This window comes from Phaeobacter sp. SYSU ZJ3003 (genome assembly GCF_041300735.1).
Classification (GTDB): Bacteria; Pseudomonadota; Alphaproteobacteria; order Rhodobacterales; family Rhodobacteraceae; genus Phycobacter; species Phycobacter gallaeciensis_A.
The window spans coordinates 1-114,648 of sequence record NZ_PXNU01000004.1 but is presented as its reverse complement, the minus strand read 5'-3'; the positions used below and the strand labels follow the sequence as shown (position 1 = coordinate 114,648).

Here is a 114,648-nt window from a genome sequence, read left to right as displayed (position 1 = left end):
TGTGCATAGCTTAACGCCTGCTGACCTAAGGTCAGAGTTTCCCCATCTCTTTCATATGTTTGCGGTGCGCCATGATCTCGGTTTGCACGAAATCGCGGAAAGCTGACACCCGCTGCGAGTGACGCAATTCTTCCGGATAGGCCAGGTAGACAGGCACACCACTGGTGTCCTCATGCGGCAGAACCTGTACCAGATCGGGGAAATCCTCGGTGACATAGTCAGGCAGGATGCCGATTCCCAGATCGTGAAGCACGCCCTGCAGGACCCCGAAGTAGTTGTTGACCGACAGCATCGAGCCGGGACCGTGGGTGATCAGCTTCTGGACCAGCACAGCGGCAGAACCGACCTGTGCCGAATTCTGGTTCTGGCAGATCAGACGGTGGTTCTTGATATCTTCGGCGGTCTGCGGCGTGCCGTTGCGGTCCAGATATGCGCGAGACGCATAAAGTCGCATCTGAACCGTCATCAGTCGCTTGCGCACCAGGTCCGCCTGGCTCGGCTCTTTCATCCGGATCGCAACGTCGGCTTCGCGCATGGGCAAATCCAGAACCCGCTCTTCCAGCATCAGGTCGATTTTCAGATTGGGATATTGTTCAAAGAGCTTCGTCAGCCTGGGCGCCAGCCACAGTGTGCCAAAGCCGAATGTCGTGGTGACGCGCAATTCGCCGAACACTTCGTCTTCGCTGTCGCGGATCCGGGCCGAAGCCGCTTCGAGCCGTTTGGACATGGATTTGGTCGCGTCAAACAGCAGCTCGCCCTGTTCGGTCAGGATCAGCCCGCGCGCGTGACGGTGAAACAACGTCGCGTTCAGGCTTTCCTCAAGCGCACGAATCTGGCGGCTGACCGCGGATTGCGACAGGTTAAGCTTGTCCCCGGCGTGGGTCAGGCTGCCGACATCTGCCACGGCGTGAAAAATTCTAAGCTTGTCCCAGTCCATATCCGTTACTTTCGTTGTGCCCATATCAGCCTATATGAAACCTGACACTTGGATCAATTTCCGAATGCAGAAGCGCGCTTCCGGAGGGGGATATTGACAACAGTGGGTATACAGGTCAGTATTTGTGACCTAATATCGATGGAAATTATTGCAAGCCAGTTGTGGTTGGGAGGACCGGATGAGCACGCAAAAGATCTCGTTGAATGACAAATATGATCTGAGCAAATCGCCTGTCATGCTGAACGGCACGCAGGCGCTTGTGCGCCTGATGCTGATGCAGAAGGCGCGGGACACGGCTGCCGGTCTCAACACTGCTGGGCTTGTTACCGGCTATCGCGGATCGCCGCTTGGCGCTGTAGACATGCAGATGAGCCGGGCCGAAAAGCAGCTGAAAGAGGCCGATGTCACCTTTCAGTATGGTTTGAACGAGGATCTGGCCGTCACCGCCCTATGGGGTGCGCAACAGGCCGAAATCCGTGGTGAAGGCAAATTCGACGGCGTATTCGGCCTTTGGTATGGCAAGGGGCCGGGCGTTGACCGCGCCGGCGATGCCTTCCGCCACGCCAATATGGCCGGCAGCTCCAAAAATGGCGGCGTGCTGGTGGCGATGGGCGACGACCACACCGGCGAAAGCTCCACCGTGCTGCACCAGTCCGAATGGGCGCTGATGGATGCCTACCTCCCGATCCTCAGCCCCGCTGGTGTGCAAGAAATCCTGGATTTCGGGCTTTATGGCTACGCGCTCAGCCGGTTTTCCGGTCTCTGGGTCGGCCTCAAGACGATGAAGGACACCATCGAGGTAACCTCGGTCGTGGATGCGAGCCCGGATCGGGTGAAACTGGTTACCCCCGATTTTACCATGCCGCAGGATGGGCTGAATATCCGCCTGGTGGATGATCGTTTCCAGCAGGAAGACCGGATCATCGACCAGAAACGCTTTGCTGCCGAGGCATTCAGCCACGCCAACAAGATGGACAAACGCATCTGGGGCAAACCCGGTGCCAAGATCGGTTTCGTGGCCGCGGGCAAGAACTGGCTGGATCTGGTCCACGCCATGTCTCTGTTGAATATCGATGAGGCGATGGCCGAACGTCTGGGCATCACCACATACAAGGTCGGTCAGGTCTGGCCGCTGGACATGAAGGGCTTCCACGATTGGGCCGAAGGTCTGGATCTGATCGTCGTGGTCGAGGAGAAGCGCAAGCTGATCGAGGTGCAGATCAAGGAGGCGATCTTTGACGACCGCCGTGGTCGCCGGGTTTACGGCTGGCACAAGGGCGGCGGAGCGGGCTCCATGCACGGGCCGGAACTCTTCCCGACGCGCTATGCGCTCGACCCCATCATGATCGCCGAGAAGCTGGGCGAGATTCTGATCGAAGAGGGCCGCGACACCGAAGCAATCCGCGCCGGGCTGGCCAGCCTGGACGAGGCGCGCCGCGCCGACAACGCCGAAGAAATCGCCGCGCGCCTGCCTTACTTCTGCTCGGGTTGTCCGCACAATTCTTCGACCAAGATCCCTGAGGGCAGCCGTGCCTATGCCGGGATCGGTTGTCACTTCATGGTGCAGTGGATGGACCGCGAGACCATGGGCTTCACCCATATGGGCGGCGAAGGCGCCAACTGGATCGGCGAGGCGCCGTTTTCCAAGCGCAAGCATGTGTTCCAGAACCTTGGCGATGGCACCTATAACCACTCCGGTGTGCAGGCGATCCGTGCTGCGCTGGCCGAAGGCACCAATATTACCTACAAGATCCTCTATAACGATGCGGTGGCCATGACTGGCGGTCAGGGTAACGAAGGTGGTCTCAGCGCTTATCGCATCGCGCATGAGCTGAAGGCGATGGGGGTGGAGCATCTCGCCATCGTTTATGACGAGAAAGAAGAGATCGATTTCAAGCAGTTCCCAGCCGGGGTTCCCACCCATGAGCGGGCCGAGCTAATGAACGTGCAAAAGCAGATGGAAGAGGTCGAAGGCGTTTCTGCCATCATCTATGTCCAGACCTGCGCCGCCGAGAAACGCCGCCGTCGCAAGCGGGGCCTGTTCCCCGATCCCGATCAGCGCGTGTTCATCAACTCGGACGTCTGCGAAGGATGCGGCGACTGCGGGGTGCAATCCAACTGCGTTTCCATCGTTCCCAAGGAGACCGAACTGGGACGCAAGCGGGCGATTGATCAGTCCTCCTGTAACAAGGATTTCTCCTGTCTCAACGGCTTCTGCCCGTCCTTCCTGACCATCGAAGGCGCCAAGATCCGGAAGGAGGCCACGGCCGAGCTGAAGCTGCCCGATCTGCCGATGCCCGACCTGCCCAAGATCGACGGTACCCATAACGTGGTGATCACCGGCGTCGGCGGCACAGGCGTTGTGACCATCGGCGCGGTGCTGGCGCAGGCAGCACAGATCGACGGCAAAGGTGCCGGCATGATGGAGATGGCAGGCCTCGCACAAAAGGGCGGCGCAGTGCATATCCACTGCCGCATTGCCGAAACGCCTGATGACATCAGCGCCATCCGCGTCGCCACCGGTGAGGCGCACGCGCTGATCGGTGGCGATCTGGTGGTGAGTGCGGGCGCCAAGACCATTGGGTTGATGCGCACAGGTCAGACCGGCGGTGTGGTGAACAGCCACGAGATCATCACCGGGGATTTCACCCGCGACACCAACTTCCAACTGCCCACCGACCGGCTTGAGGTGGCGCTGGAGGCACGCCTGCGCGAGCGGCTCGATATGTTCGACGCATCGCAGCTGGCGCAGGCCACCATGGGAGATTCGATCTTCTCCAACATGATGGTCTTTGGCGGGGCTTTCCAACGCGGTCTGATCCCGGTCAGCCTTGAGGCAATCACCCAGGCGATCGAGCTGAACGGCGCTGCGGTGGAAAAGAACCTGCGTGCCTTTGAAATCGGTCGCTGGGCGGTGCTGCACCCCGAAGAGGTCGCCAAGCTCATCAAACCCGCCAACGTGGTGGAACTGCCCAAGACGCTGGATGAAAAGATCGCCTATCGGCAGGATCATCTGACCGCCTATCAGGGCAAGGGGCTGGCCAAACGCTATATGAAGATGCTGGATGGCATCGACGATGCGCGCCTGAAGGAAGCCGTCGCCAAGGGCTATCACAAGCTGCTGGCCTATAAGGACGAATACGAGGTGGCGCGTCTGTTGTTGAGCAGCCGCGAAAAGGCCGAGGCGCAGTTTGAGGGCGATCTGAAGATCTCTTACAATCTGGCGCCGCCGATCCTGGGCGGGGTTGACGCCAACGGACGCCCGAAAAAGCGCCGTTTCGGCCCAAGCATGGAGCGCGGTCTGAAGCTGCTGGCGAAGTTCAAAGGTCTGCGCGGCACGCCGCTCGATATCTTTGGCTATACCGCCGAGCGCAAGATGGAACGGGCGCTGATCAAGCAATACGAGCGCGACATGAAGGAATGGCTGGCAAAAGCCTCGCCTGAGATCATGGACCCGCTGGTCGCTCTGGCCGAACTGCCGCTGCAGATCCGTGGCTTTGGTCCGGTGAAGATGGAAAGCGAGCAGAAGGCGGCGAAACGACGCGAAGAACTGCTGGCGGTTCTGCGTCAGGGCGGTGCTCCGATGAAGAAAGCGGCCGAATAAGCCGCAGGGGTGTTCTCCCGCCCGGCAGGTGACAGCCGGACGGCTGCCTCTTGCCCGTTGGGCCCGGCGCCGCGCATTTGCGCGGCGCTGCTGCGTTCTGGGTCAGGGCGCGGGATCCTGCCGTAGACCGGTCATGAGTCTGTTACGGGGATCTGAGATGCTGTTATGCCTAACCGGTCACCTTGGTGATTCCGTCCAGAAAGACCCAGCCCATGTCCGAGATGCAGCAACTGTCCGGCAAAACCCAATCAAGAAAATCCCGTCCTGGAAAAATCCGGTCCAGCGCGCGCCAGATCGCGCGGGAGATCTCTTATGCGCATTCGGCGCAGACCCGTTCGGGGCGTCTGGTGATCCGAATGATGGAGAATACCACGGGCCGTCTGAAACTGATCCGGCGCGCACGGGGGTATGAACAGGAGGTCGCGGGTGGCCGCAGTTTCTGGAGCGTCATCGCCGAACGCTATGGTCTGTCGCTGGAGATCATCGGCGGCGCGCTGTTCAATATTCCGCGCGACAAGCCGGTCGTTCTGATCGCCAATCATCCCTATGGGATCCTTGATGGGCTGATGATGGGGCACATCCTTGCCGAAACGCGCGGGGATTTCCGCATTCTGGCGCATCAGGTATTCGGCAAGGCAGAGGACCTGAATCGCGTCATTCTGCCGATTGATTTTGCCGAAACAAAGGAGGCGCTGCGCACCAACCTAGAGACCCGCAAAACGGCGCTCAGCTATCTGGGGCAGGGCGGCGCCATCGGGATCTTTCCTGGCGGGACGGTTTCCACGGCGGCAACGCCTTTTGCCCGGCCGATGGATCCGGGCTGGCGCAGCTTTACCGCGCGGATGATTGCCAAATCCGATGCGGTTGTGGTGCCGGTCTATTTTGACGGCCACACTTCGCGCTTGTTTCAGATCGCCAGCCATCTGCACGCTACGTTGCGCATGGGGCTCTTGATCAAGGAGTTCCACAAGCGGGTCGATACGCCGGTGCGGGTGGTGATCGGCGAGGCGATCGGGCGCGACAAACTTGACCCTTTGACCGGGGATGCCAAAGGAATGATGGATTTCCTGCGCAAAGCGACGTATGAGCTGTCTCCGACTCCTCTCGATGCGGGCTTGCGCGGGTTCGAGTTTGAAGAGAAACATCGCGCCTGAACGTGGCATCCGCGAAAGAAGAACATGGCAGTAGGCATTTTTGATTCTGGTCTGGGCGGTCTGACCGTGCTCGACGCTGTGCAGCGGCGTCTGCCGGAGGTTGACCTTATCTATTACGGCGACAGTGCTCACGCCCCCTATGGCGTACGCGATGCCGAGGATGTCTATCAGCTGACCAAGGCCGCCGTGGAAGATATGTGGGACAAGGGCTGCGATCTGGTGATCCTGGCCTGTAACACCGCTTCGGCGGCGGCGCTGCGGCGCATGCAGGAGGGCGGGCTGCCCAAGGGCAAGCGCGTGCTTGGCGTCTTTGTGCCGCTGATCGAAGCACTGACCGAGCGCCAGTGGGGCGATAATTCGCCGCCGCGCGAGGTTGCGGTGAAGCATGTGGCGCTGTTCGCAACGCCCGCGACCGTATCCAGCCGGGCGTTTCAGCGGGAACTGGCCTTTCGCGCCATTGGTGTCGATGTGGAAGCGCAGGCCTGTGGCGGTGTTGTCGACGCCATCGAGGAAGGCGACATGATCCTGGCTGAGGCGCTGGTGCGCAGCCATGTGGATGCGCTCTTGCGCAAGATGCCGCATCCCGAGGCTGCCATCTTGGGCTGCACCCATTATCCGTTGATGGAAAAGACCTTTCAGGAGGCGCTTGGCCCACAGGTCAAAGTGTTCAGCCAGGGCGATCTGGTCGCCGACAGTCTGGCTGATTACCTTGAGCGGCACCCGGATATGTACGGCACCGGCAAGGCAGGGTTCTACACCACTGGCGATCCGGCGCGGGTCAGCACCCATGCGACCCAGTTCTTGCGACGACAAATCACCTTTGAAGCAGCCTGATCCGGCGCTTCCACGGGGGCGGCTTTCAGTCGTCCTTTTGGGCGGATCGCCTGTCGGCTGCGGCAGTTTTCCCTATTCTCACCGCCTGTTGCTGCGGTACAAATCACCTAAATTCAAAAGACGAGGTCTGACATGACCCACAAAGTGGCTATCCTTGGCGCCAGCGGTTACACCGGCGCGGAACTGGTGCGGCTGATTTCCCAGCACCCGAGCATTGAAATCGCGGCGCTCGCTGCCGAGCGCAAGGCGGGGCTGTCCATGGCCGAGGTGTTCCCGCACCTGCGCCATCTGGATCTGCCGACCCTGTGCAAGATCAGCGAGATCGACTTTTCACAGATCGACCTGTGCTTCTGCGCTCTGCCGCATAAAACCAGCCAGGAAGTGATCGCTGCCCTGCCGAAGGATCTGAAGATCGTCGATCTGTCGGCGGATTTCCGGCTGCGCGATCCGGCGGAGTACGAGAAATGGTACGGCAACCCCCATGCTGCGCTGGAGCAGCAGAAAGAGGCTGTTTACGGCCTTACCGAATTCTACCGGGATGAGATCCGGGGCGCGCGGCTGGTGGCCGGCACTGGCTGTAACGCGGCCACCGGGCAGTTCGCGCTGCGGCCGCTGATCACCTCTGGCCTGATTGATCTGGATGAAATCATCCTCGATCTGAAATGCGCCGTCTCTGGTGCGGGTCGGGCCCTGAAGGAAAACCTGCTGCATGCGGAGCTGAGCGAGGGTTACAATGCGTATGCCATCGGTGGCACGCACCGGCATCTGGGTGAATTCGACCAGGAATTCTCGAAACTGGCCGGGCGTCCGGTCAAGGTGCAGTTCACCCCGCATCTGGTTCCCGCCAACCGGGGTATTCTGGCGACGACCTATGTGAAAGGCGACGCCGAGGCGATCCATGCGGCCTTTGTTTCGGCCTATGCCGATGAACCCTTTGTCGAGGTTCTGCCCTTTGGCGCGGCGCCAAGCACCCACCACGTGCGCGGCTCCAACTTCTGTCATATCGGCGTGACCGCTGACCGGATCGAAGGGCGGGCCATTGTCATTGCGGCGCTGGATAACCTGACAAAAGGTAGCAGCGGACAGGCCTTGCAGAACGCCAATCTGATGTTAGGTGAAGACGAAACTGCGGGTCTGATGATGGCGCCGCTGTTCCCCTAGGGCGCCAGACCCGGACGAGCACAGGACGGTAACGATATGAAAAACCTCAAAAAGCAGCGCCGCATTCAGGTGATCGCATTGGCGACCGTTGCCTTGATCGTGTCGACGGCTTTGATCGGCTATGCGATGCGGGATGGGATCAACTACTTCCGTTCGCCTAGTCAGGTGATGGCCGAGCCGCCGGTGCCGACAGAGGTGTTCCGTATTGGCGGTCTGGTCGAAGATGGTAGTCTGGTGCGCGGTCAGGGCGAAACCGTGCGGTTCTCTGTGACCGATGGCGGCGCAACCGTGCCGGTGACCTACGCGGGTGTGCTGCCGGATCTGTTCGAGGAAAATCAAGGCATGGTCGGCACAGGCCGTTACGTCAACGGTGTGTTCGAAGCCTCTGAAATTCTGGCGAAACATGACGAGACCTACATGCCCAAGGAAGTCGTGGACGCGCTGAAAGAACAGGGTGTCTATCAGGAGCCGGACGCCTGAGGTTCGGAACATTCCCAAACAGCACTAAATGAAAACGGGGGCCATTGGCCCCCGTTTTGTTTCAGCAGATCCTGCGCATGGCGCAGGTCTTATGGGAAGAGTTTCTTCACATAGCCGGGCAGGGCGAAAGCCGCCTTGTGCACCTCGGGCGTGTAGTAATCGGTTTCAATCCCGGCAGCGGCAAAGCGTTTTTCCAGATCGGCCAGCGACACGGTGCGCGCGGATTTGGAGTGGCTGCCCCAGCCAAAGGCCATCGGACCACCCGCATAGGTCGGGATCGTCGCCAGATAGCAGCTGTGATCGGCAAACAGCGTCTTGAAGGCGCGCATGGTGCCGGTCAGCTCGTCCCCTTGCATGAAAGGCACGCCGTTCTGGGTGACGATGATACCGTCATCGGTCAGCGCACGGGCGGCGTGGCCGTAGAAGGTATTGGTGAACAGCACCTCGCCCGGGCCGATCGGATCGGTGGAATCGACCACGATCACGTCGAATTTCTGATCTGTTTCACGCATGAAGGCGGCGCCATCGTTGATCACCAGATTAAGCCGTGGATCGTCAAAGGCGCCCTGGCTCAGCATCGGCAGGTATTCCTTTGAGAAATCCACCACACCGGCGTCGATCTCGACCATGGTGACATGTTCGACCGAGGCGTGGCGCAGTGCTTCGCGCGCCATGCCGCCATCGCCGCCGCCGATGATCAGCACACGTTTTGCGGCCCCATGCGCCAGGATCGGCACATGGGTCAGCATCTCGTGGTAGATGAAATTGTCGCCTTCGGTGGTCTGCACCACGTCATCCAGCGTCAGGATGCGGCCGAACGTACCGTTCTGAAAGACCTTCAGGCGCTGATGCTCGGTCTTGCTGTCATAGAGCATCTCATCCACGCGCAGGCTCTGCGCGTAGTGATCGTGCAGGCGTTCGGTGATCCAGGTCTCGCTCATGCCGCGACCTCCTTGGCGATCAGCTCCTCCCCGCGCAGAAGCTCCCGGACCTCCACGTGATCGGTGGAAAAGGCCTCTTTCAGCACGCCGACAGCGCGCCAGGGTTCGGCATCGCCGCACATGAAGACGTCAAAGGCGCCATAGCCGATTTCCGGCCAGGTGTGCACCGAGATGTGGCTTTCGGCCAGCACGGCCACGCCCGACACGCCTTGCGGCGAGAATTTATGGGTGTGGATGTGCAGCAGCGTGGCGCCGCAAACTTCGACGCATTTGCGGAAGGCGTTCTGAATGCGGGTCTCGCAATCAAGGCCCGTGCCGTTCATGACTTCGATGATCAGATGGGTTCCGGCGAATACTTTTCCATCGCGGCGGATGAAATGGTCTTCGCGGTCGCTGTCCACAACGGTTTCGATGATCGCAGCGGGTACACTGCGGGCGGTATCTTCCTCTTGGGCGCCTGTCTCCAGACCGATCCCCAGTTGGAAGAGGTTGGCGTCTTTCATGACACTCCCCTTCGTTCCAGTAGATGACAATCCAGCCGGCCCTTAGCGCCCCCCCGGATAAGGGTCCGGGGTTGGGATCGGTGCCGAAAGTGAGGCGCATCTAGGCCCCATGGCAGATTCGATCAAGGAAAAATTTACCAGGGGCTTTGAAATGATTGAAAAGAAAAAAGGCCGGGGAACTGGCCCCGGCCGTCAGGTGGTTCCGGTACCCGGGGATCAGGGGCGCCAGAACGGAAGAGTGGCTTCATAATGGGCGTCCTCGCGGGAGAGCCCGATGTCTTGCAATTGTTCCGGGGTCAGGTGGCGGAGCTGTTTACGGCTGCGCTGTCGGACGGACCATTTCGTCATCAGAACCGCGAACGTCACCGCGACCTGAGCCAGCACCGGCAGGGTGGGCTGATTGGTCAGAAAGGTGATGCTGGAATGTGCAGGGGTCGCGTGCTGTGTCATGGTCAAATCCTTTATTGTATTGATACAATCCTGTGTTGTTGGTACGATCATTTGATACAAAGTTCCGACTCAGCTGTCTAAGGAAGCATTGTAATGGGTACAATTTGGGCGCCGAGCCTTGGTGATAAGCCTGGACCGAAGTATCAGCGGGTGGCCGATACAATCCGCGCGGCGGTGGAAAACGATACATTGCGTGTTGGTACAAAGTTGCCGCCGGTGCGCGATCTGGCCTATCAGCTGGGCATTACCCCCGGCACGGTGGCGCGGGCCTATTCCACCCTCACGGACGAAGGACTTCTGCAGGCGGAGGTCGGGCGCGGTACATTTGTCGCTGAGCGGCAGACCAAGGTCATGGATGATGTCTGGTCCCGCGAATTGCACCTTCGGGAGGAAAGCGATCCCAACCATGTCAGCCTGTTCAGCCCGCGTCTTGCCGATGTGGGGCAGGTGGCTGCGATCCGGGAGGCGATGAAGAAGGTCGCCGCCGCCGATCCACTGATGTTCCTGAACTACCCGACCCGAGACGCCTACCGCCCGGTGCGCGAAGCGGTGGTGGACTGGCTGTCAGATCAGCCGCTGGGGCCGCTGGATGAAAACCAGGTGGTCCTGACTCATGGCGGTCAGAACGGCATCCTAACAGTGCTGCAGGCGGTCCTGAAGGACGCGCAGCCCACGCTGTTGGTCGAGGATCTTTCTTATGCCGGCTTTCGTCGTGCGTCTGAACTGCTCCGGGCCAAGGTTGTCGGGGTGGGGATGGACGAACACGGGATTCGTCCGGATTCGCTGGAGCTTGCCATCCGCAAGACGGGCGCGACGGTTCTCTGTACCAGCCCCGAGGTGCACAATCCGACCGGTCTTTTTACGCCGCAAAAACGGCGCGAGGAGATCATCAAGGTCGCGCGGCGGCATGAGCTGCAGATCATCGAAGATGATTGCTATCGCATGGGGGAGGCCGGCGCGCCCAGCTATCGCGCTCTGGCGCCCGATATCACCTGGCACGTCTGTTCGATCTCCAAGGTTTTGACGCCGGCGCTGCGCGTCGGTTTTGCCCTCGCGCCCAAAGGCCACGAACAGGATCTGCGCCGGTCGGCGGAATACAGCTTTTTTGGCCTGTCGCAGCCGCTGGCCGAGCTGATCCGCGTCTTGCTTTCGGACCCGCGCAGCAAGGAGCTGGCCAAAGAGGTGCGCAAGGAAATGGCCAAATATGTGCGTGTGGCGGTGAATGCCCTTGGTGCGTTTGAGTTGACATGGAAAGACGAGGTCCCGTTCCTCTGGCTGAAACTGCCTGCAGGCTGGCGCTCCGCTGCCTTTACTCGCGCGGCAGAAGCTGCAGGTGTGCAGATCAGGTCAGCCGATGAATTCGCCCTGAGGGATGGCCGCGCGCCCAATGCCGTGCGCATCACCATCAATGGGCAGGTTTCTTTGGCTAAGTTCGAAGACGCGATGCTGCGTTTGCGCAGCCTTTTGGACAACCCGCCCGAGCAAATCAGCGTCTAGGGGTGGGGTATTTTGATACCTATTTTTTAACACGCTGATTTTGCGTGATAAATTGTTGTTTTGCTGTGTTGACGCAGTGCGGAGATCCCCGTAAACCCCGTCCATCGAATTCAGGTGAGTTGTATTCCGGCTCATCTTCACGACAAACAGGATAGACCTGCCATGAAAACCTTCTCTGCTACTCCGGCAGATATCGAGAAGAACTGGATCCTGATCGACGCCGAAGGCGTTGTTCTGGGCCGTCTTGCCTCGATCGTTGCCATGCGCCTGCGCGGTAAGCACAAAGCGTCGTTCACGCCGAACATGGACATGGGCGACAACGTCATCATCATCAACGCCGACAAGGTACAGATGACCGGCAAGAAGCGCGACGAGCACTTCTACTGGCACACTGGCCACCCGGGCGGCATCAAGTCCCGCACCAAGCAACAGATCCTGGAAGGCGCGCACCCCGAGCGTGTTGTCTATCAGGCTGTGAAGCGCATGCTGCCGGGCAACCGTCTGGCGCGCCAGCAGATGAGCAACCTGCGTATCTATGCTGGTGCCGCGCACCCGCATGAGGCCCAGGCCCCCGAGGTTCTGGATGTCAAATCCATGAACAAGAAAAACACGCGGAGCTGAGACCGATGGCTGATCAGATCAACACTCTCGAAGAGCTGGGCGCCGTTGCAGGCGTTGAAGCTGTCGCTGAAGAAACCATTTCCCGTGAGCCCGTCCGTGACGAGCTGGGTCGTGCCTATGCAACCGGTAAGCGGAAAGACGCAGTCGCACGCGTCTGGATCAAGCCGGGTTCCGGCAAGGTCGAAGTGAACGGCAAAGAGCTGAACAAATACTTCGCCCGTCCGGTGCTGCAGATGATCCTGCGCCAGCCGTTCACCGTTGCCGGTGTCGAGGACCAGTTCGACGTCTACGCAACCGTCAAAGGCGGTGGTCTTTCCGGTCAGGCCGGTGCGGTCAAGCACGGCATCTCCAAAGCTCTGCAGCTTTATGATCCCGCCCTGCGCGGCGCCCTGAAAGCTGCTGGCTTCCTGACCCGTGACAGCCGTGTTGTTGAACGTAAGAAATTCGGCCGCCGCAAAGCGCGTCGTTCGTTCCAGTTCTCCAAGCGTTAATCGCTGGACAGCAGAACAGAGAAAGGCCGCAGAGAAATCTGCGGCCTTTTTTGTGGTTTGTCTGTGTGGTTGAAACGGGGGATTGGACCGCCCTGGAACCTGCGTACAAAGGCGCAGCCGCGGTGCCTATTTGTCGGGTTCAATCAGGCCCAGACCGCGCAGATAGATCATGATCCCGCTTTCGAGCAGATCCTCGGGCGAGAAGGGCGAGGTGGCACCGGGCGTGTTGCGGGCATAAAGCTCCACAACCCCGTGGCTCAGCGCCATGATATGGGCGGAAAACATCGCTGCGGGCGGGCGTTTTTCGGCCGGGATGTGCTGGCTCAGATCCGCAGCAGCCTTTTCCAGGATGCCCCGTGCGCGGGCAGCGGCATCTGCCAGTTCGGGCGTACGGTTGACGGAAATACCGCTTTCGAACATCGCGATGTAATGGCCGGGATGTTTGCGGGCAAAGGCGAGATAGGCCCGTCCCGTTGCCTCAAATGCCGCTAGGGCCGAGGGCTGATATTTTTCATAGGCGTGCTGCATCAGATCGGCGAACATCGCAAAACCCTGTTTTGCGGCCTCTGCGATCAGATCCTCGCGGCCTTCGAAATGGCGATAGACTGCCGCCGGGGTGACGCCCGCCTGTTTTGCCGCCTCGGACAGGGTAAAGCCGGTCGGGCCTTTTGCCTCGATCAGACCCAGCGCAGATTCCACAAGGGCCTGACGCAGGTTGCCGTGATGATAGCCGCGTTTACGCATTCCAGATGTCCGGTCCGCCACAGATGAGGGGATCTACGTCCCCGAGTGCCTCGGCGTTTTTGTTGTCATAATCCAGTCCATGTAGGACCGAACGGATGGCAGCCAGTCGCGCGCGACGCTTGTCGTCCGAGCGGACGACGGTCCAGGGGGCCACCTTGGTGTGGCTGCGGCGGAAGGTTTCGCCGATGGCATCTGTATAGGCGTCCCAGCGTTCCAGCCCTTTTACGTCGATGGTGCTGAGCTTCCAATGCTTCAGCGGATCAGATTCGCGCGCTAGAAACCGATCGAGCTGCTCGGCCCGGCCAACGTTCAGCCAGATCTTGAACAGGTGAATGCCGTCCTCGACCAGAGCCTCCTCGAACCCTGTAACCTGATGGAAGAAGCGCTCGCGCTGCGTGTCGGTGCAAAAGCCAAAGACCTTTTCGACGACGCCGCGATTGTACCAGCTGCGGTCGAAAAATACGATTTCACCGCCCGAGGGCAGATGGTCGATATAGCGCTGGAAATACCATTGGGTCTGCTCAGCCTCGGTTGGTTTCTGCAGCGCCACAACCCGCGCGCCGCGAGGGTTAAGGTTTTCGCGGAAGCGTTTGATTGTGCCACCTTTTCCTGCGGCATCTCGGCCTTCGAACACCACGGCGACACGGGCGCCAGAGGCTTTGACCCAGGATTGCAGTTTCACCAGCTCGATCTGCAGCGCGTCCATGGATTGCTCATAGGACTTTTTCTTCATCCGCGCGGCATGCGGATAGTCTGAATCCAATATCGCCTTCTTTCCCGCATCGGCGATAGCCTTGCGGATGTCAGAAGGCGCGCCGGTCTCGAAATAGCGGCTGATGGCGCCGTCAAATGGCAATGTCATGGGCAAAACCTTCCTGTCCTCAACTCTTTATAGGGCATTGCGCAGTGCAATGTGACTCCGATTTACCTAAAGCCCGGCGCGGGCGGCGGCGCGGTCCACGGCGTCTGTCACATCCCCGGTGGCCACATGGTGTGGCATGTGGCCAATCCCGTCGAGTAGGGTCAGCCGGGCCTGCGGCACGTCCTTGACCAGTCTTGCGGCGTGCAGATGAACCCCAACGGTGGTGTCGGCGTCGCCATGCACAAGCTCGACCGGTACCTTGATGCGGTCATACTGCGGTGCCTGCGCCTTGATATCGCGCAGAAGGTTGGCCCGGTGCAGGGCATTGGCCCGGAGCGATCCGCGCCTGAGGGTCAGTCCGGGACCAAAATGCTCGGCGTATCCTTCTGGCACTGGTTGGGGGGCAAAGACATCCTCCAGCGCGCGGGTCACGGTGCGTTCCGGCACATAGGAAGTGATCAGCGGCACCACCAGACGGCTACCCAGCGGCGAGGCTGTCACTTTGTAGAATGGATCGAGCGAGCCATCCCAAGGGTGCGACACGCCAGAGACCGAGATCAGCGCCGAGAGATCATCCGGATGGTAGACAGCCCAGGCGAGCGCCACGGCCCCGCCATAGCTTTGCCCCAGCACGATGGGACGTTCGGCGCCAAGGCTGGCCGCGGCCTGTTGCAGCAGGGCCGCCTGATCCCGCAGCGTTGCATTGCCAGCCTTTGGCGCTGCGGTATAGCCGAGACCGGGGCGATCGAACATCAGTACGCGGAAACGGTCGGCCAACGCAGGGGCGAGGCGAAAGCTCATATCGCGGGTGCTGCCGTTGGAGCCGTGGATCAGCACCAGATCTGGCGCCGAGCCCTGCGGCTGGCCCATCTCGACCGCGTGCACGCGGGCATCACCAACCTCAATGAACCGGCCTTCAGGCGGGTGGCTGGCCCTGGCGCGGGCCTCCCGCCGGGATCCTTGCAGGGCGGTGATGCCGACGCCTGCAGCCATGGCAAAGGCAAGCGATAACAATGCGCTATTGACCGATGTTGTTCAGATCGAAGGGCGTGCTTTGGTAGATTTGGTTGATCCAGTTGCCATAAAGCAGATGCGCATGGCTGCGCCAGCGGTTCTGCGGCGTGCGGCTGGGATCATCATCCGGGTAGTAGTTGATCGGCACGTTGATCTCGGTGCCATTGGCAACGTCTCGGTCGTATTCTTGCTTCAGCGTATCACTGTCGTATTCGAAGTGATTGAAGATATAGAGCGCGCGATGGTTCGGATCCTCGACCAGACAGGGGCCAACCTCATCACTTCCCAGAAGGGTGATGAGCTCTGGATGACTGTCGATTTCATCCTGTTTCATCTCGGTCCAGCGCGAGACGGGAATGACGCAATCGTCTGAAAACCCGCGTAGGTAGGGCGAGGCAGGCGCGAGGTTCTTATGTCGGAAGCAGCCGAAGGCCTTGTGATCCAGCATGTGTTTCTTGACGCCGTGGAAATAGTTGATCATCGCCATGCCGCCCCAACAGACGCCAAAGGTGGAGTGCACATTGGTCTGCGTCCACTCAAACACCTCGCGCAGCTCATCCCAATAGGTGACGTTGTCGAAATTCAGATGTTCGATTGGGGCGCCGGTGATGATCAACCCGTCAAAGCGCTCGTCCTTCACCTCCTGAAAGGGGCGATAGAATTCGGCCATATGCTCAGCCGCGGTGTTGCGGGTCTGGTGCTCGGTCATCCGGATCAGAGACAGTTCGATCTGGAGCGGCGTCGCGCCGATCAGCCTGGCGAACTGGTTCTCCGTCTGGATCTTCTTCGGCATCAGATTAAGCAGGCCGATGCGCAGCGGGCGGATATCCTGACGCGCCGCCTGATCCGGCGACATGACCATCACGCCTTCGTTCGTCAGAACGTCATAGGCGGGCAGGTCAGAAGGGATCTTGATAGGCATGTCAGGTCCTTGCGGTTCATGTGTTAGGCTGAGGGCAAGAGATAAGCTGCCTAGGCGGCACTCTCAAGTGCGCTGGCGATCAAGTCCTCGAAACCAGCCTCGTCGCGCACGGCGCTGATCTGGTCAGCGGTGACGGTCACACCCCAGTTCTGCGCCATCGCCTCATAGCGCGGCTGACGGTGCGCCAGCGCCTGCGCGTAGGTCCAGCGAATGAAGGCATCGGGGTCAACATCTGCCTCTGATACATTGTTTTTGCTAAGATAGTCTTCCCAGACCCTGCTCAGGAACTCAGGCTGATAAGACATCGGTTTGGGCGCGCGATCAAAGCGGCGAATCAACTCTTCGGTATGGGCCTCGTCACCTTTGATCCAGACCATCAGCGTGTGTTTGGACAGTTCGGTCAGGACCGGATCGTTCGGATCCTCGGCATCCACCCATTCACAGATCGACCCACCAGTGTCGCAGATGAAATGCGGATAGCCATAAAGCCGCTCGGCCCGGTCGATGAAATATTCGGTATCCAGCAGGGCGTGGATTTCGGCCAGGCGGAACTGTTCCTGACGGCGACGGTATTCGCTCATCGGAAGGCCACCCATGGCCGGGCTGCCCGGTTTGCCGAGGTAGGAGGAGACCGGTGTCAGGTTGTCGAAGGTAATATTCGATCCGATGTAGATCGAATCTGACAGCAGCAGATCACGCAGGAAGGGGACCTTCATCGCCTCGGCCTTGGCGTTGTCGGCGATGTATTCGCCCATGTAGCGGGTGCCGATACGGTAGTCGATCGAGTAGTGGAACCAGCCCCCCGCGCCGCGTAGGATGTTGCTGATGTAGGTCTTGCCGAGTCCCGACATGCCAAAGAACAGCACGCGTTTGCTGGGGGCGTCGCGCCACGCCTGAGCGGAAGAATAAAGCATTGGCATTCCAGATCCTTGATCACTTGGCGCCTTGCTAGCCAGTGTCTGCGGCCGGGTCAATTCCGCCGAAGGCGTCGGGGCAGGGGAATGCGCCCCTGAATGATCAGCAGGCCAAGCGCCAGAAGCGCAAATCCGGGGTAGGCATGGGGCGGAAGGGCCTCGCCCAGCACCACGGCGCCCAGAAGGATGGCAACGGGCGGGATCATCAGCGTCACCAGCATCAGGTTGCTGCTGCCCGCCATCGCCAGCACCCGGTAGTACAGAAGATATGCCCCCGCCGTAGCAAAGACCGCATAGTAGAAAATCGCGAGCCAGGTGACTGGCATCAGATCAAGGCGCGGCACCCCATCCACAACCAGCGTGAGGGGCAGCAGGATCAGGGCGGAGCCTGTCAACATTCCAGCAGCGGCCACTTGCGGCTTCAGGCCAGCGAGGTGCTGTTTTGCCCAGACCGCTGCAGACGCGTAAGAGAGCGTGCCGGTCAAAACTGCCAGCTGCGCCGCGCTGCGCGGATCGAAATCTGCAAAACTGCTGAGGCCAATGGCCGTCGATACACCCAGAAACCCCAAGGCGACTCCGATGGCTCGCCGCGCCGTGATCCTTTCATCGGCAAAGAACAGCGCGGCCACCAGAACTCCGAATATTGCCGTTGTGGCATTCAGGATCGAGGTCAGCCCGGTTTCGATATGGAGCTGTCCCCAGGCCATCAGCACGAAGGGGATCACGTTGTTGAGCAGCCCCATCACCAGAAAACTCCCCCAGACCTGGCGCGCGCGCGGCAGCGGCAGACGCAGGAGGAGTACCGCAACCCAAAGGACCACGGCGCCGCCCGCGCAACGGTAGAATACCGAGGTCAGTACCGGCACTTCGTTGAGTGTGATGCGGATCGACAGAAAGGAGGCGCCCCAGAGGCAGGCCAAGAGGCTCAGCTCGACCCAAGCGCGGGGGGATATGGAATGCTGAGTTGTCATGCCGCTTTTCTGCGCCGAAAGGGATGCTGCCGCGATCCGTTTCCTGCGGCTTCATCTGCCGTTTGGGCAGAAAGCCCTAGCCGATGCGCGCACCGCGCGGGCGCAGCCTGCCGGACGCATCCAGAATGTTGATGTAGTTCGCAGCGAAAATCACCACAGCGCCGAGCAGGGTCCAGATCACCACCTCTTCGCCGTAAAGGATCATCGCCAGAATCGCGATGGCGGGCAGACGGGTGAAATCGATCGGCATCACCACGGTGGCCGGGGCCAGCGACAGGGCGTTGGTCAGGCAGAAATGCGCGGTAAGGCCAGCAAGGCCAATCAGTACCAGCCAGGGCAGGGTGGTAGCATCCGGCACCGCTACATCGCCATCCCAGCCTGCCATGGCAAAGCCGAACACCAGTTGCATGGAGGTGAGCCAGAACAGGATAGAGGCGATGCTTTCGTGGCGGGTCAGGCGCTTGGTGAAAATCGCCGTCAGGGCAAAGAAAATCGCGCAGCCAGCCGCCGCCAGAACACCGGCGTTTATCGTTTCCGGCGAGGGGCGCGCGACGATCAGAATGCCGATGAAGCCCAGCATTGCCGCGCCCGCCCGCACCCGCGTCATGCGCTCGCCTAGCATCAGGGGGGACAGGATGATCACCCAGATGGGGGAGGTGAATTCAAGAGAGAAGACCTGAGCCAGCGGAATGACCGTTACGGCGAAGAACCATAGGTTCTGGCCGGTAAAATGCGCCAGATTGCGCACCAGGTGCAGCCCCATGCGCTCGCGGCTGACCTGATGCCATTTGCCGGTCAATGTCAGGATCGCCACCACCACGATCACGCCCACCACGCTGCGGTAGGCCATGATCTCAAAGGTATCGAGCGTCAGCCCCGCCTCGCGCCCGGCGATGGCCATGGAGGAGAACGAGACGATCGAGCCGGTCATCCACAGTGCCGCCTTGGCGATCTGTATTGGCTGCTCTTGCATTGTGTCGTCCCCCGCATGGCTTGGGCAGCAAGAAGGCCCAATTGCATGGAAGGGTCAAGAGGAGGCAGCGACCTGGGGCTGTTTCTTGTGTGACTGATCCAGGTTAAACCCCGCATCCAGGTACTGGGCCACCAGCGCTTGGGCGTCGAAACCGGTTTTCGACAGAAAAGTGTCGATCTCATCGATCAGCCCAACGTCAGGAGGCGCCACATTCGCATTGGCCTTTGGAGGAAGCGTTGCGGCTTGGTCTCGGCCAAGATCTGCAAGCAGCTTGCGGGCGCCCTCAGGCGTGATGACGTCTTCCAGCTGAGCATGCACAAATCTGACGCGGTCGCCGTAAACTTGTTCATAATAATGCTGACGGCATTCCATTTCGAGCGTGTACCAAAGCGCGGTCCCGACGACGCCCATTTTCAGGAAGGACTCGGGTTTCAGGATGACATTGCGATAATTGGGGGCCAGGTACCATTGCCACAATAGCGTCATGTTCCCGCAATCATTGCGCTGGATGTAGCTGGCGCATTGCTTAGCCAGGTTCCGACGCAGGATGATGACTGTCGTATCGTCGCAGCGCGGATGATCGATCAAAGTTTCGACCAGACCACATTTGCCGAGCGTGTGGTTGGTTTCCGCATAGGGCTTGTCTTTTGGCAGGCTGGCCATCTTTCGGCCCCAGAACCCGCGGACCACGTCATCCATCCCGCGCATATTGAAGGAGCGCATGGTGCGAATATCCGGCATGGTATTGCCAAAATCGTCAATGCCGAACGGTTCGTGCACGGTTGGAAAGCCTAGGTTCGCTTCCAAAAACTTGGCAAGCCAGGCGCTGCCAGACCGGCCTGCTGCGAGGGAGAATATGAGCTCAGACATGGAGTTTGTCCTTTGTTTGTGCTGCTTGGGGGGGCGCATGTGACAATGGATTCTGATAGCCAAAAAAGGCGATTTCTTCCTTGCACTCTTCTGCGATGATCTCTGCCGCGGCAGGGAACATGGAATATGTTTCCGCGACAGATGTGCCCCATTTGGGGCGGATATTGCTCTTGGCGTTCAACGCCTGGAACAGCTCTTTCAGGCCGGGCACCTGAAGCGACTCCATGTCATCCGCAAGGCATTCATACCGCAGATAGCTGTCGAGAGCGGCTTCTCCTGTAAGGGGTGCGATCCGGGCATTGTCGTGCAGGAAGCTCCGGTGACGGTCGATAAACTCGTCAAAATGCATCCCGGTTGCGGTGCCGCCCACCCAGAAATAGCGCGAAATTGCCACATCGAAGGGATTACGCCAGATGGTAATCTTGCGATATCCGTCCCAGACGTCGGGTGGAGTAAGGGCCTTAGCCCTTGGGGCCGGGATGTGGTTGACGAAATCTCCTGAACTTCTCCAGTATTCTTCGCCATCAGCGTTGCGCCAGACCGGAGCGATATAATTCTGCGGGCCGGGAATCCCCAGCCTGCGGCGCAAAGCCTCATCATCCAGAGCAATGGGGGTGATGACGCTGTCGCCATCGCACAGACTCGACAGGGCGATCTCGAACGACGTTCCCCCGACCTTCATCGTCTTGATGAAAATGAGCCTGAGAGGGTGGCAAATGATCACGGGTCAGCCTTTGCGTACTGGAGCAACGCCAAGCAAACTAGGAAGGATGTGTTAAAAATATGTATGCTTAAGTTGAAAAAAAGAGGTTCGGACCCGTTCGGAAATCTTCGCAAGTGTCAGACCCAAATTATCCGGTCGTTAAAATACTAAAGGCGGACGGGATAGCTATCGAAAATCGGCAACACCATATTGCTAGATTGTATTGCCTCAGCGCATCACTGTTGCGTACAGGAGTGAAGTTAAAATGTATTCCGTCGCCGCTTGCTAAATAAATAGTGCGGTGTGGAGCGGATGTTTAAGGAGCCGTTTTGAAGTATTTTCAGAGCATTCATCAACGCTCCGTTTTCAACAATATTTTGATCCAATAAGGTCTCAGGTCGAACAATCCTTTGAGTGCATCAAAGAACCTCGTTCAACCCCGGAAGCGCTGCGTCTTTTTCGCTGATAATAGGGTTTTGTACCAGCCATTGAAATCCGAATGAAACAAAATGAATTCCGGTGTCAGAAGCCGCGTCAAAATGAATTGTCTGATGATAAGCAACTACGGCCTCTTCGCTAAGAACCAGAAAGCCGTGCGCGTATCCAGCCGGAATAAATGGGCTTTTCCGGTTGCTGTCGGATAGGTGAACGGAGAAAACTATGCCTTTGTTTCGTTCGTTTGATGCTCCGCCCACTCCAATAATAACGTCAATAATCTCGCCTTTGACAACGCTTACAATTTTTGCGCAGCCATAAGGGGCAGTCTGGTAATGCATTCCGCATAGATCGTTCTTTTTCGAAATCCGGAATGTATATTCCTGGACTTTAATGGCTTCTCCTAGTTTTAACTTATCGAGTGTCTTGTAGTTATATGTTTTTTCAAATAGCTCGCGTTCTCCTGTGTGTGTAAAACGTTTTAGGGCAAAAACATCATCCAGTGTAGTAGATGTTTTTCGAACTGGTTAGGCATTTTTTGTCTCGTTTCGAATTTTGATGTTGTCATAGGTTTTGCAGTTGGGGGCGTAGTCAAGATTTTGTGCAGTGTTTGCGAGAAACTCTCTTTTCTCCCGCAGTCATAGGGTAATAATCGAGTGCCGGGGTGTGCAGTAAATATACGAGGTTTTGGTCACCGAAACCGGTGACATCATTCCCGTGCAAAAGAGACAGTCCGTACGTGCGCCGCTGGGGAAGGGCCTATTTTTTTCTAAGGGAGAGCGCAGACCACAGCATGGTTTGGCGCGGTCAGGGCTTCGTTGCCGAGGTGATTGGGGGGGCATTGATTGGCCAGTCGTTACGGCAGAGTTGCACGCCATCCGTACCAGCCGAGGCACGTGTTTCAAAAAGACGTCGCAAGAAAATGGCATGCGGGACGTCATCACTCGAAACCCGAGCCGCACTCCCCATTCTTAGAGTTGGAGGTCTGAACCTCGGAAAATCAATGTGTGGTCTGAGCGCCCAAGGAAAATGTGTAAGCCGTCAATCTAAAGTATCAACGACTTACACGCGAGGGATCACTCCCACTCGATGGTGCCCGGAGGCTTGGAGGTGATGTCATAGGTACAGCGGTTGATGCCCTTGACCTCGTTGATGATCCGGGTCGCCGTCTCGCCGAGGAACTCGTGGCTGAAGGGGTAGTAATCCGCAGTCATACCATCGACCGAAGTCACCGCGCGCAGGGCGCAGGCGTAGTCATAGGTACGCCCATCTCCCATTACGCCGACGGTACGCACCGGCAGGATCGCGACAAATGCCTGCCAGATTTCGTCGTAAAGGCCATGCTTGCGGATCTGGTCGATATATACCGCGTCGGCCTCGCGCAGGATGTCCAGCTTTTCACGGGTGATCTCGCCGGGGCAGCGGATGGCAAGACCCGGCCCGGGGAACGGGTGACGCCCAATAAAGCTTTGCGGCAGGCCCAGCTCGCGGCCCAGCGCACGGACCTCGTCCTTGAACAGCTCGCGCAGGGGTTCGACCAGTTTCAGACCCATCTTCTCAGGCAGGCCGCCCACGTTGTGGTGGGATTTGATCGTGACCGAAGGTCCGCCCGAGAAGGACACGGACTCAATTACATCAGGGTAGAGCGTACCCTGAGCGAGGAATTCGGCGCCTTCGATGGTGTCGGCGTGTTTCTGGAACACGTCGATGAACAGCTTGCCGATGATCTTGCGCTTGGTTTCCGGGTCGGACTGGCCTTCCAGTTCCCCCAGAAACAGGTCCTGCTCGTCCGCGTGGATCAGGCGCATGTTGTAATTGTCGCGGAACATGGTGACGACCTCTTCGGCCTCACCTTTGCGCAGCAGACCGTGGTCAACAAAGACGCAGGTCAGCTGATCGCCGATCGCCTCGTGGATCAGCACGGCCGCAACCGAGCTGTCGACGCCGCCGGACAGACCACAGATCACCTGCTTGTCGCCGACCTGATCGCGGATCGCCTGGATTGCCTGTTCGCGGTATGCGCCCATGGTCCAGTCGCCGCTGAACCCGGCCAGTTTCACGAAGTTCTCATAGAGTTTGGCGCCGTTCGGCGTGTGATGCACCTCGGGGTGGAATTGCACCGCGTAGAAATTGCGGCTCACATCTGCGGTGATTGCAAAGGGGGCGTTGGGCGATGTTCCGTAGACCTTGAATCCCGGTGCGATTTCACTGACGTGGTCTCCATGCGACATCCAGACCTGTTCGCGGTCGCTGTCGTCCTGGAACCATCCGTTCAGCAGCGGCAGGGAGTCGACGGTCGGGGTCACATAGGCGCGGCCGAATTCGGCGGTGCCGTGGCCCGACAGCACCTTGCCGCCTAGCTGGTGCATCATCACCTGCTGGCCGTAGCAGATGCCAAGGATCGGCACGCCATAGTCAAAAATCTCTTGCGGCACGCGGGGGGATCCCTCGCGGGTCACACTGTCCGGACCCCCGGAGAAGATCACGGCCTTGGGCGCCATTTCGCGCACAAAGTCCATCGTGACATTCTGATAGGGGTGGATTTCGCAATAGACGTTCAGCTCGCGCAGGCGACGCGCAATAAGCTGCGTGACCTGGCTGCCAAAGTCGATAATCAGGAGGCGGTCATGGGATGTCTGGCTCATGTCTGGCTCATAGGGGCAGACAGGGCGGCTGGCAAGAGGGCAGATGGCCTGAAACCTGTCTCCGCAAGGATTTGCGCCCCTAAGGTGCGGCTTTGATGGCTAATCATAGATTCAAGGCCCAGCTGGACGGCATCGTCATCGCAGACGGAGCAATACTGTACAGATGTGCCCAGAAATTTTGCCGCGAATATGTCGGTTTTCAACCTGATTGGCCGTTATCCTTCGGCGCCGCGCCGGGGCAAGGGCGTAGACACGAGGTCAATGACACGGCTTTGGTGAGGAAAAACAATGACTGAAGCAGCACCGCGCCGGCGCAGCCGGGGGGGCGGAGGCGCCGCCCGTCGCGCCGAACGTTCGAGCATCAAGATCGAAACCGCCAAGTACATTGAGCGGAACATTCCGAACTTTGAAGTTCTGACTGAGGAAGCCATAGAGATTATCGAGACCAACGCCGAGACCATCCTCGAAGAGGTCGGCGTCAACTTCGTCGATAATCCTGCGGCACTGGAGCGCTGGAAGGCCGCTGGTGCGGATGTTCAGGGCGAACGGGTCCGTATTCCCCGTGGTCTGGCCCGCAAACTGTGCGAAACCGCGCCCAGCACCTTCACCCAGCACGCGCGCAACCCGGAAAAAAGCGTCGAAATCGGTGGCAAGAACCTGGTGCTGGCGCCGATCTATGGACCGCCCTTCGTGCGCGATGCCAAAGGTGGCCGTCGTTATGCGACGCTGGAGGATTTCCAGAAGTTCGTGAAACTGGGCTATATGTCCAAATGGCTGCACCATTCGGGTGGTACCGTGTGTGAACCGACCGACGTGCCCGTCAACAAGCGTCACCTCGACATGCTGCTGGCGCATATGACGCTGAGCGACAAGCCCTTCATGGGATCGGTCACCGAACCCAGCCGCGCGCAGGATTCGGTTGATATGTGCGGCGTCTTGTTCGGCAAGGAGTTCGTGCAGGACAACACCGTGATGACCTCGCTTATCAACATCAACTCGCCGATGACATTCGATGATGTGATGATGGGCGCGCTGGAAGTCTATGCCAAGAACAATCAGGCCTGCATCATTTCGCCCTTTATCGTTGGCGGTGCCATGGCGCCGGTGTCGGTGGCGGGCACGCTGACGCAGGTTCTGGCCGAGGTTCTGGCTGGTGTGGCCTATAGCCAGTTGATCCGTCCTGGCGCTCCGGTCATCTTCGGCGCCTTCGTGTCTTCCATCGACATGAACTCCGGCGCACCGACCTTTGGCACGCCCGAAGCCTCGCTGGTGACCTATGGTGCGGGCCAACTGGCGCGCCGTCTGGGGCTGCCGTTCCGTTCGGCCGGGTCGTTCTGCGGCTCGAAACTGCCCGATGCGCAAGCCGCCTATGAAACGGCAAACTCGCTCAACATGGGGCTGATGTCTGGCGTCAACTTCATGCTGCACTCCTGTGGCTGGCTCGAAGGCGGTCTGGTGGCCGATTTCGAAAAATTCGTGATGGATGCAGATCAGCTGGGCGTGCTGCATGGGTTGGCCAAGGGCGTCACCGTCAGCGAAGACGATCAGGCGATGGATGCCATCCGCGAAGTAGGTCCCGGCGGCCATTATCTGGGCTGCGCCCATACGCAGGCGAACTTTAAAACGGCGTTCTGGAAATCTGATCTACTGGATTACAAGCCCTTTGAAACCTGGGAAGAGGAAGGCGCACGCGACACCTATGCGCTTGCCTCTGCGCGGGTTGATCACCTGCTGGCGACCTATCAGCCGCCTGCGCTGGACCCGGCGATCAAGGATGCATTGGAAGCCTACGTGGCCGAGAAAAAGGCATCCATGCCGGATTCCTTCCTGTAAGCCTCGGAAAGCTGTGGGCTGTCCGGCATGGGCGGCCCTGTAAGGCGGTGGCCATGCGGCTGCCGCCTTTTTCTGTTCTGTCGAATGAGTAACGCCCCGAGAGGATTATGTTTCCTTACTGCTCCGCAGGAGATTTGCCTCTCCCATCAGCGCGATCAGCACCTCGATATGGCGGCGCAGGTCATACCCCGTATCGCGCAGCAGGCGGCATGCGTTGAGCTCATACTCCATGTCCAACAGTTTCAGGATCGCTGCCGACGGGCTGGGCCGGGCGCCATATCCCAGCAATCGGTTCAGGCTCTTCTCCCGCAGGTAGCTGCTGGCGCCAATTCTGGCGGTGCGGACAAGAAGGCGGGGTCGGTGCAACGCCGCTAGGCGGCTAAGAGCATCTTGCATCGCGCGGGTCCTTTCTGTGACGACGGGCGGCGATGTCATAACACAACTAGAACGGGTGTTGCGGCGCAGGGCATACTGGCGCGCGCTGTATTGTCGGTTGATTGATATAAATTTGAAATGAATGATGGTCGGACGCGAAGTTTTGTTTAAAAACAGGTGAGTAGGACGCGATCCCCTTGTGGGTAACCATGGGGGTGCCCCGTGGGTTATTCCCTGAACAACAGTCGGGGATCTGATATCATGGTTACACTATCTGTTTCGAAGCTGCCAGACTGGCTTCCCGAGGATGCGCAAAGGTATCTGCAGCATACGGAAACGGGGCAATCGATCCGGCAACTGGCCCGTCAGGCGGGCTGTCACCCGTCTACGGTGCTGCGGCAGGTGCGCCGGATTGAGACCCGGCGCGACGACCCGTTGATCGATAGCATTCTGACTGCGCTGGCGTGTTGGCATTCTGGGGCTGAGGAAAGCGGGGCGCTGCCGCCTTCGCAAACTGCCCTGCTTGAAGCCCGTTCTGTTGAAATCCTCACGCGTCTTGCGCAACCCGGCGCTGTTCTGGCGGTGGCCGAGGGTATGGAAACCGCTGTGGTGGTCCGGCAGGGCGATCCGGTCGAGGCGCAGCTGTCGGTGAGCCGCGGGCCGGCCGGGGCGATGGCGCTTTTGACCTGGATTGATTGCACCCGGTCCGGACGGCTCAGCCGCTTCCAGATCGCCAGTGCCGGGCGTAACCTTCTGACCCGGCTGGTCGCCGAACGCGAGAACAAGGCGCGTAGCCGCGCCGAAAACGGAGGCGCGCCTCTTGCCGGGTGCCCCAGCGGCCACAAAGGACGGTCACCACGCCCCCGGCGCACGCGTTATGGCGGCGGGGAGACACCGATGGATATGTTGGCGCGGCTTATCGACAAGAACGGTGAGCCCTTCCTGCCGCCCGACCTGGTTCAGGTCGGCAAACGTCTGCGCGAGGATTTCGAAGTGGCCCAGATCGGTAATCACCTGATGCAGGAGGCGGCTTATTTCGGCGGTGAGTCCTGTGCCCGACCTGAACCAACCCCGATGCCAAGCGCAACAGCCCGGGCGGCCCGGGACCGGGCGCGGCGGGCACTGGCGGCCCTTGGCGCCGGGCTCAGCGATATCGCCCTGCGCTGTTGTTGCTACCTTGAAGGGCTTGAGGCGGCAGAGCGGCAGCTTGGCTGGTCGGCGCGATCTGGAAAGATCGTGCTGCGCATCGCCCTGCAGCAGCTGCAATCCCACTACGAATCCTGCGGACAGGAGGGAGAGCAGGAAAGACTGATCGGCTGATAACTATGGCTTGTGGTTTTGATTGGTCGGGATAAATAGAGGCTATGAACTTTACACTGCGACAACTGACCTATTTTCAGGCGCTATGCGCCCACAGGAACTTTGGCCGTGCGGCCGAGGCCTGCCATGTCTCCCAACCGGCGCTGTCGGTTCAGATCCGCGCGCTTGAGGACGTGATGGGTGGCCCGCTGGTGGAACGCCGGGCCCGCGATGTGGTGCTAACCCCGCTGGGGCGGCAGGTGCTGGCGCAGGCCGACGCGGTGCTTCAGGCGGCCGAGACCCTGGCCCGCACGGCCCGGGATCAAAGCAGCGGACGACGTAGTCTTGTCCTCGGGGTGATTCCCACCGTTGCGCCCTATCTACTACCCGGAACGCTGGCGCAGCTGCGCGCGGTTGATTTGCAGTTGGCGATTCAAGTGCGCGAGGCCACGACAGAGCGGCTGCTGGCACTGTTACAGGCCGGGGAGCTGGATGCAGCGGTGCTGGCCTTGCCCAGTGGCGGTAATGGTCTGGTCGAGGTTGAATTGTTTCGCGACCGGTTCCTGCTGGCGGGCTCCTGCAACCGTCTGGAGCAGATCAATGCCCATGGTCCCGGCATTCGCCCGCAGGATCTGCGATCAGAGCAGCTGATGCTGCTAGAGGATGGCCATTGCCTGACCGATCAGGCGCTCGATATCTGCGGGATGCAACGTACCGCGCCGGAAATCAATATGGGGGCGGGATCGCTGGCCACCCTGTCACGACTGGTTGCGGCAGGATTCGGCCTGACCCTGATGCCGGAAATTGCCGCGCAGGCAGAATGCGGCGGTGCAGAAGGATTGCGGGTTCAGAGGTTCCCCGAGCCGCAGCCATATAGGCGTATCGGGCTGGTGCGACGCGATTCAACCGACGGCGAAGGCTGGTTCGAACAACTGGCCGAGGTCGTCAGATCGGTGGGGGAAGGGATTGTCAGCCAGTGCAGGCAGGACAGCGGGCACGCGCCGGGCGCGCCCGCTGAAGATCATGAGGCCTGAAGATCAGGCTGCAACTTCCGCCTTGGCGGTTTTCAGGTGGTTCAGCACGGTTTCGGGCGAGGAAACGCCATAGGGATCTTCGGCGTGGTTGTCGGACAGGCCGGGCTCTTCGAACCAGGCTTCGATCACACCGTCGTTGACGATGGCGGCATAACGCCAGCTGCGCGCGCCAAAGCCGAGGTTGTCCTTGGCCACCAGCATGCCCATCTTGCGGGTGAATTCGCCAGAACCGTCCGGGATAACCTGAACGTTTTCAAGGTTCTGCGATTCCGCCCATTTGTTCATCACAAAGCTGTCGTTGACCGACATGCAGTAGATCGCATCGATACCTTCGGCTTTGAAATCGGCAAAGCCGTTTTCGAAACCGGGAAGCTGGTAGGTGGAGCATGTCGGGGTGAAGGCGCCCGGCAGCGAGAACAGCACAACGCGCTTGCCCGCGAAATAGTCGGCGGTGGTTTTGTCTTCCCAGCGGAACGGGTTCGGGCCTTCGATCGCCTCGTCGCGAACGCGGGTGTGGAAGGTTACCTCGGGCAGTTTGACGCCAGCTTTCATGTCGGTCTCCATATGGTGAAAATCGGTTCTGGGCGCTGGCTTAATAAACTTGCGCAAACGCTGCAATGGGGAATGCTGCACAAGCAATGTTCAGCGCCGCATTGCAGAGATGGATGATCACAAGACTGGCACGATGCCGCTGAAGGCGCGGTTCGGCGGCGGTTGCGAAAGGGTGAAACCAGGGTTGCAGAAATGGCCGTGTCATTGCTCTGCGGCTGTGATACATCAGCGGATGAACAGTTGCCGCAAGGGAAAAACCCGTGAGAGACCTGAAAATCCCCGCGCAGCGCCACCCGGAAAAGGCGCACCGCCCCGATAACGAACAGCCGAAGAAACCCAGCTGGATTCGCGTGAAGGCGCCCGGTGGAAAAGGCTATGCCGACACCCACAAGATCATGCGGGAAAACAATCTTGTGACCGTTTGTGAAGAGGCCGGCTGCCCCAATGTGGGCGAATGCTGGAGCCAGGGCCACGCCACGATGATGATCATGGGCGAGGTCTGCACCCGGGCCTGCACCTTCTGCAACATTGCCACCGGCAAGCCGCCCGAGGAACTGGACGCCTTTGAGCCGGGCCGGGTCGCCCATGCGGTGGAAAAACTGGGGCTCAACCACGTTGTGATCACATCCGTTGACCGCGACGATATTGATGACGGCGGCGCCGAGCATTTCGCTCAGACGATCCGGGCCGTCCGCCACCGGAGCCCGAAGACCACGATCGAGATCCTGACCCCGGATTTCATCAAATGTGCGCCGGAAGTGCTGGAAACCGTGGTCGAGGCTCGTCCGGATGTGTTCAACCACAATCTGGAAACGGTGCCGGGTCTGTACCCCGAGGTACGTCCGGGCGCGCGGTATTTCCATTCGCTGCGCCTTTTGCAGCGCGTGAAGGAGCTGGATCCGTCGATGTTCACCAAATCGGGCATCATGGTTGGCCTCGGCGAGGACGCGCAGGCGGTGAAGCAGGTGATGGACGACATGCGCGCTGCGGATATCGATTTCCTGACCATCGGCCAGTATCTGCAGCCGACCCCAAAACACCACGCAGTGGATCGTTTTGTGACGCCCGAGGAATTCGCCTCTTACGAAAAGGCGGCCTACGGCAAGGGCTTCCTGATGGTCTCGGCCACGCCGTTGACCCGGTCGTCCTATCACGCAGGGGATGACTTTGCCCGGCTGCGCGAGGCGCGGAATGCAAGGCTGGGGCGGGCATGACGCCTGAGCGTCTGGCGCAGCTGACCGCGCTGCGCCACAGGCTTCACACAACCCCGGAAGTCTCTGGCAATGAAGAAAAAACCGCCGATGTGGTCGCGGAGTATTTGCGCCAACACGCGCCGGATGAATTGTTGACCGGGCTGGGCGGACACGGCGTTGCGGCCGTCTATCGTGGCGCTGCCGAGGGTCCGACGGTGCTGATCCGTTGTGAGCTGGATGGGTTGCCGATCGAGGAAGTGTCGGGGGCCGACTATCGCTCGACCCATGCGGGGCGCGGGCATCTTTGCGGTCATGACGGTCATATGGTGATGGTTGCCGCCCTAGCGGAGGATCTGTCGCGCACCCGTCCGCAAACGGGCCGGGTGGTGCTGCTGTTCCAACCCGCCGAGGAAACCGGTAAGGGCGCTGCGGCTGTTATTGCAGATCCGCAATTTGAACGCATCCAACCGGACTATGCCTTTGCACTTCACAACTATCCGGGTCTCGCCGCCGGTGCGGTGGCCCTGTGTCAAGGACCCGCAAATTGCGCGTCGCGCGGCATGCGGATCCGGCTCATGGGCAAGACCTCCCATGCAGCGGCGCCGCAGGACGGGGTATCCCCAGCCGGGGCATTGACCAAGTTGATGCCGGGACTGGTGGCACTGGGGCCGGGCGGAGAGATGTCCGCCGATTTCGCCCGCGTAACCCTGACCCACGCCTGGCTGGGGGAGCCGACATTCGGCATCGCGCCGGGAGAGGCGGAAATCTGGGTCACCCTGCGGACCGTGACCGATTCCCGGATGGAGCAGTTGACGGAGGAGGCCAACGCGGTTCTTGCAGAGGTCTGCGCGGCAGAGGGGCTGGAATACACCGTTTCCTATGACGATGTCTTTGATGCGTGCGCCAACCACCCTGAGGCAACCGAGATCTTGTCTTTTGGCGCAGAAACAGCGGGTTACCCAGCGCAGTTGTGGCAGGTGCCACAGCCGTGGTCAGAGGATTTTGGTCAATTCTCCAAGGTAGCCAAATCCGCTATGTTCTGGCTCGGCGCAGGCGAGACCATGCCGCAGCTTCACAACCCGGATTATGATTTCCCGGATGAGCTTATCCCCGTTGGGTCTGCGATCTTTGTCGCTGCAATCGACGCTGTTCTGAACCAGGCGCCAGGTGGCAACCACTGAACGAGGTTGCCGCCGATCCCAGACTATGGCGCGGGATCAGGCGCCGTCGTCAGTGAAGCGGACTTTGCCGATATGGGGTAGGTTACGGTTGCGCTGCGCAAAATCGATGCCGTAGCCGACGACGAATTCATCGGGGATTTCAAAGCCGATCCAGTCGGCGCGGAAATCCACCTCGCGGCGCGAGGGTTTGTCGAGCAGGGCAATGGATTTAAGCCGTGCGGGCTTGCGGCTGTTCAAAAGGCCGATCACGTGGTTCAGCGTGTGACCGGTGTCAACGATATCCTCCACGACCAGCACGTCGCGACCTTCAATGGCGCCGCGCAAGTCCTTGAGAATGCGCACTTCCCGGCTGCTCTCCATACCGTCACCGTAGGAGGACGCCTCAAGGAAATCGACCTCGATAGGCAGGTCCAGCTCTCGGACAAGATCGGCGATAAAGACGAAACTGCCGCGCAACAGGCCGACGACGACCAGCTTGTCGGTGTCCCCGAACTCGGCGTGGATATCGCCGCAAAGCTCTTCGATCCGTGCGGCGATGGCCTTGGCTGAAATCATCACATCGATGACATATGGACGCTGTGACATGGCTGACCCCTTGAAATTCCCGCGCGTTCATAGGACATGACGCGGCACGATCATAGCAGGAAATTCGACGAAACCATGCCCACCCATTCGGAAACCCGCCAGCTGCCTTACTCAGCACAGCAGATGTACGATCTGGTGGCGGATGTGGCGCAATATCCCAAATTCCTGCCGTGGTGCGCCGCAGCCCGGATCCGCAGCGTGACGCCACAGGGCGATTCTGAGGTTATGGAGGCCGATCTGGTGATCTCGTTCAAAGTGTTCCGCGAACGCTTTGGCAGCCGGGTGACCCTGTTTCCTGTGACGCGCAAGATCGATACCGAATACCTCGACGGTCCGTTCCGCTACATGAAATCCAACTGGTCTTTTGAAGATCGTCCCGATGGCGGCTGTAATGTCGATTTCTTTGTCGATTTCGAGTTCAAGAACGCGGTGCTTCAGGGCATCATCGGCGTGGTGTTTAACGAGGCAATGCAGCGCATCGTGCGGGCATTCGAACGGCGGGCGGCGGAACTTTACGGCTAGTCTCCTGCCTTGGTGGCCGGGGCAACCTTGCCACTCGCCGCGCAGTGACACCGGCTGACACAAAACAGGCCCCTTCAAAAAAGGGGCCTGTCTCAGGAATTTCAATTCTCTAAGTTGTTGTCTTAACTTGACAGATCGTAGGCCCGTTCACCATGGGCCGAGATATCCAGACCGTTGGTTTCGGCTTCTGCATCGACGCGCAGGGGGGTGACAGCAGCGACCACTTTGACCAGAACCACAGTGACAACCGTGGTGAAGATGCCCACGACTGCCAGACCGCCCAGTTGCGCAGCCCAGCTGCCTGCGCCAAAGACGGCGATCATGATGGTACCGAAGATGCCGCCAACGCCGTGCACGGCAAAGACATCCAGCGTGTCGTCGATCTTCAGCACATTGCGCACCAGATTGACCGCTTCCTGGCACAGGATACCCGCGATGGCGCCGATGATCAGCGCTTCAACCGGGCCGACAAACCCGCTGGCCGGCGTGATCGAGGCAAGGCCTGCGATGGTGCCGGTGACGATGCCGACAACCGAGGCTTTGCCGTATTTGACCTTTTCCCACAGCGCCCAGGTCAGCGATGCCGTAGCGGCCGAAATATGCGTCACGGTAAGCGCCATGGCTGCGCCGCCGTCTGCTGCCAGTTGCGAGCCGCCGTTGAAGCCGAACCAACCAACCCAGAGCATGGCTGCACCGATGACCACGAAGCCGGGATTGTGCGGCGGCGTCGTGCTGTTTTTGCGCGGCCCAAGGAAGACGGCAATGATGATCGCGGCAAGGCCTGCGGTTTCATGCACCACGATCCCGCCGGCAAAATCACGCACGCCGATGTCGCCAAAGATGCCGCCATCGGACAGCATGCCGCCGCCCCAGATCCAATGCACCACAGGCGCATAGCAGAGGAGCATCCACAGCCCGGAGAAGGTCAGCACAAAGCCAAACCCAACCCGCTCCACGTAGGCGCCGACGATCAGCGCCGGTGTGATGATGGCAAATGTCATCTGGAAGGCAAAGAACAGCACCTCGGGCAGGGTGCCTGCCAGGCTGTCTGCATCAACGCCGCTCAGGAACAGCTTGTCCAGCCCGCCCCAGTAACCGCTGGTGCCGCCGCCGAATGCGATGGAGTAACCGGCGACCAACCACAGAACGCTCATCAAACAGGCAATCGCGTAGCAATGCATGAAGACGCTGAGAACATTTCGGGCACGTACCAGCCCGCCGTAAAACAACGCGAGACCGGGGAGCGTCATAAAGAGCACCAAAGCCGTCGCCACAATGATCCAGGCTGTATCAGCTCCGTTCATTTTGGGTTCCTTCCATCAAGATTGAGTGGTTGGAGGCCGACAAAACGCAAGAGCGATGCTAAAAGAAGCATCATGCGGTGCTTGGGTGCTGTTTTTTGCAGCTTTTAGCGAAGCGATTAATAATTGGGCAAGAAATGCGCTCGTTTGCCCGCTTTATGGACTTAATGTGAAGTGGCCCGTTCCAGCAGGGAAAGGGCATGATCCCGGCTGGCGGCGCGAACCTGCGCGCGGCCTATGGCGCCAAATTCGATGGTCTCCACATGAGTTTCCTTCCCTTCGGCAGAGAGGCCAAAACAGACCCGGCCTTCGGGCTTGAACTCAGAACCGCCCGGTCCGGCAATCCCGGTGATCGACACGGCCAGGGTGGTTCCGGCGCGGGCGCGGGCACCTTCGGCCATTTCCCGCGCGACTTCCTCGCTCACCGCGCCGAACGCGGCCAGCGTTTCTGGGCGGACGCCGATCATCTGGGTCTTGGCATCGTTGGAATAGGTGACATAGCCACGATCCAGCACCGCCGATGAGCCCGGAATATCGGTCAGGGCCGCTGCGACCATGCCGCCGGTGCAGCTTTCGGCGGTGGCGATGGTAACACCTGCCTTGGCGGCGCGGGCGATCAGATCGGCAACATCGACACTCACAGCCCCAGCACCCCGTGCGACAGGCCAGCCAGCAAGGCAACGCCGATGGCGGCAAAGAACCCGGCGATCACATCGTCCATCATGACACCGACCGCGCCTTTCTTGCGGTCGGCCCAGCCGACGGGGCCGGGTTTGAGAATGTCGAACAGGCGGAACAGCACAAAGGCGGTGACCCAGCCCGGCCACAGGGCGGTGATGTCGATGCCGTGCGCCCAGGACGGATAGGAAATCGCCCAGAGCGCCAGGAACTGACCGGCCAGTTCATCCATAACGAATTCGGACGGATCCAGGTCCTCCTTGCCGCGCGTCATCTCGGCTGCAGCCCAGAGACCCGCGGCGGTGCAGATGAGGGTCATCGCAGCAAGCAGGGGAAAGCCGCCGACCAGATGCAAGCCATAGGCCAGCGGTAGCGCCACCAAGGATCCCCAAGTGCCGGGGGCCGGGCGCAGATAACCGACGCCCAGAACGGTTCCGATTGCTGTTGCGATATTCATGATTTCACCAATGCCGCGGTTGCCAGCGCCGCGATCCCTTCGCTGCGCCCGGTAAAGCCGAGCCGTTCGGATGTTGTCGCCTTGACCGAGACCCGATCTGCATCAATGCCAAGGATCGATGCCATTTGCGCCTGCATCTTTGCAGAATGCGGGGTGATCTTGGGGTATTCACAAACCAGCGTGCAGTCGACGTTGGAAATTTGGAAGCCTTTGTTGCGCGCCAGCTCGACGGCGTGACGCAGGAAGATGTCGCTCGCCGCGCCTTTCCACTGTGGATCGGAGGGCGGGAAGTGGCGGCCGATATCGCCTTCGGCCAGCGCGCCATAGATCGCGTCAGTGACCGCATGCATGCCGACGTCGGCATCAGAATGGCCTTGCAACCCCTTGTCATGCGGTATTTTTACGCCGCAGAGCACAACATGGTCGCCCGCACCAAATCTGTGAACGTCGTAGCCATTTCCCAGCCTGATATCCATCCTGTCCTCTTCTGACCTGTCGTTATCTGCTCTATCCAAGATCACCTCGGCCCGGGCAAAATCCGCGGGGCCGGTGATTTTGATATTGTCTGGATTTCCCGGAACGATGGCAACGTCAAGCCCGGCAGCGCGGGCCACGGCGACATCGTCTGCTGCCTCGCCCGGATGGGCGCGATGTGCGGCAAGGATCTCGGCATAGCGAAAGCCCTGCGGTGTCTGCGCCGCAAATAGCCCGTCGCGGTCGCGGGTGCCGGTGACTTTGCCATCGTGCCCGGTCCACAGCGCATCTGTGACCGCCAGAGCCGGGGCCGCTGCTGCCCCTGTGGCAAGCGCGTCCTCTACCGCATGAATCAAATCCGGGGTGATGCAGGGCCGGGCAGCGTCGTGGATCAGCACTCTGGTGATGTCCTGCGTCTCAATAGCCTCCAGCCCGTTCAGAACGGAGTGGGAGCGCGTGTCGCCCCCTGGGGCCAGGACAATCCCCGGCTGTCCCTGAAACTCCTGCCAGGCCGCGCTGTCATCCGGCGAAAGGACCAGAACGATCTTCTTGATCCCCGCCTGCCGAAAGGCGGCAAGGGTCCAGTCGATGACGCGGCGCCCTTTCAGCGGGCGCCATTGCTTGGGCAGGCCGCCGCCAGCGCGGGTTCCGCGCCCGGCAGCAACGATAAGAGCGGCAGTGGTCAAAAGGCAGCCTCCGGCTTTTGCTTGGCTGTTTAGGACCTGCCAGTTACAGAGGCAATCACCCAAGGCGGCGTGCTTAAAAAACAGGCAGGCGATCTGGAATATTGGATCATTCGGGGCCATTTCATTGTCTCTCCCCGGCGCTCCCGGTTAGAAAAGTCTCAGTTGCACAAGGATTAGGCAGTTGCCCTTCAGCCTCGGAACCACCTCTATGACACCGCCTATCGCACTCGCGCCGATGGCCGGAATCACGGACCGCCCGTTTCGGGATCTGGTCCGCTCCTTTGGCGTTGGGCTGACCGTGAGCGAAATGGTGGCCAGTCAGGAAATGGTGCAGGCCAAGCCCGGTGTGCGTGAGCGGGCCGAGCTGAGCGCGGATGTGGAGAATACGGCGGTTCAGCTGGCCGGACGCGAAGCCCATTGGATGGCGGAGGCCGCCCGGCAGGTTGCGGACCGAGGCGCGCGGGTTATCGATATCAACATGGGCTGCCCGGCCAAGAAGGTGACCAATGGCTATTCCGGCTCGGCGCTGTTGAAGACGCCCGATCACGCCCTGTCGCTGATCGAGGCCGTCGTGGCGGCGGTCGATATCCCGGTGACGCTGAAAACGCGCCTTGGTTGGGACGAGGGGAGTCTCAACGCCGCCTCGGTGGCGCGGCGGGCCGAAGATGCGGGCATCAAGATGGTGACCATCCACGGTCGCACTCGCTGCCAGTTCTACAAGGGGTCCGCCGATTGGGCAGCGATCCGAGCCATAAAAGACGCGGTGGATATACCGGTTCTGGCCAATGGCGACATTACTGGCACGGGCGCGGCCCATCAGGCGCTGGACCAATCCGGCGCTGATGGCGTGATGATTGGCCGCGGCGCCCAGGGAAAACCGTGGCTGCTGGCCGAGATCGCGCATGATCTTTGGCAGACGCCCAAGCCGGATGTCCCCGAAGGGAAACAGCTTTTGGACATGGTTTCAGAGCATTATCAGGCAATGCTCTCTTTCTACGGCATCGATCTGGGCACCCGCGTCGCACGCAAACATCTGGGCTGGTACATGGACGCCGCAGGCACTGGCCCCGTTCTGCGCCGTGCGGTTCTGACGGAGCGCGACCCAGATCAGGTTCTGGTTCTTCTTGAGGCAGCTTTGAGTGAGCAAACAGACGAGGTAGCAGCGTGATTGACGATGGTGCGCTATGGGCTTCGCTTCCGGTCCCGGCTTTTCTGATTGATGCGGAAGACTTGATCGCGGATGCAAATTCTGCGGCGGAGGGTTTCCTCAACACCTCGCGCAAGGCGTTGATGGGGAAACCGGTCTGGAGCCAGATCTATATCGATGCGCCGATCACGGATGCCTTTGCGCGCAGCCGCAGTTCGGGCACGCCCCTGTTCGTCAATGACATTGACGTCGGCGCCAGCAGCCGTGCGCCACTGCAATGCGGGGTGCAGATTTCCCCGGTGAGCGGCCACGAGGGGATGATGCTGCTGATGCTGTCCCCGCGTGAACTCGCCGGGCGGATGACGCAGAACCATTCTGCCAAATCGGCGGCGCAATCTGCCATCGGGATGGCGGAAATGCTGGCCCATGAAATCAAGAACCCGCTGGCCGGGATCACCGGCGCGGCGCAACTGCTGAGCATGAACCTGTCGGCCGAAGATCTGGAGCTGACCGATCTGATCGTCAGCGAAAGCCGCCGGATCGTGAAACTGCTGGAGCAGGTGGAGCAATTCGGCAATCTCTCGGAGCCGGATTTCAAACCGGTGAACCTGCACGATGTTCTGGACCGGGCCCGGCGCTCTGCGCTGTTGGGGTTCGGCGCCAATATGACGATCACCGAAGAATATGATCCGTCTTTGCCCTCGGCTTGGGGCGATGCAGATCAGCTGCTCCAGGTGATCCTGAACCTGTTGAAGAACGCCTCCGAAGCCGCTGGAAAAAAAGGCGGAAAAATTCGGATCCGTACCTTTTACGAGCATTCCTTCCGGCTGCGCCGCAGCGATGGAACCGGGAAACTATTACCGCTTCAGATCGAGATCATCGACGATGGACCGGGGCTGCCGGACACCATCCGGGAGGACATTTTTGATCCCTTTGTCTCGGGGCGTGAAAACGGCACCGGGTTGGGGCTCGCATTGGTCAGCAAGATCATTGCCGACCATGACGGCTGGATTTCTGTCAGCTCCGAACCGGGGCACACAGTTTTCAGGCTTTCTTTGTCGCGTGTTCCGCGCGACGTCCAATCGCAGGAGAGTTGATCGATGGATGGCACCGTTCTGGTCGCAGATGACGACCGCACCATTCGCACGGTTCTGACACAGGCGCTGACGCGGGCCGGATGCAAGGTTCATGCGACCTCATCCCTGACCACGCTGATGCGTTGGGTGGCCGAGGGTAAGGGTGATGTGGTGATTTCCGACGTGATGATGCCGGACGGAAACGGGTTGGAAATGCTGCCCAAGATTGCCGAGGACCGTCCCGGACTGCCGGTGATCGTCATTTCGGCCCAAAACACCATCATGACCGCGATCAAGGCGGCCGAGGCGGATGCCTATGACTACCTGCCGAAACCCTTTGACCTGCCGGAGCTGATGAAGCGCACGGCCAAGGCGTTGTCGGAGAAACGGACCACCGCGACCACGGCCCGTTCGGAAGAAGAAGGCGACCGCCCCGAGGAACTGCCTCTCGTTGGTCGTACCGAGGTGATGCAGGGCCTGTACCGCCTGATCGCGCGGGTGATGAACACCGATATGCCGCTTTTGGTTACGGGTGAAAGTGGTACGGGCAAGTCATTGATTGCGCGTGCTATTCACGATTTCTCCGACCGGCGTACCTTGCCCTATGTGACCGCCACCGCCGCCGAGCTGATCGAGCTCGAAGGTCCTGCACGGCTTTTGTCGCAGGTCAAGGGCGGCACGCTGCTGATTGATGAGTTACTGGATCTGCCGGATGAGGCGCAGGCCCGGCTGGTGCGCATGATGGATGCGACCAGTGATCATTCTCCGCGTTTCATGGCGACGAGCCAGAAAGACCTGGCTCCGGCGATGGAGGCCGGGGAGCTGCGCGCCGATCTGTATTACCGGCTCTGCGGGACGGAACTGCACGTGCCCGCGCTACGCGAACGGGTCGAGGATATAGCGCTCTTGGCGGAGCACTTCCTGATCCGGGCGGAGAACGAAGGCGCGCCGCACCGCACGCTGAGCGAGGAAGGACGCGAGCTTTTGCGCCATTTCGCCTGGCCTGGGAACGTGCGCCAGCTGGAAAATGTGGTTCGCCGACTGGCGCTGACGGCGCGGAGCGAGGAAATCGGTAAATCCGATGTTGCGGCGGCGCTGGGACCGCAGACCGGGGCCGAACCCATGGTCAGTGGCGCAGTCAACGAAAAGCTATCCGAATCCGTGGCGCGCCACCTGCAACGCTATTTTGATCTGCATGGCGACATGTTGCCGCCGCCGGGGCTTTACGGACGGCTGCTGCGCGAAGTAGAGACGCCTCTGATCGAGATTGCGCTGGCTGCAACCGGCGGAAATCAGGCGAAATGCGCCGAATTGCTGGGCATCAACCGCAATACCCTGAGAAAGAAAATTACGGACCTTGATATTGAGGTGACACGGCGGCGCAAACTGATGTAATATCGCCACAGAAACGTGGCCGACCGGCACAGCCGTCGGTGAGGTCGCGATATGTGGCGGTTGGCCTAGAAGGCCATACATCAGAATGAGGGCAGCCAGTGGCGCAGAAGTCACATCTTCGCGGGGGATTCAGAACGCTCGCGGCGTTTGACCGGTGGCGGAAAACCCGGAAGGCGCGCAATATCGGCACCCTTGGCCTTGTCCTGCTGGGGCCGATTCTGGCTCTGGTGACGTTTCTGATCTTTGGTCCTTTGGGGCACGGCGCATCCTCTATGTCGTTGCGCCTGATTCTGCTGGCGGACATGGTCTACATCATGGCGATTGCCGCCTTGGTGTTGACCCAGATTGTGCGTCTGTTCGCGGCGCGCCGTTCCAAATCGGCTGGCTCCAGACTGCACCTACGGCTGATCGGAGCCTTTGGGTTTTTGGCGCTGGTGCCCACGGTTATCGTCGCGATCTTTGCAGTATTGACGGTGAATGTTGGGCTTGAGGGCTGGTTTTCCCAGCGTGTTCGGCAGGTCATCGGCTCGTCGCTTGCGGCTGCCGAGGCCTATCAGGTGGAACAACGGCGTGACCTTTCCGAAGATGGCGAGGCGCTTGCGCGTTACCTAGATACCAGCCGCTCGCGTAGTTTTTTCATGAACGATGCAGAGCTGCGGCAGGTTCTGTCGCAGGGGCAGCTGCAGATCCAGCGTGGCCTACGCGAGGCCTATGTCATTGATGGCGTTGGCGATATCCGGGCGCGGGGCGAACGGTCCTACGAATTTGATTTCGAGCATCCCGATCCCGAACAGATCACCGAGGCGGCCGAGCAAGGGATGAGCATCATCCAGGACTGGGACAATAACGAGTTCAGGGCCATTGTGCGCCTGAACGCCTTTGTCGACCGGTTCCTGTACATCAGCCGCGATGTGGATGGTGAATTGCTGAACCTTCTGGATGAAACCCAGCAGACCGCGAACCTCTATCAACAGCTTGAGAAAGAGCGCGGTCGGGTGCTGTTCGAATTCGGCCTTTTGTACATCGGGTTTGCATTGATCCTGATCCTGGCGGCCATGTGGTTGGGCATGTGGTTTGCGGAACGTTTGTCCGGTCCTGTCGGTCGCCTGACCGTGGCCGCGCGCCGGGTCGGTGGCGGTGACCTTGACGTGCAGGTGCCCGAAGAGAACGGCGGTGACGAGATTTCCCAACTTGGCCAGTATTTCAACAGGATGACGCGGGAACTGAAACAACAGCGCAAGACCTTGCTGGAAAACACCGACCAGATTGAGCGCCGTCGCAGGCTGTTCGATTCGGTTCTCTCCTCAGTCACCTCGGGTGTCGTGGGGCTGGATGCCGATGGCCGGGTCGCCTTTGTGAATCGGTCCGGGGAACGTCTGCTGGATTGGCACGGGGACCGGCAATCGCTGGCGCTCGCCGTTGCGGTGCCGGAATTCGGCCCGCTGTTCGAAACCCTGACCAAGGATGGCGCGGAAACCGCGCAGGATGAGATCAAGGTGACGCGGCATGGCCGGTTGGAAAACCTGCTGGTGCGGATGTCGCAGCGCCGGTCCGATGATGGCAACCTCGAAGGCTATGTGGTGGCTTTTGACGACGTTACCGATCTTGTCAGCGCCCAGAGGATGGCCGCCTGGGGCGATGTCGCCCGGCGGATTGCCCATGAGATCAAAAACCCGCTGACCCCGATCCAGCTGAGTGCGGAGCGGATCAAGCGCAAGTTCGCGCCCAAGCTCGGCGAGGAAAACAGCGATCAACTGCAAGCCATGACCGATGTGATCGTGCGCCAGACCAACGATTTGCGCCGGATTGTCGATGAGTTTTCAAAATTCGCGCGCATGCCGGAACCAGAACGCCATGAAGAAGATCTGGTCAAGCTGGTGCAGGATGCGGTGGTGCTGCAGCGCACCGGCCAGCCGGATGTGACGATTACGGCGGATCTGCCCAATACCGTGTGCTGTGCAGATCTGGATGCGACGATGATCGGGCAGGCGCTGACTAACCTGATCAAAAATGCCGGTGAAGCGATTGAAAGCCTGAAGAAAAAAGGTGCGCCCGAGGATCTGGGTCCGCAAATTCGCGTGGCGCTGCGCCGGGCCGATAAAGGGGGATATGAGGTGACGATTGCCGATAATGGCATCGGCTTGCCAGAGGACCGCGCACGGTTGTTTGAACCCTATGTAACCACCCGGAACGAAGGCACCGGGCTGGGATTGCCGATTGTGAAGAAGATTATCGAAGAACACGGCGGCACCCTGACGCTTGAGGATGCGCCGGTGTTCGAAGGACAGAACCATTTTGGAGCCATGGCGGTGATCCGCCTGCCAGACGCCGTACGTACGGCTGAGGCTAACAGAAATACAGTGAAGGTAGGTCTGACATGAGTGACATTCTGATCGTTGACGATGAGCGCGACATTCGCGAATTGATTTCCGATATCCTGGAAGATGAGGGGTTTGCCACGCGCAAGGCGGCGAACTCCGAGGAATGCATGGCCGAGATCGGGCAGGAGCCTCCGGCGTTGCTGATCCTAGATATCTGGCTCAAGGACAGCCAGATGGACGGCATCGACATCCTGAAAACTGTGAAGCGGGACAATCCCGAGGTACCGGTGGTGATCATCTCAGGCCACGGGAATATCGAGATTGCGGTCGCGGCGATCAAACAGGGTGCTTATGACTTCATCGAAAAGCCCTTCAATATCGATCAGCTGATGGTGGTGATCCGGCGGGCGATGGAGACTTCGCGCTTGCGCCGTGAGAACACCGATCTGCGCCGCAAGGAAACCGGAGCTGCCGAGATGATCGGCAATTCCGCAGCCTTCCGGGCGCTGGTGGCGCAGCTCGACAAGGTCACCAAATCCAATGGCCGTGTGATGCTGACGGGACCTGCCGGCGTGGGCAAGGATATCGCCGCGCGCTATATCCATTCCAATTCCGCCCGTGCCTCGGCTCCCTTCGTGACGGTGAACTGCGCCAGCATCGAACCGGAGCGGATGGAAGAGGTGCTGTTTGGCCGTGAAACCACGGACCGCGGGGTTGAGCCGGGATTGCTAGAACAGGCGCATGGCGGCGTGGTGTTCTTTGACGAGGTCGCGGACATGCCGCTCGGCACCCAGTCAAAGATCCTGCGGGTGCTGGTTGATCAGCAGTTCCAGCGGGTTGGTGGATCCGAGAACGTGCGGGTCGATCTGCGGGTGATTTCTTCCACAAACAAGGCCTTGGAGGCAGAAATTGAAGCGGATCGTTTCCGGCAGGAGCTCTATCATCGGCTGAACGTGGTGCCGATTGCGGTGCCGACGCTCGCAGATCGGCGCGAGGATATTCCTGTTCTGGCCGAACACTTCATCCGCAGCTTTAATGAGGCGCAAGGCCTGCCACTGCGTGAACTGACGGATGAGGCGGTTGCACTGATGCAGACCATGATGTGGCCCGGAAACGTACGCCAGCTGAAAAACCTAGTGGAGCGGATCCTGATCCTTGGCGATGGCAATGGCCCGATCGAGGCGCGCGACCTGCCGCGTGAAGAGGAAAAGGTCGAAGACGAGGGCCGCGTCGTCCTATCCGGGGCCTTGGCGACGCTGCCGCTCCGTGAGGCTCGCGAGGCCTTTGAACGCGAATACCTGCTGACCCAGATCAACCGGTTCGGTGGCAATATCAGCCGCACGGCTTCGTTTGTGGGCATGGAACGCTCGGCCTTGCACCGCAAGCTGAAATCGCTTGGCGTTGTCACCTCGAACAAGGCTGGCGCGCGCGTCGCCCATGTGGAGCAGGAAGAAGATATGGTTTGACCGCTGCGGACGGATGACGGGGCGCGTAGGCACGGTCTGCGCGCCTACAGTCATTGTGTTTGGGAGGCCTAGAGAGAACCTGGTGTCCGGGGCGGCAGCGTGGCCGACTACGGCGTCAGGACCTGCAGGGTGTTGTCAGGGCCTTTCCAGACGCAAGCATCGCCAGTCAGCGGCGGCAGGCGGCTCGATTGTCCTGCCAGACGCTGCCCCACTTCGGCGGTGGTGCAACGCCTCAGGGGGACCTCTTGATACCCTTTCTTGGCCATACAGCTTTGCTCTAAACGCCTGCGCAAACCTTGGTTCACATCAACCGTATAGATGCCACCATCAACCCAGTATCCGGGGCGGCTCCAGCAGTTGCCGTCCCTGCAATATTGCCCGCCGGGATAATAGACGGGCGGGCGCTGACGAATTTCATTGGCCACGGGCGCCTTTTCCAGCGCGCTGACCTGACAGGAAAGCGTATCTGCCTGAAGCCTCTGCACATCAGCGCCTTCGCGGTAATAGACCGGCACTGGGCCACATCCGGCAAGGACGGCGCCCAAAACGGGCACGGCGAACAGGGATCGGAAGCGGCGGTGAGCACGGGTCATGCTGCCAGAATGCCCCGCGATGACGGTCAGTACAATTGATTTGACCCCTCTGGCGGCTTCTGTCATTCAAAACTGGCAAGATCGCGCCCAAGGGAAAAGATCATGAAGGTTATCATCTGTGGCGCCGGCCAGGTTGGCTGGCAGATCGCGCGGCACCTGTCCGGCGAGCACAACGATGTGACAGTTGTCGACAACAACCCGGATCTGGTGCGCCGCGCGACAGATACGCTGGATGTTCAGGGGATTGCGGGCTTTGCCTCATACCCGGATGTTCTGGAGCGGGCAGGGGCGCGGGATGCGGATATGATCATCGCCGCAACCCACTCGGATGAGGTCAACATGGTGACCTGTCAGGTTGCCCATTCGGTATTCTCGATCCAGCGCAAGATTGCCCGGCTGCGGGCGCGCAGCTACCTGAATGCGATCTATTCCGACCTGTACCGGCGTGACCATCTGCCCATCGATGTGGTGATCAGCCCCGAACGCGAGGTCGCCGCCGCCGCCATTCAGCGGCTTCTGGCACCGGCCGCGTTTGACACGGAAACCTTCATGGGTGGCAAGGCGCAGCTCCTCGGCATTCAGATCGACGAGGATTGCCCGGTGGTCAACACGCCGCTGCGGCAGCTGACGGATCTGTTTTCCACCCTGCGGGCTATCGTTGTGGGTGTGCGGCGTGATGGCAGCCTGTTTGCACCGGAACCGGGCGATCAGCTGTTCGTCGGCGACAGCGCCTATGTGTTTTGCCACACGGACGACGTGAGCAGAACCATCGAAGTCTTTGGCAAGAAAGAAAAACGCCAGGATCGGGTGGTGATCGTGGGCGGCGGTAATGTGGGCCTTGAAGTGGCAAAGGCGCTTGAGAACCGCACCGGACGGATCCGCGCTAAGATCATTGAGAAAAGCCGCAAATGCGCCGAGCGGGCGGCTGAAACACTCGAGAGGACCATCGTTCTGAACGGTGACGGGCTGGACCGGTCTCTGATGATTGAAGGCGGTATTGATCGCGCCGATGCCATGCTTGCTGTCACCGACGATGACAAGACCAACATGCTCGCGGCTGTGCGCGCCAAATCCGAAGGCTGCCCTTTCGTGGTGGCCCTGATCAATGATCCGACCTTGCTGCCGCTGATGGCGCCTCTCGGGATCGACGCCTTTATCAACCCGCGCTCCACCACGGTGAGTTCGATCCTGCAGCACATCCGCTATGGCCGCGTTCGACAGGTCTATTCCATTGGCGATGCCGAAGCCGAGGTGATCGAGGCTGAGGTTCTGGGAACCTCTCCGATGGCGGGACAAGCGGTTCGCGATATTCCCTTCCCCGAAGGCGTACTGATCGGCGCCGTGCGCAAGGGAGGCGAGGTCCTGCGACCCAGCGGCGAAATGCGCATCGAAGAGGGTGATGTCATTGCGATCTTTGCGATGGCCGCCGATGTTCCAGAGGTCGAGCGCCTGATGCAGGTTTCGATCGACTACTTCTAGCATGGCGGCACGCAATCATACCGCGGGCGGGCTGTTGCGTCTGCCCTTGTTCCTGCTGATCTGGGGTGTGGCTTGCATTGCCATGTGGGTGCCGGCCACCCATGCGGTGATCCTGAACGACCACCCGACGTCGCAAAGTTTCTTTTTCTCCGGCCTCTTGGGGCTTTTTGTGATCGCTGTGATTGCCTTGTCGCTGGGCAATAAGGGGCCCCGCTATGGCATGCCGGGGCAGCTGCTGTCGCTGCTGGCAACCTTTGCAGTATTGCCGCTGTTCCTCGCGCTTCCCGTGCAGGATGCGTTGAAAAACACAAGCTTCCTCAACGCATATTTCGACATGGTCAGCGCCGTCACCACAACGGGCGCCGATATCTTTGCCGATCCGGGGCGGCTGCCGCCCAGCGTACATCTGTGGCGGGCGATTGTTGGCTGGCTTGGCGGCCTTTTGATGTGGATCGCCGCCTCGGCAGTTCTGGCGCCGATGTTCCTGGGCGGCTTCGAAGTCACCGCCAAGGGGGAGCCGGGCGGCGGTGGCGCGACACCTGTTCTGATGCAAAAGGCGGATCCACGGCGCCAATTGATCACAGTCGCACGCACCCTGACGCCGGTCTATTTCGCGCTGACGCTGGTTCTCTGGACGCTTTTGATGATGACCGGCAGCAAATCGCTGGCCGGGCTAACCCATGCGATGTCGGTGATGGCGACCTCGGGGATTTCATCGGTCGGGGGCACCGAGGCGGCAAACAGCGGCATGGCCGGGGAAATGGTCATGTTCCTGTTCATGTTCTTTGCCCTGTCGCGGCTGACATTTTCCTCCGATACGGTCAGCACCGGCGACGGGCGGCTGGATCGTGACCCGGAGTTCCGTTCCGGCCTGCTGATTGTGCTGGGGGTTCCGACGCTTTTGTTCCTGCGCCACTGGCTGGCAACGTTTGAGGTCAACAGCGCCGAGGATGGCATGCAGGCGCTGCGCGCCTTCTGGGGGGCGCTGTTCACGGTGATGTCCTTCCTGTCCACCACCGGATTTGAAAGCGCCGACTGGGAGGCCGCCGGGCAATGGTCGGGGTTGGAAACCCCGGGTATGATTCTTCTGGGCCTGTCGCTGATTGGCGGCGGGGTGGCCACCACAGCGGGCGGCGTCAAATTGCTGCGGGTCTATGCGCTTTATCTCAACGGGCTTGGCGAAATGGAACGGCTGGTGCATCCGTCATCGGTCAGCGGCGAGGGGGCTGGCAACCGGCGGCTGCAAAAGAACGGCGCCTTTGTGGCCTGGATCTTTTTCATGCTCTTTGCCTTGTCTCTGGCGCTGATCAGCACGGTGCTTGCCGCCCTTGGTACGGATTTCGAAACTTCGCTGATCCTGGCGGTATCGGCCCTGTCGACAACTGGCCCGTTGACCGAAGTCGCGGCGAGCGAGCCGATCATGCTGTGGCAGCTTGTGCCCTCGGCCAAACTGGTGCTGTGCTTTGCGATGGTGCTCGGGCGGCTTGAAACACTGGCGATCATTGCGCTTTTGTCGCCTAATCTCTGGCGCAGTTAAGAAAACCTCGTTACGCTGCTCTGGCATTTGATGTTTTTCGGGTGGAAACCCAATCGGTCTCCGTCCATAGTTGGTTGTAACGAGGCGCGTTGGTCCGCAGCGCGTAGCAAGAAAAAAGGCGAGATAATAATAATGGCTTCGGACAGACAGAATCTTCAGGATGCCTTCCTGAATCACGTTCGCAAAACCAAGGTTCCCGTTACAATTTTTCTGATCAACGGGGTCAAATTGCAGGGGGTTATTACCTGGTTTGATAATTTCTGTGTCCTGCTGCGCCGCGACGGACAGTCGCAGCTGGTCTACAAACACGCAATTTCCACGATCATGCCCGCACAGCCGATCAGCCTTTATGAAGGTGAAGACGCCTCTTGATGGAGCATGACCGGAAGCGCACCCGGGCCTGGGTGCTGCATCCCGAGATCAAGTCGGATCAACACCGGCGCGATCCCGAACCCGCCCTTGCAGAGGCTGTGGCGCTGGCTCAGGCGCTGCCTGATCTCGACGTTGTCGGATCGGATGTGGTGCGTTTGCCCAAGGCTCATGCGGGGATGTTGTTCGGCTCGGGTAAGATCGAAGAACTGGCGCAGAAGCTGAAATCCGAAGAGGTGGAACTGGTCCTCATTGACGGACCGGTGTCCCCTGTACAGCAGCGAAATCTGGAAAAGGCCTGGAAGGTCAAGATCCTCGACCGGACCGGGCTGATCCTCGAGATCTTCTCGGATCGGGCGCGCACCCGAGAAGGTGTGCTGCAGGTGGAGATGGCCGCACTCAGCTATCAGCGGACCCGGCTGGTGCGGGCCTGGACCCACCTGGAACGGCAGCGGGGCGGATTGGGTTTCGTTGGCGGTCCCGGTGAAACCCAGATCGAGGCGGACCGTCGTGCAATTGACGATCAGCTGGTGCGCCTACGCCGCCAACTCGACAAGGTGGTGAAAACCCGCACGCTGCATCGCGCCGCGCGGGCCAAGGTACCTTATCCGATTGTCGCGCTTGTCGGCTATACCAACGCCGGTAAATCGACCCTGTTCAATCGCCTGACCGGGGCTGAGGTGATGGCCGAGGATATGCTGTTCGCCACTCTGGATCCGACAATGCGCCGGGTGCTGTTGCCTGATGGTCCGGAGGTGATCCTGTCGGACACGGTGGGCTTTATCTCGGATCTGCCGACCGAGTTGGTCGCGGCCTTCCGCGCGACGCTGGAAGAGGTGCTGGCCGCCGATGTGATCCTGCACGTGCGCGACATCAGCCACGATGAGACCGAGCATCAGGCCCGCGATGTGGCCGCGATCCTGACGTCGCTTGGGGTGGATGAAAACCGCACCCAGATTGAGGTCTGGAACAAGCTCGATAACCTCAGCGAGGAAGAAGCCGAGGCGCGCCGTCAGCGCGCCGCCCGCGAGGAAGGGATCCACGCGATTTCTGCCTTGACGGGCGAAGGCATCGACGGGCTCTTGGCGGATATCGCGGAAAAACTGCAAGGCACAAAGCACCAGGAAGTGCTGAGCCTTGATTTTTCGCAAGGCAAGCAACGTGCCTGGCTGTTCGCGCAGGAAGTTGTTGTCTCCGAAGAGCAAACCGACAGTGGCTTTGAAATCACCGTGCTCTGGACCGCGAAACAACGGGCGCAGTACGACGGGCTTTGATCCGTCGTACCGTGCATCATTGAACCTCCGAAGTCCCCGCTACTGAGAATCCGGCGGCATTGCATCTTTTCGCGGACGTGATTGCAGTGTGAGCGTGGCTGCGGCGAGGATGGGGCCGATCAGCTCAAACCCCACCGTGGTTCCAATTGCCAGCGCCATGATGGATGGCGCAAGTTCGGGAAACCGCTCGGCCGCGACCAGCGCCATGCCGATTGCCACGCCTGCCTGCGGCAGCATCGCGGCGCCGTAATAGGGCCGTTCGGTCGCCGGGGCGTGGGCCAGTATACCGCCGATCCAGCCACCAAAGATGCGCCCCAACACCCGGAGAACCGAGTAGCCAAGGCCCGCCATACCCAGCGTCGCCAGCGCCTCGGGGTCCAGCGTTGCACCGGCGAGTACGAAAAAGATGATCATGAAGGGCCATTCGAAATTGTGGATCTCGTGAAAGGCCCGAGTGTGGTGGCGGGCCAGATTTACGATCACCGCGCCGGCTGTCATGCCTGCAATCAGATAGGACAGCTCCAGCATCAGCGACAGTCCGGCGGTCAGGAAGATCAGGCCAAGCGCCTCGATCCGCAGCGGCTCCCCATCTGACAGCCGTCCGGTCAGCAGCGCACCAGGAATGCCGATGGCGATCCCCAGTCCTATCGATCCGACAACCTCTTGCGTGGCGATGATCAGCGTATCAACACCGTCACCAATACCGCTGATGAGATCAATCAGCAGCAGTGCAAGGCTGAAGGCGAACAGCCCCCAAGCATCATCAATGGCGACCAAGCCTTTGAGAGTTTGGGTAAATCCGGTATCCTGCCCGGATTGATCGATCACGTCATAGGTGGCTGCGGGATCGGTCGCCGTGGCCAGCGCGCCCAGCAGGATGGCCAGCGTCAGCGGCAGGCCCATGGCCCAAAGCCCGGTTGTGACGGCGACCTGACTGACGATAACGATGGACAGTGACACGACGACAACCACGCGGCCATGCTGGCGCAGGTTGGACATGGACAAGGCGCTGCCCAAGAGAACCGCAACCGCGCTGAGCGCCACCACAGCAATCACTGGGTACAGTTCGGTAATGCTGTCCGGCAGCAAACCAAACCCGGAGTGACCGATCAGCAAGCCGCAGCCCAGAAGAAGCGTCACACGGGGTAGGCGCAACCGTCGCCCGATCCGGTCGGCCGCCAACCCGGCAAAGAACAGAAGGCCAAAGATGATCAGAGTGACGGCTTGATCTTCCATCCGGGGGCTCTCTGTCTAGTTCCGGGGCAGGATACGGGTCACCCCGACTGCCGCCGCGCGGGCAAGATCCTCGTCCAGAGACATCGGAATATATTCACCCCGGCGCCACAACTGGGCCATGTCGTCATAGTGGCGCGAGAGGAAGTGTCCTGACTGGCCGGTCGAGGTGATAAAGACCGAACTGTCCGGATCGGCAAAATCATAGACGCCGCGGAACCCAGCGGCATGGACATTCTGAAACGGCATCGGGCCTTCGCCAGAGGTGCGCCCGCGCTGCAGGGTGTTGTCGCCGCCGCTGGTGGACTGGCGGATGTTCACAAAGAACCGCAGCACTGGCACCTCGCCCAGAACCTCGTGGTCGTGGGTGGCTTGGTGGGCATCGCCCCAGCGCAGCGATTCCAGCGCGGTGCCATAGCGTTCCTCGATCCAGATCAGCGCATCGTCCAGCGCCAGCCGTGCCATGTCGGTACAGGTTTCCTGCGGCGCGCTTTGCCGGACATCGCACCAGGCGGCAGCACGATCGATGTCGCGGTAGACCCGTTCGATGAACAGCGGGTCCACGTGTTTGTACTCTTCGGTCAGCGGTCCCAGATCATCGGTGATCAGCCGCGCTTGCAGCGCCCGGAGCCAGGCCGCATAGATCAACGGCTCCGGCAGGTGCTCATTCATTTCGCCGTTCCATTCAGACAGCAGGGTCAGCGCGGTGTGACGCTGGCGTTCGCGGCTGCCTTCGGGGGCGGCCTCGCCGGTGAACCACAGGTCTGCCCCTATCAGCGGCAGCAGGGCCCGGGCAGAGTAGGATACCGTATCAAGCTGCGCCTCAATAAAGCTGTCGCGCGTATGCACTTCGCGGTTCTGCATCAAGCGGCGCCAGCGATTGATCCGCTGGGTGTCGCCCCAGTCGAAGGAGACATGGTTGGGAAAGGGGCGGTCCAGCAGTTTGTTGTTGGTATTGCCCAGGATCCCGCCACGGGGACTGATGAATTCCGGGTTGGCAGCATAGGGCGCGCGGCCTTTCCAAATGTTTTCCCGGCGCCAGCCCTGGCTTGGCAGGCGGCCCTTGCTTTGATGGCGTGCATCGCGCTGGGGAATGGCGCCGATGGTCTTGAGGGCAATCGTTTCCTTATCCGCCAGCGTCAGGTTCTGCGAAGGTGCAATATAATTTTCGGCGACGCGGATCGCTTCCCGGGCCGAGGCGCTGCGCATCAAAGCGATGGCGGCACTGACCGAGGTATCTTCGCCAGACAAAGCCGTCCAGCCAAGGCTGACCACGTGACCCGGCGGGGTGATGGTGGCCAGAGAGAACATGGATCCGGGCAGAACCGGCCCGTTCTCGGTCCAGCGAAGAGTCAGGGTGACTGGCGGCGCGTCCTTGATGTTGATGATGGACCGGCGGGTAACGAAAGGCGTGTAACCCGTTGGACTTAAATATTCTTCGGGATTTTCGGCGTTGATCTTTTCGATGAAGAGATCCTGATCATCCATGTAGGAAGAGGTGATCCCCCAGCCCAAGTCGTTTGAGCGTCCGGTGAGCACGGCAGGCAGCCCTGGGATGGTTCCGCCAATAACGCCGCCGGTCGCCAACTCCATCCGCGCCAGATACCAGATCCCGGGCGCGCTGAGGCCCAGATGTGGATCATTGGCCAGTAGGGTGCCGCCCGTGGCGGATCGACTGGGATCGGCAGCCCAGGCATTGGACGCTCCGCCAAGGCCGCGCGGCGCGAGCGGAAACAGGCGGCTTTCCGGATCGGGCGAAGAGGCGGCGATGCGCGGTGCATCTGGGAACAGGCTCGCATATTCCGGCAGCGCGGCCGTGCCGGATCCCGGCGCATCTGGCAGGATATCAAACAGGCGTTCCGGATCGGCGAGCGCCAGAGAGGTGCGTGCACGCAGGATTTCCTCGCGCATATGGCCTGACAGTTTCAGCGCCATCAGTTTCATGATCGCGATACTGTCGGCAGGCTGCCATGGGGCCAGCGGCATATTAAACAGGAACATCTCCGGCGCGCCGCGCCCTAGCGCCTCTTCGTTGATCTCCTGCAGGCGGGCATTCACACCAGCCGAATAGGCGGTCAACGCGGCCATGGCTTCGGGTGTCTGAACCGCGACCGATTGTTGTGCTAGCCGGTAAAGATCAAGCCGCCGCACGAAAGTATCGACCTCAATGGTGCGGGTACCAAAGATCTCGGACAGACGTCCCTGCGCGGTGCGCCGCATTACAGCCATCTGCCACAAGCGGTCCTGCGCATGGGCATAGCCGAGGCCGAAGAACACGTCCTCGTCACTGGCGCCGATGCTGCTGAAGATATGCGGCACATTGGCGTTGTCGCGGACAATCTCGACCGGGGCCGTGGGGCCGGGCAGGGCAATCGTCTTGTCATAGTCGGGCAGAGACTGGGAGGCGAAATAGTAGGCCAGGACAACCGCAGCGAGCGACAGCAGAATCAAGGTGGCGGTCAGTCGCATCAGCCAGCGGAACAGGAGTGCCATAAAAAGGTTTTTCCCTTTGTTTTCTGTGTTCAGCGGCCTGGCACGATTGCACCCCGCGCCGCCAGTGCTAGGGTAGCGTCAACATATGCCAAGAAAGCACAGGGGAAAAGCACATGGCAAAAGCTGCATTTCTGGGGTTGGGAGTTATGGGCTATCCGATGGCCGGGCACCTGCAATCGGCGGGTCACGAGGTGACGGTCTACAACCGCACAGCCGCCAAGGCCGAGGCCTGGGTCAAGGAGCACGGCGGTGCCAGCGCGCCAACTCCGCGCGAGGCGGCTGCGGGCGCGGAATTCGTGATGTCCTGTGTGGGCAACGATGATGACCTGCGCTCGGTCTGCCTGGGGCCGGATGGCGCCTTTGCCGGGATGGCCAAGGGCGGCGTTTTTGTCGATCACACCACGGTCTCTGCCAGCGTCACGCGGGAGTTGTTCGAGGCGGCTGCCGAGCTGGGCGTTTCCTTCGTCGATGCGCCGATTTCTGGCGGTCAGGCGGGCGCCGAGAATGGGGTTCTGTCGGTGATGTGCGGCGGTGAAGCGGAGGCCTATGCCCGCGCGGAGCCAATCATTGACGCTTATGCCCGCATCTGCCGCCGGATTGGCGACAGCGGCGCCGGCCAGATGACCAAGATGTGCAACCAGATCGCAATCGCCGGGTTGGTGCAGGGCCTGGCGGAATCGCTGCATTTTGCAGAAAAGGCGGGGCTGGATGGCCGCGCCGTGGTCGAGGTGATCAGCCAGGGGGCGGCAGGCAGCTGGCAGATGGCGAACCGCTATGAAACCATGCTGGACGATCATTTCGAACATGGTTTTGCCGTGGATTGGATGCGCAAGGATCTGGGGATTTGTCTGGATGCTGCGGATGAAACCGGCGCCAGCCTGCCGGTGACCGCGCTGGTCGATCAGTTCTATAAGGATGTGCAGAAGATGGGCGGCGGGCGCTGGGATACCTCGTCGCTGTTCAAACGCCTGAAGTCAGCAGGATAAACGGATCCCGCAACCACTTGAAATAAAAGGCGCGCCCGGAATGTGGCGCGCCTTTTTTTCTGCTGCTTCAGCGGTGAATTCTGCTGAGCCGTGTCCGATCAGGGAATGATGCGGGTGTATTTGGTGCCTTCCAGGGTGGCGCCAACACGCAGACCGGCCTGCGCGAAAACGGCCGCCAGGATCGGAGAGGTCAGGGTATTGGTATCGGCCGCGACAGAGTTGCCATCGTCTTTGATCACATATTCAAGATCAGCGCCGGCTGCCCAACCCGAAGAGCGTCGGAACCCGGCCAGGGCATCGTCCGTCATGAAGAACAGCACATGGGCGTATTGCTGGGCGCCGATCTGCAACCCGGCGTTGCCCTTGACCGTGGAATAGTAATCGACCGTTACGCCATTGATGCGCAGCGCGCCGCGCCCATAGGCGCCACCAATCAGGAAACCAGCCTCGGTAACCAGCGGCATCACCAGCATGCCGGTCGATTTCTCGGCCAGCGTGATGGTGTTGGGGTATCGGCTGTACATCTGGTTGAGGGTGGCATCGACTCGGGCGTCGATGGTGGCGGCATTGTTGTTGCCAACGCCATTGCCACAGGCCGCAACCGCTCCGGTCCCGGCAAGAATGCCAAGAGTGAAGCCGCGGCGCGTCAAGCGGGGGGAAATATGTCTGCTCATGTGAAGTGTTGCCTGTCACGTTATGGATAAAGGCCGGTTGTTCGGCTCTGGGCAGGATCATAGGCGGAAAAAAGCCCGCTGTCATCTACGACAACAGCGCCATAGCCCGCCTGAGCGGCTTCCCGCAGGGCGTTGCTGTGGGGCTGGCAGTGTCCGTCGCCGGAAGTGATACCGGACAGGGGCGGATCAGCCGTTCAGGATCCGCGCGGTTTCAGGCGCGAAATAGGTCAAAATACCGTCACAGCCTGCGCGTTTGAACGCAAGAAGGCTTTCCAGCATGACCTGCTCACCATTGATCCAGCCATTCTGGGCGGCGGCCTGGATCATCGCGTATTCGCCAGAAACCTGATAGGCGAAGGTGGGCGTGCCAAAGGTGGTTTTGACCCGGTGGCAGATGTCCAGATAGGCAATGCCGGGTTTGACCATGACCATATCCGCGCCTTCCTGCAGGTCGCGTTCGACCAACCGCAGCGCCTCGTCCGAGTTGCCAGGGTCCATCTGATAGGTCTTCTTATCGCCTTTCAGCGCGCCAGATGCACCGACCGCGTCGCGGAACGGGCCATAATAGCCAGAGGCGTATTTGGCCGAATAGGACAGGATCGATACGTTGCGGTGGCCGCCCTGTTCCAAGCCGCTGCGCATGGCGGCGATCCGACCGTCCATCATGTCCGACGGACCGATGATGTCCGCACCGGCCTCGGCTTGCGCGAGGGTCATCTTCACCAGCGCCTCGACAGTTTCATCGTTGAGGATCTCACCATCGACGACAAAACCATCGTGACCGTTGATGTTATAGGGATCGAGCGCCACATCGGTCATTACCGCGATGTCCGGCGCGACGGCCTTGATCGCGCGGATGGCACGGTTGCACAGGTTATCGGGGTTCCAGGCCTCGGCGCAGTCTTCGGTCTTGAGCGCCGGATCGGTATAGGGAAAGAGGCAGATGGCCGGAATGCCAAGGGCCTGCGCCTCGACCGCCGCCTCGGCGATCTTGTCGACCGATCGGCGCACCACCCCGGGCATGGAGACGACAGGCTCCACGATCCCTTCACCATCGCGCACAAACACCGGCCAGATCAAATCATCCGTGGTCAGCGTGTTCTCGCGGACCAACCCGCGGATCGCGGGACTGACACGGGTACGGCGCAGGCGGGCAGCGGGAAAGGGGGCGACGGTCGGCTTCATCGTGGTCTCTCATCTCTCTGTGGCACGCCTGTGGGTCGCATGGAACCGCGCCGTCATGCAAGTGGCACAATCGCCGCGCTTGTGCGCCCCTTGTCTGCGGGGCTTGTGCCGGGGGCTTTGGCAGTGGATATAAGGCCGCGAATGCGAACAGACGGAAGAGGGCACGGGATTGGATCTGTTTCAGACACTGACCGAAATGATCGACCTGCGGTCCTTTTCCAACCTTTGGTACTGGATTGCCCTGGCGGTGATGTGGTCCACGGCCAGTCACTGGATCCTGGGGGTGCCCTTTGACATGGTGCACCGGGCCCGCAAGAACGGCGGCCAGAGCGCTGAGGATCTGGAGGATCTGGTGCGGATCAACGTGAACCGGATGCTCTATGTGGTTCAGATGGCTGGACTTTGGATCCTGGCGATTGCCTGTTTCGTGCTGTCGTCCCTGGCGACCTTGGGCTTTGGTCTTGACGTGGAATTCGCGCAGGCGGTGTTCCTGCTGCTGTTCCCGATGGCTACGGTGAGTTTGGTCAATCTGGCGACGGCGCGGTCGATCCGGATGAATGAGCCGCAGGGCGATGCTCTCTACCGCAGACTTGCCACCTGCCGCTTTGCGATCCAGATCATCGGCATGATCTCCATTTTCGTCACCGCGATGTGGGGCATGTACCAGAATCTGCGGCTGGGCGTTTTTGGCTGAGCATCACCAGGGACCCAGAGCTGAAGAAACACAATGAAGAGGGAGACGCGCAGCATGGCGCAGCCTGCGATAACCATGGGCGGCGCGCCGGAAGGGTTCGATGCCCGGCTGGTGCTGAAAGAGGTCGAAACGTCCGGCGGTCCGGTTCTTCATGTGGCCCGCGACGACAAGCGGATGGAGGCGATGCGCGCCGCGCTGGCCTTCTTTGCGCCGGACATGCCGGTCTTTGTCTTTCCCGGCTGGGATTGTCTGCCCTATGACCGCGTCTCGCCCAACGCCGATATTTCCGCCGCGCGAATGGCGACGCTGGCGGCGCTGGTCCACCAGATGCCATCGCAGTTCATCCTGCTGACCACGCTCAACGCCGCCAGCCAGCGGGTACCTGCACGTGAGGTTCTGCGAGAGGCAGCCTTCAGCGCCCGTGTCGATCACCGGATCGATGAGACCGCGCTGCGGCAGTTCCTGGTGCGGATGGGGTTCACCCAAAGCCCAACGGTCATGGAGCCGGGCGACTACGCAATCCGGGGCGGGATCATCGATATCTTCCCGCCGGGCGACACCGGGCCGGTGCGGCTCGATCTGTTCGGTGACGTGCTGGATGGCGCACGCCGGTTTGATCCGGTGACCCAGCGGACCACTGAAAAACTGGACCTGATTGAGCTGGCGCCGGTGTCCGAGGTGATCCTGGACGAGGCTGCCGTCACCCGGTTCCGGCAGAACTACCGGATTGAATTCGGCGCGGCGGGCACTGACGATCCGCTGTACGAGGCCGTCAGCGCGGGCCGCAAGCATCAAGGGATTGAACACTGGCTACCGTTCTTTCACGAGAAGCTGGAAACCCTGTTTGACTACCTGCCGCAGGCCTCGGTCACGCTGGACGATCAGGTCACCGCATCCCGGCTGGCGCGCTGGGACAGTATCGTGGACCAGTATGAGACCCGCAAACTGGCGATGGCCCAAAAGGGGCGACTGGACACGGTTTACAAACCAACGCCGCCGGGGCTGCTGTATCTTGACGACAGCGCCTGGGAGGACGCAACAAGTGCACATCGTACCATCCAGCTGCATCCACTGGCGCAGGCCTCTGGCCCCGGTGTGGTGGATGCAGGCGGGCGGATTGGGCGGGATTTCGCGCCCGAGCGTCAGTTGGAAAACGTCAGTCTTTTTGGTGCCTTGGCGGCCCATATTCAGGAGCGGATGCAAAAAGGCCCGGTCGTGGTTGCCTCATACTCCGAAGGTGCGCGGGAACGTCTGACCGGGCTGATCGAAGACGAAGGTCTGGCCGAGGCAATCCCGGTCATGGATGGCACACGGATTGGAAAATCCGGGCTGCATCTCGCGGTCTGGGCGCTGGAACACGGGTTCGAAGCGCCGGACATGACGGTGATCTCGGAGCAGGACGTTCTGGGCGACAGGCTGATCCGCTCGCCCAAGAAACGCCGCAAGGCGGAGAATTTCCTGACCGAGGCGCAATCGCTGTCGCCGGGGGATCTGGTGGTGCATGTGGACCACGGCATTGGCCGCTATCAGGGAATGGAGGTCATTACTGCTGCCGGTGCGGCCCACGAATGCCTGCTGCTGGAATATGCCGAAGAGGCCAAGCTGTACCTGCCGGTCGAGAATATCGAACTGCTGAGCAAATATGGCCATGATGAGGGGCTTCTGGACCGGCTGGGCGGCGGTGCTTGGCAGGCGAAGAAGGCCAAGCTGAAAGAGCGCATTCGGGAGATGGCCGACCGGCTGATCCGGATTGCGGCCGAACGGGCGCTGCGCAAGGCGCCGATCATGGACCCTCCGCCGCACGCCTGGGAGGAATTCTCGGCACGTTTTCCCTATCAGGAAACCGACGATCAGCTGCGCGCCATCGAAGATGTGATGGCGGATATGACCTCGGGCCAGCCGATGGACCGGTTGATTTGCGGCGATGTCGGCTTTGGCAAGACGGAGGTCGCGATGCGCGCGGCCTTTGTCGCGGCGATGTCCGGGGTGCAGGTGGCTGTCATCGCGCCGACAACCCTGCTGGCGCGACAGCACGCGGCCTCGTTTGCAGAACGGTTCCGGGGTTTCCCATTGGAAGTCAGGCAGTTGTCGCGCTTTGTTACGGCAAAGGATGCCGCCAAAACGCGCGAAGGTATGGCCAAGGGAACGGTCGATATCGTGATCGGCACCCATGCGCTGTTGGCCAAGGGGATCAAGTTCCAGAACCTTGGCCTGCTGATCATCGACGAAGAGCAGCATTTCGGCGTCGGCCACAAGGAACGCCTGAAGCAGCTCCGCAGCGACATTCACGTGCTGACCCTGACCGCAACGCCGATCCCGCGGACCCTGCAGCTGAGCCTGACGGGCGTGCGGGATCTGTCGATTATCGGTACCCCGCCGGTGGACCGGCTGGCGATCCGCACCTATGTCAGCGAATTCGACGCTGTCACCATCCGCGAGGGGCTGCTGCGGGAACATTACCGCGGCGGGCAAAGCTTTTACGTGGTGCCGCGGATTTCGGACCTTGCCGAGGTCGAGGAATTCCTGAAGGAACAATTGCCCGAGCTGACCTATGTGGTGGCGCATGGTCAGATGGCGGCCGGGGAACTGGATGACCGGATGAATGCCTTCTACGACGGCAAATTCGACATCCTTCTGGCGACAACCATCGTGGAATCGGGCCTCGACATTCCGACGGCAAACACCATGGTGGTGCACCGGGCCGATATGTTCGGTCTGGCGCAGCTCTACCAGATCCGGGGCCGGGTGGGCCGCTCGAAAACCCGTGCCTATGCTTACCTTACCACCAAGCCGCGCGTGCGCCTGACCGCGACGGCTGAAAAACGGCTCAAGGTGCTCGGTTCGCTCGACACTCTGGGCGCCGGATTTACCCTTGCCAGTCAGGATCTTGATATCCGCGGCGCTGGGAACCTGCTGGGCGAGGAACAATCGGGCCAGATGCGCGATGTGGGCTATGAGCTGTACCAATCCATGCTGGAAGAGGCGATTGCCAAGATCAAGGCCGGGGAGTTGGAGGGCCTTTCCGAGGGCGACGATCAATGGGCGCCGCAGATCAATCTGGGCGTGCCGGTGCTGATCCCCGAGGACTACGTGCCCGACCTCGATGTGCGCCTTGGCCTGTATCGCCGCCTCTCGGGCCTCACGACCAAGGTAGAGCTGGAAGGGTTCGCAGCAGAACTGATCGACCGGTTTGGCAAACTGCCGAAAGAGGTCAATACGCTGATGCTGGTGGTGCGGATCAAGGCGATGTGCAAACGCGCGGGCATCGCTAAGCTGGACGCCGGTCCCAAGGGCGCAACCCTGCAGTTCCACAATGACAAATTCGCCTCCCCGCAGGGGCTGGTCGAATTCATCGAGGATCAGAAGGGCCTGGCCAAGGTCAAGGACAACAAGATCGTCGTGCGCCGCGACTGGAAGAAGGACAGCGACAAGATCAAGGGCGCCTTTGCCATCGCCCGCGACCTGGCCGAAAAGGTGGTCGCGGAGAAGAAAAAAGCCAAGGCAAAGCAGGGCTAGGCCTTTAGCGCGCGGGGATGGTGCGGGTCAGCCGCAACAGTCCTGCGGCGCCATCGCCACCTGCGCGCAGCCGCAGGAGGCCATGATCCCGTCGGACCGCGCCTGCGCCAGATCCAGCTTCTGCCGGATGTGGCGGATCTCCACGGTTTCCCCACGCGCTGCAAGGCAGTCGTGCAACCCTTTGAGGCTCCAGACGTTGTCGGGATGGATCGACGCCCGCGACAGGGTGCCATCCAGCCCCAGATCGGCGCGATAGACGGCCTCGGCCTCGGTCAGATGGCCTTGCTCTAGCAGCAGTGCCCCCAGCGCGTGGCGGGTCGGCTGCATCCAGCCCCAGGGTTCGTCGTAAGGCAGATTATCATCCAGATCGACCGAGCGGCGCAGATGGCCATAGGCGATATCAAAGTTGCCCTTGCGATACTCAATCTCGCCGCGCAGCATTTCTCGCGCGATTTCAAGAAGATCGACAACGCGGTTGTTGTGCATCAGGCGGGTCTCCGGTACCCGGTCCTTGGCCGCAAGGAACAGCGCTTCCTCGGCCTCAGCCTCAGCCACGCGGCCCGTCGCAGCATAGCCGAGGGCGCGGGCATAATGGGTAGTGGCTGTCAGAGTACGGAACAACTCCTGGTCCTCTGGCAGTTCCAGCGCGATCGCCTCGTCCCAACGGCCGAACCGGATCAGGATATGAGGATGCATGGCCATGTAGCTTTCGAAGTAATCCGCCATTGGCGGGCTTTCGATCCGTAGCATTTCAATCGGCGTGGTGTCCCACAGCCCCTGATTTGCACGTAGGGCTGGCTCGATTTGTCCAAGGAAAAGAGCACCATAGATCACGAAGTGATAATCGTGCTGCCGATAGCCGGTGTAGATATTATAGGCGCCTTCGCGTTCGTAGTATTTCAGGTCTGCTTCGATCGCCTTCTGGTTCCAATAGACCACATCCTGATAATTGCCGCAGAGCACGTCGATATGGGTGGGCATATGCACCAGATGCCCGGCATCGGGCACCAGATCTCGCAGCACATCACCCGCCTTCAGCGCCTTTTCCGGGGTCGGCGACATTTCCATCAGGTGCACATAAAGATGCAGCAGGCCGGGATGGATCATGGCTCCGGGGTGGTCGTCAAAGGCGTCTTCCAGGACCTGTTGCGCTTCTGTCGTCGCGGAACCTTCTGCCGGAAGGCCGGTTTTCAGATCCCACATGTTCCAGGGTGTGAGGTTCAATAGGCTTTCGACATAGGCGCAGCGCAGGTCCAGATTGTCGGGCACCTTGGCAAAGGCCGCGCGCATGCTGTCGGCAAAATCATGGTCCCAGGCGTGCATGTCATCGACGGGCGTGCGCTGCGGATAGCGGGCGGTCAGCGCTGCGATCAGGGCGCGCTCGGCCGGGGTGCAGCCCTCTGCATGGGCCAGAGCGGACTGCGTCGCATCATAGGCTGTCGCCAGCGCCTCGGCCCGGGTCGCGGGGTCATGCAATTCCCACGGCATGTTATAGTTGGGGCCGGATGCATAGGCGAGGCCCCAATGTGCCATGGCGCAACCCGGATCCTCGGCCAGCGCGCGGCGAAAACAGGTGGCTGCCTCCTGATGGTTATAGCCATAGGTCCAGATCAGACCGCGATCAAACCACAGCTGCGCCTTGGCGCTGCCGGTGGTCACGGGACAGGAATAGGTCCCGAGATCATAATAGAAATCCATGAAAACACCCCTTCAAGCTTATGAAGAGGTTAGGGTTTTCAGGCTTGCCGGGCAAGCGGCGTATCCCCGGCGCGACGCGGCAGCAGGCAGTTGCGCAATCTGCTGGCAGGCGGCGGTGCGGGGTTAAACCGCAGGCAGGCGTGCTTCTACTCGCGCCATATGCAGCATGACGAGAAACCCGAGGAAAGCCATGATCAGAATGCCTGCGGTCAGCGGCAGCAGCGATCCGTCGAACAACAGCCCGACCGGTGCGGCGATGGCTGCGGCAACTACTGTGGAGATTGCCCCCATGACCGAGGCAGCCATACCCGCGATATGGCCCATCGGCTCCATCCCCATGGCGTTGAGATTACCAAGAGTAACGCCGGCCATGAAGAACACGCTGGTCTGCCAGGTCACAAACAGGCCAAAGGCAACGGAGTTGTCCAGTGGCATGCTTTCCAAGACCAGCATGGCCGATGCCAGACCGATCTGGGAGGCCAGCGCCCAGGTCACCATGCGGCGCATCCCCAGACGCACCACCAGTACGGCATTCAGGAGGCTGCCCGTCCCGGCAACCAGCGCAACGCCGAAGAACCAGTAAGGGAAGCTTTCGGCGCGGTCAAAGACCACATCATAGGCCGGTTGAACCAGGGTGATCATGGTGAACAGCATGCCAAGGCACAGGCATTGGGCGATGATCGACAGGCGGACGGTGGGGTGGGTCACCATCTCCTTCAGTGCTGCAGCCATCAGCGCCGGGCGCACCGGGCGGCGGTCTTGCCGCTCCAGCGTTTCGGGCAGGCGCACGCCCATCCAAAGTGCGATGATGAGAGCAAAGGCCGCAAAGGCAGCAAAGATGCCGCGCCAGCTGGAAAAGGCAATGATGACAGAGCCCAGCATCGGCGCAACCGCAGGAACGAGGGTGAAGATCATCATGGCGATCGAGACAACCCGCGCCATCTCACGGCCCGAATAGAGATCCCGCACCACGGCCATGGCGACAACGCGCGGTCCGGCTGCGCCAAGCCCCATGGTGACCCGCGCCAAAAGCGCCAGTTCCAGGGATTGCGCGGCCCAGGCCGCGGCCGCCGAGATGATGTAGAGAATGACGCCGCCAAAAATGACGGGCTTGCGGCCAAAGGCATCCGAGATCGGGCCGGTAAAAAAGGTGCCGATACCCATGCCCAGAACAAAAGAGGTGATGATCAGCTGTGCCCGATTTATGTTATCGGGGCTGAGCGTTGCGCCAATTTCCGGCAGGGCCGGCAGCATGGCGTCGATGGAAAAGGCGATGGTGGCAAACATCATCGCGATCAAGGCGATAAATTCACCTTTCGACATCGGGTTTGAAACGGATTTTGACATAGATAACCTCATGCGGTGCTTCAGAAGGAACCGGAAATCGGATCCAATCCGGGCGCCGCTGAAAGGCCGCTACCATGATTTTAAAAAAGGCACCAGTAGATCGCCTGCACAGGACTCTGTGCATCAATGCGATGGTCAGAATTGCGGCAGCGTCGTCACTGGCGCGCAGGTGACGTGGGCGGATCGGGACACTCATCCTCGTTGGCCGCAGTGGTCGGATCTTCGCGGTGGTGGCGACCGAAATGGGCGATCAGCCACTCGCTGTGTTCTTCGCGTTTTTGGATCTGGTAGAGCGCGAACTCCCGGATCGCCAGGGCAAAGACCCCAAGGCCGCTGAAGATCAGGATGATCGTGCCAATCTTCCCGGCCGCCGTCACGGGAACAAAGTTCCCGTAACCCACGGTGGAAATGGTCACGACCGTAAAGAACAGGCTGTCCAGCCAGTTCCACCCCTCGGCGTAATGAAAAAAGACTGTACTGAAAACGACGATACCGATGAGGGTGGCAAAGATACTGGACCGCTTAATCTGCATTATTCATCCTTTGGTCCGGCTTCCAACTGGGACATGATGTCGGCGATCACCTGCTTCCACAGTTCGGGCGGCTGGGCACCGGGTACGGCGTGCTGGTTGGCCACCACGAAGGTCGGGACCGAGTTCACGCCCATCTTGCGCGAATGCGCATCGCGGGACTGGATCGCCTCGATGTCGTTCTCGGTCTCCAGCAGTTTCAGCATGACATCGCGTTCCATGCCAATCTCTTGGGCAATGTCAGCCAGGATTTCGGGATCACCAATATCGAGGCCTTTGACGAAATAGGCTTCGAACAGGGCATCCACGGCCGCGGTCTGTTTGCCTTCGGTGCCTGCCCAATGGATCAGCCGATGCGCGTTGAGCGTATTGGGCGTGCGCTTCATGCCTTCGAAATCGATCGACAGTCCGGCCTGTTCAGCATGTTCCACGATGGGGGCATAGGCCCGCACCGCGCCTTCCTTGCCGCCAAACTTCGCCTCAAGATAGGCGCGCCGGTCCATACCTTCGCGGGGCATGTCGGGGTTCAGCTGGAAGGGGTGCCATTCGATCACAAAAGGATGGTCGGGAATCTCGGCCAAGGCTTTGTCCAGATGCGTCTTACCGATATAGCACCAGGGGCAGATCGGGTCCGAAAGAATGTCGAGCTTGACCGAAGGAAGGCTGGTCATGGGTTATCCTTTGAAATAGGCCGGCAGGGCGCGCCTCAGTAGTTTTCCGTTTGCGCCAGTCGGCAGGGCCTCAAGATACACATAGGCGCGCGGTTGTTTGTAACGCGCCAGGCGGTCCGTGGCAAAATCCCGAAGGTCGGCTTCGGGGATCTCTTGCGGGCCGGTGTAGAAGGCCACGATAATATGTGTGTCTTCCTTGACTTCAACCGATGTCACCCCGACTTGCACAATCCCGTGATGAGCGGCAAGCGTGGTCTCGACCTCGATGGGCGAGACGCGGAAACCACCGGCGTTCATCATGTCATCGGCGCGCCCCAGATAGGTGATCTGGCCGTCGGCCGCCATGGCGCCCTGATCGCCGGTCAGGAACCAGTCTCCCTGCATGCGCGCCTCGGTTTCATCGGGGGCGTTCAGATAGCCCAGCATCAGACCGGGGTCCGACCGGTGCACGGCGATGGTACCTTCGGCGCCGCGCGGTACTGGCCCGTCTGGACCAAGGATCGCCACCCGGCGTCCTTCCTGCGGCTGGCCAAGCGCATCGCCGCGCGCCGGGTGTGCCGGGCTGGAAGAAATGAAGGTCGAACATTCGGACATGCCGTAGGCCTCAAAAAGGGCCCGGCCGGTTCGATCCCTCCAAAGCTCGGATAGGTGGCGCGAGAGCTTTTCACCGGCACAAAGGCCATGGCGCAGATCCGGCAGGTCAAGAGTGCAATTAGAGTTGAGGATTTTTCGATAAACGCCCGGCGCAGCAGCGAAAATGCTGGCGTGGTGGTCGCGCAGAAGTGCCGGGATTGCCTCGGGCGGTGTGTCGGGATCAGGGATCAGCGCGGTTGCGCCAATGCTCCACGGATCCATCAATCCGGTGCCTAGGGTGAAGGTCCAGTTGAAGGCGCCGGCGTGCAGCAGGCGGTCGTGTTCTGAAAGGTCGTACCAGTCCCGCACCATCATCTGCCGCGCCCAGATGGCGCGGTGGGCATGGGCGACGGCGCGGGGTGATCCGCTGGTGCCTGAGGTATAGACCACATAGGCCAGACGGTCGGGATCCCCGATGTCATACTCGCAGGGCGGAAGGTCGCGCATCGCGGTCAGTTCTGGCAGGATGATTTCGCGCGGGTGATCGGCGCAGGCGACCGACGGGTCGCGCAGAACTGCGGCCACGTCGAGTTCCGCAATCATCTTGGCGGTTTCCGGTGCGGTCAGCTGCGAGGAGGTCGGGACGGGTACCAGACCAGCCGCAATCGCGCCAAGATAGGCCAGCGGGAAATCGACCGTATTGCCAAGGCGCATCATCACAATGTCGCCAGGGCGCAGACCCGCCGCCAACAGCCCCGTGCCGGTCCCGCGCACCGCGGCCTCCAGCTGGGCGTAGGTCCATTTCTGGCTTTGATCGCCGCCAAGGACCTCCAACGCAGGTTTTTGAGGGTGGTCGGCTGCGAAACGCAGTACATGAGCGGCCATGTTGAACGGCGCCGGGCAGGGGGCAAAGGGCCCATTGTCGAAAACTGATATCATGGATCTTCGCTAGCGTGACACGTGCCGCGTTGCAAGCTGCCGTGCTGCGGCCTATAGAAACAGCATGACTGGCCGCGACCCCAAAACCCTTATCACCATTGCCCGCTCTGGCGGCAAAGACACGCAGGCAGAACCGCTGGACCTTGGCGCCCGCGTGCGGGAATTGCGCAAGGCGCGGGACTGGACGCTGGAACACGCGGCCAATCAAGCGGGGCTGGCCCGTTCGACCCTTTCGAAGATCGAAAACGGCCAGATGTCCCCGACCTATGACGCCCTGAAAAAGCTGGCTGTCGGGCTGGAGATTTCAGTACCGCAGCTGTTCACCCCGCCGCAGCGCGATCAGGTGAACGGGCGGATGACAGTGACAAAATCCGGTGAAGGATCGCATCAGGCGACGGCCACCTATGAGCACGAACTGCTCGCCGATGGTTTGACCCGCAAGCAGATGCTGCCGTACCGGGCCCGGGTCCGGGCGCGCTCGATGGATGAGTTTGACGGCTGGGTGCGGCACGACGGCGAGGAATTCCTCTATGTACTGACCGGGGTGATCATGCTTTATACCGAGTTTTACGAGCCGGTTGAAATGCGCCGGGGCGACAGCGCCTATTACGATGGTGCCATGGGGCACAACGTGATCTCGCTCAGCCCGGATGATGCGACCATTCTGTGGGTCACGTCCTTGGTCTGAAGGCCGCAGTGAAGTACTGCTGGCAACTCCCTGAATTTTTATGATTTTATTTTTTGAGGGATGGCGCCCAGGAATTTTCGCGCATCACCGTATAACCTGCGCTACGGGCATTTCAGCCCACAGCGGTCACAGCGGCTGTAGTCCGCACCCCAACGCGATGACCAAAGGAACACGGCGCTCAGATCGCATCGCGTTCCAGCTCTTCATGCAGCCTTTCCCAAAACAGGAAGTCGTCGGCCTCTTCCTGCGCCTCGGTGAGCGTCAGGTGATGCGACTGGGCCAGGTAAGCAACGAACCCGTCCTTGTCGCCGATCGGACAGGGAGCATACCGGCGTTGAAGATACGGAAACCGCTGTTTGGCGCGGGGAAAGCGGACCGCCCAGCTGGCCGAAGCAGAGAAACATGACATTTCGAGTACCCCGTGAAAACAACAACAATACGGTATTATGGTAGCAAATATGTCAAAAAAGAAAACAATTGGATCATGAAGATCTTCACGATCACGCGAAACCGCTGTGATCAACGCCTAGTGGTTGCGGCGCCGTGCCCAGTTACTCTGGTTGATACCACCAAACGTCGGGGAAGAAGCCCGTGCGATCACCATATATTGGAAGGCTCTCGGGATGGGCCAGTTGCCGCTTATGGGCAATGCGCCCTTTGTCGTATTGCCAGATCGGGATCACATAGCGCCCCGCCGTCAGCACCCGGTCCAGTGCCCGTACCGCAGCGGTGAAGTCATCCGTGCTCTTTGAGGTCAGGAGTTGGTCAATCATCGCTTCGGCGGCGGGGCTGTCGATGCCCATCAGGTTGCGGCTGCCCGGTTGGTTGACCCCGGCGCGCCCCCAATAGAGTTTCTGTTCGTTGCCGGGGCTGAGCGAAAGATCGCGGCGGAACCGGGTCAGGTCGAAATCGAACTCGGACTGGCGCGCCACATATTGCGCATTATCAACAAGCTCTGGCGTGATAGTGATGCCCAGACGATCCAGTGCGCGGGCGTAGATTTCCACGATGGTTTTCATCTCTGCATCGCCCTGGCGCAAGAGGACCGACAGCGTCAGCACCTGTCCGTCAGGATTCTTCAGCACGCCGTCCTGCACGGTCCATCCTGCCTCGGCCAGCAGGGCGACTGCACGGCGCAGATTCCTGCGGTTGCGTTTGGTGCCATCGCTGGTGGGCAGGGCATAGCCTTCCAACGTGCCGGGCAGCAGGCTGTCGGCATAGGGCCGGAGCAGTGCGCGCACCTCATCAGGCGCGGGACCGTCCCGCATGCCAAGGGTGGAGTTGGAGAAATAAGAGGTGATCCGCGGCTGGATACCGCCGGTGACGGTGCCGTTGATATATTCGAAATTGAAGGCAAGGATCAGCGCCTCTCGCACGCGCCAGTCATCCAGCGGTGCGCGGCGTGTGTTCATCGCCAGTCCGGTCATGCCGGATGGGCGCTGATGCGGGATCTCGCTTTTGACCACGTCGCCATTGCTGACGGCGGGAAAGTCATAGGCGCTTTTCCATTTGTCGGCGTTGAATTCGCGATAGGCGCTCAGCTCTCCGGCCTTGAAGGCCTCGAACAGCACCGTCTGATCGCCAAAGAAATCTATGCGGAGCTCGTCAAAGTTATGCATGCCCCGCCGCAGCGGTAGATCCGCGCCCCAGTAGCCGGGATTGCGGGAAAGGGTGACAAACCGGCCCGGCTCGAAATCGGACACCACATAGGCGCCAGTGCCGATGGGCGCCTCGCTCAGGCCGGAGGCCGCGAAATCCTTCCCTTCCCACTGCGCCTTTTTCAGGATCGGACGCATACCGGCGATCAGCGCCAGCTCCCGGTCTTCGGTATTGAAGGTAATCTTCAGGCTGCGTGGACCGGTCTGTTCAATCCCGGCGACCTTGGACCAGAACCCGCGATAGCGCAGGTGACCTTCGGTGCCGAGCGTTTCATAGGACCAAAGCACATCCTCGACCGTGACAGGACTGCCATCGGAAAACCGCGCCTCGGGGCGCAGCGTGAATTCGACCCAGGAGCGGTCCTCGGGCACGTTGATCGATTCGGCCAGCAAGCCATAAAGGGTAAAGGGTTCATCCCAGGAGCGGCCCATCAGGCTTTCGTATCCCCAGAAGCGGAGCTGCCAGGGCGGGGTGCCTTTCTGGGCAAATGGGTTCAGCGTATCAAAGCCGCCGGTGTTGCCGACAACCAGCCTGCCGCCCTTTGGCGCCTCGGGGTTGGCATAGGGAAGCGCGGTGAAGCCAGGGTCCAGCGCCGGTTCGCCATACATTGCAATACCATGGGCTGATTCTGCGGCTGCAAAACTGGCGTTGAGACAAAGCCCGATTCCCATCACAAGCGATCTGGCGGCGGAGAAATATTCTGACCTCACTTTGGCAACAATCCCATTCTGCCCTTATTTACTTGAGCCTTCACGGTAGAGGCGCGTCTTTGTCTTTTCAAACTTTTAGCTTGGATGAAAGCACGAAATTGCGTATAAAGGGGTCACTGCTCGATAGGTTTCTTGCCTGTATGAAACCTGCCTCAATAACTTAACGCCCGCTTCGTGCGGGCGTTTTTTTTGGTGAAATCGTGTGGTTTTCGATGGCAAATTGCTTGGGAGAGTACGGCGGAAGCGCTGTGTATTTCGGCCGTCCTGGATGAACAAGTCAGTAGTCCTACGCGTTTTCTTTGCCCCGGTCACGTGGCAGAATGCCGCGCAACTCAACTCAGCTCAAAGGACACCTGAGATATGACACTGAAGGGCAAAACGGCGGTGATTACCGGATCGAATTCGGGCATCGGCCTTGGCGTTGCGCGCGAGATGGCGCGCGCCGGTGCGGATGTGGTTCTGAACTCGTTCACCGACAGGGACGAAGACCACGCGCTGGCCGAAGAGATCGCCAAGGAGTTCTCGGTCAATGCCCGCTACATTCAGGCGGATATGTCCAAAGGCGAAGACTGCCGCGGCCTGATCGACAAGGCGGGTAACTGCGATATTCTGATCAATAATGCCGGGATCCAGCACGTCGCCCCGATTGATGAGTTCCCGCTGGACAAATGGGATGCGATCATCGCGATCAATCTCAACTCGGCCTTTCACACCACCGCAGCGGCGCTGCCCAAGATGCGCGCAGCAGGCTGGGGCCGGGTGGTCAATATCGCCTCTGCCCATGGCCTGACCGCATCGCCCTATAAATCGGCTTATGTGGCGGCCAAGCACGGCGTGGTCGGTATGACCAAGACCGTGGCGCTGGAAACCGCTGAAGAGCCGATCACCGCCAATGCGATCTGCCCGGGTTACGTGCTGACACCGCTGGTCGAGGCGCAGATCCCGGACACCATGGAGAAATACAACATGGGCCGCGAGGAGGTGATCAAGAAGGTCATGCTGGAGCGTCAGCCCTCGCGCGAATTCGCCACGGTTGAGCAACTTGGCGGTACGGCTGTCTTCCTTTGCTCGGATGCGGCTGCGCAGATCACCGGGACCACGATCAGCGTCGATGGTGGCTGGACCGCTCTGTAAGCGGTATGGGAAAAGGAATGGAGTGGCAGCGAGATAGCTGCCGCTCTTAATGCCGACATTGCAGGCTAAAGCACGAAAAAGCCTAAGTCGTCAGCCTTTGGCCCCGTCGGCGGGCGGCTGCGTCGGGTCCTTGGGGTTCGGGTAGACCAGTCCGGCGGAAATCACCAGTTTCGCGGCATCCTCGACCGACATGTCGAGAACGGTCACATCCTCTTCTGGCACAAACAACAGGAACCCGGAGGTCGGGTTCGGTGTTGTCGGGATGAAGACGCTCATCAAACCGCCGGATGTTTCGGCCCGCTGGGCAATTTCACCCTTTGCCTTGGTCGAGACAAAAGCGATCGCCCAAACGCCCTTGCGCGGATACTGGATCAGGCAGGCGGTATCAAAGCTGCTTTCCGACTGAGCGAATACGGTTTCCGAGATCTGCTTGATTCCGGAATAAACCGAGCGGATCACAGGCATCCGGTCCACTAGGTTCTCTGCGAACCCGATCAGCGAACGGCCGATGATGCCTTTTGCAATCCAGCCGACGATGATGGTGAACAACAGGAAGATGATCAGCCCGACGCCGCGCAGGTTGATGCCGATATATTGCTCGGGCCGCATGGTATGCGGCACCAGGGGCAGAACCACACCGTCAATCCAACCCATCACGGTCCAGAGCAGCCAGAGTGTCAGCCCCACCGGCGCGATCACGACGATCCCGGTCAGAAAGGAAGAGCGCAGTCGCGCGAACAGGCCGGGACGGCGGTGGGGTTCTTGATCAAATGGAGTGGTCATGGGCGCATTCACGATGACAGATGCGGGGAACCTAGGCACTGTTCAGCAGAACGGCAATGGCCGCGCTGCCGAATTACCATATCAGTCCGCGATTGCGTTCAATTCCTGAGCAATAGCCGCGGCAAGACGGGCGTTGTTGCGCACAAGCGCGATATTGGCCACCAGCGAGCGTCCTTCGGTCAGATCAAAGATGCGCTGCAGCAGGAAGGGCGTGACGCCCTTGCCGGAAATACCCTGCGCATCGGCCTCGGATTGGGCCTGTGCGATGATCGGAGCCAGTTCCTCGGCCGGGATCTGTGCCTCGGTCGGGATCGGGTTCGCGACCAACTGCCCGCCGTTGAGCCCCATGGCCTGGCGCATGGCATGGGCGCTGGCGATCTCCTTGGCTGTGTCCATACGGAGCGGGGCATTGAGATCGGATTGCCCCGACCAGAAGGCGGGGAAGCTGTCCTGACCATAAGAAATCACCGGAACCCCTTGGGTCTCCAGAACTTCCAGCGTTTTCGGGATGTCCAGAATCGCCTTGGCGCCAGCCGCAACGACCGTCACCGGGGTTTGCGCCAGCTCCATCAGGTCGGCGGAGATGTCAAAACTGGTTTCGGCGCCCTTGTGCACACCACCGATGCCGCCGGTGGCAAAGACGGAAATCCCCGCCAGCCGGGCAGCGATCATGGTGGCGGCCACGGTGGTCGCGCCGGTGCCGCCACTGGCGATGCAGGCAGCGATATCTGCGCGCGACACCTTGGCGACGTCTTTCGCCTGGCCCAGCGCCTGCAACTCATCCGCTTCTAGGCCTACGTACAGCTTGCCGTTCATCACCGCCATGGTGGCCGGAACCGCGCCCGCATCGCGAATGTCCTGTTCGACCTGTGCGGCGGTTTCCACGTTTTGCGGATAAGGCATGCCGTGGGTGATGATGGTGCTTTCAAGCGCGACAATGGCGCGACCGGCAGCGCGGGCCTCGGCCACTTCTTGGGAATATTTGATGGGGATCACAGCGGAGGCTCTCCTGAAACATATGTGGCTGCGGCGGCCAAGGCCGATGCCAGCGCCTTTGCGGGCGGCTCGCCGCGGGTCTCGGCGGCGATATGCGCCGCCATGAAAGTGTCGCCAGCGCCGGTGACGCGGGCCACGGTGACCTGCGGCGGCTCCAGCGTAAAGGTATTGTGTGCGTCTGCCTTGGTGGCCGTGCGGCTGCCGTCGGTGACAAGAACCCGCGCGGCGCCGCGCTCCAGCAGGGCGGTTGCGGCGGTTTCGCTATCGGCAAAGGTGTCCTGGCAGAGCAAACCGGCCTCTTCGAGGTTGACGTAAAGCGTGCCCCGGCTGCGCATGAGGAAAGGCCGCAACCGTTCTGCCTTGCCCGGAGAGGCAGGCGCCACCCGCAGGTCGGCATTGGCAAAGGCGGGGCTGGCGGCGATGTCGTCCAGCAGGGACAGGGTCAGGTTGCCATCCAGCGCAACCGGCCCGGCATAGGGCGCGGTTTCCGAGCCGAGGGTGCCATCCAGCAACGGGCGCAGAATTTTCGCCCCTGCGGCCTCAAGCGAATGAGCATCGGCAATCGCTGCGATCAGCCCGTTGGCGCCTTCGACCGCCATATACTGGTCGGTCGGTAGATCTTCGGAGCGGTAGACGTGCTGCGTATCAAGCCCGAGGTGACCACAGGCGGCGATCAGCTCATCCCCTTCGGCGTCCTGACCAATCGCGCTCAGCAGCGCGGGTTTCAGGCCAAAGCGAGCCAGTGTCATGGCGATGTTCATGGCAACGCCGCCGGGCAGGCGGGTGATCCGCCCCGGCATGTCAGATCCGCGTTGCATGTCAGAGGAGCAGCGGCCAATCACGTCCCACAGCACCGATCCGATGCAGAGAATCTGGGCGGGAGCAGGTTGGGCCATGGGGGTATCGGAACGGGGCGATGTCATGGCTCTCTCTTGCCGCCTTTCACGCGCCCCCGCAAGCGGCTTTGCAACCTATGGCACCGCAAAGGTCAGCGCAGCCCAAAGCGTTTCCCATACCGCGCCGGTTTCCGGGTCGGACGGGCGCAGCACAACAGCGTCCAGAAGATAGGTATGGCCGGGCTTGACCGGGATCTCGGCGCGCCCCGCTGCATCAGTCTGGGTCAAGGTGATGGTCACGCTGTCATCGGGCGCGCGTTCGAAGATTTCGACCTGTGCGGCTGCGCGCGGTTTTTGCTGATAGAACAGCTGAACCGGTAGTGTGTCACCCTTGAACGTATAGGGGTTTTCCAGTGCAACAAACTCTGTCTCCATGCCGCTTTCCCGGTCCGACCCGGCGCCGCTGCCGACGGCAATCAGGGATTTCGCGTGCCTGCTGTAGCGTTCGGTGAAACCATCCACCGGCAGGCCGCGCCCCTCGTGCCGGGCGCGGATATCGGCAAATCCCTTATGCTCGGCGAAGGCGTCAAATTTTTCCCATGTTTCATAGGTCAACGTTTCCGGCATAGTTTCATGGACCAGAGTCAGCAACCCGTCCCGTTCGGCGGTCACTGTCAGGGCCGGTAGATCGCCCATGCGCCCCTCGTAAGGGGTGGCGGTGTCACCGGTGATTACCTCGGAGCGTTTGGTGCGAGTTTTGAAATAGGGCAGCCGAAAGCCCTTGAACTCTTGCCCGTTCAGCAATTGCGCTGGGAGTTCCTCTCCGGATTCAACTTGATAATTCTGCGGTTCGATCCAAAACTCATGGGACAGGGCCGGGTCCGCCAGCCTGAACGAGAATGCAAAAACGAGTAAACAGGCCAGGTGATTTTTCATGACGAATTCTTTGTTGCTGCGTGGGATGAAGGTGGCATGCCTCTGCCTGCTGTCAAGTCTCGGCTTTTGGGGCGCCGAACGCGCCCTAGCCCATGAGGTGACACCGGCCATTGGTGATTTCACAATTGAGGACAACACGTTACATCTGTCTCTTCGTTTGAATGCAGAGGCATTTGTCGCCGGTATTGATCTGGATACGCACCAAGACACGGAAGCGGCCGATCAGGCGGGCGATTACGATCTGTTGCGCGCCATGTCGCCCGAGGAACTGGCGCCGATGCTGCGCCTGTTTGCCGAGGACTGGCTGAAAACCCTTGATGTCGAGGCAGGTCGCCCGGTGCCGCTGGTGGTGGAAGATGTACGCGTCGCACCGGTTGGTGATGTCGAACTGCCGCGCGAGAGCGTGCTGTCCCTTTCGGGGGAGCTACCGCCGCTTGCCTCGGCGCTGACGATCCGCTGGCCAGAAGGGGCTGGCGCCGTGGTTCTGCGTCAAAACGGGGTGGAAGAACCTTTTACCGGCTATATTCAGGGCGGTGAGAGCACCGGACCCATCGCGATCGGGGGCGGATCGGCCTTGTCCCCGGCAAAGGCTTTTACCAGCTATATCCCGGTCGGCTTTGACCACATCCTTCCAAAAGGTTTGGATCACATCCTGTTTGTCCTGGGGCTTTTCTTCCTCAGCACCCGTCTTAAGCCGCTGCTGTGGCAGGTCAGCGCCTTTACCGTCGCCCACACCATCACGCTGGCTTGCGGTGCGCTGGGGCTGGTGACTGTGAACCCGGCGGTGGTGGAGCCGCTGATTGCGGCCTCGATCGTCTTTGTTGCGGTTGAGAACATCTTTGCCCGGCGGCTGCACAGCTGGCGGACGGTGGTGATCTTTGGTTTTGGCTTGTTGCACGGGCTGGGCTTTGCCAGCGTACTGGGGGAATTTGGCCTGCCGCAGGCGCAGTTCATTCCGGCGCTGATCGGGTTCAATGTCGGGGTTGAACTGGGGCAGCTGACGGTGATCGCGCTTGCCTATCTGCTGGTCGGTTACTGGTTCGGCGGCCATCCGAAGTACCGCGGCCGCGTGGCCATTCCGGCGTCCCTGACGATTGCCTTGATCGGCAGCTACTGGTTCGTGGAACGCGTCTGGCTCTGATCGTGTTCCCATCGCCCCGGTGTTGCGAGTGCGAGGCGATGGAACGCCATCTGGGAGGGCTGAGGCTCAGCCCATCGCCTTGATAAAGGTCTGAAGCGCCGCAACGGGATCTTCGCTGCGCCAGATTTCCTCGCCAATGCCAAAGAAATCCGTGTAGGGAGAAAGGCGTCCGACTAGCTCTTCAGTCAGCCCGCCTTCGGCCACAACCGGCACTTCGACCACTTCGGACCACCACTGGAACAGCTCCTGCTCGGCCACGGCGCCATCACCCAGACCGGAAGTGCCGACGGGGCCAAAGCTGATGTAATCGGCGCCGGCTTCGCCTGCGGTCAGCCCGTCGTGACGCGAGGCGCCGCAAAAGCTTCCGACGATGGCATCGGCGCCAAGCGCCTTGCGGGCGCTGCGCACGGATTTGGAGGCATCCGTCAGGTGCACACCATCAAGGCCCAGCCGCTCGGCCAGGATCTGATGATCGGAAATCACGATGGCCACGTCTCGCGCCAGGCAGACCTCGCGCAGAGCGTCACCGGCGCGGCTCAGCGTGCCTTCATCGCGGCTTGCCAGATCCAGGCGCACGCAGGCAATCTCGGTGCTGTCGAGCACTTTGGCCAGTTGGTCGGGAAACCGGCCCAGTTCGAAACTGGGCGGCGAAATCAGATAGATCTGGGGCTTTTCCACTGTGTCCGCGGCGGTATCCATCAAGGGCGCTCCTGTTGCTTGCTGGCTGGTGTTTAACGCATCTGCCACAGGACGCAAGGATCCTGCGTCGGCCTGCGACGCCGGGAGCGGCAGTGGATGCCCTTGCCGTTCGCAGCCCCTGCGATTACAGCAGGGGAAAATGCCCTTTGGGCGCTATGGAGACTGACATGCCCAGCGATATGCCACAGCCCGCCTTTGTTCTGGTGCGCCCCCAGATGGGCGAAAACATCGGCGCCGCCGCCCGTGCGATGTGGAACTTCGGGCTGGACCGGATGCGTATCGTCGCGCCGCGCGACGGCTGGCCGAACCCAAAATCGGTGGCCATGGCCTCGGGTGCGGGGCGGCTGCTGGACGAGGCATTGCTGGCACCCGATGTGCCCGGCGCGCTGGAGGACTGTTCCTTTGTCTTTGCCACCACGGCGCGCCCGCGGGAGCTGACCAAACCGGTCTACAGCCCCGAAGCGGCGATGAAGCTGGCGATTGAAAAGATCCGCGGCGGTGAGAAGGTCGCGGTGATGTTCGGCCCCGAACGTGCGGGCCTAGAGAATGACGACATCGCCCGTGCCAATGCCATCATCACGGTGCCAGTCAACCCGGAGTTTGCCTCGCTCAACCTTGGGCAATGCGTGCTGCTGGCTGCCTATGAATGGCGCCGTCAGGCGGCGGAGGTCGAGCATGAGGTTTTCGAGATCGGCAAGTCCGACTGGGCAACCGGCGTTGAGGTGGAGGCGCTGGTGACCCATTACGAGGACCGGCTTGAGGAAGCCGGCTATTTCTTCCCGCCGGAAAAGGCGCCGGGGATGAAAGTAGTCTTCCGCAACCTGTTCAGCCGCATGCGCCTGACGCGGGCCGATGTGCAGATGCTGCATGGGGTGATGCGGCAGATGGTCCGCTGGAAGAAAATGTCGGACGATAGCTGAGCGTTAGCACTGGACGATCCGGACCGCCAACCCTAGCTTCACCGCGAAACCGAAGAGGGACGAGCATGAGCAGCAAGCGCAGTATCTTCCAAGAGGTCAGTGAACCCGAGGCCAAGCCGCAGACCGCCGCAACCGGCATGATCGACCGGGGCCGGGGCGGCGCCCGCAAGGCGATCCGGGCCTGGCTCTTTGTGCTGTTTGCGCTGGTGGTGGCGATGATCGTGGTCGGCGGGTTGACCCGTCTGACCGATTCCGGCCTATCGATCACCGAATGGCGCCCCGTCACCGGGGCCATTCCGCCGATGAACGAGGCGGAATGGCAGCAGGAGTTCGACAAATACAAGCAGATCGACCAGTGGCAGATCCATAATCAGTGGATGGAGCTTGCTGACTTCAAATCGATCTACTGGTGGGAATGGGGCCATCGCCAACTGGGCCGTGTCATCGGGCTGGTCTGGGCGGTTGGCTTTTTTGGCTTTCTGCTGGCCCGCAAGATCCCGACCGGCTGGACCGGGCGGCTGATCCTGCCGGGGGCTTTGGGCGGGGCTCAGGGTGCAATCGGCTGGTGGATGGTCTCTTCGGGCGTGACCCATGGCGAGGGCATGACCTCGGTTGCCTCCTATCGGCTGGCGACGCACCTTGGTCTGGCCTTTGTCATCCTCGGGTTGATCGCCTGGTATGGCTTCCTTCTGGGGCGGCAGGAACGGGACCTGATGCAGGCGCGCCGGGCCAAGGAAGCAAAGATCTTCGGCCTCTCGACCGGGCTCTTGCACTTTGCGTTCCTGCAAATCCTGCTGGGCGCGCTGGTGGCAGGCATTGACGCTGGGCGGTCCTACACCGATTGGCCGCTGATGGGCGGGCAGGTAATCCCGCCCAATCCGTTGATGATTGAACCGATGTGGAAGAACTTCTTTGAAAACCCGGGCTTGGTGCAGTTTGTTCACCGGATCTGTGGCTATCTTCTGTTTGCCTTTGGGGTGGTTGTCTGGCTGCGCGGCCGCGCCAGTGCCCATGGCGCGACCCGGTTCGCCTTCAACGCCGTCTTTGCAGGTTTGATCGTACAGATTGCCCTTGGCGTGATCACCGTTCTTTACGCTGCGCCCTGGCAGGCAGCGATCCTGCACCAGCTGATGGCTGTGGTTCTGTGGGTCCTGATCCTGCGCGCCCGCTTCCTGGCAGGCTATCCGATTGCAACTTCCATCAAGGACCATTGAGAATATGACCGCATTTGAACAGCTGATGGCCTATGAGCGTGACACGCAGGCTTTGGGGCAGATCGCTGGCCGTCTGGGCTGGGATCAGGAAACCATGATGCCTCGCGGGGCCACCGGGCAGCGCGGCGCGGAGATGGCCGCGATCGAATCCGTGCTGCACGCCCGCCGCAGCGCGCCGCAGGTGGCGGAATGGCTGGAGCAGGCCGAAGCCCCGGATGAGGTCGGCGCTGCGCATCTGCGCGAAATCCGCCGCAGCTACGACCGTACCATCAAGGTACCCGCTGATCTGGCCAAGAAACTGGCGCAGGTCACCTCTGAAGCGCAGGGAAAATGGGCCGAGGCCCGCGCCAATGAAGACGTGGCCGCTTTCCTGCCGGTGCTGGAGGAAGTGGTGGCGCTGAAGCGTGAGGAAGGTCAGGCGCTGGCAGCAGGCGGCGATCTCTATGATGCGCTGGTGGCGGATTACGAACACGGCACAACGTCTTCAGAAATCGCAAAAATCTTTGATGCGATGCGTCCAGGTCTGGTGGACCTGCGCGCCCGGGTTCTCGACAAGCCAGCACCGCAGGGCTTGTCGGGGCGGTTTGATGAGAAAACCCAGATGCAACTAGCCCGCACGTTGGCGCGCACCTTTGGTTATGACATGGCACATGGGCGGGTCGACAAGGCGGTGCACCCGTTCAGCTCTGGCTCGGGGCTGGATGTGCGGATCACTACGCGGACCAGCGAAACAGATCCGTTCAACTGCTTCTATTCGACCATTCACGAGGTCGGCCACGGTGCCTATGAGCAGAACATCAGCCGCGACTACCTTCTGACGCCGCTGGGGCGCGGTGTGTCGATGGGCGTGCACGAAAGCCAGAGCCGGATTTATGAAAACCAGATCGGCCGCAGCCGTGCCTTTACTGGATGGTTGTTCGAACAGATGCGGGACAGCTTTGGCGACATTGGCGTGTCCGATGCCGATGCCTTCTACGCAGCGGTCAACAAGGTTCATAACGGTTATATCCGGACCGAAGCAGATGAGCTGCAATATAACCTGCACATCATGCTCCGTTTCGATCTGGAACGGGCATTGATGCAAGGCGACCTGGAGGTAGCGGACCTAGAGGCGGCCTGGAATGACCGATTTGAGGCCGATTTCGGCTATGCCGTCGACAAGCCTTCAAACGGCTGTCTGCAGGATGTGCATTGGTCGGTTGGTCTCTTTGGTTATTTCCCGACCTATTCGCTGGGCAATGTCTACGCCGGCTGCCTGCACGAGGCGCTGCGCCGGGATGTGCCGCAGCTGGATGCAGATCTGGCGCAAGGCGATACTTCGGCCGCAACCGGCTGGCTGGGCGAGAAGTTGCAGCAGCATGGTGGGTTGCGCAGCCCGCGGGATACCATCGCCCATGCGGCGGGAATGGAGCCGGACCACGCGCCGCTCATGGACTATCTCGAACAGAAATTCGGCGCGCTCTACGATCTGTAAGCTGCCTGGCGGGAACAACAGAAAAGGCCGGGCGCTACGCCCGGCCTTTTTTTGCATATACTACAGCGGAATCAGACCAGAGCCATGCGCTCCGCCCGTTCCGGATCCGGAAATGGCCGGTAGAGCCCAAAGTCGGAATCTGCGATCAACGCAGAGACATTCGCGTAGAGTTTTTCAATCTCTTCGTCTTTTTCACCCAACACCCGAAAGGCCTGGTCCAGCTGGGTCATGTTCTCGAATTCGATCTCAAGCAGGAAATCACGGCAGGAATCGCTGGCAAGGTTCAGCTTGCGACGCAGCAGGCGCCAGCCGTTGATCACCTTCCGTTCTTGCAGGTAGGACATCCATTGATCGACGGCGCTGGAAAACGCGAGCGCTTTGGCTTCGTGATGAAGGTCGATGTAGCAGTGGTACATGTTCATCGGGTGGCTCCTCCCACGCAAATGTTTCCCGTCAGTATGGCAGAAATTGTTTACCCATCGGTAAAAACGAAACGCCGCCCCGGACCGGGACGGCGTCTGTTGTTGCTTTGGTTTGGGGAGTGGGCGTCAGGCTTCGCCGCCCTCAACCTCAGCCTCATCATCGTCACCGCTGTCGGCAATCCAGGCGACCGAAACCACCTCTTCACCCTTGCCAGTGTTGAAGACACGGACGCCGCCGGCCGAGCGAGACCGGAAGGAAATTCCATCCACCGGCACCCGGATCGATTGACCCTTAGAGGTCGCCAGCATGATCTGGTCTTCAACCTCGACCGGGAAGGACGCCACCAGTTCGCCGCCGCGCATCGCCTTGTCCATGGCGGTGACGCCCATACCGCCACGGCCCCGAACCGGGTAATCGTGGCTGGAGCTCAGCTTACCCTGACCGCCCTTGGTAATGGTGAGGATCAGGTTTTCGGCCGCTGACATTTCTGCATAAAGCTCGGTCGAGAAGTTGGGATCTGCCACGCTATCCTCATCCGAGGGTTCTGCATCGTCTGCGATCCCGGCCATGGCCCGGCGCATCTTAAGATACGCCGTCCGCTGTTCGGGCGTGTATTTCGAATGGCGGATCACCGACATCGATACGACCTCGTCGCCTTCATTCAGCTTGATCCCGCGTACACCGACGGAATTGCGGCTGTTGAACACCCGGACCTCGGTCGAGGGGAAGCGGATCGCGCGGCCGGTGTTGGTGACCAGCATGATGTCGTCATCCTCGGAGCAGATCCGGGCATTGATCAGTTTGGTGTCCGCGTGATCGTCCTCGAACTTCATCGCAATCTTACCGTTGCGCATGACATTTGTGAAGTCTGACAGCCGGTTACGGCGCACAGTTCCAGCAGATGTCGCGAACATGATCTGCAGATCGTCCCATTCGTCCTCGGCCCGGTCGACCGGCATGATGGCCGCGATGGAGACGCCTGTCGGGATCGGGAGGATGTTGACGATCGCCTTGCCTTTCGAGGTGCGTCCGCCCTGCGGCAAGCGCCAAGTCTTCAGCTTGTAGACCATGCCATCCGTGGTGAAGAACAACAGCTGTGTATGGGTATTCGCAACAAAGAGGGTGGTGACAACATCCTCTTCCTTGGTCTGCATCCCCGACAGCCCCTTGCCGCCGCGTTTCTGAGCGCGGAAATCGACCAGCGGGGTGCGTTTGATGTAGCCGCCAGAGGTTACGGTGACCACCATGTCCTCGCGCTCGATCAGGTCCTCATCGTCCATATCACCCGACCAGTCGACGATTTCGGTGCGGCGCGGCACGGCGAAATTCTCGCGAACCTCGCGCAACTCGTCAGCGATGATGCCCATGATCCGGTCACGCGAGCCCAGAATCTCAAGGTATTCCTTGATCTTGGAGGCCAGTTCTTCCAACTCGTCGGTGACTTCCTTGACCCCGATCTGGGTCAGGCGCTGCAGGCGCAGTTCCAAAATGGCGCGGGCCTGAGTTTCTGACAGGTTGTAGGTCCCGTCTTCGTTCGCTGTATGGGTCGGATCATCGATCAGCGCGATATATTCCAGGATCGGCTGCGCTGGCCAGCGGCGGGTCATCAGCTTTTCACGCGCTTCGGCCGCATCCGCGGATTGGCGGATCGTCGTGACGATCTCGTCGATATTGGTAACGGCAACCGCCAGACCACAAAGGATATGGCTGCGTTCCCGCGCCTTGCGCAGCAGATAAGCGGTCCGACGTGCGACCACATCTTCGCGGAAATCGATAAAGGAGGTCAGGAACCGGCGCAGGGTCAGCTGCTCGGGTCTGCCACCGTTAAGCGCCAGCATGTTGCAGCCGAAATGCGTCTGCATCGGCGTGAACCGATAAAGCTGGTTGAGCACCACCTCGGCAGTGGCGTCACGCTTCAGTTCGACCACCACGCGCACACCGTTGCGGTCGGATTCATCCTGAACGTGGGAAACGCCTTCGATCTTCTTGTCGCGCACCTGTTCGGCGATCTTTTCGATCATCGAGGCCTTGTTCACCTGATAGGGAATTTCGTCCACGATGATGGCGTAGCGATCCTTGCGGATCTCCTCGACCCGGGTCTTGGCGCGGATGATGACGCTTCCGCGTCCTTCAAGATAGGCCTTGCGCGCGCCGGAGCGGCCCAGCAACACGCCGCCAGTCGGGAAGTCGGGGCCGGGCACATATTCGATCAGCTGTTCGCTGGTCAGATCCGGTTCGTCGATCAGGGCCAGGGTCGCATCAACAACTTCGCCCAGATTGTGCGGCGGGATATTGGTGGCCATACCAACCGCGATGCCGCCAGCGCCGTTGACCAGCATATTGGGGAAACGCGCGGGCAGAACCGTCGGTTCCTCGTCCTTGCCATCGTAGTTGTCCTGGAAATCGACGGTATCCTTGTCGATATCCGCCAGCATAAAGGCCGAAGGCTTGTCCATCCGCACTTCGGTGTAACGCATCGCGGCGGGGTTATCGCCGTCCATCGAGCCAAAGTTGCCCTGACCATCCAAAAGCGGCAGCGACATCGAGAAGTCCTGCGCCATGCGCACCAAGGCGTCATAGATCGCGCTGTCGCCGTGCGGGTGGTATTTACCCATAACGTCGCCGACCGGACGGGCCGATTTGCGATAGGATTTATCATGGGTATTGCCGGTCTCATGCATCGCATAAAGAATCCGGCGGTGAACGGGTTTCAGCCCGTCGCGCAGGTCGGGAATGGCCCGGCTGACGATGACCGACATGGCATAGTCCAGATAGGACGTGCGCATCTCGGATTCGATTGAGACCGTCGGCCCCTCGTATACCGGCCCTTGGGGCGGTGTTTCGTCCATGTTTTCAGGAGTATCCGGCGTATCGCTCACGTTTGCTGCCCGTTCTGTATTATGGGTCTCTATTGTGTCAGGACACCCTATCAGACACCCCATATGGGGCGCAAGCTGGCTGATGGGCAGACCGGCACGCCGCCCGACCGCGCGCGGAGCAGGCAGCATGGTTTCGAAACTGTTAACCAATCCGCGGCTAGGATTTCACGGGGGGCTTCGTTGCAGGAGACCACATATGGAGATCAGCGAAACGGAACTGATGCTCAAGGGCTATGGGCTGACCACGGCCGAATTCATATATCACATGCCGGACCATCCTCATGTTCTGAATACATTTCTGTGGCAGGAGTACGATCTGGCTCCAGACCATGATCGGATGTTTCAGTTCATCGAATTCTGGCAGCGCGAGATCGAGGGACCGCTGCATTCGGTCCGCTTTACACACCGCAAGATGATTGGCGCCGGGGAATGGCGGCACGTGAAGGGCGAATTCAAGATCCACTAAACAGCAGGTGCCGGGCCATGAATGGAGGTCAGGCCGAACAGCTGGCCCCGCCCAATACGCAGAATTTGGCGCAGTGGGGATGGTTTAGCGCCACGGGCTTCTCTGCCTCGGCCAAGGTGGTGCCGAGCTCGAATTCCGGCGCATAGGGGAGCAGGGTGCAGGCCAGAACCGCCGGTTTTTCGGCACCCTTGCGTTTGACCACCATACGAGAAGAGGCGCACATCACATCCTCTGGCGCCTTGTTCAGGATGCCCCAGCAAGCGGTTGTAATTTCGGGCACTTCCACCGCCTCGTCCATCTCAGGGAACAGCACCGTCTGACCGGGGTTGGCGGAATCGATATCAAACCCCTGCGCGGCAAACAGATCGGCAAAACCTTGGCGCGCTTCCGACTCGCTTTCGGCAAAGGTGATGCGGCCAGCAACCGCCATCTGGAACCCGTTGTCCCGCAGCCAGGCCATACCTTCCAGCGTTTTGGCATAGCTGCCTGCGCCGCGCTCGGTGTCGTGAATATCTGCGGAGTGGTGGTCCAGCGAGATGCGCAGAGTCATCTTGCCCGGGTGTTTTTCATTCAGCGCCAGCAGGTCCTGCCGCACGGTCTTGCGCATCATTGGCCGCATGGCGTTGGTGAGGATCAGCACTTCGTATCCACGGTCCAGCGCGGCGCCTGCCATGGCGCACATCTCGGGATTCATGAAGGGCTCGCCGCCGGTAAAGGCGATTTCACGTACCCGCCAGTTCCGCTCTTCGAGTTGATCCAGATAGTCCTCAACCTCGGCTGCAGTGAGGTAGACAAGGGCATCATTGCGGGGCGAGCTGAGGATATAGCAGTTCGCGCATTCAATATTGCAAAGGGTTCCGGTGTTGAACCACAGGGTTTCCGGGTTCGACAAGGCCACGGACGCCCGGGTGCTGCCGTCGGCTGTCACCAGGCTGTCTTGAAATTTACCTAGGTTTGCGTTGGGGTTAGGCAGATCTTTCACGGGGATGTCCTCATGGGCCGTTCCTTTCCGACAAGGCTACCCTATACTGCCCCCAAAGTGAAAGCCGCCGGAGGCCGCCTGACAGGGATGTGAAGTGATTTCGCCTCTGCCTTGGGCATCCGGTCACAGCGAAATGGAATGAACAATGGCTCCACGCGTGATTCCGGTCGATCCCTTCGATCTGGTGATCTTTGGCGGTACTGGCGATCTGGCGCAGCGCAAAATCCTGCCGGCGCTTTACCGGCGGTTTTGTGGTGGCCATTTCCCCGAGGAAGTCCGCATCATCGGTGCCGCCCGGGCCGATATCAGCACCGAAGACTACCGGCGGCTGGTGGCGGAGGGGATTAAGGCAACGCTGAACGAACACGGGCCGGGTGCTGCGGGAATCCCGGACTTTCTGCGCCGTGTCACTTATGTGTCGCTGGACGCCCGCGAGGATCGCGGTTGGGAGCCGCTGGCCGCGCAACTGGCCGAAGTTGAGCCCCGGCCGATCCGAGTCTTCTACTTCTCGGTGGGGCCGGGCCTGTTCGGACCGCTGGCCGAACGTCTGCACCGGCACGGATTGTCGGATGAAGACAGCCGGATCGTGGTGGAAAAACCCTTTGGTCACGATCTGCAGTCTGCCAAGGCGCTGAACGCGACACTGGCCGCGCATTTCACCGAGAACCAGATTTACCGGATCGATCATTATCTGGGCAAGGAAACGGTGCAGAACCTGATGGCGATCCGGTTCGGAAATATGCTGTTCGAACCCCTATGGAACAGCCAATACGTCGATCATATCCAGATCACCGTGGCGGAAACCGTCGGGGTTGCCGGGCGCGAGGAGTATTACGACCGCGCTGGCGCAATGCGCGACATGATGCAGAACCACCTGATGCAGCTTCTGTGCCTGATCGCGATGGAACCACCTGCAAAATTTGACCCCGACGCGGTGCGCGATGAAAAGGTGAAAGTGATCCGGGCGCTGGATCCGGTGGAGCCTTACCACATCGTCCGGGGGCAGTATAACGCGGCTGCCGGGGGTGAAGGACCCGACCTAACCTACCGGGAAACCGTCGGAAATCCGCGCTCCAGCACCGAAAGCTATATCGCGCTCAAGACCCACATCAGCAATTGGCGATGGGCGGGCACGCCGTTTTACCTCCGGACGGGAAAACGGCTTGTGGCGCGGTCCTCGGTGATCAACGTGCTGTTCAAGGACGCGCCGCATTCGATCTTTGGCGAAGAAGCCGGCCGTCACGCCAACCATCTGAAGATCCGCCTGCAACCCAACGAAGGCATCACGCTGAGCGTGACCATCAAGGAGCCGGGTCCGGGCGGCATGCGTCTGGTTGACGTTCCGCTGGATATGAGTTTTGCAACGGCCCTCGGGGCGGATGGCAAAAACCCCCCGGACGCATACGAGCGTCTGATCACCGATATGATCCGGGGTAACCAGACGTTGTTCATGCGCGGGGACGAGGTGACCGCTGCCTGGGCTTGGACCGATCCGATCATCGCGGGCTGGCAGGCGCGCGGGGATGTGCCAAAACCCTATGATATTGGCAGCACTGGGCCCGGCGATGCGGACTTGCTGATGCGCCGTGATGGACGTGAATGGAGAGGGATAAATCCATGAAATTCAATGAATATCCAGATCAGGAAATGCTGGCGATAGAGGTTGCGCAGCGCATTGCCGGGGATCTGGAAACACATCTGCTACATCACGACACCGCCTCGCTTGCGGTGGCAGGCGGCAGCACGCCCGCGCCTATCTTTGATGATCTCTGCGCAGCTTCAATCGATTGGGAACGGGTCCGGGTGATGGCGACGGATGAACGCTGGGTGCCCTCCGACAGTGACCGCTCCAATGCGCGAATGATCCGCGAGCGGCTGATGACAGGCCCTGCCGCCGCCGCGCGTTTTTTGCCATTCTACGTGCCCGACCGCGCCCCCGAAGATGTGTTGGCCGAGGTCGAATCCCTAGTTTCCCCGGAATTGCCGATTTCAGTGGCGCTTCTGGGGATGGGCGAAGACATGCACACGGCCTCCTTGTTCCCGGGGGTGAAGGGGCTTGAGGCGGCACTGGCCGGCTCGGCGCCGACTTTGGCAGTGATGCGCCCGGACAGCCAGCCGGAAGGCCGCATCAGTCTGACAGCGCCGGTGTTAAACGGAGCAATGGCGAAGCATCTGGTGATCTTTGGTGAGGCGAAACGCAAGGCGCTGGATCGGGCGATATCGCTGCCGCCCGAAGAAGCCCCGGTTCAGGCCATTTTGTCAGGCACTCAAGTGCATTGGGCACCTTAAGCCTCAGCCTTATTGGCTGAGGTCGGTGGCGCCATCGAGGTCCAGAAATTGCTGTTTCAAACTGTCCGGAATCGACTGTCCCGCGCTGCCATCGGCCGTGCGCAGGACCATCACGGCTTCCAGCCGGGTGCGCAGATCGCCAGACCAGATCTGCTGCTCCATCACATATGACGTGTTGCGGAAGGACAGCACCCGTGCGGTGGAGATGTAGCTTTCGCCAAGCAGCATTTCCTTGAGGTAGTGCACATTGGAGTTGCGCATCACCGTGCGCGGCATCGGACCGCCGGAGAAATGCCTGGCGCAATGTGTATCGAAATAGGTGACGCGGGTGGATTCGAACCAGCCCAGGTAGGCCTTGTTGTTCACATGGTTCAAAAGGTCGAGTTCAGAAAAACGAACCTTATCGGCAATGGCAACGGGGCAGGGGTGGTCGATCCCCTGAGCCAACTGAGTCTCTGCATCGAGCGGGGTAAGGTAAAGGAGTGTCATCCCGTTGGACTAAGGCGCGGTATTTGAAGTTTCAACAAAAACCCTCCGGCACATCGTCTTGACCGCGACAGCCGCGAAAACATCAGTCCAAGCGTCGCGAGGCGGTGGCATTCAAAATGGGAAGGGAGATTTGGAGCGGGTGAAGGGAATCGAACCCTCGTCACTTGCTTGGGAAGCAAATGCTCTACCATTGAGCTACACCCGCAGTGGGATTTGGGTAGCACCGCGCCGTGAGCGCTTCAAGTTGATTTCGCTGTGGATGGCGGATTTTACAAATCCAGCGCCGAGCGGGACCGCAGTACTCCCGGCACAGGGCTGGCGGTCCGCAAACAAAAGAATCCAGAGGCAATTTTGCCATTGCAGCGTCATGGAACGGCAGGTATACGGCTCCACATCAGGCACCTGTAGCTCAGCTGGATAGAGCGCTGCCCTCCGAAGGCAGAGGCCATAGGTTCGAATCCTATCAGGTGCGCCACTTCTCCCCGAACTAATCTCCCGAACCAGCGTCCGGACCAATTCGGATTTGGGCTGTATTGTAAATTCGACGCCAATTCCAGGTGCGGCAGAAGCAAAAATCCGGCGCACCCATCGGGGCACACCGGACATTAGTGGTTCGTTTTGGTGTTATGCAGAACGCCTGGATGACGACATGCGGACCGGGCTTCTATAGAACGCCTGGTCGGGTTTCCGTATCAGCCGCGCCAGTCACGGACGACGCCGCAGTCCATGTGAACAAAGTTGGAGCGATAATAGGTGCCAACACCGCCGGCACGGCAAGCCTTGGCCGCTTTCGCCATCTGCGTAACCGAGCGAGACGCAAGGCGCAGGTCTGCGGCCTGTCCGCGCATGTGCAGAGAGTTCTTGGCAACGCCACGCGAACGGCTGCGCAGCATGGCGTTGGTCTTCGGGCTGCGATATCCCGAAAGCATCATATACGGTTCGTTTACTTCCAGCAGGTTATGAGAGGCGGCCATGATATCGATTGTGCGCAGGTCGATCTCTTTTACGTCGTCGGTGCGCCAGTCGCGCATGAAGTGATTGATCTCGCGCACTGCGTCTTTGATGTACTTGCCTTCGATCCAGTAGACCATGTCCAGCCGTTCACCGGTGCGGCCCGAGTACATGCGGATGCGGCGGATATCGCCGCCACCACGCAAAAAGCCTGCTGCACTGGAGAATGTTGGGGCTGCGGTTACTGCTGTTGCCGCAAATGCACCCAGAAGGGCCCGACGGGTGAGCCCCGAGTTCGATGTTTCTGCCATGTTTACCGCACCATCCCGAACGATTTGTGTGTCCTGCCGATGCCCGATGTTACGGGCCTGCCGTATTTCCCGGCACGTGACTTCTATGACACAGGGGGAATCACGATCCAAGTTTCGATTGGTCTCATCCCTGTTTTCTTCGGATTTTCGGCAATTTTTTGCGCAAAAGGGGACGTTCCGTTAAGATTTCCCCATCAAAAAGCACCAAAATCACTGGTCACAAGTTCGAGAACCGCCGAAAATAGGCTCTCAACTATTGGTTTACGATGTGTAAATGGGGGCTGCGTCTTGCTTCTTTTTACTAAAGATTCATGTAGTAGAGGGAAGATTTAATGGCATCGTCATCAGGGGGTCGCGCGTCAATGAAAACAGCACTTTATAGCAGCGTTCTGCCGCAGGTCCGGTCCGGCGTTTTCGTTCTGGCCCTATTCGGTGCCACAGTCGCCTTTGCGCCTAGTGGTGCCTCGGCGCAGGTCACGGCCTTCAAGCAATCGGTTGCTGAGTTCGCAGCGGGCGAAGACGCGGTTGCCAAATTCTACCGCGAATCCGCTTACACCCCGATCTGGACGGCGCCGGGCGAAGAATCGATGCAGCGCCGGGCCGCGCTACTGCGTGCGCTGGAAGAGGCCTCGGCCCACGGGTTGCCGGACCAGTCTGCCGTGGCGGCGTCGCTGATGGAGCAGATGCGCAATGCACGGTCGGCCCGCGATCTGGGGCAGATCGAAGCGGCGCTGAGCACTGCTTACGTGAATTATGCCACTGACCTGCAGACCGGCCTTCTCGATCCCGGCTCGATCGACGACGGGATCGTTCGCAAGAAACATACCACCGATCCGGTGACCTATCTGGAAGGCATCCGGGACAATCAGCCGATGGCTTATATGCGCTCGCTGGTGCCCGCTTCGCCGCAATACCGCGCCTTGCTGCGGGAGAAATTCCGTCTTGAGCAGCTGGTCGCCAAAGGCGGCTGGGGCACCACGGTTCCGAAGGGCAAGCTTGAGCCGGGTGACACCGGACCTGCTGTGATCGCGCTGCGCGACCGACTGGTAGCAATGGGATATCTGACCCGCAGCGCCACCGCCGCGTTTGACATGGATGTGGAACAGGCGGTGCAGAAGTTCCAGTCGGACCACGGGCTGGAGGTCGACGGCGTTGCCGGGGACGGCACCATTGCCGAGCTCAACAAACCGGTTACCGAACGGCTGAAATCCGTGGTGGTGGCGATGGAGCGGGAGCGCTGGCTGTCACCCGAACGCGGTGAGCGTCATATCCTGGTGAACCAGACCGATTTCACGGCTAAGATTGTCGACCGTGGCGACGTGACCTTTGAAACCCGGTCCGTGATCGGCAAGAACCAGCACGACCGCAGGTCGCCGGAATTCTCGGATGTCATGGAACACATGATCATCAACCCGAGCTGGCACGTGCCGCGCTCGATCATTACCAAGGAATACCTGCCGAAACTGCGCAACAACCCGAATGCAGTCCGTCACATTCTGATTACCGACCGTCAGGGCCGTGTCGTCGACCGCAACTCAGCGGACTTCTCTCAGTACACCAGAAGCAACTTTCCATACTCGATGCGCCAGCCGCCGAGCCGCAGCAATGCGCTGGGGCTGGTGAAGTTCATGTTCCCGAACAAATACAACATCTACCTGCACGACACGCCGCAAAAGAGCCTGTTCAGCCGCGAAGTCCGGGCCTTCTCCCACGGTTGTATCCGCCTGGCGCAGCCCTTTGAGTTTGCTTATGCGCTGCTGGCGCGGCAGACCGAAGATCCCAAGGCATTCTTTCAGCGGATCCTAAGCTCCGGAAAAGAAACCAAAGTGGAGCTGGAACAGAAGGTGCCTGTTCACATTATCTACCGGACGGCTTATGTCTCGGGCAAAGGACGGGCCGAGTTCCGGCGGGATGTCTATGGACGCGACGCCAAGGTATGGGACGCCTTGCAGCGGGCAGGGGTCGCCTTGCCGGGCGTGCAGGGCTGATCTCCGGGGCCCGTCTTCAACAGACGTGAGGAAGGGCCCCATATGTATACTGTCCGTCAGATTGCTGATGCATTAGGTGCTGCCTGCGAAGGCGATGTTTCTATCGAAGTGGCGCGTACGGCCGAACCGCAAGACGCAGGTCCGGGCGATCTGGCGCTTGCAACCTCTCCGAAATATGCCGAGGCGCTGGCCGAGGGCGCAGCCCAGGTTGCCATGCTCTGGGAAGGTGCCGACTGGCAGTCCATGGGCCTGAAGGCGGCTATTTTCGCAGCCCGGCCGCGTATGGCCATGGCCGGTCTCACCAGTATGATGGATCCGGGCCAGGGCTTTGGCTCCGGCATTCACCCCTCAGCCGTCATTGATCCCAGCGCGGAGCTGGGAGAGGGTGTCAGCGTCGGCCCCTTCTGTGTGATTGGTGCGAGGGCGAAAATCGGAGACAATTCCATCATCGGTCCGCAGTGCCATATCGGCGTGGATGTCACGATGGGGACCGGAGCACAGCTGCGCGAGATGGTCTCCATCGGCGCCCGCGTCACCATTGGGGAGCGGTTCCGGGCCCAGCCCGGCGCGCGCATCGGTGGCGATGGGTTTTCCTATGTAACACCTGAGGTGTCAGGCGCGGAAACCGTGCGCAAGACGCTGGGTGATCAGGGCGATGCCAAACCCCAAAGCTGGCTGCGCATTCATTCCCTTGGCTCGGTCACCATCGGCGACGATGTAGAAGTGGGCGCCAATTGCACCGTCGACAACGGCACCATCCGCGACACGGTGATCGGCGACGGCACAAAGCTCGACAACCTTGTACACGTTGGCCACAACACCCGGGTTGGGCGTGATTGCCTCCTGTGCGGACAGACCGGCACCTCCGGCTCGGTTGATATCGGCAACAACGTGGTTCTTGGCGGGCAATGCGGCGTGGTCGATAATATCTTTATCGGCGACGGAGTGATTGCCGGCGGCGGCACAAAGATCCTTTCGAACGTGCCCGCAGGCCGTGTGATGATGGGCTATCCCGCTGTCAAAATGGAGACACATACCGAAGTCTATAAGGCACAACGCAGGCTGCCCCGACTGATGCGCGATATCGAAGCGCTGAAAAAGGCAGTTTTAAAATAACGGCACAGAGATTACATCTGCGCCAGCCTTAAGGATCAAGGACCCGGTATGAGCATCAAGGACAAGGTAATCGAAATCATCGCAGAGCAGGCAGTGCTGGAACCGTCTGATGTGACACTCGACAGCACGCTTGAGGATCTGGGCATCGATAGTCTCGGCCTCGTGGAAAGCATCTTTGCTATCGAGGAAGAGTTCGACATCACCATTCCGTTCAATGCCAATGCGCCGGAAGAGAGTGATTTCGATATCACCAATGTTGCGGCCATCATCGCGGGTATCGAAAAGCTGACGGCTGCAAAGCAGTGAGGCCTGCCTCTGGATCAAGGATGATCTGAATGAGACGCGTAGTAATCACAGGCGCCGGCACCATCAATGCACTTGGCCATTCTGTATCCGCCACCATGGAGGCGATGCGCGAGGGGCGTTGTGGCATCGGCGCGCTGGAATTTCGCGATGTGGAGCGTCTGTCGATTCAGATCGGTGGCCAAGTCAGGGGCTTTGAGGCCGAGGGTCGTTTTAACCGGCAACAGATGAGCCTTTATGACCGGTTCACCCAGTTCACTCTGACCGCCGCCAAAGAGGCGATTGCCCAGTCCGGAATCGAATTCCACGGCGATCTGTCGGCGAAATCCGGAGTGGTTCTGGGCACCGCCGGCGGCGGCGTATCAACCTGGGATGACAATTACCGCTCGGTCTATGAGGACGGCAAGAACCGCGTCCATCCCTTCGTGGTGCCAAAGCTGATGAACAACGCCGCCGCCAGCCATGTGTCGATGGAATTCAACCTCAAAGGGCCGAGTTTCACGGTTTCCACCGCCTGCGCCTCTTCCAATCATGCGATGGCGCAGGCCTTCCAGATGGTGCGCAGCGGCATGGCGCCTGCGATGGTCACAGGCGGATCGGAGTCGATGCTGTGCTTTGGCGGGGTCAAGGCCTGGGAAGGGTTGCGGGTCATGTCCCGGGATGCCTGCCGCCCGTTCAGCGCCAACCGCAACGGCATGGTGCAGGGCGAAGGTGCCAGCGTGTTTGTCTTTGAAGACTACGAACACGCCCGCGCCCGCGGTGCGGAGATCCTCTGCGAGGTGGTGGGCTACGCCATGTCCTCGGACGCGGCGGATATCGTCATGCCGAGCAAACAGGGCGCGGCCCGCGCAATCTCTGGCGCCTTACAGGATGCCGGAGTGGCGCCTGAAAGCGTTGGCTATATCAATGCCCATGGCACCGGCACTGCAGCGAATGACAAAACCGAATGCGCCGCGGTAGCGGATGTCTTTGGTCCGCACGCGGACCGGCTGATGATCTCCTCGACGAAGTCCATGCATGGTCACCTGATCGGCGGCACCGGCGCGGTGGAACTTCTGGCCTGTATCATGGCCGTGCGTGATGGGGTGATTGCCCCCACCATCGGCTATGAGGAACCAGACCCGGAATGCGCTCTGGATGTGGTGCCCAATGAGGCGCGCGAGGCAAAGGTGGATGTGGCGCTGAGCAACGCCTTTGCCTTTGGTGGATTGAACGCGGTTCTGGCGCTGAAAAAGATCTGAACGGAGCGCTGCCCGGGCTTGCCGAAAAAAAGAAAAGCCACCGTCAGGATTGCTGCGGTGGCTTTTATCGTTGTCTGATCACGCCCGCCGGATGGCGGGAGCGTGAGTTCTCATCTTATTGGGAAACCACGTCGACGACGTTGTAGCCGGCGGTGAACCCTTTCAGCGACATTTTCAGTTCGATCAGCTGATCCGGCGCCGGGGCAGGGCGCAGGGACAGGGTGGCTTCGGTGCCCTTCTTGAATGCATCGATGTCGCCTTGGGTAAAGCCGATCTGCGCCACGCAGCCCAGTGGGTTGCAGAACGAATAATTGTAGCGCTTGCTCGGGGCGCCATCGACCGAAATGGTCAGGGCCGCAGGCAGCAGCGTTTCCAGCGGTACGATTACGGTTGCCCCAGCAACAGCCTGTCCGCCGGTCTGATCGATGCGGAACAGCGAAACCTCGGCCATCGGGTTGCCATCAGGCGCAGTCAGGATCTGCAACAGCGAACAGGGGTCGGTTTCTGTTTCGGTCTTGATGCAAGCCAGATCCCAGTCGCCGTGGGTTTCTTTTGCATAGCGATCCCCAATCGCCGGAGTGCCGTCATCGACGGGCTGCCCCAGGTCCAGCATTTGATCCGCAGAGGGCGCAGCCGTCTCGCCGCCGGAGTTCTGCGTTTCCTGCGCATGCAAAGGCGCAGTTGTTGCGATCATCGCAGCCAGGGCGATCGGTGTCAGGGACTTGATCATGAGTGCCTCTTTTATGTCAGGACGTCCGATACGGGATCTAGCACGATGCACATGTGGTGTCAGGTCATTATCGGCCTATCGGCGGGGAAATGCACGGCAGGATGATCAGAGCGAAGATTTTGGAAACAAAGAAAAAAGGGAACCTAACGGGTTCCCTTTTGTTTTTTTCTCCCCGTCGGACTGGCCGACTTAGTTATTGGTAGGGACGTTACGAAAGCCCCGGCCTGTGGTCAACATGGAATGACAAAAAAATTACAGCAAGGTACCCCTGAAAGGGGTTTGACCGATTTACGAACTTTTAACCATGATTTTGAGAGTATCCATCACCTGTCGGTGCACAAAAAAAGGCCGTGCTCGGTGGCACGGCCAGTCTGACAGGGAGGAAATGACCGCCCTCACATCCGTATTTGCGTGGGCGGGCAGTTCTAAGTATTCAGTATAAAGGTTAATTAACTGTGTGGGCGTTCGGATGACGATCAGCGGGGCCGGAACATCGGGGTTCGCAGCCACCGCATCCTCGAACGCAGGCGAGTAGGAAACAGGCATGAGCGACAAGATCTTCCTGGGCGGCGGAGGCGCGGGTTATGGCATCCCGCAGGAGATGGCCCTGAAATACGCCAACCGACACGGGCTGATCGCGGGCGCCACTGGCACTGGCAAGACCGTGACGCTGCAGATCCTGGCCGAGAGTTTTTCCAACGCAGGCGTTCCCGTCATCCTTGCCGATGTCAAAGGCGACCTTTCGGGCCTCGCCAAAAGCGGAACTGCGAGCCACAAGCTGCACGAGGCCTTTACCAGCCGGGCGCAGACCATCGGATTTGATGACTATCACTATCACGCCTGCCCGGTGACCTTCTGGGACCTTTACGGCCACCAGGGTCACGCGGTCCGCACCACCGTGGCCGAAATGGGGCCGTTGCTGTTGTCGCGTCTGCTGGAGCTCAGCGAAGCACAGGAAGGTATCCTGAACATCGCCTTTCGTCTGGCGGATGAAGAAGGCCTGCCGCTGCTGGATCTGAAGGACCTTCAGGCGCTGCTGGTCTGGACGGGGGAGAACCGGGCCGATCTGTCCTTGCGCTATGGCAATGTCTCGACCGCCTCAATCGGCGCCATTCAGCGGCGGCTGCTGGTGCTGGAAAATCAGGGCGGTGGGCAGTTCTTTGGCGAACCGGCGCTGGAGCTCTCGGACCTGATGCGCTGCGATGCAGAGGGGCGCGGCATGATCAATATTCTGGCCGCAGACAAGCTGATGGCTGCACCGGGGCTTTATGCGACCTTCCTGTTGTGGCTGCTGAGCGAACTCTTCGAGGAGCTGCCCGAGGTGGGCGATCCGGATAAACCCCGTCTGGTGTTCTTCTTTGATGAGGCGCATCTACTGTTCGACGATGCCCCCAAGGCACTGATCGACAAGGTAGAGCAGGTGGCGCGCCTTATCCGGTCCAAGGGCGTTGGGATCTATTTCATCACCCAGAACCCGGCGGATGTGCCCGAGGATATCCTTGGGCAGCTCGGCAACCGGATCCAGCACGCCCTGCGCGCCTTTACCGCGCGGGATCGCAAGAACCTGAAACTGGCGGCTGAAACCTACCGGGAAAACCCGCGCTTTTCGACCGAGGATGCAATTCGCGAGGTCGGCGTTGGGGAGGCGGTGACATCCATGCTGCAGAAGAAGGGCGTGCCCGGCGTGGTGGAACGCACCCTGATCCGGCCGCCCTCGTCCCAATTGGGGCCGATCACCGATGTGGAGCGCAAGGCCGCCCTGCAAGCGTCGGGAATGGCCGGAAAATACGATCAGACGCTGGATAGGCATTCGGCCTATGAAATCCTGGCGCAGCGGGCAGCTCAGGCCGCCACCGAAGCCGAGGTGGCCGAGGAGCAGGCCGAAGCGGCGCCAGAGCCGATGGCGCGAGAGTTCAACGCCGCGCGGCGCTATTCGGGCAGCCGCGTCAGCCGATCAACTTCGCGCAGCTATGGCAAGCCCAAGGATACCTTTGGTTCGGCCCTCTCCGAAGCAGTGATCAAAGAGTTGAAAGGTACCACCGGCCGCCGCATCGTGCGCGGGATCCTGGGCGGGCTGTTCAAAGGACGCTGACCCGGCTGGCTCCTTTACCAATAGAAAACGCCGCCCCGGATCTTCGGGGCGGCGTTTTTTGTTTTCAGGCTTATTTCTCAGGTATCAATCCGCGTGGACTGAACCTCAGCACCAGGAGCAGGATCAGCCCCATGGTGAAAAGCCGCATGTGCGATGCGCTTTCCATCAGGTGGTCCTTCAGCCAGCTACCATCCGCCATACCGGCGGTGACCAGCTTGATCAGCTCGATACCCATCGGCTCAACCTTGATCCAGAAGAACCAGATCAGCATACCGCCCAGCACGGCGCCAAAGTTGTTGCCAGAGCCGCCAACGATCACCATCACCCAGATCAGGAAGGTAAAGCGCAGCGGGTTATAGGTGCCTGGCGTAAGCTGACTGTCGAGCGTCGTCATCATCGCGCCGGCGATGCCGCAGATGGCCGAGCCAAGTACAAAGATCTGCAAGTGACGCCGGGTGACGTCCTTGCCCATGGCTTCGGCTGCGACCTCATTGTCACGGATCGCCCGCATCATTCGGCCCCAGGGGCTTTTTAGCGCCATCTGCGCCATCCACAATAGCACCAGCAGCACCACGGCAAAGAGTACGGAATACCCCAGCTTCACGAAGATCGTGGACCCTTCGACGGCATCCATTCCCCAGCTTGCCGCGCGCTCAACAAAGGCGGGATCGTTCTGCAGATCCACTTCATAAGGCACCGGACGGGGCAGGCCGACGACGTTCTTGACGCCGCGCGACAGCCAGTCTTCGTTCTTCAGGACCGCGATGATGATTTCCGCGATGCCCAACGTGGCAATCGCCAGATAGTCAGAACGCAGACCCAGGGCCGTCTTACCAATCAGCCAGGCCGCCCCGGCGGCCAGCAGACCACCGGCAGGCCAGGCCAGCAGCACCGGCAGGCCGAGACCACCGATATTACCCTCCAGCGCGGGATTGATCGCCTCAACCGCTTCGACCGAGGGGTCAAACAGCGCGCGGTAGACGAAGAATCCGACGATCAGCACTGCCAGCAGGGTCAGGGTGCGGGCGATGCCCGGCGCCATGAACCGGTAGACGGCAACCGCGCCGACGACTGTCAGCGCGCCCATCACCAGCGCCATCAGGATACCCATGCCACCAGCGGTGAAGGCCCCCGGTGTAGGCGCGGTAGAGACCAGCACTACGGCCAGACCGCCAAGCGCGGTAAAGCCCATGATGCCGACGTTGAACAGACCGGCAAAACCCCATTGCAGGTTCACGCCCAGCGCCATGATGGCCGAGATCAGCCCCATGTTGAGGATCACAAGGGCAGAGTTCCACGAGCCGGAGAAGACGTTGAGGAAGGTGGTAGAGCCTTCCAGCAGGATCAGAACGCCGACAAAGACGAACAGCAGCGTGTGTTTCACTGTATCGCTCATACCGATTTTCCTTTGAAGATGCCCGTGGGTTTGAACAACAGGACGATGATCAGGATCGCGAAGGAAACCGCGAATTTGTAATCCGTGCTGAGAAGCTGCATCAGCCCGTCAGGCGCCATGCTTTCCGGCAGCACGTAGGTTGCGACCTTCTTCCATGCATAGGTGATCGTCACCTCGGAGAAGGCGATGATGAAGCCACCCGCGATGGCACCGATCGGGCTGCCCAGACCACCCACGATGGCAGAGGCAAAGATCGGCAGCAGCAACTGGAAATAGGTGAAGGGTTTGAATGACTTATCAAGGCCATAAAGAACCCCTGCAATGGTCGCGAGCGTGGCCACGATGAGCCAAGTGTACATCACCACCCGCTCCGGGTTGATGCCCGACAGCAGCGCCAGATCCTCGTTATCGGAATAGGCGCGCATGCTTTTGCCGGTGCGCGTTTTGTTGAGGAACCAGAACAGCAGCGCCACGACGATCACGGCGGTGATCACGGTGATGCCCTGGCTGGTCTTGATGGCGAGTCCCTCGTCCAGACCGGTCATCTTCTTGAAGGCACGTGCCTTGATGATGAAACGTTCCCCATCCGAGAACCGCTGGTCGCCGGGGCCGATGATGAAGCGGACGATGCCATTCATCATGAACATGACACCAAGCGAGACCATGACGAAGACAACCGGTTTCGCCTTCTGCTCGCGGTAGAAGCGATAGACGGTACGGTCAGTGACCAGCATCAGGCCCATGGTCAGCACGATACCAAAGGGCAGCGCGAGCAGGGCGGTGGGCAGCGGGCCAAAACTGATGCCCATCGACTGGAACCACCAGGTGAACAGGATCGTCACCATGGTGCCGAATGCCATGGTATCGCCATGTGCAAAGTTCGAGAACCGCAGGACGGAGTAAACCAGCGTCACCCCCAGCGCGCCAATGGCGAGCTGACTGCCATAGGCGATGGCGGGTACGCCAACGAAGTTTGTGAATGCCACAAGGGCGTTGAGAAGTTCCATGCCTCAGCCCCCCAGGAAAGATTTGCGCACTTCGGGGTCGGCCAGCAGTTCCTGACCGGTGCCCGTATAGGCGTTGCGGCCCTGGACCAGGACATAACCTTTGTCCGCGATCTCAAGGGCTTGTTTGGCGTTCTGTTCCACCATCAGGATCGGCAACCCGGTGCGGGCAACCTCAATGATGCGGTCGAACAGCTCGTCCATGACGATGGGCGACACGCCAGCGGTGGGCTCGTCCAGCATCAGAACCTTGGGCTGAGTCATCAGCGCGCGGCCTACGGCCACCTGCTGACGCTGACCGCCCGACAATTCGCCCGCAGGCTGGTTGCGCTTTTCCTTCAGGATCGGGAAGAGGTGATAGACCTGTTCCATCGTGTCCGAGAAATCATCGGTGCGGATGAAGGCGCCCATCTCCAGGTTTTCCTCAACCGTCATCGAAGTGAAGATATTGCTGGTCTGGGGCACAAAGCCCATCCCCTTGACCACGCGGTCCTGCGGCGAGAGCTGGGTGATATCCTCACCATCCAGACGCACCGCGCCAGAACGCACGTTCAGCATGCCGAACACGGCCTTCATCGCGGTGGATTTGCCGGCGCCATTGGGGCCAACGATCACGGCGATCTCGCCCGGGTTCACGGCGATGGTGCAGTCATGCAGGATGTCCGGTCCCTTGCCGTATCCGCCGGTCATGCTATCGCCGATCAGGAAGGGGCTGTCGCCCTCAACCTTGGTGGTGGGGCCGCTCTTGCGGTGGGCAGGCTGCATCGTGCCCGCGCCATGGGTGTTGGTGATCGTGGAATCCTTGTTGCCACGATCGTCCTGATACGGGTTGCCGCTCATGCGTCTGCCCCTATTTTGTCTTTGTTTTTCAGACCGGTGCCCAGGTAAGCTTCGATCACCTGTTCGTTGGCCTTGATCTCGTCCAACGTACCTTCGGCAAGTTTCTTGCCCTCGGCCATGCAGATCACCGGATCGCACAGGCGGCCGATGAACTCCATGTCGTGTTCGATCACGACGAAGGTATAGCCGCGTTCCTCATTCAGGCGCTTGATCGCATCGGCGATGGTATAGAGCAGGGTGCGGTTCACGCCGGCGCCGACCTCGTCGAGGAAGACGATCTTGGCGTCCACCATCATGGTGCGGCCCAGTTCCAGCAGCTTCTTCTGCCCGCCGGAAACCTCACCCGCCTTCAGATCGGCGATATGGCTGATCGTCAGAAACTCCAGCACCTCGTCCGCCTTTGCACGCAGGGCGCGTTCCTCGTTGGCGATGCGCTTGCGGCCAAACCAGGTGTTCCACAGGCTCTCACCCGACTGGCTGCCCGGAACCATCATCAGGTTCTCGCGGCAGGTCATCGAGGAAAACTCATGCGCGATCTGGAAAGTGCGCAGCAATCCCTTATGGAACAGCTCATGCGGGGGCAGGCCGGTGATGTCCTCACCATCCATGGTGACCCGCCCGGAGGTGGGTTCAAGAACACCCGCAATCACGTTGAAAAGAGTGGTTTTTCCCGCGCCATTTGGCCCGATCAAACCGGTTATGGAGCCCTTTGCGATTTCAAGCGAAGCGCCATCAACCGCGTGGAACCCGCCGAAGTGCTTGTGCAAGTCCTCGACGACGATCATGTCATTTCATCCCCTAACTGCTTGTTTTTTGCAGTCTTTAAATTTGGAACAGCCCGGACGATGCCGGGCTGATCTCTCGTTTGCGTTATCCTGTTCAGGATTAACGGAATTTCACGGTGGTGTTTGCACCGTCCTTGACTTCGATCTCACGGTAGGAGCCTGCGCTCTCACCGGGGCCGATCAGCTCAACGCCGGTCGCACCCTGGAAGTCCACGTCACCGCCAGCGGCCAGGATTTCCAGTGCCTTGCCAAGTTCACCGGGGTTGATCGGCTCACCCGGAGCGTTAGCAACTTCCATGATCTTGGGACCGTATTCCGCCGGATCGGTGGAGCCTGCAGCCTGCATGGCCAGCAGGAACAGGGCCGCTGCGTCATAGGATTCCGGTGCATAGGCCGATGTACCGTCAAAGCCTTCCGCCTTGGCCATCTCGGCAAAGACTTCCGCGCCTTTGGAGTCAGAACCGGCGATCTGGCCAAAGGAGCCATCAAGGTCGGAACCCACGTTCTTGGGCAGGCTGTCACCGATCATGCCACCGGGCAGACCGAAGGTGTCATAGGCGCCGCTGTCCAGCGCGGACTGGATGATGCCCAGGCCGCCTTGGTCCAGATACCCGGCAACCACCAGGATGTCGCCGCCGGCAGAAGCCAGCGAGGCAACCTCGGCGGAATAGTCGCCTTTGCCGTCTTCGTGGGCTGCTACGATGGTGACTTCACCGCCGACCTTTTCAAACGAGGTCTTGATCGCGTCCGCCAGACCCTTGCCGTAGTCGTTGTTGGTGTAGGTCAGGGCGATCGAGCTGATGTCACGCTCCTGCAGGATCTCGGCCATCACTTCGCCTTCACGGGCGTCCGAGGGCGAGGTGCGGAAGAACAGGTCGTTGTCTTCCATGGTGGTCAGCCCGGGCGAGGTCGCCGAAGGGGAGATCATCACCATGCCGTTCGGAATCGCAACGTTCTGCAGGATCGCGCCGGTCACGCCCGAGCAGTCACCGCCGATGATGCCGTTGACGCCTTCAGCGACCAGTTTTTCACCGTTGGCAACAGCCAGACCGTTGTCGATGCAGCCGGTATCTGCGCGTACAGAGGTCACCGAAGCGCCGTCCAGCAGTTTGCCGGATGCGGTGGCTTCTGCCATTGCCATTTCGGCGCCGGCACCCATGGCTGCGGTCAGCGATTCAATCGGGCCGGTAAAGCCAAGCAGAACGCCCAGTTTCACTTCCTTGGCGTGGCCACCAGCAAATGCGGTGCCCGCGGTCAGTGCAACGGCCGTTGTGGCCAGCAGTAGTTTTTTCATTTGAAAACTCCCTTGTTGGAACAAATCTGTTCACATTGGACCCTAGGCAAGGCGTTTGAAAAAAGAAAGTCCATTTGGACCTCGCTTCGCACTCGGCTTGCTTTGGGGCCGATTCCTCCATCATCAGGCATGGTTTTTATCTATAAACCCGACTGGGACGTGCCTTTACAGCGTTCCTCCGCAAAGGAAAAGAACACAATCACGCGACTGCGTTGCCAAAATTGGCCGCCAAATGCTCTCCGTGAGAGTGATCCGGGATCCGCCGATCAGGGCCACGTGCAACGACGCATTCAGCGTGGGGCGGCCTGTGTCGATTTACTGCCGCGTTCACGATAAGGTGTGGTGTCATAATGCGCTCGGTAGCATTTCGAAAAATGCGAAGGTGAGGCAAAGCCACAGGCCAGCGCCACGTTGATGACACTCATGTCGGTCTGCATCAGCAGATTGCGCGCCTTCTGCAGACGGAGCTCCATATAATAGCGCTTGGGGCTGCGGTTCAGATAGCGGCGAAACAGTCGCTCCAGCTGGCGCGTCGACATGCCGACATCCTGGGCCAGGATCGATGGGCTGATCGGCTCTTCGATATTGCTTTCCATCATCTGGATGACCATCGACAGTTTCGGATGGCGCACGCCGATCCGGGTCGGGATCGAAAGGCGCTGGGTGTCCTGATCGGTCCGGATCGACGAATAGATCAGCTGATCGGCCACGGCATTGGCCAGTTCTTCACCGTGGTCATTGGCAATGAGTTTCAGCATCAGATCAATCGAAGAGGTCCCGCCGGCCGTAGACAGCCGGTTCCCATCGATGACGAACACCGACTTTGTCAGCTCAACCTCTTCAAACTCCTCGGAAAAACTATCCGCATTTTCCCAGTGAATGGTTGCGCGTTTTCCGTCCAGAAGCCCGGCCTTGGCCAGTGCGTAGGATGCTGTACACAGCCCTCCCACCTTCAATCCCTTGCGGGCCTCGCGCCGCAGCCAAGACAGCAGCTTCTTGCTTGTGGCGCCCTGAACATCGATCCCAGCGCACAAAAGGATGGTGTCATCGCGCTGGAGTTCGCTGAGGTCACCATCAAGCTGAAAGGTGGTTCCGGCTGAGCAGGTAACCGTCTCTCCGCCTTCTGCGAGCAGCGACCATGAATAAAGCTCGCGCCCACTCATCCGATTGGCAATGCGCAAACATTCAACGGCTGAGGCAAAGGAAAGCATGGAGAACCGTTCGAGCAATACAAAAACGAACCGTTTGGTCGGACCGACGGATTCGGAAAGTTCAACTCGTTTACGTTGGTTCTGCATGGTGCGGGCCCCTGACTGTTGTGGATAATGCGCAGAGAGTCGGGCTCGTTCTGGCTGTCTTTGACCGTGCTCACAGGAATGCCGCCGGGTCAAGATGTTCAAATTCTGAACTGGCCAGTGGCCACGGGGTTTTGTATACGTGGGGCCCGAAAATACCCAAAGACCTCTTGAGCGGAGAAAAGCTATGAGTGAGTGGCAAAAATCGACCTGGCGCCAGAAACCGCGGGTTCAGATGCCCGACTATACCGACGCGGCGGCCCTTGCGGCCGTCGAGGCGCAGCTTTCCAAGTATCCGCCGCTGGTTTTTGCGGGCGAAGCACGGCGTCTGAAACAACACCTGGCAGCCGCCGGGCGCGGCGAGGCCTTCCTGCTTCAGGGTGGCGATTGCGCCGAAAGCTTTGAACAGTTCAGCGCCGATGCAATCCGTGACACCTTCAAGGTGATGCTGCAAATGGCGATGGTTCTGACCTATGGCGCCAAGGTGCCGGTGGTGAAGGTGGGCCGGATGGCCGGGCAATTCGCCAAACCGCGCAGTGCCCCGACCGAAGTGGTGGATGGTGTTGAGCTGCCCAGCTACCGCGGCGATATCATCAACGATCTGGCCTTCAACGAGTCCTCGCGGGTGCCGGATCCGAACCGGATGCTGCAGGCCTATACGCAGGCGGCTGCAACGCTTAACCTGCTGCGCGCGTTTTCGACCGGCGGTTACGCGGATGTGAATCAGGTGCACGCCTGGACGCTCGGTTTTACCGAAAGCGAGAAGGCAGAGACCTATCGCGAGATGGCGAACCGGATCACCGACACGCTGGACTTCATGAAAGCAGCCGGGGTCAACAACGACACCGCGCATACGCTGCAGACGGTGGAGTTCTACACCAGCCACGAAGGTCTGCTGCTGGAATATGAAGAGGCGCTGACACGTCTTGATTCGACCTCCGGCAAATGGCTGGCCGGGTCCGGCCACATGATCTGGATCGGTGACCGCACCCGCCAGCCCGACGGCGCGCATGTGGAGTTCTGCCGCGGTGTTCTGAACCCGATCGGATTGAAGTGCGGCCCGACCACCACCGCCGACGACCTCAAGGAGTTGATGGCCAAGCTGAATCCCGAGAACGAAGAGGGCCGTCTGACGCTGATCGCCCGCTTCGGCGCCGGGAAGGCAGCGGATCATCTGCCGCGCCTTATCAAGGCGGTGAAGGAAGAGGGCGCCAATGTCACATGGGTCTGCGACCCGATGCATGGCAATACCATCAAGTCCACCAGCGGTTACAAGACCCGGCCCTTTGACAGCGTTCTGCGCGAGGTGCGCGATTTCTTCGCAGTTCACACCAGCGAGGGCACCATTCCCGGCGGCGTGCATTTCGAGATGACCGGTCAGGATGTCACCGAATGCACCGGCGGCGTACGGGCTGTCACCGACGAAAACCTCAGCGACCGCTATCACACGGCCTGCGATCCGCGTCTCAACGCCAGCCAATCTCTGGAACTGGCGTTCCTGGTAGCGGAAGAGCTGTCCACCCTGCGCGGTCAACGCGGTGGCGCCGCTGCGACAGCCGAGGCTGGCTGAAGCGAGGGGCGCTTACCTTAGGGACTGCGCCTAGGGGGCTGATAACAAAAGAAAAGCCGCTCCATTCGGGGCGGCTTTTTGCTTTGAGCTGCATGGCAGACTTGAAAACGGTGAAGCCCGGCAGAAAAGGGAACGCCCCGGGAGTTCTTCCGCGGGGCGTATTTTCCGGTGCTATGACCTTGGACCGGAATCTCGGCCGGAGTGCTCCGGCTATATATGCTCTTAGTCGCGGCTGACCACCAGGCGCAGGTGGGAGCCACGCTTGGGCGCCTTTTGGCTGGCGCCGCTGTCTGCGGTTTCACCCGATTTTTCTGCATCCGGCGTCGTCTTCAGGGTGCCGCGGTCGGCAAGGGCGCGCGCCTCGTCGAGAATGGACTTTTCGGTCGTGAACCGCTCCTGTGTTTCTGCAAAACCGGGGTTCGGCGTATTGATATCTTGCTTCTCTTCGCGCGGCTTTGCCTTGAATTCGCCATCGGTGCTGCCCTGAGAGATAGTCCGCATCTCGATCGAGGACACCGTGAAGCGCTGTGATGTTCCCGTCGGGTTGCCCTCCGAGACGAAGACGCCCAGCGCGCGGCTGACATCGCCAAGATCACTGCGCAGCGGCAGCAGCAACATCCGTGCCTCACGTCGTCCCCGCAGACGCGAGGGTTCGGTTTGCAGCTCCAGCTCAACGATAGCGGGGGCTTCGAACATGTGCTCCAATGCGGCGCTCAGCTGTTTGCGGGCATCGGGGGTGAAGAACGCCGTGATCGGCATTCCACGCACTTCCATTCCTGCCATCTCGTTGACCTTCTGGCCCGCAAGGCGGAACCGGGCGATGCCGGGGGCCACGCGTTCGAGAATGAAGGTCTGGGACAGGATGTTTTCCAGACCACGCGGATCGATTTGCGAGCGGCTGGGAATGTCATCACCCCGACGCAGGGCTGTCCAGTAGGCTTCTGCCTGGCGCATCGCCGACACGGGGGTGTGGCTGCGGAAGTTGTCCATCGGAACCACCTTGTCGTGACCCTTGTTCTGTCCAGAGCTTTTGCGACCGCCGAAAAACATGTCCGTGTCCTTTTGCTTGCCGGGAGAATCCCGACTGTCTGCGGCGGCAGGTTAAGCTTTCTTAAGACTGCTTAACAATATCCGCCCAAATCCTTACTGCTTCATTAATATGGCACAATATGATTCAAATTATGACTATTTCTTCAAGCAATGGTTAACGGGATCCGGATAGGCCTTCTATACCAAAGAATAAGGCCTGCATCCGTTGTGCTTATCGGCGCCTTTGTGGCAATGTCGCGCGCAGAAAACGACGAAGGGCTGAGTGTATGACTGTGAACAGCATGACAGGATTCGCATCCGCGCAAGGGGGCCTTGATGCGCATAGCTGGGGCTGGGAAATCCGGTCGGTCAATGCCAAGGGGCTGGACCTGCGCCTGCGCATTCCCGATTGGCTGGAAGGTCTGGAACCCTTTGTCAGATCAACACTTTCCAAATCTCTATCGCGCGGGAATATCTCGCTGACCCTGCGTTTGACGCGCCGGGAAGAGGGGGGCGGGCCACTGCAACTGAACCCGGCGGCACTCACGTCGGTGTTGGAGGCACTGGCGCAGACCGAAGCAGCTGCACAGGCGGCGGGAGTGGACCTGAAACCATCGTCGGCATCGGACATTCTAGCCCTGCGCGGGGTGATGGAACACGCGGTGACAGAGGACGACCCGGCGCCGCTGGTGGCCGCGCTGAAGGACGAATTCTTAACCCTTTTGGCGGGCCTCACCGAAATGCGGCGGACCGAAGGCGCCCAATTGCTTAATGTATTGAAGCGTCAACTGGACCAAGTGGAGGCCCTCAGCGCTTCGGCGGCGGCTCTGGCAGAAGAGCGCAAGCCCAGAATCGCGGAAACTCTTAAGACCAATCTTGAACGGGTTCTGGCGAATTCCGATGGCATGGACCCCGACCGTCTGGCGCAGGAACTGGCGCTGATCGCGGTCAAGGCAGATGTGACCGAGGAAATCGACCGTCTTGCCGCTCATGTGCGTGCGGCGCGTGAGCTGTTAGAGGCCGGTGGCCCGATCGGTCGCAAGCTGGATTTCCTGATGCAGGAGTTCAACCGTGAGGCCAACACACTGTGCTCAAAGGCGCAAAGCAGCGATCTGACCGCTGTCGGGCTTGAGCTGAAGGCGATAATAGATCAGATGCGCGAGCAAGTGCAGAACATCGAATGACCCAGACTATAGAATTTGAGGAGAGCAGCTGATGGCTGATCGGCGAGGCCTATTGATCATCCTGTCGTCGCCGTCCGGCGCAGGCAAATCCACATTGGCGAAACGGCTGCGGAGCTGGGACGACAGCATCCGGTTTTCGGTCTCTGCCACCACCCGTGCCCCGCGCGAGGGAGAGGTCGACGGTCAGGATTACCACTTCAGCACGGTGGATGAATTCAAAGCTGCCGTCACTGAGGGCGAGATGCTGGAACACGCGCATGTCTTCGGCAACTTCTACGGCTCTCCCAAGGGGCCGGTGCGGGCGGCGATCAACGCGGGTCAGGATGTGCTGTTTGACATCGACTGGCAGGGGGCGCAGCAGATCCGCAATTCGGACCTTGGCCAGCACACACTGTCGATCTTCCTCTTGCCGCCCTCGATCCACGAGCTGCGCCGCCGACTGGAAAGCCGCGGTCAGGACGATGCCGACACCATCAAAAGGCGGATGGAGAAAAGCTGGGACGAAATCAGCCACTGGGGCAGCTATGACCATGTGCTGATCAACGACGATCTGGACACCACCGAGGAAGCCCTGCGCACCATCATCACCGCGACCCGTCTGCGGCGGATCCAGCAACCGCATCTGGTGGATCACGTGCGCGGCCTGCAAGCAGAGTTTGAGGAAATGTCATGACCCTTTATGCCCTTGGAACAGACAAGCCCGAGATCCACGAAGATACCTGGGTTGCCCCCGATGCCAACTTGGTCGGCAAGGTGGTGATGGAGGCCGGATCTTCGGTCTGGTTCGGCTGCACCATCCGCGCCGACCACGAAGAGATCCGCATCGGCGAAGGATCGAATGTGCAGGAGAACGTCGTCATGCATATTGACGCTGGGTTCCCATTGAGCATCGGCAAGAATTGCACCATCGGTCACAAGGTAATGCTGCATGGCTGCACCATCGGCGAAAACTCCCTGATCGGGATGGGCGCGACCGTGTTGAACGGCGCCAAGATCGGCAAGAACTGCCTGATCGGGGCAGGTGCGCTGATCACCGAGAACAAGGAAATTCCCGATGGCTCCCTGGTCATGGGCGCTCCGGGCAAGGTTGTGCGTCAGGTAGATGAGGCAACAATCGAAAAGCTGAAGTGGAGCGCGCTCCATTACCAGGACAACATGCGCCGCTTTCGTGAAGAACTGCAAAAGGTCGACTAAATGAGAAATTCCAAAGGCTCGCTGATGCGGCCCGATCCGCTTCCCCATAGTGCCAGCCATCCGGTCGTGACGCCGCTCAGCCCCTCGGTGGTTTACGCCAGCGAAACCCCTGATGCGCTGGATGACCAGTATGAAGGCCGCGTGCACGGCTATACCTATTCCCGTGAAGGACATCCGAACGCGGATGTGGTGGCCAAACGTCTGGATGCGATGGAAGGCATGTCGGGCGGGGTTGTCACCGGTTCGGGCATGGCAGCGGTTTCTGCGGTTCTGCTGGGGCTGACAAAGACCGGCGATCACGTGATCGGCGGCAACCAGCTTTATGGCCGCTCGCTGCGCTTGATGAAGGAAGACCTGCCGCGTCTGGGGATCGAAACCAGCCTTGCCGATCCGGCGGATATTGCGGCCGTGCGTGCTGCGATCCGTCCGGAGACCAAGATGATTCTGGTCGAAACCGTGTCGAACCCGACGCTGGCGGTCGCGGATATCGACGGGCTGTCCGCCCTGTGCAAGGAAACCGGGATTCTGCTGGTGGTGGACAATACCTTTACCACGCCGCGCGGGTTTCAGCCGTTCGACCACGGCGCCGATATCGTCATCCATTCGATCACCAAACTGCTGGCCGGCCACTCCGATGTGATGCTGGGCTATGTGGTGGCACGCGATCCGGCGCTGAATGAGCGGCTGAGCGTGTTTTCCGTCACCACCGGCATGACGCCCAGCCCGTTTGATTGCTGGCTTGCCGAACGTGGCATGCTGTCCTTTGAACTGCGGTTCGAGCGCAGCCAGGCCACGGCTGCGGCGCTGGCCGATCATCTGGCCGGGATGCCGGGCGTCAAGCGCGTGATCTACCCGACGCGCAAGGATCACCCGGATCATGACCGGGCCATGGATCTGCTCAAGGGGCAGGGCTGCAATATGGTCAGCTTTGAACTCGAAGGCGGCCGGGCCGCGGCCAACGCATTTACCCGCGCGGCGGACGGGCTGAACTTTGCCCCGACGCTAGGTGATGTGGGCACCACACTGTCGCATCCGGCATCCTCGTCGCACCGGGCCCTGACGCCAGTAGAACGCGCGGGCCTCGGCCTCAGCGAAGGGTTCTTCCGGGTGTCGGTCGGTCTGGAGGACCCGGCGGCGCTACTGGCGGTGTTCTCCGAGGCGGTCGCGGCGGCCGCAGCGTCATAATAAAACCGTTACATTGGAAAGGTACACGGGCCGAACCGCCATCCAAAAGGGGCCAAAGTGCCATGACGCAAGAGCTGATCGAAGGGTTTCTCGAAGCCATCCCGCTGCCTGCGGTGCTGGTGGATCAGACCGAACGCTTCATCGGGGCCAATGCGGCCGGCACCACCCTTTTGGGGCAGCAACTGAAGGGGCGGCACTTCGCCACCATCCTGCGCCAGCCCGGCGTCACCGCTGCAATCGAAGCCTGTCTGCAGGACAAATCTGCGCGCACCGCCCGACATCTGTCCAATGACGGCGCGCAGGACACCACATTCGAGGTGAGCCTGCGCTACGTCCCCGGCATCGGCGCCGTCAATGGCGGCGCCGTGCTGTTGTGTTTCACCGACGTGACCGAGCGCGAACAGGCTGGCCAGATGCGCCGCGATTTCGTCGCCAACGTCAGCCATGAATTGCGCACGCCGTTGACCGCTCTGATGGGGTTTATCGAAACCCTGCGCGGCGCCGCCCGCGACGATCCTGCAGCCCGTGATCGCTTCCTGGCGATCATGGAAGGGGAAGCCAGCCGGATGAACCGTCTGGTCGGCGATCTTCTGTCCCTTAACCGCGTCGAGAGCGCGGAGCGGGTGCGGCCAAAAGAAAAACTGGACCTTACGGCGCATCTGACATCCACCCTGAAATCCATGCAGCTGCTGGCGGAGGCCGGCAATGTCGCCCTGTCGCTTGAGGCGCCCGACGAGCCGGTGCATGTCACCGGCGATTCCGATCAGCTGCAACAGGTCTTCACCAACCTGATCGAAAACGCCATCAAATACGGTGGCGATGAGGTGCGCGTGGTGCTGACGCCGATGGAGCGAGATCCGGCCCTGCGCGCCCCGGCGGCCCGCATTCAGGTGATCGACAATGGTCCGGGTATTGATCCGGTACATCTGCCACGCCTGACCGAGCGTTTCTACCGCGCAGACAGCCATCGCTCTCGGGAGCTGGGCGGTACCGGTCTGGGTCTGGCAATCGTCAAACACATCATCAACCGGCACCGGGGCCGACTTAGGGTCGAAAGCGATCTTGGGGCAGGGGCATCCTTCACCGTGATCCTGCCGCAGTAACCTTCCTGCGCCACCATCCGCTTCCGAAAAACGAAAGATAAGAACGCCCCCTTGCGGATTGCACAGGAGCGTGTGGGCGCCGTGAACCGTTAGGATAAGGTTTTTGTCACAATTTCCGTCACAATCCGGCGATTGTCATATGCCTGTTACATACCTGTCACAAAAGCCACATGACCGCCCTTTAGCAGGAGGCCAAGATCATCGTGGGGGTGATCGTGAACCTTCTAACACCTCATGGAGACTGAAATGTCCTTTGTGAAACTTTCCGCATCCGCCCTGGCAATCGCTGCCGTTTCGGCCACCGCTGCCGCCGCACGTGATCAGGTGCAGGTTGCTGGCTCTTCGACCGTGCTGCCCTATGCCTCGATCGTTGCCGAAGCCTTTGGCGAAAACTTCGACTTCCCGACACCGGTTGTTGAATCCGGCGGTTCCTCGGCCGGCCTCAAGCGTTTCTGCGAAGGTGTTGGCGAAAACACCATCGACGTTGCGAACGCATCGCGCAAAATCAAAGACAAAGAAATCAAAGCCTGTGCCGAAGCCGGTGTCACCGACATCATCGAAGTCCGTATCGGTTATGACGGCATCGTCTTTGCGTCCGACATCAATGGCAACGGTTTCGAATTCACCCCGACCGACTGGTACCTGGCTCTGTCCGACGAAATTATGGTCGACGGCAAAATGGTCGCCAACCCGAACAAAACCTGGGCCGACGTGAACCCGGACTTCCCGGCGCAGCCGATCCAGGCCTTCATCCCCGGCACCAAGCACGGCACCCGGGAAGTCTTTGAAGACAAGGTGATCCTGGCGGGCTGCGAAGCCACCGGCGCATTTGAGCACATCCTGGCCGGCGCCGAAGGCGACAGCGACAAAGCCAAGAAGAAAGCAGCCGAGAAAGCCTGTATCTCCCTGCGCACCGATGGCGTCTCCGTGGACATCGACGGTGACTACACCGAGACTCTGGCCCGCATCGAGAGCAACAAAGACGGTATCGGCGTCTTTGGTCTGGCCTTCTACGAGAACAACACCGACAAACTGCAGGTCGCAACCATGTCCGGTATCGTTCCCTCGACCGAAAGCATCGCAACCGGCGAATACCCGGTCTCGCGCCCGCTGTTCTTCTACGTGAAGAAAGCCCACATCGGCGTGATCCCGGGCCTGAAAGAATATGCTGAATTCTTCATCGCCGACGAAGTTGCAGGCCCCGACGGCCCGCTGGCCGAATACGGTCTGGTTGCAGACCCGGAACTGGCGAAAACCCAGGAAGCGGTTGCAAACGAAGACGTAATGGGTGGAAACTCCTAATCATTCCCCGCTGATCTGACTTGGCCGGGGGACGTTCCCCCGGCCATTTCTCTGTCCAATCGGACACTCTGAATTTTAATCCGCCACCAAACGGAGCCTTTGATGCCGACGTTCTGGCTTGTTGTTCTACTCTGTGTCATCGCGGCCGCCGGATATGTTCTGGGCCGTCGCCGCGCGCTTGCTTCGGCCGGTGGTGACCCGCGCCTGCTGCATTCCCTGCCGAGCTACTACGGCTCTCATGTGGGGTTGAGCGCACTGATCCCGTCTTTGGCGGCTCTGGTGATCTGGCTATTGGCGCAGCCCATGCTGATCGAAAATCGGGTGTCCTCCATGATCCCCGCGGATCTGGTGCCGGAAAATGCTTCGCTCAGCCTCGTGATGAGCGACGTGCGCCGGGTGGCCGAAGGGCTGGATCTGGCGGTTGAGCAGGGCGCGCTGAGCGCCCGTGAAGTGCGCGAATTTGACAGCGAAACCGGCGACTTGCGGGGCATTCTGGGGGAGGTTGGCGTCGCGCTTGGCGCCGATGTGCGCCCCGAAGTTCTGGACGCCGCGCGCGCCTACCGGGGGCTGTCGCACACAGGCCGCACGGCAATGACCGTCGCGGTCCTCCTGCTGGCGCTTGGCGGCTTTGGGCTGGCATATCGCAAGTCGGACAAGGATTTCCGTGCCCGCAACGTGGTGGAGCGGGTTGTCATGGCGCTGCTGATCCTGGCAGCCTCTCTGGCGATCCTGACCACGATCGGCATCGTTCTGTCGATGCTGTTTGAAACCAAGAATTTCTTTGGGCTGCATTCCTGGACCGACTTCTTCTTTGGCACCACCTGGGCGCCGAACTTCCGCGGTGACAGCGAACTGTCGATCCTGCCGCTTCTGTGGGGCACGCTTTACATCTCTTTCATCGCGCTGCTGGTGGCAGTGCCGGTTGGCCTGTTCGCAGCGATCTACCTGTCGGAATATGCCGGCCCGGCGGTGCGCGCCTTTGCCAAGCCGCTCCTGGAGATCCTCGCAGGTATCCCGACCATTGTTTATGGTCTCTTTGCCCTCTTGACCGTCGGTCCCTTGCTGGTGCGCTTCTTCGGTCAAGGCGAAAACGGCGTTCTTGGCGTCGAATGGATGAGCGGCGCCACCTCGGTTCTGACGGCGGGGCTGGTCATGGGTATCATGCTGATCCCCTTTGTCTCGTCCCTGTCCGATGACATCATCAACGCGGTGCCGCAATCGATGCGCGATGGCTCGCTTGGCCTTGGCGCCACTAAATCCGAAACCGTGCGTCAGGTGGTTCTGCCGGCCGCGCTGCCGGGCATCGTCGGTGCCGTGCTGCTGGCGGCCTCGCGCGCCATCGGCGAAACCATGATCGTGGTCATGGGGGCTGGGGCGATTGCCAAATTCTCGCTCAACCCGCTGGAATCGATGACCACCATCACTACCCGCATCGTCAGCCAGCTGACCGGCGACACCGATTTCGCAAGCCCGGAAACTCTGGTCGCCTTCGCGCTGGGCCTGACCCTCTTTGTTCTGACGCTAGGGCTCAATGTTCTGGCCCTCTATATCGTGCGCAAATACCGGGAGCAGTACGACTAATGACCGATATCAGTCACACCTCCGGCGGCTCTGGTGGGCCACAGACGACCAAGGGCGGATCGCTCCTGTCGCAAAGCCCCCGCACCCGCAAACGCAACGCCGCCGAGACCCGGTTCAAGGCCTATGGCATTGCGGCCATCCTTGTGGGCCTGATGATGCTGGCCGTCCTGGTCACCACCATCGTGGGCCGCGGCGCGGGCGCCTTTCAGCAGACCTTTGTCACGCTGAACGTGGAACTGTTGGAAAGCAAACTCGACAAGAAGGGCAACCGCAATATCGAGGACATCAAGAAGGTCACCACCTTTGGCTATGCCCCGCTGGTCAAGGGCGCGATGCAGGACATGATCGACGCGCGCGGCATCGAAACCGGGCTCAAGTCCAAGGACATGGCCGGCCTTCTGTCCAAGAACGCCGTCGCCCAGCTGCGGGCCTTTGTCATCGAAAACCCCGATCAGATCGGACAGACGGTCGAGTTCCGCTTTCTGGCGCAAAGCCGCGTTGATGGTTACCTGAAAGGGCGCGTCAACCGCGACAGCATCGAGAATGACAAGAACATCTCGGCCGCGCAGCTGGATCTGGTGGATGCGCTGGTCGCTGAAGGCGTGATCAAGAAGACCTTCAACATCGACTTTATCATTGGGGCGGATGCCTCGGACCAACGCCCGGAGGCCGCCGGCATCGGCGTGTCGATGATGGGCTCCCTGTTCATGATGCTGGTGGTGCTGGCGCTGGCCCTGCCCATTGGGGTTGCAGCCTCGATCTATCTTGAGGAATTCGCACCCAAGAACTGGCTGACCGATGTGATCGAGGTGAATATCTCGAACCTCGCCGCCGTGCCTTCCATCGTCTTTGGTATCCTCGGCCTCGCGGTGTTCATCAACTACATGCACCTGCCGATGTCGGCGCCGCTGGTGGGTGGTCTGGTGCTGACGCTGATGACCCTGCCCACGATCATCATCTCGACCCGCGCCGCGCTGAAGGCGGTGCCCCCGTCGATCCGCGATGCGGCGCTGGGTGTCGGAGCCTCGAAAATGCAAGCGGTGTTCCACCACGTGCTGCCGCTGGCCGCGCCCGGCATCCTGACCGGCACCATCATCGGCCTGGCGCAGGCACTGGGTGAAACCGCGCCGCTCTTGCTGATCGGCATGGTGGGCTTCATCGCCTCCAACGCGCCGGAAACCCTGGCCGATGGTCTGCTGGCGCCGAACTCGGCCATGCCGGCGCAGATCTATGAATGGGCCAAACGCGCCGACCCGGCCTTTTACGAGCGGGCCTGGGGCGGCATCATTATCCTTTTGGTTTTCCTCGTAACCATGAATACGGTGGCCGTGATCCTGCGCCGCCGCTTTGAACGCCGCTGGTAGGGGGCACCGATATGAACGACATGAGTAGACTGGATAAGACTGTGACCAACACGATCAAAATCTCGGCCAGCGACGTCAACGTCTATTACGGCGACACCCACGCGATCAAAGACGTCAATGTCGAGATCGAAGACAATACCGTGACCGCCTTCATCGGTCCTTCGGGCTGTGGCAAGTCGACCTTCCTGCGTTGTCTGAACCGGATGAATGACACCATCGACATCTGCCGCGTCACCGGCAAGATCCTGCTGGACGGCGAAGACATCTATGACAAGCGGGTCGATCCGGTGCAGCTGCGCGCCAAGGTTGGCATGGTGTTCCAGAAACCGAACCCCTTCCCGAAATCGATCTATGACAACGTGGCCTATGGCCCGCGCATTCACGGGCTGGCCCGGAGCAAGGCCGAACTGGATGAGATCGTCGAAAAATCCCTGCGCCGCGGCGCCATATGGGATGAGGTAAAGGACCGCCTGCATGCGCCCGGCACCGGCCTGTCCGGTGGTCAGCAGCAGCGTCTGTGCATCGCCCGCGCCGTGGCGACCGAACCCGAAGTCCTGCTGATGGACGAGCCGTGTTCGGCGCTGGACCCGATCGCAACCGCCCAGGTCGAAGAGCTGATCGACGAGCTGCGCGCGAGCTATTCGGTGGTGATCGTCACCCACTCGATGCAGCAAGCCGCCCGCGTCAGCCAGAAAACCGCCTTCTTCCACCTCGGCAACCTGGTTGAGTTCGGCAACACCGGTCAGATCTTCACCAACCCCGAAGATCCGCGGACCGAAAGCTACATTACCGGCCGTATCGGCTGATCCCTCATTGCAAGGACTGAGACATGGAAGAGCAACATATCGCATCCGCATTTGACCGGGATCTGGAGGCGATCCAGGCCCGGATCATGAAAATGGGCGGGCTGGTCGAAGCCGCCATCATGGAATCCGCGCGCGCGCTGGAAACCCGGGACGAGGAACTGGCCCAGAAGGTGCGCGCCGACGACAAGGCCATCGACGGGCTTGAAGAGCTGATCAACGAGGAAGCTGCTCGGGTGATCGCCATCCGCGCCCCGGCCGCGGTGGATTTGCGCGTGGTGCTGTCGGTGATGAAGATCGCCGGCAATCTGGAACGCATTGGCGATTACGCCAAGAATATCGCCAAACGCACCGGGGTTCTGATCCAGGGCCATGATGCGCTGGACAGCGCCGCCGCCCTGCGCCGGATGGCGCGTGAGGTTGAACTGATGCTGAAGGATGCGCTGGACGCCTATATCCAGCGCGATGTCGAACTGGCGGGCGATGTGATCACCCGCGACCGCGACGTCGACCAGATGTATAATGCGCTATTCCGCGAATTCCTGACCCATATGATGGAAGATCCGCGCAACATCACGCCCTGCATGCATCTCCATTTCATCGCCAAGAACATCGAACGCATGGGCGATCACGTAACCTCGATCTGCGAAGAGCTGATCTACCTGGTTACCGGCAGCCGTCCCGAGGACGACCGGCCCAAGGCCGATACCACCTCAACCACTCCGCAGGAGGTCTAAGACATGGCTGCCGATCAGCCCACTGTTCTGGTCGTCGAGGACGAATTGGCGCAGCGTGAAGTGCTGGCCTACAACCTCGAAGCAGACGGGTTCCGTGTGATCCGCGCCGAAAACGGCGAAGAGGCGCTGCTTCTGGTCGAGGAGGACACGCCGGACATCATCGTTCTGGACTGGATGATGCCGAACCTCAGCGGGATCGAAGTTTGCCGCCGCCTGAAGACACGGCCCGAAACCCGCGGCATTCCGATCATCATGCTCTCGGCCCGTTCCGAAGAGGTGGACAAGGTGCGCGGTCTGGAAACCGGCGCTGACGACTACGTGGTAAAACCCTATTCGGTGATCGAGCTGATGGCGCGGGTGCGGACCCAGTTGCGCCGGGTGCGTCCGTCCACCGTTGGCGTGCGGCTGGAGTTTGACGACATCATTCTGGATGCGGAGAC

At 60.3% G+C, this 114,648-nt stretch carries 104 protein-coding genes and 2 tRNA genes; 53 read left to right on the top strand and 53 right to left on the bottom strand.

Annotation, left to right across the window (positions count from 1 at the left end):
• Positions 1-31: 31 nt before the first annotated feature.
• Positions 32-937, bottom strand: coding sequence for a LysR family transcriptional regulator (locus tag C6W91_RS03480; protein WP_065273448.1), 906 nt, complete (start codon positions 935-937; stop codon positions 32-34).
• Between the two features lie 178 nt (positions 938-1,115).
• Between C6W91_RS03480 and C6W91_RS03475 the strand changes: the two genes are divergently transcribed.
• The 5 genes from C6W91_RS03475 to ccmE all read left to right on the top strand — a co-directional run bounded on the left by C6W91_RS03475 (position 1,116) and on the right by ccmE (position 8,170).
• Positions 1,116-4,541, top strand: a complete 3,426-nt coding sequence (locus tag C6W91_RS03475) for an indolepyruvate ferredoxin oxidoreductase family protein (RefSeq protein ID WP_274867496.1) — start codon at positions 1,116-1,118, stop codon at positions 4,539-4,541.
• 221 nt (positions 4,542-4,762) lie between these two features.
• A complete protein-coding gene (locus C6W91_RS03470; protein ID WP_274867636.1) occupies positions 4,763-5,695 on the top strand; it encodes a lysophospholipid acyltransferase family protein in 933 nt (310 codons plus the stop codon).
• Between the two features lie 24 nt (positions 5,696-5,719).
• Entirely contained in the window at positions 5,720-6,529 is an 810-nt protein-coding gene (gene murI, locus C6W91_RS03465) for a glutamate racemase (protein WP_274839197.1), read from the top strand.
• Between the two features lie 132 nt (positions 6,530-6,661).
• On the top strand, positions 6,662-7,690 hold the full coding sequence (gene argC / locus C6W91_RS03460; RefSeq protein WP_274867495.1) for an N-acetyl-gamma-glutamyl-phosphate reductase: 1,029 nt from the start codon (positions 6,662-6,664) through the stop codon (positions 7,688-7,690).
• A gap of 36 nt (positions 7,691-7,726) precedes the next feature.
• On the top strand, positions 7,727-8,170 hold the full coding sequence (gene ccmE / locus C6W91_RS03455; RefSeq protein WP_065270195.1) for a cytochrome c maturation protein CcmE: 444 nt from the start codon (positions 7,727-7,729) through the stop codon (positions 8,168-8,170).
• A gap of 89 nt (positions 8,171-8,259) precedes the next feature.
• Here the strand turns inward: ccmE and speE are convergent, their stop codons facing one another.
• The 3 genes from speE to C6W91_RS03440 all read right to left on the bottom strand — a co-directional run bounded on the left by speE (position 8,260) and on the right by C6W91_RS03440 (position 10,064).
• A complete protein-coding gene (gene speE / locus C6W91_RS03450; protein WP_065270196.1) occupies positions 8,260-9,111 on the bottom strand; it encodes a polyamine aminopropyltransferase in 852 nt (283 codons plus the stop codon).
• The gene (speD, locus tag C6W91_RS03445; RefSeq protein WP_065270197.1) at positions 9,108-9,614 is read right to left on the bottom strand and encodes an adenosylmethionine decarboxylase; all 507 of its coding nucleotides are present in this window, start codon (positions 9,612-9,614) and stop codon (positions 9,108-9,110) included. The genes speE and speD overlap by 4 nt, the downstream gene beginning before the upstream one ends.
• 216 nt (positions 9,615-9,830) lie before the next feature.
• Entirely contained in the window at positions 9,831-10,064 is a 234-nt protein-coding gene (locus tag C6W91_RS03440) for a DUF1127 domain-containing protein (protein WP_274828059.1), read from the bottom strand.
• Positions 10,065-10,157: 93 nt separating this feature from the next.
• On the opposite strand from C6W91_RS03440, the gene C6W91_RS03435 reads away from it, so the two are divergent.
• From C6W91_RS03435 to rpsI, 3 genes are all read left to right on the top strand, one after another.
• A complete protein-coding gene (locus C6W91_RS03435) occupies positions 10,158-11,561 on the top strand; it encodes a PLP-dependent aminotransferase family protein (protein WP_347508479.1) in 1,404 nt (467 codons plus the stop codon).
• 162 nt (positions 11,562-11,723) lie between these two features.
• On the top strand, positions 11,724-12,182 hold the full coding sequence (gene rplM / locus C6W91_RS03430; protein WP_065270200.1) for a 50S ribosomal protein L13: 459 nt from the start codon (positions 11,724-11,726) through the stop codon (positions 12,180-12,182).
• Between the two features lie 5 nt (positions 12,183-12,187).
• Positions 12,188-12,673, top strand: a complete 486-nt coding sequence (rpsI, locus tag C6W91_RS03425; protein WP_065270201.1) for a 30S ribosomal protein S9 — start codon at positions 12,188-12,190, stop codon at positions 12,671-12,673.
• A gap of 126 nt (positions 12,674-12,799) precedes the next feature.
• Here the strand turns inward: rpsI and C6W91_RS03420 are convergent, their stop codons facing one another.
• The 11 genes from C6W91_RS03420 to guaA all read right to left on the bottom strand — a co-directional run bounded on the left by C6W91_RS03420 (position 12,800) and on the right by guaA (position 23,726).
• Entirely contained in the window at positions 12,800-13,417 is a 618-nt protein-coding gene (locus C6W91_RS03420; RefSeq protein ID WP_065270202.1) for a TetR/AcrR family transcriptional regulator, read from the bottom strand.
• A complete protein-coding gene (ppk2, locus tag C6W91_RS03415; RefSeq protein ID WP_370570435.1) occupies positions 13,410-14,279 on the bottom strand; it encodes a polyphosphate kinase 2 in 870 nt (289 codons plus the stop codon). Before ppk2 ends, C6W91_RS03420 begins: the two co-directional genes overlap by 8 nt.
• Positions 14,280-14,345: 66 nt before the next feature.
• Positions 14,346-15,293: an alpha/beta fold hydrolase gene (locus C6W91_RS03410; protein ID WP_370570434.1), complete on the bottom strand. Its 948-nt coding sequence runs from the start codon at positions 15,291-15,293 to the stop codon at positions 14,346-14,348.
• A 4-nt stretch (positions 15,294-15,297) separates the two neighbouring features.
• Positions 15,298-16,215 (bottom strand): homoserine O-succinyltransferase, encoded by a 918-nt coding sequence (metA, locus tag C6W91_RS03405; protein WP_065270205.1) that lies wholly within the window; start codon positions 16,213-16,215, stop codon positions 15,298-15,300.
• A 50-nt stretch (positions 16,216-16,265) separates the two neighbouring features.
• Positions 16,266-17,129, bottom strand: coding sequence for an ATPase (locus tag C6W91_RS03400; RefSeq protein WP_274834046.1), 864 nt, complete (start codon positions 17,127-17,129; stop codon positions 16,266-16,268).
• A 56-nt stretch (positions 17,130-17,185) separates the two neighbouring features.
• On the bottom strand, positions 17,186-18,100 hold the full coding sequence (locus C6W91_RS03395) for a DMT family transporter (RefSeq protein WP_274867492.1): 915 nt from the start codon (positions 18,098-18,100) through the stop codon (positions 17,186-17,188).
• Positions 18,101-18,176: 76 nt separating this feature from the next.
• The gene (locus tag C6W91_RS03390; protein WP_274867491.1) at positions 18,177-19,073 is read right to left on the bottom strand and encodes a DMT family transporter; all 897 of its coding nucleotides are present in this window, start codon (positions 19,071-19,073) and stop codon (positions 18,177-18,179) included.
• A 54-nt stretch (positions 19,074-19,127) separates the two neighbouring features.
• Positions 19,128-19,943 (bottom strand): hypothetical protein, encoded by an 816-nt coding sequence (locus tag C6W91_RS03385; RefSeq protein WP_370570433.1) that lies wholly within the window; start codon positions 19,941-19,943, stop codon positions 19,128-19,130.
• Positions 19,936-20,625 carry a hypothetical protein gene (locus C6W91_RS03380; protein WP_370570432.1) on the bottom strand — a complete coding sequence of 230 codons (690 nt, stop codon included), beginning with the start codon at positions 20,623-20,625 and terminating at the stop codon, positions 19,936-19,938. The genes C6W91_RS03385 and C6W91_RS03380 overlap by 8 nt, the downstream gene beginning before the upstream one ends.
• Before the next feature lie 440 nt (positions 20,626-21,065).
• Positions 21,066-21,584, bottom strand: a complete 519-nt coding sequence (locus C6W91_RS03375) for a dTDP-4-dehydrorhamnose 3,5-epimerase family protein (protein WP_274867635.1) — start codon at positions 21,582-21,584, stop codon at positions 21,066-21,068.
• 573 nt (positions 21,585-22,157) lie between these two features.
• A complete protein-coding gene (guaA, locus tag C6W91_RS03370) occupies positions 22,158-23,726 on the bottom strand; it encodes a glutamine-hydrolyzing GMP synthase (protein WP_065270210.1) in 1,569 nt (522 codons plus the stop codon).
• Positions 23,727-24,014: 288 nt separating this feature from the next.
• Here guaA and C6W91_RS03365 point away from each other — a divergent pair, with 288 nt between their 5' ends.
• Positions 24,015-25,559 carry a trimethylamine methyltransferase family protein gene (locus tag C6W91_RS03365; RefSeq protein WP_065270212.1) on the top strand — a complete coding sequence of 515 codons (1,545 nt, stop codon included), beginning with the start codon at positions 24,015-24,017 and terminating at the stop codon, positions 25,557-25,559.
• A 105-nt stretch (positions 25,560-25,664) separates the two neighbouring features.
• Here the strand turns inward: C6W91_RS03365 and C6W91_RS03360 are convergent, their stop codons facing one another.
• Entirely contained in the window at positions 25,665-25,955 is a 291-nt protein-coding gene (locus C6W91_RS03360; RefSeq protein WP_274834057.1) for a DUF6477 family protein, read from the bottom strand.
• Positions 25,956-26,195: 240 nt separating this feature from the next.
• Here C6W91_RS03360 and C6W91_RS03355 point away from each other — a divergent pair, with 240 nt between their 5' ends.
• Positions 26,196-27,254, top strand: a complete 1,059-nt coding sequence (locus tag C6W91_RS03355; protein WP_370570431.1) for a DUF6456 domain-containing protein — start codon at positions 26,196-26,198, stop codon at positions 27,252-27,254.
• A gap of 44 nt (positions 27,255-27,298) precedes the next feature.
• Positions 27,299-28,267 (top strand): LysR substrate-binding domain-containing protein, encoded by a 969-nt coding sequence (locus C6W91_RS03350; protein WP_274867487.1) that lies wholly within the window; start codon positions 27,299-27,301, stop codon positions 28,265-28,267.
• A 3-nt stretch (positions 28,268-28,270) separates the two neighbouring features.
• On the opposite strand, the gene C6W91_RS03345 is transcribed toward C6W91_RS03350, so the two are convergent.
• On the bottom strand, positions 28,271-28,819 hold the full coding sequence (locus C6W91_RS03345; protein WP_274867486.1) for a peroxiredoxin: 549 nt from the start codon (positions 28,817-28,819) through the stop codon (positions 28,271-28,273).
• A 260-nt stretch (positions 28,820-29,079) separates the two neighbouring features.
• Between C6W91_RS03345 and lipA the strand changes: the two genes are divergently transcribed.
• Together lipA and C6W91_RS03335 are read left to right on the top strand one after the other, a co-directional pair.
• Positions 29,080-30,033 carry a lipoyl synthase gene (lipA, locus tag C6W91_RS03340; RefSeq protein ID WP_065270216.1) on the top strand — a complete coding sequence of 318 codons (954 nt, stop codon included), beginning with the start codon at positions 29,080-29,082 and terminating at the stop codon, positions 30,031-30,033.
• Positions 30,030-31,193 (top strand): amidohydrolase, encoded by a 1,164-nt coding sequence (locus tag C6W91_RS03335; protein ID WP_274867485.1) that lies wholly within the window; start codon positions 30,030-30,032, stop codon positions 31,191-31,193. The genes lipA and C6W91_RS03335 overlap by 4 nt, the downstream gene beginning before the upstream one ends.
• Positions 31,194-31,229: 36 nt before the next feature.
• Here C6W91_RS03335 and hpt read toward each other — a convergent pair whose 3' ends face one another.
• Positions 31,230-31,778, bottom strand: a complete 549-nt coding sequence (hpt, locus tag C6W91_RS03330; protein ID WP_065270218.1) for a hypoxanthine phosphoribosyltransferase — start codon at positions 31,776-31,778, stop codon at positions 31,230-31,232.
• A gap of 75 nt (positions 31,779-31,853) precedes the next feature.
• Here hpt and C6W91_RS03325 point away from each other — a divergent pair, with 75 nt between their 5' ends.
• Positions 31,854-32,300, top strand: a complete 447-nt coding sequence (locus C6W91_RS03325) for a type II toxin-antitoxin system RatA family toxin (RefSeq protein WP_274867634.1) — start codon at positions 31,854-31,856, stop codon at positions 32,298-32,300.
• 122 nt (positions 32,301-32,422) lie between these two features.
• Here the strand turns inward: C6W91_RS03325 and C6W91_RS03320 are convergent, their stop codons facing one another.
• The 4 genes from C6W91_RS03320 to C6W91_RS03305 all read right to left on the bottom strand — a co-directional run bounded on the left by C6W91_RS03320 (position 32,423) and on the right by C6W91_RS03305 (position 35,896).
• On the bottom strand, positions 32,423-33,604 hold the full coding sequence (locus tag C6W91_RS03320) for an ammonium transporter (protein WP_274867484.1): 1,182 nt from the start codon (positions 33,602-33,604) through the stop codon (positions 32,423-32,425).
• A 161-nt stretch (positions 33,605-33,765) separates the two neighbouring features.
• On the bottom strand, positions 33,766-34,242 hold the full coding sequence (locus C6W91_RS03315; protein WP_274867483.1) for a CinA family protein: 477 nt from the start codon (positions 34,240-34,242) through the stop codon (positions 33,766-33,768).
• Positions 34,239-34,736 (bottom strand): phosphatidylglycerophosphatase A, encoded by a 498-nt coding sequence (locus C6W91_RS03310; protein ID WP_274867482.1) that lies wholly within the window; start codon positions 34,734-34,736, stop codon positions 34,239-34,241. The genes C6W91_RS03315 and C6W91_RS03310 overlap by 4 nt, the downstream gene beginning before the upstream one ends.
• Positions 34,733-35,896, bottom strand: coding sequence for a bifunctional 2-C-methyl-D-erythritol 4-phosphate cytidylyltransferase/2-C-methyl-D-erythritol 2,4-cyclodiphosphate synthase (locus C6W91_RS03305; RefSeq protein ID WP_274867481.1), 1,164 nt, complete (start codon positions 35,894-35,896; stop codon positions 34,733-34,735). Before C6W91_RS03305 ends, C6W91_RS03310 begins: the two co-directional genes overlap by 4 nt.
• Before the next feature lie 181 nt (positions 35,897-36,077).
• Between C6W91_RS03305 and dusB the strand changes: the two genes are divergently transcribed.
• The 5 genes from dusB to C6W91_RS03280 all read left to right on the top strand — a co-directional run bounded on the left by dusB (position 36,078) and on the right by C6W91_RS03280 (position 43,301).
• The gene (dusB, locus tag C6W91_RS03300) at positions 36,078-37,064 is read left to right on the top strand and encodes a tRNA dihydrouridine synthase DusB (protein ID WP_274839190.1); all 987 of its coding nucleotides are present in this window, start codon (positions 36,078-36,080) and stop codon (positions 37,062-37,064) included.
• Entirely contained in the window at positions 37,061-38,140 is a 1,080-nt protein-coding gene (locus C6W91_RS03295; protein ID WP_116560293.1) for a nitrogen regulation protein NR(II), read from the top strand. Before dusB ends, C6W91_RS03295 begins: the two co-directional genes overlap by 4 nt.
• Before the next feature lie 3 nt (positions 38,141-38,143).
• Positions 38,144-39,514, top strand: a complete 1,371-nt coding sequence (locus C6W91_RS03290) for a response regulator (RefSeq protein WP_065270223.1) — start codon at positions 38,144-38,146, stop codon at positions 39,512-39,514.
• A 98-nt stretch (positions 39,515-39,612) separates the two neighbouring features.
• Positions 39,613-41,895 carry a PAS domain-containing sensor histidine kinase gene (locus C6W91_RS03285; protein ID WP_274867480.1) on the top strand — a complete coding sequence of 761 codons (2,283 nt, stop codon included), beginning with the start codon at positions 39,613-39,615 and terminating at the stop codon, positions 41,893-41,895.
• On the top strand, positions 41,892-43,301 hold the full coding sequence (locus C6W91_RS03280; RefSeq protein ID WP_274837020.1) for a sigma-54 dependent transcriptional regulator: 1,410 nt from the start codon (positions 41,892-41,894) through the stop codon (positions 43,299-43,301). Before C6W91_RS03285 ends, C6W91_RS03280 begins: the two co-directional genes overlap by 4 nt.
• A gap of 107 nt (positions 43,302-43,408) precedes the next feature.
• Here C6W91_RS03280 and C6W91_RS03275 read toward each other — a convergent pair whose 3' ends face one another.
• Positions 43,409-43,894 carry a hypothetical protein gene (locus C6W91_RS03275; protein ID WP_274867479.1) on the bottom strand — a complete coding sequence of 162 codons (486 nt, stop codon included), beginning with the start codon at positions 43,892-43,894 and terminating at the stop codon, positions 43,409-43,411.
• A gap of 102 nt (positions 43,895-43,996) precedes the next feature.
• On the opposite strand from C6W91_RS03275, the gene trkA reads away from it, so the two are divergent.
• From trkA to hflX, 4 genes are all read left to right on the top strand, one after another.
• A complete protein-coding gene (trkA, locus tag C6W91_RS03270) occupies positions 43,997-45,373 on the top strand; it encodes a Trk system potassium transporter TrkA (RefSeq protein ID WP_065270227.1) in 1,377 nt (458 codons plus the stop codon).
• A gap of 1 nt (position 45,374) precedes the next feature.
• The gene (locus tag C6W91_RS03265) at positions 45,375-46,910 is read left to right on the top strand and encodes a TrkH family potassium uptake protein (protein WP_274867478.1); all 1,536 of its coding nucleotides are present in this window, start codon (positions 45,375-45,377) and stop codon (positions 46,908-46,910) included.
• Positions 46,911-47,042: 132 nt separating this feature from the next.
• Positions 47,043-47,282, top strand: coding sequence for an RNA chaperone Hfq (hfq, locus tag C6W91_RS03260; RefSeq protein ID WP_008204623.1), 240 nt, complete (start codon positions 47,043-47,045; stop codon positions 47,280-47,282).
• Complete coding sequence (hflX, locus tag C6W91_RS03255) at positions 47,282-48,553, top strand: GTPase HflX (protein WP_274867477.1); 1,272 nt, start codon at positions 47,282-47,284, stop codon at positions 48,551-48,553. Before hfq ends, hflX begins: the two co-directional genes overlap by 1 nt.
• A 39-nt stretch (positions 48,554-48,592) precedes the next feature.
• On the opposite strand, the gene C6W91_RS03250 is transcribed toward hflX, so the two are convergent.
• Together C6W91_RS03250 and C6W91_RS03245 are read right to left on the bottom strand one after the other, a co-directional pair.
• Entirely contained in the window at positions 48,593-49,789 is a 1,197-nt protein-coding gene (locus C6W91_RS03250; RefSeq protein ID WP_370570430.1) for a cation:proton antiporter, read from the bottom strand.
• 15 nt (positions 49,790-49,804) lie between these two features.
• Positions 49,805-52,279: a penicillin acylase family protein gene (locus C6W91_RS03245; protein WP_370570429.1), complete on the bottom strand. Its 2,475-nt coding sequence runs from the start codon at positions 52,277-52,279 to the stop codon at positions 49,805-49,807.
• 83 nt (positions 52,280-52,362) lie between these two features.
• Here C6W91_RS03245 and C6W91_RS03240 point away from each other — a divergent pair, with 83 nt between their 5' ends.
• The gene (locus C6W91_RS03240) at positions 52,363-53,265 is read left to right on the top strand and encodes an NAD(P)-dependent oxidoreductase (protein ID WP_370570447.1); all 903 of its coding nucleotides are present in this window, start codon (positions 52,363-52,365) and stop codon (positions 53,263-53,265) included.
• Positions 53,266-53,363: 98 nt separating this feature from the next.
• Here C6W91_RS03240 and C6W91_RS03235 read toward each other — a convergent pair whose 3' ends face one another.
• Together C6W91_RS03235 and hemB are read right to left on the bottom strand one after the other, a co-directional pair.
• Positions 53,364-53,939: a YSC84-related protein gene (locus C6W91_RS03235; protein WP_065270233.1), complete on the bottom strand. Its 576-nt coding sequence runs from the start codon at positions 53,937-53,939 to the stop codon at positions 53,364-53,366.
• A 186-nt stretch (positions 53,940-54,125) separates the two neighbouring features.
• Positions 54,126-55,124, bottom strand: coding sequence for a porphobilinogen synthase (gene hemB, locus C6W91_RS03230; RefSeq protein WP_274867474.1), 999 nt, complete (start codon positions 55,122-55,124; stop codon positions 54,126-54,128).
• Positions 55,125-55,293: 169 nt separating this feature from the next.
• Here hemB and C6W91_RS03225 point away from each other — a divergent pair, with 169 nt between their 5' ends.
• Positions 55,294-55,818: a component of SufBCD complex gene (locus C6W91_RS03225; RefSeq protein ID WP_274828083.1), complete on the top strand. Its 525-nt coding sequence runs from the start codon at positions 55,294-55,296 to the stop codon at positions 55,816-55,818.
• Between the two features lie 54 nt (positions 55,819-55,872).
• The gene (gene mfd / locus C6W91_RS03220; RefSeq protein WP_274867473.1) at positions 55,873-59,334 is read left to right on the top strand and encodes a transcription-repair coupling factor; all 3,462 of its coding nucleotides are present in this window, start codon (positions 55,873-55,875) and stop codon (positions 59,332-59,334) included.
• 27 nt (positions 59,335-59,361) lie between these two features.
• On the opposite strand, the gene C6W91_RS03215 is transcribed toward mfd, so the two are convergent.
• The 5 genes from C6W91_RS03215 to C6W91_RS03195 form a co-directional block, all read right to left on the bottom strand.
• Positions 59,362-61,032, bottom strand: coding sequence for a hypothetical protein (locus tag C6W91_RS03215; protein WP_274867472.1), 1,671 nt, complete (start codon positions 61,030-61,032; stop codon positions 59,362-59,364).
• 123 nt (positions 61,033-61,155) lie between these two features.
• Positions 61,156-62,379, bottom strand: a complete 1,224-nt coding sequence (locus tag C6W91_RS03210; protein ID WP_274828086.1) for an MFS transporter — start codon at positions 62,377-62,379, stop codon at positions 61,156-61,158.
• 155 nt (positions 62,380-62,534) lie between these two features.
• Complete coding sequence (locus C6W91_RS03205) at positions 62,535-62,912, bottom strand: potassium channel family protein (RefSeq protein WP_065270239.1); 378 nt, start codon at positions 62,910-62,912, stop codon at positions 62,535-62,537.
• Positions 62,912-63,580, bottom strand: coding sequence for a DsbA family oxidoreductase (locus C6W91_RS03200; protein WP_274867471.1), 669 nt, complete (start codon positions 63,578-63,580; stop codon positions 62,912-62,914). Before C6W91_RS03200 ends, C6W91_RS03205 begins: the two co-directional genes overlap by 1 nt.
• A 3-nt stretch (positions 63,581-63,583) precedes the next feature.
• Positions 63,584-65,092 carry a class I adenylate-forming enzyme family protein gene (locus tag C6W91_RS03195; RefSeq protein WP_274867470.1) on the bottom strand — a complete coding sequence of 503 codons (1,509 nt, stop codon included), beginning with the start codon at positions 65,090-65,092 and terminating at the stop codon, positions 63,584-63,586.
• A 64-nt stretch (positions 65,093-65,156) separates the two neighbouring features.
• Between C6W91_RS03195 and C6W91_RS03190 the strand changes: the two genes are divergently transcribed.
• Positions 65,157-65,780 carry a helix-turn-helix domain-containing protein gene (locus C6W91_RS03190; protein ID WP_274867469.1) on the top strand — a complete coding sequence of 208 codons (624 nt, stop codon included), beginning with the start codon at positions 65,157-65,159 and terminating at the stop codon, positions 65,778-65,780.
• Positions 65,781-65,958: 178 nt separating this feature from the next.
• Here C6W91_RS03190 and C6W91_RS03185 read toward each other — a convergent pair whose 3' ends face one another.
• A complete protein-coding gene (locus tag C6W91_RS03185) occupies positions 65,959-66,189 on the bottom strand; it encodes a hypothetical protein (RefSeq protein WP_274828089.1) in 231 nt (76 codons plus the stop codon).
• Between the two features lie 142 nt (positions 66,190-66,331).
• Positions 66,332-68,047: an extracellular solute-binding protein gene (locus C6W91_RS03180; protein WP_370570428.1), complete on the bottom strand. Its 1,716-nt coding sequence runs from the start codon at positions 68,045-68,047 to the stop codon at positions 66,332-66,334.
• A 462-nt stretch (positions 68,048-68,509) separates the two neighbouring features.
• On the opposite strand from C6W91_RS03180, the gene C6W91_RS03175 reads away from it, so the two are divergent.
• Positions 68,510-69,283, top strand: coding sequence for a 3-hydroxybutyrate dehydrogenase (locus C6W91_RS03175; RefSeq protein ID WP_274867467.1), 774 nt, complete (start codon positions 68,510-68,512; stop codon positions 69,281-69,283).
• Between the two features lie 90 nt (positions 69,284-69,373).
• On the opposite strand, the gene C6W91_RS03170 is transcribed toward C6W91_RS03175, so the two are convergent.
• The 4 genes from C6W91_RS03170 to C6W91_RS03155 all read right to left on the bottom strand — a co-directional run bounded on the left by C6W91_RS03170 (position 69,374) and on the right by C6W91_RS03155 (position 72,834).
• Positions 69,374-70,066: a DUF502 domain-containing protein gene (locus C6W91_RS03170; RefSeq protein ID WP_065270246.1), complete on the bottom strand. Its 693-nt coding sequence runs from the start codon at positions 70,064-70,066 to the stop codon at positions 69,374-69,376.
• Positions 70,067-70,147: 81 nt separating this feature from the next.
• Positions 70,148-71,062 carry a pseudouridine-5'-phosphate glycosidase gene (locus C6W91_RS03165; RefSeq protein ID WP_370570427.1) on the bottom strand — a complete coding sequence of 305 codons (915 nt, stop codon included), beginning with the start codon at positions 71,060-71,062 and terminating at the stop codon, positions 70,148-70,150.
• Entirely contained in the window at positions 71,059-71,985 is a 927-nt protein-coding gene (locus C6W91_RS03160; RefSeq protein WP_274867466.1) for a PfkB family carbohydrate kinase, read from the bottom strand. The genes C6W91_RS03165 and C6W91_RS03160 overlap by 4 nt, the downstream gene beginning before the upstream one ends.
• A 48-nt stretch (positions 71,986-72,033) precedes the next feature.
• Positions 72,034-72,834: a DUF4198 domain-containing protein gene (locus C6W91_RS03155; protein ID WP_370570426.1), complete on the bottom strand. Its 801-nt coding sequence runs from the start codon at positions 72,832-72,834 to the stop codon at positions 72,034-72,036.
• Here C6W91_RS03155 and C6W91_RS03150 point away from each other — a divergent pair.
• Complete coding sequence (locus C6W91_RS03150; RefSeq protein WP_274867464.1) at positions 72,833-73,975, top strand: HupE/UreJ family protein; 1,143 nt, start codon at positions 72,833-72,835, stop codon at positions 73,973-73,975. The genes C6W91_RS03155 and C6W91_RS03150 overlap by 2 nt on opposite strands.
• A gap of 66 nt (positions 73,976-74,041) precedes the next feature.
• Here C6W91_RS03150 and C6W91_RS03145 read toward each other — a convergent pair whose 3' ends face one another.
• Positions 74,042-74,674 carry a thiamine phosphate synthase gene (locus C6W91_RS03145; protein WP_370570425.1) on the bottom strand — a complete coding sequence of 211 codons (633 nt, stop codon included), beginning with the start codon at positions 74,672-74,674 and terminating at the stop codon, positions 74,042-74,044.
• 167 nt (positions 74,675-74,841) lie between these two features.
• Between C6W91_RS03145 and C6W91_RS03140 the strand changes: the two genes are divergently transcribed.
• The 3 genes from C6W91_RS03140 (at position 74,842) to C6W91_RS03130 (ending at position 78,282) form a co-directional block, all read left to right on the top strand.
• Complete coding sequence (locus C6W91_RS03140; RefSeq protein WP_065273454.1) at positions 74,842-75,594, top strand: RNA methyltransferase; 753 nt, start codon at positions 74,842-74,844, stop codon at positions 75,592-75,594.
• A 65-nt stretch (positions 75,595-75,659) separates the two neighbouring features.
• Positions 75,660-76,808, top strand: a complete 1,149-nt coding sequence (ctaA, locus tag C6W91_RS03135) for a heme A synthase (protein ID WP_370570424.1) — start codon at positions 75,660-75,662, stop codon at positions 76,806-76,808.
• A 4-nt stretch (positions 76,809-76,812) separates the two neighbouring features.
• On the top strand, positions 76,813-78,282 hold the full coding sequence (locus C6W91_RS03130) for a carboxypeptidase M32 (RefSeq protein ID WP_370570423.1): 1,470 nt from the start codon (positions 76,813-76,815) through the stop codon (positions 78,280-78,282).
• A 71-nt stretch (positions 78,283-78,353) separates the two neighbouring features.
• Here C6W91_RS03130 and C6W91_RS03125 read toward each other — a convergent pair whose 3' ends face one another.
• Together C6W91_RS03125 and gyrA are read right to left on the bottom strand one after the other, a co-directional pair.
• Entirely contained in the window at positions 78,354-78,704 is a 351-nt protein-coding gene (locus tag C6W91_RS03125; RefSeq protein ID WP_274867460.1) for a DUF6614 family protein, read from the bottom strand.
• Between the two features lie 126 nt (positions 78,705-78,830).
• Positions 78,831-81,584, bottom strand: coding sequence for a DNA gyrase subunit A (gene gyrA / locus C6W91_RS03120; protein ID WP_370570422.1), 2,754 nt, complete (start codon positions 81,582-81,584; stop codon positions 78,831-78,833).
• A 196-nt stretch (positions 81,585-81,780) separates the two neighbouring features.
• Here gyrA and C6W91_RS03115 point away from each other — a divergent pair, with 196 nt between their 5' ends.
• Positions 81,781-82,050 (top strand): usg protein, encoded by a 270-nt coding sequence (locus tag C6W91_RS03115; RefSeq protein WP_065270255.1) that lies wholly within the window; start codon positions 81,781-81,783, stop codon positions 82,048-82,050.
• A 28-nt stretch (positions 82,051-82,078) separates the two neighbouring features.
• Here the strand turns inward: C6W91_RS03115 and C6W91_RS03110 are convergent, their stop codons facing one another.
• A complete protein-coding gene (locus C6W91_RS03110) occupies positions 82,079-83,032 on the bottom strand; it encodes a radical SAM protein (RefSeq protein ID WP_274867459.1) in 954 nt (317 codons plus the stop codon).
• Between the two features lie 145 nt (positions 83,033-83,177).
• Between C6W91_RS03110 and zwf the strand changes: the two genes are divergently transcribed.
• The gene (gene zwf, locus C6W91_RS03105; protein WP_274867458.1) at positions 83,178-84,653 is read left to right on the top strand and encodes a glucose-6-phosphate dehydrogenase; all 1,476 of its coding nucleotides are present in this window, start codon (positions 83,178-83,180) and stop codon (positions 84,651-84,653) included.
• Positions 84,650-85,321: a 6-phosphogluconolactonase gene (gene pgl, locus C6W91_RS03100; protein WP_065270258.1), complete on the top strand. Its 672-nt coding sequence runs from the start codon at positions 84,650-84,652 to the stop codon at positions 85,319-85,321. The genes zwf and pgl overlap by 4 nt, the downstream gene beginning before the upstream one ends.
• A 9-nt stretch (positions 85,322-85,330) precedes the next feature.
• On the opposite strand, the gene C6W91_RS03095 is transcribed toward pgl, so the two are convergent.
• Together C6W91_RS03095 and C6W91_RS03090 are read right to left on the bottom strand one after the other, a co-directional pair.
• Positions 85,331-85,810 (bottom strand): thioesterase family protein, encoded by a 480-nt coding sequence (locus C6W91_RS03095; RefSeq protein ID WP_274867457.1) that lies wholly within the window; start codon positions 85,808-85,810, stop codon positions 85,331-85,333.
• A 131-nt stretch (positions 85,811-85,941) separates the two neighbouring features.
• A tRNA-Gly gene (locus tag C6W91_RS03090) sits at positions 85,942-86,015 on the bottom strand.
• 193 nt (positions 86,016-86,208) lie between these two features.
• Between C6W91_RS03090 and C6W91_RS03085 the strand changes: the two genes are divergently transcribed.
• Positions 86,209-86,285, top strand: a tRNA-Arg gene (locus tag C6W91_RS03085).
• Between the two features lie 217 nt (positions 86,286-86,502).
• Here C6W91_RS03085 and C6W91_RS03080 read toward each other — a convergent pair.
• Positions 86,503-87,072 carry a DUF882 domain-containing protein gene (locus tag C6W91_RS03080; protein WP_274866571.1) on the bottom strand — a complete coding sequence of 190 codons (570 nt, stop codon included), beginning with the start codon at positions 87,070-87,072 and terminating at the stop codon, positions 86,503-86,505.
• Between the two features lie 362 nt (positions 87,073-87,434).
• Between C6W91_RS03080 and C6W91_RS03075 the strand changes: the two genes are divergently transcribed.
• From C6W91_RS03075 to C6W91_RS03060, 4 genes are read left to right on the top strand one after another with little or no spacing between them, the layout of a single operon-like run.
• A complete protein-coding gene (locus tag C6W91_RS03075) occupies positions 87,435-89,060 on the top strand; it encodes a murein L,D-transpeptidase (RefSeq protein ID WP_274866570.1) in 1,626 nt (541 codons plus the stop codon).
• Between the two features lie 42 nt (positions 89,061-89,102).
• On the top strand, positions 89,103-90,176 hold the full coding sequence (gene lpxD, locus C6W91_RS03070) for a UDP-3-O-(3-hydroxymyristoyl)glucosamine N-acyltransferase (RefSeq protein WP_274828103.1): 1,074 nt from the start codon (positions 89,103-89,105) through the stop codon (positions 90,174-90,176).
• Between the two features lie 48 nt (positions 90,177-90,224).
• Positions 90,225-90,482 (top strand): acyl carrier protein, encoded by a 258-nt coding sequence (locus C6W91_RS03065; RefSeq protein ID WP_065270263.1) that lies wholly within the window; start codon positions 90,225-90,227, stop codon positions 90,480-90,482.
• 29 nt (positions 90,483-90,511) lie between these two features.
• Positions 90,512-91,720, top strand: coding sequence for a beta-ketoacyl synthase (locus C6W91_RS03060; RefSeq protein WP_370570421.1), 1,209 nt, complete (start codon positions 90,512-90,514; stop codon positions 91,718-91,720).
• 115 nt (positions 91,721-91,835) lie between these two features.
• On the opposite strand, the gene C6W91_RS03055 is transcribed toward C6W91_RS03060, so the two are convergent.
• Positions 91,836-92,450, bottom strand: coding sequence for an invasion associated locus B family protein (locus C6W91_RS03055; RefSeq protein ID WP_274828105.1), 615 nt, complete (start codon positions 92,448-92,450; stop codon positions 91,836-91,838).
• Between the two features lie 544 nt (positions 92,451-92,994).
• On the opposite strand from C6W91_RS03055, the gene C6W91_RS03050 reads away from it, so the two are divergent.
• The gene (locus tag C6W91_RS03050; protein WP_370570420.1) at positions 92,995-94,542 is read left to right on the top strand and encodes a helicase HerA-like domain-containing protein; all 1,548 of its coding nucleotides are present in this window, start codon (positions 92,995-92,997) and stop codon (positions 94,540-94,542) included.
• Positions 94,543-94,612: 70 nt separating this feature from the next.
• Here C6W91_RS03050 and C6W91_RS03045 read toward each other — a convergent pair whose 3' ends face one another.
• From C6W91_RS03045 to C6W91_RS03020, 6 genes are all read right to left on the bottom strand, one after another.
• Positions 94,613-95,938: a branched-chain amino acid ABC transporter permease gene (locus tag C6W91_RS03045; protein ID WP_065270267.1), complete on the bottom strand. Its 1,326-nt coding sequence runs from the start codon at positions 95,936-95,938 to the stop codon at positions 94,613-94,615.
• Positions 95,935-96,945, bottom strand: coding sequence for a branched-chain amino acid ABC transporter permease (locus C6W91_RS03040; RefSeq protein WP_274839178.1), 1,011 nt, complete (start codon positions 96,943-96,945; stop codon positions 95,935-95,937). Before C6W91_RS03040 ends, C6W91_RS03045 begins: the two co-directional genes overlap by 4 nt.
• Before the next feature lie 3 nt (positions 96,946-96,948).
• Positions 96,949-97,782: an ABC transporter ATP-binding protein gene (locus tag C6W91_RS03035; protein WP_274834128.1), complete on the bottom strand. Its 834-nt coding sequence runs from the start codon at positions 97,780-97,782 to the stop codon at positions 96,949-96,951.
• On the bottom strand, positions 97,779-98,567 hold the full coding sequence (locus C6W91_RS03030; protein ID WP_065270269.1) for an ABC transporter ATP-binding protein: 789 nt from the start codon (positions 98,565-98,567) through the stop codon (positions 97,779-97,781). The genes C6W91_RS03035 and C6W91_RS03030 overlap by 4 nt, the downstream gene beginning before the upstream one ends.
• 100 nt (positions 98,568-98,667) lie before the next feature.
• Complete coding sequence (locus C6W91_RS03025; RefSeq protein ID WP_065270270.1) at positions 98,668-99,861, bottom strand: ABC transporter substrate-binding protein; 1,194 nt, start codon at positions 99,859-99,861, stop codon at positions 98,668-98,670.
• Positions 99,862-100,151: 290 nt separating this feature from the next.
• Positions 100,152-101,159, bottom strand: coding sequence for a GlxA family transcriptional regulator (locus C6W91_RS03020; RefSeq protein ID WP_065270271.1), 1,008 nt, complete (start codon positions 101,157-101,159; stop codon positions 100,152-100,154).
• A 184-nt stretch (positions 101,160-101,343) separates the two neighbouring features.
• Here C6W91_RS03020 and C6W91_RS03015 point away from each other — a divergent pair, with 184 nt between their 5' ends.
• Positions 101,344-102,726, top strand: a complete 1,383-nt coding sequence (locus C6W91_RS03015; RefSeq protein WP_065270272.1) for a class II 3-deoxy-7-phosphoheptulonate synthase — start codon at positions 101,344-101,346, stop codon at positions 102,724-102,726.
• 222 nt (positions 102,727-102,948) lie between these two features.
• On the opposite strand, the gene C6W91_RS03010 is transcribed toward C6W91_RS03015, so the two are convergent.
• Positions 102,949-103,776, bottom strand: coding sequence for a PAS domain-containing protein (locus tag C6W91_RS03010; protein WP_274866568.1), 828 nt, complete (start codon positions 103,774-103,776; stop codon positions 102,949-102,951).
• Between the two features lie 266 nt (positions 103,777-104,042).
• Between C6W91_RS03010 and C6W91_RS03005 the strand changes: the two genes are divergently transcribed.
• From C6W91_RS03005 to C6W91_RS02955, 11 genes are all read left to right on the top strand, one after another.
• On the top strand, positions 104,043-104,939 hold the full coding sequence (locus C6W91_RS03005) for a YicC/YloC family endoribonuclease (RefSeq protein ID WP_065270274.1): 897 nt from the start codon (positions 104,043-104,045) through the stop codon (positions 104,937-104,939).
• 31 nt (positions 104,940-104,970) lie between these two features.
• Entirely contained in the window at positions 104,971-105,612 is a 642-nt protein-coding gene (gene gmk, locus C6W91_RS03000; protein WP_274828111.1) for a guanylate kinase, read from the top strand.
• Positions 105,609-106,133 carry a gamma carbonic anhydrase family protein gene (locus C6W91_RS02995; protein ID WP_274828112.1) on the top strand — a complete coding sequence of 175 codons (525 nt, stop codon included), beginning with the start codon at positions 105,609-105,611 and terminating at the stop codon, positions 106,131-106,133. The genes gmk and C6W91_RS02995 overlap by 4 nt, the downstream gene beginning before the upstream one ends.
• Positions 106,134-107,318 carry a PLP-dependent aspartate aminotransferase family protein gene (locus C6W91_RS02990; protein WP_370570419.1) on the top strand — a complete coding sequence of 395 codons (1,185 nt, stop codon included), beginning with the start codon at positions 106,134-106,136 and terminating at the stop codon, positions 107,316-107,318.
• A gap of 62 nt (positions 107,319-107,380) precedes the next feature.
• A complete protein-coding gene (locus tag C6W91_RS02985; protein ID WP_370570418.1) occupies positions 107,381-108,421 on the top strand; it encodes an ATP-binding protein in 1,041 nt (346 codons plus the stop codon).
• Positions 108,422-108,667: 246 nt separating this feature from the next.
• Positions 108,668-109,723, top strand: coding sequence for a substrate-binding domain-containing protein (locus tag C6W91_RS02980; protein ID WP_274866567.1), 1,056 nt, complete (start codon positions 108,668-108,670; stop codon positions 109,721-109,723).
• A 102-nt stretch (positions 109,724-109,825) separates the two neighbouring features.
• Complete coding sequence (gene pstC, locus C6W91_RS02975; RefSeq protein WP_065270279.1) at positions 109,826-111,304, top strand: phosphate ABC transporter permease subunit PstC; 1,479 nt, start codon at positions 109,826-109,828, stop codon at positions 111,302-111,304.
• On the top strand, positions 111,304-112,668 hold the full coding sequence (gene pstA / locus C6W91_RS02970; RefSeq protein ID WP_274832247.1) for a phosphate ABC transporter permease PstA: 1,365 nt from the start codon (positions 111,304-111,306) through the stop codon (positions 112,666-112,668). Before pstC ends, pstA begins: the two co-directional genes overlap by 1 nt.
• Positions 112,669-112,679: 11 nt before the next feature.
• On the top strand, positions 112,680-113,474 hold the full coding sequence (pstB, locus tag C6W91_RS02965) for a phosphate ABC transporter ATP-binding protein PstB (RefSeq protein ID WP_065270281.1): 795 nt from the start codon (positions 112,680-112,682) through the stop codon (positions 113,472-113,474).
• 23 nt (positions 113,475-113,497) lie between these two features.
• On the top strand, positions 113,498-114,208 hold the full coding sequence (gene phoU / locus C6W91_RS02960; RefSeq protein ID WP_065270282.1) for a phosphate signaling complex protein PhoU: 711 nt from the start codon (positions 113,498-113,500) through the stop codon (positions 114,206-114,208).
• A 3-nt stretch (positions 114,209-114,211) separates the two neighbouring features.
• A partial coding sequence (locus C6W91_RS02955; protein ID WP_370570417.1) for a response regulator occupies positions 114,212-114,648 on the top strand: 437 nt, incomplete at its 3' end.

Bases quoted from the DNA above. Each gene is read 5' to 3' on its own strand.
- argC (WP_274867495.1), top strand. From the start codon at position 6,662: ATGACCCACAAAGTGGCTATCCTTGGCGCCAGCGGTTACACCGGCGCG.
- pgl (WP_065270258.1), top strand. From the start codon at position 84,650: ATGAAATTCAATGAATATCCAGATCAGGAAATGCTGGCGATAGAGGTT.
- C6W91_RS03480 (WP_065273448.1), bottom strand. From the start codon at position 937: ATGGACTGGGACAAGCTTAGAATTTTTCACGCCGTGGCAGATGTCGGC.
- C6W91_RS03065 (WP_065270263.1), top strand. From the start codon at position 90,225: ATGAGCATCAAGGACAAGGTAATCGAAATCATCGCAGAGCAGGCAGTG.
- C6W91_RS03015 (WP_065270272.1), top strand. From the start codon at position 101,344: ATGAGTGAGTGGCAAAAATCGACCTGGCGCCAGAAACCGCGGGTTCAG.
- mfd (WP_274867473.1), top strand. From the start codon at position 55,873: ATGGCGCAGCCTGCGATAACCATGGGCGGCGCGCCGGAAGGGTTCGAT.
- C6W91_RS03320 (WP_274867484.1), bottom strand. From the start codon at position 33,604: ATGAACGGAGCTGATACAGCCTGGATCATTGTGGCGACGGCTTTGGTG.
- C6W91_RS03040 (WP_274839178.1), bottom strand. From the start codon at position 96,945: ATGGAACTTCTCAACGCCCTTGTGGCATTCACAAACTTCGTTGGCGTA.
- C6W91_RS03355 (WP_370570431.1), top strand. From the start codon at position 26,196: ATGGTTACACTATCTGTTTCGAAGCTGCCAGACTGGCTTCCCGAGGAT.
- C6W91_RS03125 (WP_274867460.1), bottom strand. From the start codon at position 78,704: ATGAACATGTACCACTGCTACATCGACCTTCATCACGAAGCCAAAGCG.
- guaA (WP_065270210.1), bottom strand. From the start codon at position 23,726: ATGAGCCAGACATCCCATGACCGCCTCCTGATTATCGACTTTGGCAGC.
- C6W91_RS03010 (WP_274866568.1), bottom strand. From the start codon at position 103,776: ATGTTTTTCGGCGGTCGCAAAAGCTCTGGACAGAACAAGGGTCACGAC.
- C6W91_RS02990 (WP_370570419.1), top strand. From the start codon at position 106,134: ATGAGAAATTCCAAAGGCTCGCTGATGCGGCCCGATCCGCTTCCCCAT.
- C6W91_RS03045 (WP_065270267.1), bottom strand. From the start codon at position 95,938: ATGAGCGATACAGTGAAACACACGCTGCTGTTCGTCTTTGTCGGCGTT.
- hfq (WP_008204623.1), top strand. From the start codon at position 47,043: ATGGCTTCGGACAGACAGAATCTTCAGGATGCCTTCCTGAATCACGTT.
- C6W91_RS03385 (WP_370570433.1), bottom strand. From the start codon at position 19,943: ATGTCTGAGCTCATATTCTCCCTCGCAGCAGGCCGGTCTGGCAGCGCC.
- ctaA (WP_370570424.1), top strand. From the start codon at position 75,660: ATGAGCAGCAAGCGCAGTATCTTCCAAGAGGTCAGTGAACCCGAGGCC.
- C6W91_RS03470 (WP_274867636.1), top strand. From the start codon at position 4,763: ATGCAGCAACTGTCCGGCAAAACCCAATCAAGAAAATCCCGTCCTGGA.
- C6W91_RS03175 (WP_274867467.1), top strand. From the start codon at position 68,510: ATGACACTGAAGGGCAAAACGGCGGTGATTACCGGATCGAATTCGGGC.
- pstB (WP_065270281.1), top strand. From the start codon at position 112,680: ATGAACGACATGAGTAGACTGGATAAGACTGTGACCAACACGATCAAA.
- C6W91_RS03290 (WP_065270223.1), top strand. From the start codon at position 38,144: ATGGATGGCACCGTTCTGGTCGCAGATGACGACCGCACCATTCGCACG.
- C6W91_RS03075 (WP_274866570.1), top strand. From the start codon at position 87,435: ATGAAAACAGCACTTTATAGCAGCGTTCTGCCGCAGGTCCGGTCCGGC.
- C6W91_RS03055 (WP_274828105.1), bottom strand. From the start codon at position 92,450: ATGATCAAGTCCCTGACACCGATCGCCCTGGCTGCGATGATCGCAACA.
- C6W91_RS03130 (WP_370570423.1), top strand. From the start codon at position 76,813: ATGACCGCATTTGAACAGCTGATGGCCTATGAGCGTGACACGCAGGCT.
- lpxD (WP_274828103.1), top strand. From the start codon at position 89,103: ATGTATACTGTCCGTCAGATTGCTGATGCATTAGGTGCTGCCTGCGAA.
- C6W91_RS03210 (WP_274828086.1), bottom strand. From the start codon at position 62,379: ATGTCAAAATCCGTTTCAAACCCGATGTCGAAAGGTGAATTTATCGCC.
- hemB (WP_274867474.1), bottom strand. From the start codon at position 55,124: ATGAAGCCGACCGTCGCCCCCTTTCCCGCTGCCCGCCTGCGCCGTACC.
- C6W91_RS03215 (WP_274867472.1), bottom strand. From the start codon at position 61,032: ATGGATTTCTATTATGATCTCGGGACCTATTCCTGTCCCGTGACCACC.
- C6W91_RS03395 (WP_274867492.1), bottom strand. From the start codon at position 18,100: ATGACAACTCAGCATTCCATATCCCCCCGCGCTTGGGTCGAGCTGAGC.
- hflX (WP_274867477.1), top strand. From the start codon at position 47,282: ATGGAGCATGACCGGAAGCGCACCCGGGCCTGGGTGCTGCATCCCGAG.
- C6W91_RS02980 (WP_274866567.1), top strand. From the start codon at position 108,668: ATGTCCTTTGTGAAACTTTCCGCATCCGCCCTGGCAATCGCTGCCGTT.
- C6W91_RS03475 (WP_274867496.1), top strand. From the start codon at position 1,116: ATGAGCACGCAAAAGATCTCGTTGAATGACAAATATGATCTGAGCAAA.
- pstC (WP_065270279.1), top strand. From the start codon at position 109,826: ATGCCGACGTTCTGGCTTGTTGTTCTACTCTGTGTCATCGCGGCCGCC.
- phoU (WP_065270282.1), top strand. From the start codon at position 113,498: ATGGAAGAGCAACATATCGCATCCGCATTTGACCGGGATCTGGAGGCG.
- C6W91_RS03400 (WP_274834046.1), bottom strand. From the start codon at position 17,129: ATGCTTTATTCTTCCGCTCAGGCGTGGCGCGACGCCCCCAGCAAACGC.
- C6W91_RS03030 (WP_065270269.1), bottom strand. From the start codon at position 98,567: ATGATCGTCGTCGAGGACTTGCACAAGCACTTCGGCGGGTTCCACGCG.
- C6W91_RS03420 (WP_065270202.1), bottom strand. From the start codon at position 13,417: ATGCGTAAACGCGGCTATCATCACGGCAACCTGCGTCAGGCCCTTGTG.
- C6W91_RS03195 (WP_274867470.1), bottom strand. From the start codon at position 65,092: ATGATATCAGTTTTCGACAATGGGCCCTTTGCCCCCTGCCCGGCGCCG.
- gmk (WP_274828111.1), top strand. From the start codon at position 104,971: ATGGCTGATCGGCGAGGCCTATTGATCATCCTGTCGTCGCCGTCCGGC.
- C6W91_RS02985 (WP_370570418.1), top strand. From the start codon at position 107,381: ATGACGCAAGAGCTGATCGAAGGGTTTCTCGAAGCCATCCCGCTGCCT.
- C6W91_RS03235 (WP_065270233.1), bottom strand. From the start codon at position 53,939: ATGAGCAGACATATTTCCCCCCGCTTGACGCGCCGCGGCTTCACTCTT.
- C6W91_RS03435 (WP_347508479.1), top strand. From the start codon at position 10,158: ATGGGTACAATTTGGGCGCCGAGCCTTGGTGATAAGCCTGGACCGAAG.
- C6W91_RS03080 (WP_274866571.1), bottom strand. From the start codon at position 87,072: ATGGCAGAAACATCGAACTCGGGGCTCACCCGTCGGGCCCTTCTGGGT.
- C6W91_RS03155 (WP_370570426.1), bottom strand. From the start codon at position 72,834: ATGAAAAATCACCTGGCCTGTTTACTCGTTTTTGCATTCTCGTTCAGG.
- C6W91_RS03095 (WP_274867457.1), bottom strand. From the start codon at position 85,810: ATGACACTCCTTTACCTTACCCCGCTCGATGCAGAGACTCAGTTGGCT.
- ppk2 (WP_370570435.1), bottom strand. From the start codon at position 14,279: ATGACATTGCCATTTGACGGCGCCATCAGCCGCTATTTCGAGACCGGC.
- C6W91_RS03200 (WP_274867471.1), bottom strand. From the start codon at position 63,580: ATGACCAGCCTTCCTTCGGTCAAGCTCGACATTCTTTCGGACCCGATC.
- pstA (WP_274832247.1), top strand. From the start codon at position 111,304: ATGACCGATATCAGTCACACCTCCGGCGGCTCTGGTGGGCCACAGACG.
- C6W91_RS03440 (WP_274828059.1), bottom strand. From the start codon at position 10,064: ATGACACAGCACGCGACCCCTGCACATTCCAGCATCACCTTTCTGACC.
- C6W91_RS03005 (WP_065270274.1), top strand. From the start codon at position 104,043: ATGACTGTGAACAGCATGACAGGATTCGCATCCGCGCAAGGGGGCCTT.
- C6W91_RS03180 (WP_370570428.1), bottom strand. From the start codon at position 68,047: ATGTATGGCGAACCGGCGCTGGACCCTGGCTTCACCGCGCTTCCCTAT.
- C6W91_RS03265 (WP_274867478.1), top strand. From the start codon at position 45,375: ATGGCGGCACGCAATCATACCGCGGGCGGGCTGTTGCGTCTGCCCTTG.
- C6W91_RS03060 (WP_370570421.1), top strand. From the start codon at position 90,512: ATGAGACGCGTAGTAATCACAGGCGCCGGCACCATCAATGCACTTGGC.
- C6W91_RS03160 (WP_274867466.1), bottom strand. From the start codon at position 71,985: ATGACATCGCCCCGTTCCGATACCCCCATGGCCCAACCTGCTCCCGCC.
- C6W91_RS03020 (WP_065270271.1), bottom strand. From the start codon at position 101,159: ATGCAGAACCAACGTAAACGAGTTGAACTTTCCGAATCCGTCGGTCCG.
- C6W91_RS03390 (WP_274867491.1), bottom strand. From the start codon at position 19,073: ATGCAAGAGCAGCCAATACAGATCGCCAAGGCGGCACTGTGGATGACC.
- rplM (WP_065270200.1), top strand. From the start codon at position 11,724: ATGAAAACCTTCTCTGCTACTCCGGCAGATATCGAGAAGAACTGGATC.
- C6W91_RS03025 (WP_065270270.1), bottom strand. From the start codon at position 99,861: ATGAAAAAACTACTGCTGGCCACAACGGCCGTTGCACTGACCGCGGGC.
- C6W91_RS03190 (WP_274867469.1), top strand. From the start codon at position 65,157: ATGACTGGCCGCGACCCCAAAACCCTTATCACCATTGCCCGCTCTGGC.
- C6W91_RS03345 (WP_274867486.1), bottom strand. From the start codon at position 28,819: ATGAAAGCTGGCGTCAAACTGCCCGAGGTAACCTTCCACACCCGCGTT.
- C6W91_RS03140 (WP_065273454.1), top strand. From the start codon at position 74,842: ATGCCCAGCGATATGCCACAGCCCGCCTTTGTTCTGGTGCGCCCCCAG.
- C6W91_RS03365 (WP_065270212.1), top strand. From the start codon at position 24,015: ATGACTGAAGCAGCACCGCGCCGGCGCAGCCGGGGGGGCGGAGGCGCC.
- C6W91_RS03350 (WP_274867487.1), top strand. From the start codon at position 27,299: ATGAACTTTACACTGCGACAACTGACCTATTTTCAGGCGCTATGCGCC.
- C6W91_RS03245 (WP_370570429.1), bottom strand. From the start codon at position 52,279: ATGGCACTCCTGTTCCGCTGGCTGATGCGACTGACCGCCACCTTGATT.
- C6W91_RS03360 (WP_274834057.1), bottom strand. From the start codon at position 25,955: ATGCAAGATGCTCTTAGCCGCCTAGCGGCGTTGCACCGACCCCGCCTT.
- metA (WP_065270205.1), bottom strand. From the start codon at position 16,215: ATGCCTATCAAGATCCCTTCTGACCTGCCCGCCTATGACGTTCTGACG.
- C6W91_RS03115 (WP_065270255.1), top strand. From the start codon at position 81,781: ATGGAGATCAGCGAAACGGAACTGATGCTCAAGGGCTATGGGCTGACC.
- C6W91_RS03145 (WP_370570425.1), bottom strand. From the start codon at position 74,674: ATGGATACCGCCGCGGACACAGTGGAAAAGCCCCAGATCTATCTGATT.
- ccmE (WP_065270195.1), top strand. From the start codon at position 7,727: ATGAAAAACCTCAAAAAGCAGCGCCGCATTCAGGTGATCGCATTGGCG.
- trkA (WP_065270227.1), top strand. From the start codon at position 43,997: ATGAAGGTTATCATCTGTGGCGCCGGCCAGGTTGGCTGGCAGATCGCG.
- speD (WP_065270197.1), bottom strand. From the start codon at position 9,614: ATGAAAGACGCCAACCTCTTCCAACTGGGGATCGGTCTGGAGACAGGC.
- C6W91_RS03035 (WP_274834128.1), bottom strand. From the start codon at position 97,782: ATGAGCGGCAACCCGTATCAGGACGATCGTGGCAACAAGGATTCCACG.
- C6W91_RS03150 (WP_274867464.1), top strand. From the start codon at position 72,833: ATGACGAATTCTTTGTTGCTGCGTGGGATGAAGGTGGCATGCCTCTGC.
- speE (WP_065270196.1), bottom strand. From the start codon at position 9,111: ATGAGCGAGACCTGGATCACCGAACGCCTGCACGATCACTACGCGCAG.
- C6W91_RS03325 (WP_274867634.1), top strand. From the start codon at position 31,854: ATGCCCACCCATTCGGAAACCCGCCAGCTGCCTTACTCAGCACAGCAG.
- C6W91_RS03280 (WP_274837020.1), top strand. From the start codon at position 41,892: ATGAGTGACATTCTGATCGTTGACGATGAGCGCGACATTCGCGAATTG.
- C6W91_RS03050 (WP_370570420.1), top strand. From the start codon at position 92,995: ATGAGCGACAAGATCTTCCTGGGCGGCGGAGGCGCGGGTTATGGCATC.
- murI (WP_274839197.1), top strand. From the start codon at position 5,720: ATGGCAGTAGGCATTTTTGATTCTGGTCTGGGCGGTCTGACCGTGCTC.
- C6W91_RS03335 (WP_274867485.1), top strand. From the start codon at position 30,030: ATGACGCCTGAGCGTCTGGCGCAGCTGACCGCGCTGCGCCACAGGCTT.
- C6W91_RS03205 (WP_065270239.1), bottom strand. From the start codon at position 62,912: ATGCAGATTAAGCGGTCCAGTATCTTTGCCACCCTCATCGGTATCGTC.
- hpt (WP_065270218.1), bottom strand. From the start codon at position 31,778: ATGTCACAGCGTCCATATGTCATCGATGTGATGATTTCAGCCAAGGCC.
- C6W91_RS03275 (WP_274867479.1), bottom strand. From the start codon at position 43,894: ATGACCCGTGCTCACCGCCGCTTCCGATCCCTGTTCGCCGTGCCCGTT.
- zwf (WP_274867458.1), top strand. From the start codon at position 83,178: ATGGCTCCACGCGTGATTCCGGTCGATCCCTTCGATCTGGTGATCTTT.
- C6W91_RS03310 (WP_274867482.1), bottom strand. From the start codon at position 34,736: ATGAATATCGCAACAGCAATCGGAACCGTTCTGGGCGTCGGTTATCTG.
- rpsI (WP_065270201.1), top strand. From the start codon at position 12,188: ATGGCTGATCAGATCAACACTCTCGAAGAGCTGGGCGCCGTTGCAGGC.
- C6W91_RS03185 (WP_274828089.1), bottom strand. From the start codon at position 66,189: ATGTCATGTTTCTCTGCTTCGGCCAGCTGGGCGGTCCGCTTTCCCCGC.
- C6W91_RS03170 (WP_065270246.1), bottom strand. From the start codon at position 70,066: ATGACCACTCCATTTGATCAAGAACCCCACCGCCGTCCCGGCCTGTTC.
- C6W91_RS03250 (WP_370570430.1), bottom strand. From the start codon at position 49,789: ATGGAAGATCAAGCCGTCACTCTGATCATCTTTGGCCTTCTGTTCTTT.
- C6W91_RS02995 (WP_274828112.1), top strand. From the start codon at position 105,609: ATGACCCTTTATGCCCTTGGAACAGACAAGCCCGAGATCCACGAAGAT.
- C6W91_RS03380 (WP_370570432.1), bottom strand. From the start codon at position 20,625: ATGAAGGTCGGGGGAACGTCGTTCGAGATCGCCCTGTCGAGTCTGTGC.